General features: G+C 61.4%; 91 protein-coding genes, 5 pseudogenes and 1 riboswitch (2 of these 97 running past the window's edge). Of the genes and pseudogenes, 43 read left to right on the top strand and 53 right to left on the bottom strand.

The features are described from left to right. Positions 1–674: the 5' portion of a PilT/PilU family type 4a pilus ATPase gene (locus BLU37_RS20285; protein WP_010451351.1), read on the bottom strand. It extends 493 nt beyond the left edge of the window; only the first 674 of its 1,167 coding nucleotides appear in the window; its start codon is at positions 672–674; the stop codon falls past the left edge of the window. A gap of 135 nt (positions 675–809) precedes the next feature. Here BLU37_RS20285 and BLU37_RS20280 point away from each other — a divergent pair, with 135 nt between their 5' ends. Then, positions 810–3,344 (top strand): PAS domain-containing hybrid sensor histidine kinase/response regulator, encoded by a 2,535-nt coding sequence (locus tag BLU37_RS20280; RefSeq protein WP_090208132.1) that lies wholly within the window; start codon positions 810–812, stop codon positions 3,342–3,344. Positions 3,345–3,402: 58 nt separating this feature from the next. Beyond that, entirely contained in the window at positions 3,403–3,678 is a 276-nt protein-coding gene (locus BLU37_RS20275) for a peptidylprolyl isomerase (RefSeq protein ID WP_007932676.1), read from the top strand. Here BLU37_RS20275 and BLU37_RS20270 read toward each other — a convergent pair. From BLU37_RS20270 to BLU37_RS20235, 8 genes are all read right to left on the bottom strand, one after another. Beyond that, positions 3,666–4,598: a sugar kinase gene (locus BLU37_RS20270; protein WP_090208129.1), complete on the bottom strand. Its 933-nt coding sequence runs from the start codon at positions 4,596–4,598 to the stop codon at positions 3,666–3,668. The two genes, BLU37_RS20275 and BLU37_RS20270, sit on opposite strands and share 13 nt — an antisense overlap. 62 nt (positions 4,599–4,660) lie before the next feature. After that, positions 4,661–5,872 (bottom strand): amino acid deaminase, encoded by a 1,212-nt coding sequence (locus BLU37_RS20265; protein ID WP_090208126.1) that lies wholly within the window; start codon positions 5,870–5,872, stop codon positions 4,661–4,663. Positions 5,873–5,911: 39 nt separating this feature from the next. Further along, complete coding sequence (locus tag BLU37_RS20260; RefSeq protein WP_090208123.1) at positions 5,912–6,676, bottom strand: IclR family transcriptional regulator; 765 nt, start codon at positions 6,674–6,676, stop codon at positions 5,912–5,914. Between the two features lie 106 nt (positions 6,677–6,782). After that, positions 6,783–7,169: a RidA family protein gene (locus BLU37_RS20255; protein ID WP_010450362.1), complete on the bottom strand. Its 387-nt coding sequence runs from the start codon at positions 7,167–7,169 to the stop codon at positions 6,783–6,785. A 21-nt stretch (positions 7,170–7,190) separates the two neighbouring features. Further along, positions 7,191–7,973: an amino acid ABC transporter ATP-binding protein gene (locus BLU37_RS20250; RefSeq protein WP_010450361.1), complete on the bottom strand. Its 783-nt coding sequence runs from the start codon at positions 7,971–7,973 to the stop codon at positions 7,191–7,193. Then, positions 7,970–8,632 carry an amino acid ABC transporter permease gene (locus BLU37_RS20245; protein ID WP_010450359.1) on the bottom strand — a complete coding sequence of 221 codons (663 nt, stop codon included), beginning with the start codon at positions 8,630–8,632 and terminating at the stop codon, positions 7,970–7,972. Before BLU37_RS20245 ends, BLU37_RS20250 begins: the two co-directional genes overlap by 4 nt. Before the next feature lie 9 nt (positions 8,633–8,641). Continuing rightward, positions 8,642–9,304 carry an amino acid ABC transporter permease gene (locus tag BLU37_RS20240; protein WP_010450358.1) on the bottom strand — a complete coding sequence of 221 codons (663 nt, stop codon included), beginning with the start codon at positions 9,302–9,304 and terminating at the stop codon, positions 8,642–8,644. Positions 9,305–9,357: 53 nt separating this feature from the next. Further along, positions 9,358–10,206, bottom strand: coding sequence for a transporter substrate-binding domain-containing protein (locus BLU37_RS20235; RefSeq protein ID WP_090208121.1), 849 nt, complete (start codon positions 10,204–10,206; stop codon positions 9,358–9,360). Between the two features lie 400 nt (positions 10,207–10,606). Here BLU37_RS20235 and BLU37_RS20230 point away from each other — a divergent pair, with 400 nt between their 5' ends. Next, positions 10,607–11,056: an Sbal_3080 family lipoprotein gene (locus BLU37_RS20230; protein WP_090208118.1), complete on the top strand. Its 450-nt coding sequence runs from the start codon at positions 10,607–10,609 to the stop codon at positions 11,054–11,056. Positions 11,057–11,488: 432 nt separating this feature from the next. Continuing rightward, positions 11,489–11,755, top strand: a complete 267-nt coding sequence (locus tag BLU37_RS20225; protein WP_090208115.1) for a DUF2790 domain-containing protein — start codon at positions 11,489–11,491, stop codon at positions 11,753–11,755. A 231-nt stretch (positions 11,756–11,986) separates the two neighbouring features. Here the strand turns inward: BLU37_RS20225 and BLU37_RS20220 are convergent, their stop codons facing one another. From BLU37_RS20220 to BLU37_RS20160, 13 genes are all read right to left on the bottom strand, one after another. Further along, the gene (locus BLU37_RS20220; RefSeq protein WP_010452317.1) at positions 11,987–12,496 is read right to left on the bottom strand and encodes a GNAT family N-acetyltransferase; all 510 of its coding nucleotides are present in this window, start codon (positions 12,494–12,496) and stop codon (positions 11,987–11,989) included. A gap of 39 nt (positions 12,497–12,535) precedes the next feature. After that, positions 12,536–13,519 (bottom strand): LysR family transcriptional regulator, encoded by a 984-nt coding sequence (locus tag BLU37_RS20215; RefSeq protein ID WP_090210979.1) that lies wholly within the window; start codon positions 13,517–13,519, stop codon positions 12,536–12,538. A 58-nt stretch (positions 13,520–13,577) separates the two neighbouring features. Then, on the bottom strand, positions 13,578–14,528 hold the full coding sequence (locus tag BLU37_RS20210) for a peptidylprolyl isomerase (protein WP_090208113.1): 951 nt from the start codon (positions 14,526–14,528) through the stop codon (positions 13,578–13,580). After that, complete coding sequence (locus tag BLU37_RS20205) at positions 14,525–15,031, bottom strand: YbjN domain-containing protein (protein WP_090208110.1); 507 nt, start codon at positions 15,029–15,031, stop codon at positions 14,525–14,527. Before BLU37_RS20205 ends, BLU37_RS20210 begins: the two co-directional genes overlap by 4 nt. Before the next feature lie 17 nt (positions 15,032–15,048). Next, positions 15,049–15,690 carry a DNA repair protein gene (locus tag BLU37_RS20200; RefSeq protein ID WP_090208106.1) on the bottom strand — a complete coding sequence of 214 codons (642 nt, stop codon included), beginning with the start codon at positions 15,688–15,690 and terminating at the stop codon, positions 15,049–15,051. Positions 15,691–15,708: 18 nt separating this feature from the next. Next, positions 15,709–17,406: a putative porin gene (locus tag BLU37_RS20195; RefSeq protein ID WP_090208103.1), complete on the bottom strand. Its 1,698-nt coding sequence runs from the start codon at positions 17,404–17,406 to the stop codon at positions 15,709–15,711. 39 nt (positions 17,407–17,445) lie between these two features. Next, on the bottom strand, positions 17,446–18,150 hold the full coding sequence (locus BLU37_RS20190; protein ID WP_090208100.1) for an energy transducer TonB: 705 nt from the start codon (positions 18,148–18,150) through the stop codon (positions 17,446–17,448). Between the two features lie 2 nt (positions 18,151–18,152). Further along, a complete protein-coding gene (locus BLU37_RS20185) occupies positions 18,153–18,578 on the bottom strand; it encodes an ExbD/TolR family protein (RefSeq protein ID WP_090208097.1) in 426 nt (141 codons plus the stop codon). 12 nt (positions 18,579–18,590) lie between these two features. Continuing rightward, on the bottom strand, positions 18,591–20,435 hold the full coding sequence (locus BLU37_RS20180) for a DUF2341 domain-containing protein (RefSeq protein WP_090208094.1): 1,845 nt from the start codon (positions 20,433–20,435) through the stop codon (positions 18,591–18,593). Positions 20,436–20,460: 25 nt separating this feature from the next. Beyond that, positions 20,461–22,077, bottom strand: a complete 1,617-nt coding sequence (locus tag BLU37_RS20175) for a ShlB/FhaC/HecB family hemolysin secretion/activation protein (RefSeq protein ID WP_408003613.1) — start codon at positions 22,075–22,077, stop codon at positions 20,461–20,463. Positions 22,078–22,154: 77 nt separating this feature from the next. Then, positions 22,155–22,757 carry a transposase gene (locus BLU37_RS20170; protein WP_090210978.1) on the bottom strand — a complete coding sequence of 201 codons (603 nt, stop codon included), beginning with the start codon at positions 22,755–22,757 and terminating at the stop codon, positions 22,155–22,157. 271 nt (positions 22,758–23,028) lie between these two features. Next, positions 23,029–35,574 (bottom strand): filamentous hemagglutinin family protein, encoded by a 12,546-nt coding sequence (locus BLU37_RS20165; RefSeq protein ID WP_090208087.1) that lies wholly within the window; start codon positions 35,572–35,574, stop codon positions 23,029–23,031. Between the two features lie 212 nt (positions 35,575–35,786). Next, positions 35,787–36,989, bottom strand: coding sequence for a substrate-binding domain-containing protein (locus BLU37_RS20160; RefSeq protein ID WP_090208082.1), 1,203 nt, complete (start codon positions 36,987–36,989; stop codon positions 35,787–35,789). 370 nt (positions 36,990–37,359) lie between these two features. On the opposite strand from BLU37_RS20160, the gene BLU37_RS20155 reads away from it, so the two are divergent. Continuing rightward, positions 37,360–38,001, top strand: coding sequence for a DUF1345 domain-containing protein (locus BLU37_RS20155; RefSeq protein ID WP_090208079.1), 642 nt, complete (start codon positions 37,360–37,362; stop codon positions 37,999–38,001). A gap of 160 nt (positions 38,002–38,161) precedes the next feature. Here the strand turns inward: BLU37_RS20155 and hppD are convergent, their stop codons facing one another. After that, entirely contained in the window at positions 38,162–39,238 is a 1,077-nt protein-coding gene (gene hppD / locus BLU37_RS20150) for a 4-hydroxyphenylpyruvate dioxygenase (RefSeq protein WP_090208076.1), read from the bottom strand. Between the two features lie 284 nt (positions 39,239–39,522). Here hppD and BLU37_RS29975 point away from each other — a divergent pair. The 4 genes and pseudogenes from BLU37_RS29975 to gloA form a co-directional block, all read left to right on the top strand. Continuing rightward, positions 39,523–39,624 (top strand): annotated as a pseudogene (locus BLU37_RS29975) (LysR family transcriptional regulator); the annotation flags it as partial. A 63-nt stretch (positions 39,625–39,687) separates the two neighbouring features. Continuing rightward, positions 39,688–40,053 (top strand): annotated as a pseudogene (locus tag BLU37_RS20145) (EAL domain-containing protein); the annotation flags it as partial. A 250-nt stretch (positions 40,054–40,303) separates the two neighbouring features. Then, positions 40,304–40,663 (top strand): histone-like nucleoid-structuring protein, MvaT/MvaU family, encoded by a 360-nt coding sequence (locus BLU37_RS20140; protein ID WP_090208068.1) that lies wholly within the window; start codon positions 40,304–40,306, stop codon positions 40,661–40,663. A gap of 638 nt (positions 40,664–41,301) precedes the next feature. Next, positions 41,302–41,835, top strand: a complete 534-nt coding sequence (gene gloA / locus BLU37_RS20135; protein ID WP_090208065.1) for a lactoylglutathione lyase — start codon at positions 41,302–41,304, stop codon at positions 41,833–41,835. A gap of 92 nt (positions 41,836–41,927) precedes the next feature. On the opposite strand, the gene ahpF is transcribed toward gloA, so the two are convergent. From ahpF to BLU37_RS20120, 3 genes are all read right to left on the bottom strand, one after another. Further along, the gene (gene ahpF / locus BLU37_RS20130) at positions 41,928–43,493 is read right to left on the bottom strand and encodes an alkyl hydroperoxide reductase subunit F (RefSeq protein WP_090208061.1); all 1,566 of its coding nucleotides are present in this window, start codon (positions 43,491–43,493) and stop codon (positions 41,928–41,930) included. A 267-nt stretch (positions 43,494–43,760) separates the two neighbouring features. Continuing rightward, positions 43,761–44,324, bottom strand: a complete 564-nt coding sequence (gene ahpC / locus BLU37_RS20125) for an alkyl hydroperoxide reductase subunit C (protein WP_029533995.1) — start codon at positions 44,322–44,324, stop codon at positions 43,761–43,763. A gap of 132 nt (positions 44,325–44,456) precedes the next feature. Beyond that, the gene (locus BLU37_RS20120; protein WP_090208056.1) at positions 44,457–45,401 is read right to left on the bottom strand and encodes a site-specific integrase; all 945 of its coding nucleotides are present in this window, start codon (positions 45,399–45,401) and stop codon (positions 44,457–44,459) included. 177 nt (positions 45,402–45,578) lie between these two features. Here BLU37_RS20120 and BLU37_RS20115 point away from each other — a divergent pair, with 177 nt between their 5' ends. Together BLU37_RS20115 and BLU37_RS20105 are read left to right on the top strand one after the other, a co-directional pair. After that, complete coding sequence (locus BLU37_RS20115; RefSeq protein WP_090208053.1) at positions 45,579–46,586, top strand: DNA-binding protein; 1,008 nt, start codon at positions 45,579–45,581, stop codon at positions 46,584–46,586. 370 nt (positions 46,587–46,956) lie between these two features. Beyond that, positions 46,957–47,451 carry a hypothetical protein gene (locus tag BLU37_RS20105; RefSeq protein WP_090208048.1) on the top strand — a complete coding sequence of 165 codons (495 nt, stop codon included), beginning with the start codon at positions 46,957–46,959 and terminating at the stop codon, positions 47,449–47,451. 95 nt (positions 47,452–47,546) lie between these two features. On the opposite strand, the gene yghU is transcribed toward BLU37_RS20105, so the two are convergent. Together yghU and BLU37_RS20095 are read right to left on the bottom strand one after the other, a co-directional pair. Then, positions 47,547–48,425 carry a glutathione-dependent disulfide-bond oxidoreductase gene (gene yghU / locus BLU37_RS20100; RefSeq protein WP_029530059.1) on the bottom strand — a complete coding sequence of 293 codons (879 nt, stop codon included), beginning with the start codon at positions 48,423–48,425 and terminating at the stop codon, positions 47,547–47,549. A gap of 55 nt (positions 48,426–48,480) precedes the next feature. Then, positions 48,481–49,443, bottom strand: a complete 963-nt coding sequence (locus BLU37_RS20095) for a LysR family transcriptional regulator (RefSeq protein ID WP_090208045.1) — start codon at positions 49,441–49,443, stop codon at positions 48,481–48,483. Between the two features lie 180 nt (positions 49,444–49,623). On the opposite strand from BLU37_RS20095, the gene BLU37_RS20090 reads away from it, so the two are divergent. After that, complete coding sequence (locus BLU37_RS20090) at positions 49,624–51,153, top strand: MFS transporter (RefSeq protein WP_090208042.1); 1,530 nt, start codon at positions 49,624–49,626, stop codon at positions 51,151–51,153. A 64-nt stretch (positions 51,154–51,217) separates the two neighbouring features. On the opposite strand, the gene BLU37_RS20085 is transcribed toward BLU37_RS20090, so the two are convergent. Continuing rightward, complete coding sequence (locus BLU37_RS20085) at positions 51,218–52,042, bottom strand: hypothetical protein (RefSeq protein WP_090210977.1); 825 nt, start codon at positions 52,040–52,042, stop codon at positions 51,218–51,220. Positions 52,043–52,854: 812 nt separating this feature from the next. Here BLU37_RS20085 and BLU37_RS20080 point away from each other — a divergent pair. Continuing rightward, positions 52,855–53,712: an SDR family oxidoreductase gene (locus BLU37_RS20080; protein WP_090210976.1), complete on the top strand. Its 858-nt coding sequence runs from the start codon at positions 52,855–52,857 to the stop codon at positions 53,710–53,712. On the opposite strand, the gene BLU37_RS20075 is transcribed toward BLU37_RS20080, so the two are convergent. The 7 genes and pseudogenes from BLU37_RS20075 to BLU37_RS29970 all read right to left on the bottom strand — a co-directional run. Further along, positions 53,707–54,459, bottom strand: coding sequence for an alpha/beta hydrolase family protein (locus BLU37_RS20075; protein ID WP_090208039.1), 753 nt, complete (start codon positions 54,457–54,459; stop codon positions 53,707–53,709). The two genes, BLU37_RS20080 and BLU37_RS20075, sit on opposite strands and share 6 nt — an antisense overlap. Continuing rightward, positions 54,449–55,552 carry a DUF3182 family protein gene (locus tag BLU37_RS20070; RefSeq protein WP_090208036.1) on the bottom strand — a complete coding sequence of 368 codons (1,104 nt, stop codon included), beginning with the start codon at positions 55,550–55,552 and terminating at the stop codon, positions 54,449–54,451. The genes BLU37_RS20075 and BLU37_RS20070 overlap by 11 nt, the downstream gene beginning before the upstream one ends. Positions 55,553–55,698: 146 nt before the next feature. Continuing rightward, positions 55,699–57,969: a zinc-dependent metalloprotease gene (locus BLU37_RS20065; protein WP_232000364.1), complete on the bottom strand. Its 2,271-nt coding sequence runs from the start codon at positions 57,967–57,969 to the stop codon at positions 55,699–55,701. Positions 57,970–58,356: 387 nt separating this feature from the next. Beyond that, the gene (locus BLU37_RS20060; protein WP_090208033.1) at positions 58,357–58,983 is read right to left on the bottom strand and encodes a glutathione S-transferase family protein; all 627 of its coding nucleotides are present in this window, start codon (positions 58,981–58,983) and stop codon (positions 58,357–58,359) included. An 88-nt stretch (positions 58,984–59,071) separates the two neighbouring features. Next, on the bottom strand, positions 59,072–59,749 hold the full coding sequence (locus tag BLU37_RS20055) for a type 1 glutamine amidotransferase domain-containing protein (protein WP_090208032.1): 678 nt from the start codon (positions 59,747–59,749) through the stop codon (positions 59,072–59,074). A gap of 36 nt (positions 59,750–59,785) precedes the next feature. Beyond that, positions 59,786–60,265 carry an aldehyde dehydrogenase family protein gene (locus tag BLU37_RS20050; RefSeq protein WP_232000362.1) on the bottom strand — a complete coding sequence of 160 codons (480 nt, stop codon included), beginning with the start codon at positions 60,263–60,265 and terminating at the stop codon, positions 59,786–59,788. Positions 60,266–60,346: 81 nt separating this feature from the next. Then, a pseudogene (locus BLU37_RS29970) lies at positions 60,347–60,588 on the bottom strand (aldehyde dehydrogenase family protein); the annotation flags it as partial. A 271-nt stretch (positions 60,589–60,859) separates the two neighbouring features. Between BLU37_RS29970 and codB the strand changes: the two are divergent. From codB to codA, 3 genes are read left to right on the top strand one after another with little or no spacing between them, the layout of a single operon-like run. Continuing rightward, on the top strand, positions 60,860–62,125 hold the full coding sequence (codB, locus tag BLU37_RS20040; protein WP_090208025.1) for a cytosine permease: 1,266 nt from the start codon (positions 60,860–60,862) through the stop codon (positions 62,123–62,125). Beyond that, the gene (locus BLU37_RS20035; protein WP_029533983.1) at positions 62,122–63,342 is read left to right on the top strand and encodes a PucR family transcriptional regulator; all 1,221 of its coding nucleotides are present in this window, start codon (positions 62,122–62,124) and stop codon (positions 63,340–63,342) included. The genes codB and BLU37_RS20035 overlap by 4 nt, the downstream gene beginning before the upstream one ends. Then, entirely contained in the window at positions 63,339–64,580 is a 1,242-nt protein-coding gene (gene codA, locus BLU37_RS20030) for a cytosine deaminase (protein WP_090208023.1), read from the top strand. The genes BLU37_RS20035 and codA overlap by 4 nt, the downstream gene beginning before the upstream one ends. Positions 64,581–64,694: 114 nt before the next feature. Here the strand turns inward: codA and BLU37_RS20025 are convergent, their stop codons facing one another. Continuing rightward, positions 64,695–66,269: a L,D-transpeptidase family protein gene (locus BLU37_RS20025; RefSeq protein WP_090208020.1), complete on the bottom strand. Its 1,575-nt coding sequence runs from the start codon at positions 66,267–66,269 to the stop codon at positions 64,695–64,697. Between the two features lie 132 nt (positions 66,270–66,401). On the opposite strand from BLU37_RS20025, the gene BLU37_RS20020 reads away from it, so the two are divergent. After that, entirely contained in the window at positions 66,402–67,130 is a 729-nt protein-coding gene (locus BLU37_RS20020) for a murein L,D-transpeptidase catalytic domain family protein (protein WP_090210974.1), read from the top strand. Between the two features lie 112 nt (positions 67,131–67,242). On the opposite strand, the pseudogene BLU37_RS20015 reads toward BLU37_RS20020, so the two are convergent. Further along, positions 67,243–67,491, bottom strand: a pseudogene (locus tag BLU37_RS20015) (MFS transporter); the annotation flags it as partial. Positions 67,492–67,728: 237 nt separating this feature from the next. Here BLU37_RS20015 and BLU37_RS20010 point away from each other — a divergent pair. From BLU37_RS20010 to BLU37_RS20000, 3 genes are all read left to right on the top strand, one after another. Further along, positions 67,729–69,648, top strand: a complete 1,920-nt coding sequence (locus tag BLU37_RS20010; protein WP_090208017.1) for a HAMP domain-containing methyl-accepting chemotaxis protein — start codon at positions 67,729–67,731, stop codon at positions 69,646–69,648. Positions 69,649–69,726: 78 nt separating this feature from the next. After that, complete coding sequence (locus BLU37_RS20005; protein ID WP_090208014.1) at positions 69,727–70,440, top strand: class I SAM-dependent methyltransferase; 714 nt, start codon at positions 69,727–69,729, stop codon at positions 70,438–70,440. Positions 70,441–70,607: 167 nt separating this feature from the next. Continuing rightward, positions 70,608–70,678: riboswitch (Fluoride riboswitch) on the top strand. Positions 70,679–70,756: 78 nt separating this feature from the next. Beyond that, complete coding sequence (locus BLU37_RS20000) at positions 70,757–72,064, top strand: voltage-gated chloride channel family protein (protein WP_090208011.1); 1,308 nt, start codon at positions 70,757–70,759, stop codon at positions 72,062–72,064. Between the two features lie 69 nt (positions 72,065–72,133). On the opposite strand, the gene BLU37_RS19995 is transcribed toward BLU37_RS20000, so the two are convergent. After that, positions 72,134–73,849, bottom strand: a complete 1,716-nt coding sequence (locus BLU37_RS19995) for an amidase (protein ID WP_090208009.1) — start codon at positions 73,847–73,849, stop codon at positions 72,134–72,136. A gap of 436 nt (positions 73,850–74,285) precedes the next feature. Between BLU37_RS19995 and BLU37_RS19990 the strand changes: the two genes are divergently transcribed. Next, positions 74,286–76,310, top strand: coding sequence for a methyl-accepting chemotaxis protein (locus BLU37_RS19990; RefSeq protein ID WP_090208004.1), 2,025 nt, complete (start codon positions 74,286–74,288; stop codon positions 76,308–76,310). A 10-nt stretch (positions 76,311–76,320) separates the two neighbouring features. Here BLU37_RS19990 and BLU37_RS19985 read toward each other — a convergent pair whose 3' ends face one another. Next, complete coding sequence (locus BLU37_RS19985) at positions 76,321–76,554, bottom strand: hypothetical protein (protein ID WP_232000360.1); 234 nt, start codon at positions 76,552–76,554, stop codon at positions 76,321–76,323. Between the two features lie 133 nt (positions 76,555–76,687). Here BLU37_RS19985 and BLU37_RS19980 point away from each other — a divergent pair, with 133 nt between their 5' ends. The 6 genes from BLU37_RS19980 (at position 76,688) to BLU37_RS19955 (ending at position 81,341) form a co-directional block, all read left to right on the top strand. Beyond that, positions 76,688–77,254 carry a hypothetical protein gene (locus BLU37_RS19980; protein ID WP_090208000.1) on the top strand — a complete coding sequence of 189 codons (567 nt, stop codon included), beginning with the start codon at positions 76,688–76,690 and terminating at the stop codon, positions 77,252–77,254. Between the two features lie 306 nt (positions 77,255–77,560). Further along, on the top strand, positions 77,561–78,637 hold the full coding sequence (locus BLU37_RS19975) for a DUF1176 domain-containing protein (protein WP_090207997.1): 1,077 nt from the start codon (positions 77,561–77,563) through the stop codon (positions 78,635–78,637). A gap of 311 nt (positions 78,638–78,948) precedes the next feature. Next, positions 78,949–79,428: a DUF6882 domain-containing protein gene (locus BLU37_RS19970; RefSeq protein ID WP_232000358.1), complete on the top strand. Its 480-nt coding sequence runs from the start codon at positions 78,949–78,951 to the stop codon at positions 79,426–79,428. 236 nt (positions 79,429–79,664) lie between these two features. Further along, positions 79,665–79,994 (top strand): DHCW motif cupin fold protein, encoded by a 330-nt coding sequence (locus BLU37_RS19965; protein ID WP_090207991.1) that lies wholly within the window; start codon positions 79,665–79,667, stop codon positions 79,992–79,994. Positions 79,995–80,027: 33 nt separating this feature from the next. Next, a complete protein-coding gene (locus BLU37_RS19960) occupies positions 80,028–80,231 on the top strand; it encodes a hypothetical protein (protein WP_157696395.1) in 204 nt (67 codons plus the stop codon). Between the two features lie 45 nt (positions 80,232–80,276). Beyond that, positions 80,277–81,341 (top strand): DUF1176 domain-containing protein, encoded by a 1,065-nt coding sequence (locus BLU37_RS19955; RefSeq protein ID WP_090207985.1) that lies wholly within the window; start codon positions 80,277–80,279, stop codon positions 81,339–81,341. Between the two features lies 1 nt (position 81,342). Here the strand turns inward: BLU37_RS19955 and BLU37_RS29520 are convergent, their stop codons facing one another. The 3 genes from BLU37_RS29520 to BLU37_RS19940 form a co-directional block, all read right to left on the bottom strand. Next, positions 81,343–81,519 (bottom strand): hypothetical protein, encoded by a 177-nt coding sequence (locus BLU37_RS29520; protein ID WP_232000356.1) that lies wholly within the window; start codon positions 81,517–81,519, stop codon positions 81,343–81,345. A 237-nt stretch (positions 81,520–81,756) separates the two neighbouring features. Further along, positions 81,757–82,413 carry a hypothetical protein gene (locus tag BLU37_RS19945; RefSeq protein ID WP_010448764.1) on the bottom strand — a complete coding sequence of 219 codons (657 nt, stop codon included), beginning with the start codon at positions 82,411–82,413 and terminating at the stop codon, positions 81,757–81,759. A 40-nt stretch (positions 82,414–82,453) separates the two neighbouring features. Then, the gene (locus tag BLU37_RS19940; RefSeq protein WP_090207983.1) at positions 82,454–82,888 is read right to left on the bottom strand and encodes a hypothetical protein; all 435 of its coding nucleotides are present in this window, start codon (positions 82,886–82,888) and stop codon (positions 82,454–82,456) included. Between the two features lie 177 nt (positions 82,889–83,065). On the opposite strand from BLU37_RS19940, the gene BLU37_RS19935 reads away from it, so the two are divergent. Both BLU37_RS19935 and BLU37_RS19930 read left to right on the top strand, forming a co-directional pair. Next, complete coding sequence (locus BLU37_RS19935) at positions 83,066–84,013, top strand: helix-turn-helix transcriptional regulator (RefSeq protein ID WP_090207980.1); 948 nt, start codon at positions 83,066–83,068, stop codon at positions 84,011–84,013. A gap of 152 nt (positions 84,014–84,165) precedes the next feature. Further along, entirely contained in the window at positions 84,166–84,459 is a 294-nt protein-coding gene (locus BLU37_RS19930; RefSeq protein WP_090207977.1) for a hypothetical protein, read from the top strand. A gap of 114 nt (positions 84,460–84,573) precedes the next feature. Here BLU37_RS19930 and BLU37_RS19925 read toward each other — a convergent pair whose 3' ends face one another. Both BLU37_RS19925 and BLU37_RS19920 read right to left on the bottom strand, forming a co-directional pair. Further along, positions 84,574–87,471 carry a sensor domain-containing phosphodiesterase gene (locus BLU37_RS19925; RefSeq protein ID WP_090207974.1) on the bottom strand — a complete coding sequence of 966 codons (2,898 nt, stop codon included), beginning with the start codon at positions 87,469–87,471 and terminating at the stop codon, positions 84,574–84,576. A gap of 225 nt (positions 87,472–87,696) precedes the next feature. Further along, a complete protein-coding gene (locus tag BLU37_RS19920; protein ID WP_090207971.1) occupies positions 87,697–89,070 on the bottom strand; it encodes an MFS transporter in 1,374 nt (457 codons plus the stop codon). A gap of 94 nt (positions 89,071–89,164) precedes the next feature. Between BLU37_RS19920 and BLU37_RS19915 the strand changes: the two genes are divergently transcribed. Continuing rightward, the gene (locus tag BLU37_RS19915) at positions 89,165–90,025 is read left to right on the top strand and encodes a LysR family transcriptional regulator (RefSeq protein ID WP_090207969.1); all 861 of its coding nucleotides are present in this window, start codon (positions 89,165–89,167) and stop codon (positions 90,023–90,025) included. Between the two features lie 46 nt (positions 90,026–90,071). On the opposite strand, the gene BLU37_RS19910 is transcribed toward BLU37_RS19915, so the two are convergent. Beyond that, positions 90,072–90,521: a RidA family protein gene (locus BLU37_RS19910; protein ID WP_197678400.1), complete on the bottom strand. Its 450-nt coding sequence runs from the start codon at positions 90,519–90,521 to the stop codon at positions 90,072–90,074. A 288-nt stretch (positions 90,522–90,809) separates the two neighbouring features. On the opposite strand from BLU37_RS19910, the gene BLU37_RS19905 reads away from it, so the two are divergent. Together BLU37_RS19905 and BLU37_RS19900 are read left to right on the top strand one after the other, a co-directional pair. Further along, complete coding sequence (locus tag BLU37_RS19905; RefSeq protein WP_090207965.1) at positions 90,810–93,011, top strand: OsmC domain/YcaO domain-containing protein; 2,202 nt, start codon at positions 90,810–90,812, stop codon at positions 93,009–93,011. Between the two features lie 66 nt (positions 93,012–93,077). Then, positions 93,078–93,575 (top strand): GNAT family N-acetyltransferase, encoded by a 498-nt coding sequence (locus BLU37_RS19900; RefSeq protein ID WP_090207962.1) that lies wholly within the window; start codon positions 93,078–93,080, stop codon positions 93,573–93,575. A 4-nt stretch (positions 93,576–93,579) separates the two neighbouring features. Here BLU37_RS19900 and BLU37_RS19895 read toward each other — a convergent pair whose 3' ends face one another. Further along, positions 93,580–94,776 (bottom strand): TraI domain-containing protein, encoded by a 1,197-nt coding sequence (locus tag BLU37_RS19895; RefSeq protein WP_090207959.1) that lies wholly within the window; start codon positions 94,774–94,776, stop codon positions 93,580–93,582. 197 nt (positions 94,777–94,973) lie between these two features. Then, positions 94,974–95,309, bottom strand: a complete 336-nt coding sequence (locus BLU37_RS19890; RefSeq protein ID WP_010448783.1) for an ArsR/SmtB family transcription factor — start codon at positions 95,307–95,309, stop codon at positions 94,974–94,976. A gap of 57 nt (positions 95,310–95,366) precedes the next feature. Here BLU37_RS19890 and BLU37_RS19885 point away from each other — a divergent pair, with 57 nt between their 5' ends. From BLU37_RS19885 to BLU37_RS19860, 6 genes are all read left to right on the top strand, one after another. Continuing rightward, on the top strand, positions 95,367–96,458 hold the full coding sequence (locus tag BLU37_RS19885) for an NADH:flavin oxidoreductase/NADH oxidase (protein ID WP_090207955.1): 1,092 nt from the start codon (positions 95,367–95,369) through the stop codon (positions 96,456–96,458). A gap of 250 nt (positions 96,459–96,708) precedes the next feature. After that, positions 96,709–97,374 (top strand): hypothetical protein, encoded by a 666-nt coding sequence (locus BLU37_RS19880; RefSeq protein WP_090207952.1) that lies wholly within the window; start codon positions 96,709–96,711, stop codon positions 97,372–97,374. Continuing rightward, the gene (locus BLU37_RS19875; protein ID WP_019360669.1) at positions 97,371–97,892 is read left to right on the top strand and encodes a hypothetical protein; all 522 of its coding nucleotides are present in this window, start codon (positions 97,371–97,373) and stop codon (positions 97,890–97,892) included. The genes BLU37_RS19880 and BLU37_RS19875 overlap by 4 nt, the downstream gene beginning before the upstream one ends. Continuing rightward, complete coding sequence (locus BLU37_RS19870; RefSeq protein WP_090207948.1) at positions 97,889–98,410, top strand: hypothetical protein; 522 nt, start codon at positions 97,889–97,891, stop codon at positions 98,408–98,410. Before BLU37_RS19875 ends, BLU37_RS19870 begins: the two co-directional genes overlap by 4 nt. Positions 98,411–98,465: 55 nt before the next feature. Then, positions 98,466–99,044, top strand: a complete 579-nt coding sequence (locus BLU37_RS19865) for a DUF4291 domain-containing protein (RefSeq protein WP_090207945.1) — start codon at positions 98,466–98,468, stop codon at positions 99,042–99,044. 51 nt (positions 99,045–99,095) lie between these two features. Then, complete coding sequence (locus tag BLU37_RS19860) at positions 99,096–99,683, top strand: hypothetical protein (RefSeq protein WP_090207943.1); 588 nt, start codon at positions 99,096–99,098, stop codon at positions 99,681–99,683. Between the two features lie 48 nt (positions 99,684–99,731). Here BLU37_RS19860 and BLU37_RS19855 read toward each other — a convergent pair whose 3' ends face one another. From BLU37_RS19855 to BLU37_RS19835, 5 genes are all read right to left on the bottom strand, one after another. Next, positions 99,732–99,935, bottom strand: a complete 204-nt coding sequence (locus tag BLU37_RS19855) for a DUF6124 family protein (RefSeq protein WP_232000354.1) — start codon at positions 99,933–99,935, stop codon at positions 99,732–99,734. 528 nt (positions 99,936–100,463) lie between these two features. Further along, positions 100,464–101,018 carry a hypothetical protein gene (locus BLU37_RS19850; RefSeq protein ID WP_157696394.1) on the bottom strand — a complete coding sequence of 185 codons (555 nt, stop codon included), beginning with the start codon at positions 101,016–101,018 and terminating at the stop codon, positions 100,464–100,466. Beyond that, the gene (locus tag BLU37_RS19845; protein ID WP_090207935.1) at positions 101,018–109,039 is read right to left on the bottom strand and encodes a two-partner secretion domain-containing protein; all 8,022 of its coding nucleotides are present in this window, start codon (positions 109,037–109,039) and stop codon (positions 101,018–101,020) included. The genes BLU37_RS19850 and BLU37_RS19845 overlap by 1 nt, the downstream gene beginning before the upstream one ends. A 32-nt stretch (positions 109,040–109,071) precedes the next feature. Continuing rightward, on the bottom strand, positions 109,072–110,787 hold the full coding sequence (locus tag BLU37_RS19840; RefSeq protein ID WP_090207931.1) for a ShlB/FhaC/HecB family hemolysin secretion/activation protein: 1,716 nt from the start codon (positions 110,785–110,787) through the stop codon (positions 109,072–109,074). A 232-nt stretch (positions 110,788–111,019) separates the two neighbouring features. Beyond that, positions 111,020–111,544 (bottom strand): hypothetical protein, encoded by a 525-nt coding sequence (locus tag BLU37_RS19835; RefSeq protein ID WP_010451148.1) that lies wholly within the window; start codon positions 111,542–111,544, stop codon positions 111,020–111,022. Between the two features lie 300 nt (positions 111,545–111,844). Here BLU37_RS19835 and BLU37_RS30145 point away from each other — a divergent pair. The 5 genes and pseudogenes from BLU37_RS30145 to BLU37_RS19815 form a co-directional block, all read left to right on the top strand. Continuing rightward, positions 111,845–112,975: pseudogene (locus BLU37_RS30145) on the top strand (cache domain-containing protein); the annotation flags it as partial. 18 nt (positions 112,976–112,993) lie between these two features. Next, positions 112,994–113,839, top strand: a complete 846-nt coding sequence (locus BLU37_RS30140; protein WP_456239035.1) for a methyl-accepting chemotaxis protein — start codon at positions 112,994–112,996, stop codon at positions 113,837–113,839. Between the two features lie 137 nt (positions 113,840–113,976). Continuing rightward, on the top strand, positions 113,977–114,441 hold the full coding sequence (locus BLU37_RS19825; RefSeq protein ID WP_090207924.1) for an SRPBCC family protein: 465 nt from the start codon (positions 113,977–113,979) through the stop codon (positions 114,439–114,441). Between the two features lie 165 nt (positions 114,442–114,606). Next, positions 114,607–115,053 (top strand): DUF411 domain-containing protein, encoded by a 447-nt coding sequence (locus tag BLU37_RS19820; protein ID WP_029532575.1) that lies wholly within the window; start codon positions 114,607–114,609, stop codon positions 115,051–115,053. Between the two features lie 64 nt (positions 115,054–115,117). Then, positions 115,118–115,343: the 5' end (the start) of an alpha/beta fold hydrolase gene (locus BLU37_RS19815; protein ID WP_029532576.1), read on the top strand. 794 nt of this gene lie beyond the right edge of the window; only the first 226 of its 1,020 coding nucleotides appear in the window; its start codon is at positions 115,118–115,120; its stop codon lies beyond the right edge, outside the window.

The following is a 115,343-nucleotide window of genomic DNA, read 5'->3' as shown; positions in this document are numbered from 1 at the left end:
ATCGCCAGGTGGCCAGTGTCGGCGAAGGCCAGGGCGTGCTCCATGGTTTCGCGGTCGCGGATCTCGCCGATCAGGATCACGTCCGGGGCCTGGCGCAGGGTATTTTTCAGCGCCGCATGGAAACTGCGGGTGTCGACCCCCACTTCACGCTGGTTGATGATCGACTTCTTGTGCCGATGGATATACTCCACCGGGTCCTCGATGGTGATGATATGGCCACTGCTGTGCCGGTTGCGGTAGTCGATCAGCGCCGCCAGGGAGGTCGACTTGCCCGAGCCGGTAGCACCGACGAAGAGCACCAGGCCGCGCTTTTCCATGATGGTGTCGAGCAGGATCGGCGGCAGCTTGAGGTCTTCGAAACGAGGGATCTCCAGCTTGATATTGCGGGCGACGATGGAGACTTCGTTGCGTTGCTTGAAAATATTCACCCGGAAGCGCCCGACGCCCGGCAATGACAACGCCAGGTTCATTTCCAGCTCGCGTTCGAACTGCTGGCGCTGTTCGGCGTCCATGATACCGTCGGCAATCAGCGCCACCTCGCCGGCCTTGAGTGCGTCGGTGCCCAGCGGCTTGAGCACGCCATTGAACTTGGCACAGGGCGGTGCGCCGGTCGACAGGTAAAGATCCGAGCCGTCCTGGGCGGCAAGGAGTTTCAATAAGGCGTGGATTTCCATGGCAACGATGTCCGCAATACAGTCGAGTGAGGTTGAAATGCTCAGCCAGGCGTCATTTCAGATTGGCAACGTTCTACAGCTTGGCGGGATAATAGTCCGCCACGCAACCCAAAGCTTCACCTTCAAGGCAGGTTTATGAACGGATTGCTCCACGACAACGATGTCGCCAGCCTGCTCGCTCGCCTGGACTGGTCGCAGACCCGGCTGGGCCCACGGCAGGACTGGCCGCAGAGCCTGCGTACGGCCGTCGATATCGTCGTCCACTCACCCATGCCGATGCTGCTGATGTGGGGACCTGCGCGAGTACAGATCTACAACGATAGTTTCTCCCGGCTATCGGGCAACAAACATCCCCAGGCCTTCGGCCAACCGTTCGAGCAGGTCTGGCCGGAATACCTCGCGTTCAGTGCACCGCTGCTGCACGCCGTGGCACAGGGCCGTAGCGTTGAGCTGGCGGAGCAGCAGTTCGTCCTGCAACGCCCCGAGGGCGCTGTCGATTTGTGGCTGGACCTGACCTACAGCCCGGTACGCGATGAGTCCGGGGCGGTGACCGGGGTCCTCGTCACCGCCATCGAGGTCAACGAGCGACGGCTGCGCGCCCAGGAATTACAGCAACGCTCCGAAGCCAGCATCCAGGCCCAGCAGGACAGTGAGGAGCGCCTGCAACTGGCGATGGCCGCCACCGGCACCCTCGGCACCTGGGATTGGGATATCGACCAGGACCGCTTCGTCACCGATGCGCGGTTTGCCCGGCTGCATGGCGTCGATCCGGCACTGGCGGCGCAGACACCTTTGAGCGTGTACATGGAAAGCGTGCACCCGGAAGACCGTGGGCTGGTGGCACGCGGGATCAAGCATTGCCTGGAAAACAACACCGAGCACGCCGAGGAATACCGGGTCCAGACCGACAGCCAGATCCGCTGGGTCTTCGCCCGGGGTCGCTGCTACCAGGGCTCCCATGGCCGGGCCCAGCGTTTTGTCGGGGCCGCCCTGGACATTACCGAACGCAAGCAGAACGAACAGGCCCTGCGCCAGAGCCAGACCGAGCTGCAACTGGTGATCAATGCCGTGCCGGCGCTGATCAGCTATGTCGATCGCGAGGAACGCTTTCGCTTGAACAACAGCGCCTACCTCGACTGGTTGGGCAAGACCCCGCAGGAACTCTACGGCAAGACCCTGCGCGAAGTGCTGGGCGAACCGGCCTATGCCCTGCGCGCCGAACACGTCGCCGGAGCTCTGGCAGGCAAGGCCTGCAGTTTCAGCATCGACATGCCGCATCGTGACGGAAGCATACGACACGCCACCATGCGCTATCTGCCCCGCTACGGCCAGGATGGCGCGGTGAACGGTTTCTACATCTTCGTCAACGATGAGACCGAGCGCAAACAGACCGAGGAAGCCCTGCGCCACCTCAATGAAACCCTGGAGGAGCGGGTTGCCCAGCGCACCCAGGCGCTGGCCGAGTCCAACCAGCGCCTGCAGAACGAAATGTTCGAGCGCGAACGGGCCGAGGACGCCTTGCGCCATGCGCAGAAGATGGAAGCCGTGGGCCAGCTCACCGGCGGCATTGCCCATGACTTCAACAACATGCTGACTGGCATCATTGGCAGCCTGGACCTGATGCAGCGCTACATCGCCGCCGGACGCAGCAGCGAAATCGGCCGGTTCGCCGATGCCGCCGTCAACTCGGCCCAACGCGCGGCCGCCCTGACCCACCGCCTGCTGGCGTTCTCCCGGCGGCAGTCGCTGGACCGCAAGCGCATCGAGCCGAACCAGTTGGTGCTATCGCTGGAAGAACTGTTCAGCCGCACCAAAGGCGCACATATCCAGTTGCAGATGCGTCTGGGCCAGGATATCTGGGCAGTCAACACCGACACCGGACAACTGGAAAGCGCGCTGCTCAACCTGGTGATCAACGCCCGCGACGCCATGCCCCATGGCGGCACTCTGCTGATCGAGACCGCCAACAGCTACCTCGACGGCAGTGATATCCGCACCGTGGAACCGGTCAAGGCCGGGGACTACGTGATGATCGGCGTCAGCGACACCGGCACCGGCATGAGCCCATCGGTCATGGCCAAGGCGTTCGACCCGTTCTTCACCACCAAGCCCATCGGCCAGGGCACCGGCCTGGGTCTGTCGATGATCTATGGCTTCGCCCAGCAATCGGGCGGCCACGTCACGCTGCACAGCCGGCCGGGCGAAGGAACCTGCGTGCGCCTGTATCTGCCGCGCTTCCATGCCGAAGCGATTGAGCAAACCCCGCCCGTGCAAAGCCCGCAATCGCCGACCGCTTCAGCAGATGAGTCGGTGATGGTGGTCGAAGACGATCCGGCGGTGCGCATGCTGGTACTCAGCCTGCTGGACGAGTTGGGCTACACCGTCCACCCGGCCGCCGACGCACGCACCGCACTGCCGCTGCTGGAGTCGTCACTGCGTATCGACCTGCTGGTGACCGATGTCGGCCTGCCGGGCATGAATGGTCGGCAACTGGCCGAAATTGCCCGTCAGCACCGCCCCGGGCTCAAGGTGTTGTTCATGACCGGTTATGCGGAAAAGGCCGCCGAACGCCAGGGTTTCCTCGAAGAAGGCATGGACCTGATCGCCAAGCCCTTTACCCTCGATCTGCTGGCCAACCGGGTGCGCGACATGATCGGCCATTCATCGTGATCTTCAGGCATAATCGCGCGCCCCGGCAGCAGCCCCACCGTTTCAAGGTACTCCGTCCATGAAAGCCCAAGCCCGTCACATCCTGGTCAAGACCGCCGAGGAAGCCGAACAGCTCAAGCAGCGCATCGCCAAGGGCGAGGCCTTCGACGTGCTGGCCAAGAAGTACTCCACCTGTCCTTCAGGCAAGCGCGGCGGCGACCTGGGAGAGGTTCGTCCGGGGCAGATGGTGGGTGCCATCGACCAGGTGATCTTCAAGAAACCGTTGCGCACGGTACACGGGCCGATCAAGAGCAAGTTCGGTTATCACCTGGTGCAGGTGTTTTACCGCGACTGACGCGCAATCAGTGCCCCTCGCACCTGGATCACCCGGCTCGCCAGCCGATGCCCGGCCCGTGCCGCGGTCTGCGGGTCACCGCCAGTCAGCCGGCTGGCCAGATAGGCGGCACTGAACGAGTCCCCTGCCGCCGTGGTATCCACCACCTTCTCGACCTTCTGCGCCGGCACCTCGAATGCCTCGCCCTCGCACGAGAGCATACAGCTCTCGGCACCCCGCTTGAGCACCACTTCCGGGATGTCGATCTGCGCGTAGGCCGTGAATACCGCCTCACTGTCGGCATAACCGAACAGCGCCTGCTCATCGTCCAGGGTCAACAGGGCCATGTCGACATAGGGCAGCACTGAACGATAAGCCGCCCGCGCCTGCTCGACACCCGTCCATAGCCGGGGCCGGTAGTTGTTGTCGAAGACCACCCGGGTATCACCTTCACGAGCCTGGCGCAGCACCGCAATCAGTTTCTCCCGGCCGCGTTCACCGAGCACCGCCAGGGTGATGCCGCTGAAATACAGCACGTCGTAGTCCGGGAGCGCCGCCAGAACCGGCGCGGCGCTCGGAGCGGTGAAACAGTCGCGCACCGCCGCCTCGTTGCGCCAGTAGAGAAAACGCCGCTCCCCGTGCTCATCGGTCTGGATGCAATACAGGCCGGGCAAACGACCGGGCAGGCGCTGGACCTGGTCCAGGCCGATGCCCTCCTCGGCCCAGACCCGGCACATGGCATCGCTGAAACTGTCGTCGCCGAGGGCGGTGACGTAGTCCACCGAGCCGCGCCCGGCCAACTCGCGGCAGAGGTACACGGCGGTGTTCAGGGTGTCACCGCCGAAGCTTTGCTGCAGGCTGCCATCGGCGTGTTGTTGCAGTTCGATCATGCATTCGCCGATCAGGGCGATGCGCGGTGCAGGCAAGGTCAGGGTGGTCATGCTGGAAGTCTCTTGTTGTCAGGCCGGGCCTATTCGCGGCGGTCCGGCGCGAAAGTCTCAAGTCAGAAACAGGTCTCGAAGGTTTCAACCACCCGCAACTGCTCATCGACAATGCACCCCACCCGCCACTTGTCGAAGGTCAGACAGGGATGGGAGGTCCCAAAGGAAATGATGTCCCCTATCCGCAGCTGACACCCCGGCGCCACGCTCATGAAGGCATGCTGGTCCATCACCGCCGTGACCTTGCAGGCACTGATATCCTCGCCCACCGCCGGCACCACACCGGCCTTGTAGCGCAACAACGGCACCGGCAATCCGGCATCGAACGCCACGTCACGCTTGCCCAGGGCGATCACCGCAAACCCCGGCTCCGGCATCGACTGCACATGGGCCCAGACCTCCATGGCCGGTCGCAGCCCTTCATCCAGATCGGCCCGGCGGTGCAACACACAGCATTGCGCCTCCTTGTAGATCCCGTGGTCATGGGCCACATAGCTGCCCGGACGCAACACACTGAGAAAACGCCCGTCGGCATTTTGCGCCTTGAACGCCTCGGCGATCAGGTCGTACCAGGCCGAGCCCGAGGCGGTGATGATCGGTTTGTCGATGGCGAAGGCGCCGTTGTCCTGCAATTGCACGGCCAGGCGCACCAACGAACCGGCGAAAGCCCGAATCCCGCTGACCGCCTGGTCGCCGTGGATCACCCCTTCGTAACCCTCGATACCGGTCAACGCCAGCGCCGGCTGCGCCTGGACCGCCTGGGCCAGATCGAGCACTTCCTGCTCGCTGCGACAGCCACAGCGGCCACCGACCACGCCGTACTCGATCATCACGTTGAGCTTCAGGCCACGGCCAGCGAAGAACTCGCCCAGGGCAGCGACATTGTCCGGATGATCGACCATGCAGTGGAACTCGAACTGCGGGTCTGCCAGCAGTTCGGCGATCAGCGCCATGTTGGCCGAGCCGACCAACTGGTTCGCCATCAGCACACGCCGGACGCCAGCAGCGTAGGCCGCGCGGGTTTGCACGGCGGTGGCCAGGGTCAGGCCCCAGGCACCCTGGGCCAATTGGCGTTGGAACAGCACCGGGACCATGCTGGTCTTGCCATGGGGCGCCAGCTCGGCACCGCTGCGTTTGACGAAATCCTGCATCCAGCGGATGTTGTGCTCCAGCGCCTCACGGTGCAGGACCAGGGCCGGCAGACTGACGTCACTGACCAGTTGGGCGCCGATGGCGGCCGCGCCCTTTTCCACAGAGGGAATGTTCACAGGCATTTTCCAGACTCCTCATGACGCGGCCGCAAGCAGCCGCTGCTATTCGTTGATCCGACGCGCCAGGTTGTTCGCGCTGTCGATCAGCACCCGGCGATAGTCGTGGTAGTTGTTCTTTGCATCCGCCCTGGGTGCGACGATGCACAGGGTAGCGATGCAGATGCCGCGTTCGTCCTTGACCGGCGCGGCGAAGCAATGGGTAAAGGTGTCAGCGACGCTGTCGAAGGAAAAGAACCCGTCGGTTCCGGCCTGGCGGATTTCCTTGAGGAACACCTCCAGCGGCAGGCGCTGACCATCCGGCAGGATGAAGTCGTCGGGATCGATCAGGTCGACGATCTGCTGGTCGCTCAGGTGCGCCAGCAGCAGGCGGCCGGAGGCGGTCCAGGGAATCGGCGCGTTCTCGCCGATATCCGAGGAGATACGGAAATGCCGCTCGCCCTCCTTCATCAGCGCCACGGTGTACTTGCGCCCGTTGAGCAGGCACATCTGCGCGGTTTCGCGGGTCTGGCTGACGATTTCCTGCAAGGCGTGGTCGGCCTCGCGGCTCAGGTCGAAGTGACGCAGGTGAGCCTGGCCAAGAAAATACAGTTGGCGACCGAGGTAGACATGCCCGTCCTTGCCGACCGGCTCCAGAATCCGCCGCTCCAGCAGCGATGCCACCAACTCGTAGACGGTGGACTTGGGGCTGCCGATGCCACCGGCAATATCGTTGGGCCGCAACGGCTGACCGACCTCCTTGAGGTAGTCGAGGATATCGAACGCCCGGTCCAAACCCTTGGCACGGCGCTTGATGGTGTCTTCGGTCATGATCGGTGCAATCCCATTGAAAAATTGCCGGGAAGTTTACCCAGACTGTTGCGGTGATCGTTAGGGCCTCTTCGCGGCGGTTCGGCGCGAAGAGGCACCCCACGGCTCACTTCTTCTTGTAGGCGACGCAGTCGATCTCAACCTTGCAGTCAACCATCATGCTCGCCTGCACACAGGCCCGCGCCGGGGCGTGTTCGGGCTTGAAGTACTCGGAAAACACCTTGTTGAAACTCCAGAAGTCGCGCGGGTCCTCCAGCCAGACCCCAGTGCGCACCACATCCTCCAGACCATAACCGGCCTCTTCGAGAATCGCGATCAGGTTCTTCATGGTCTGGTGGGTCTGTTCGACGATACCGCCGTTGATGATCTCACCGTCCACCGCCGGCACCTGGCCGGACACGTGCAGCCAGCCATCGGCTTCGACGGCCCGGGCGAAAGGACGCGGCTGCCCGCCACCCGCGGTGCTGCCAGTGCCGTAACGAGTAATGCTCATGCTGTTCTCCTTGAATGAAGGTTAAAAACGGGTATTCCTGAGAAATTCCGCCAGGCGCGGCGACTGCGGGCGCTCGAACAGATCCTTGGGCGGCCCCTGTTCCTCGATGCGCCCCTGGTTCATGAAGACGATCTTGTCCGACACCTCGAAGGCGAAACGCATTTCGTGGGTGACCAGCAACATGGTCATGCCCTCCTCGGCCAGCCCCTTGATCACCGCCAGCACTTCGCCGACCAGCTCCGGGTCCAGTGCCGAGGTCACTTCGTCGAACAACATCAGGCTCGGGTTCATCGCAATGGCTCGGGCAATCGCCACCCGCTGCTGCTGACCACCGGACAACTGCCCCGGAAAATGATCGCGGCGCTGCAGCAGGCCGACCCGCTCCAGCCATTTTTCCGCCAGGGCGACCGCCTGATCCTTGGGCAGCTTCTTGACCTTGAGCAGGCCGAGGGTGACGTTCTGCAAGGCGGTCAGGTGCGGGAACAGGTTGAACTGCTGGAACGCCATCCCGGTCATGGCCCGGTGCTGGGCGATGACTTTCTCTGGATGGCGCACGCGTCGGCCGTCGACTTCGCTATAGCCGATGGACTCGCCATCGAGGGTGATCTGCCCGCCCTGGAACTCTTCCAGCAGGTTCACGCAGCGCAAGAGCGTGGTCTTGCCCGAGCCGCTAGAGCCGATCAGCGTGACCACGTTGCCGCGCTGCATATCGAGGTCGACGCCCTTGAGTACTTCGAGCTGGCCGTATTGCTTGTGCAGCCCGCGAATGCTGAGCAGTGCTTGCTTGTCGTTTGTCGCAATCATGGCAACGCCACCCGCTTTTCAATATGCCGACCGAGCAGTTCGATGGCGTAGTTGATGATGAAGAACAAGAACCCGGCGAACAGGTAGAACTCCAGGGTCATGAAGGTCCGGGCGATCACCTGCTGGGTGCTGAGCAGCAGTTCGGCGACGCCGATCACTGACAACAGGGTCGAGGCCTTGACGATTTCGGTGGACGAGTTGACCCAGGTCGGCAGGATCTGCCGCAGGGCCTGGGGCAACAGCACGTAGCCCAGGGCCTGGAAGAAGGTCAGGCCGATGGCCTGGCTCGCTTCCATCTGTCCACGGGGAATGGCCTGCAGCGAGCCGCGAACGATCTCCGCGACGTGGGAACCGCAGAACAGCGTCAGGCCCAGGGCCCCGGCCTGAAACGCGCTGATCTGCCAGCCCAGCGCCGGCGCCATGTAGAAGCACGCCAGCACCAGGACAAATACCGGGGTGCCACGGATCAGGTCGACATAGAGCCGGAACGGCACACGCATCCAGACATTGCCGTAGGTCAGCACCAGCCCGGCGACGATACCGATCAGAGTGCCGCAGACAATCGCCAGTGCCGAGCATTGCACGCTGGTCAGGAAGCCCTGCCACAGCGGCTCGCGGGCCACCCACAACTCATGCAGCCAGCTTGGGGATTCGTACATGGCGGGCTCCTAGCGGCGAATCGCCAGACGCTGTTCGAGCTGACGCAGCATCATGGCAATGAGGTAACAGGCAACCACGTAGAGCGCGGTGGCGACCAGCCAGGTTTCGATGACCCGGTAGCTCTCCACGTTGATCTTGCGGGCGTAATAGGTCAGCTCCGGCACGGCGATCGCCGCCGCGAGGGAAGTGTCCTTGAACAGCGAGATGAAATTGTTGGACAGTGCCGGCAAGACGTTGCGCAGCATCACCGGCACGGTGATATAGGCGCGTACCTGCCACTCGCCCAGGCCGATCGCCAACCCGGCCTCGCGCTGGCCCTTGGGAATGCTCAACAGGCCGGCGCGGAACACTTCGGTCAGGTAGGCCCCGGCATACAGCGACAGGGTGATGATGAACGAGGGGATCTTGTCCAGGCGGATGCCCAGGCTCGGCATGGCGAAATAGATCAACAGGATCAGCACCAGGATCGGCGTATTGCGGATCACCGTGACATACACCGAGGCCAGCGTGCGCAAGGCGCGATGTTGGCTGAGCAAGGCAAACGCCATCATCAGGCCGATTACGCAGCCGATGGCAATCGATACCAGCGCCAGTTCCAGACCCAGCCCGAGCCCCGCCAGCAAGCTGGGAAAGTCGCGCCAGACGGCAGCAAAGTTCAACTGATAGTTCATGGTTCACAGTACCTTCGACAGGGCGCCAGCCGCGGCGCCCGGCCCTGGAGGGATCACTTGAATTCGACGGGGAAACCGATTTGCGGGGTCGGCAGGTCGACACCGAACCACTTCTTGAAGGAAGCCGCGTAGGTCGGGAACTCGACGCCGGTCATCGACTCATGCAGGACGGTGTTGACGAAGTTCAGCCAGTCCTGGTCGCCACGCTTGACCGCACAGGCATAGGTTTGCGGGCTCCACGCATAGGCCGGGCTGCGATAGCGACCGGGGTTCTGCACCATCAGGTACTTGACCGAGGACTGATCGGTGGCGGCGGCATCGGCGCGCCCCGAGTTCACCGCCTGGTACATCAGGTCGACGCTGTCGTACTGGTCGACCTTGGCCTGGGGCAGCGCCTGGTGCACCAGTTCCTCGGCGTAGACGTTCTGCAGAACGGCCACGGTGACCTTGTCACCGGCAGCCTTGAGGTCGTCGATTTCCTTGTACTTGCTGTTGTTCGGCAACAGCAGGCCGACGCCTTCGCGGTAGTACGGCAGGGTGAAGGCCACCTGCTGGGCGCGGCTGGCGGTCACGGTGATGAATTGGCAACTGATGTCGACCTTGTCGGTCAGCAGGTTGGGAATCCGTGCGTCGGAGGACTGCACGACGTATTCGACCTTGCTCGGATCGTTGAACAGGCCCTTGGCAATCATGCCGCCGATGTCGATATCGAAACCCTGCAACTTGCCGTCCGCGCCCTGGAAGTGCCAAGGCGCATTGGTGCTGCCGGTGCCGACGATCAGGTGACCGCGTTTGAGCACGCTGTCGAGCTTGCCGTCAGCGGCCTGGGCGGTCGCGGCCAGCATTGTGGTGGTAGCCAGGATGAAGGCGCAGGCTTTGAACAAGGAAGGTACGCGTTGCATGACGTTGTACTCCGATGATGTGTATTCCGCTATAGCGGAAGATGGTATGTAACAACGGAATAAATAGCAGAAAGTGTGCCACAGGAAAGCGCGGGTGCGAATCAGCTCGGTAAAAATCCGAGAAATCAGATAGATAGGTTTTTCGAGGGGAACCTGTTACGAGCCGTGGCTAGAAAAGAGTGCTACAGAAGGCAACGCGGGGTGGGTGCTGGGGACCCAATGCGGTGCACGCGAACTCGTGGGCGACATCACCTTGCAGGAGCAGGGCTTGCCAGCGAAGGGGCCAGCAGATCCAATGTAAAACCGGGTGCAGCCCACCGGCTTTTGCTTTGCCCCATCAAGGCAAACAGCTAGCATACCGCCCTCTTTCCACCGCCCCTCGGCCTACATGGATGTCACCATGCGTTCTGTGCTTTTGCTCTGTCTCGTTTCCCTGATCACCGGCTGCAGTATCAAGCAGCAGGTCACCCCGGTCGATTTCGCCGCCAACCCCGCCGCCCTGATCTGTGTGATTCCGGCTGATGGCGTGCGTGAGTCATTTACCGAAGCCTATGGCAATGCGCTGAAAGGCAAGGGTTTTACCGTGCAAGTATTGCCCAGTGTGAGCAACCCACAGAACTGCCCGCTGAGCAGCACCCTCTTGGGGCGCTGGAGCTGGGACATGGCGATGTATTTGTCAGAGGTGGAGATCAAGGTCTACCAGAATGGCCGGGAAGTCGGCTCGGCAACCTATAACTCCAGGCGCGGTTCGTTCCGCATGGACAAGTTCATCAGTGCCGAGAACAAGCTCAAGGAGCTGACGGACCAGTTGTTCCCGGTCGGCGTACGCCCGCTGAGTGCCCAGCGCTGAGGCGGCGATGAAGTTGAATGAACCTGCTTCGGACTACCGAAGCAGCGTCGCCAGCACCAAGGCGAACACCAGCAGAACCACAGCCATGCCCGCCAAGTACAGTGCAAATCCTTTAGCCATGCTGATTCTCCCCAGTTAAAAGTGGCAACCGCTGTCGTTTTTTTGACCCTCTCGACAGTCGGCGGAGAATTCTAGCAGCGAGCGATGTGTTTTTGACACTACCTTTCGAATGAATGCTTCAGTGCACGATCAGATCGCGACATGAATATTTTGTTAGCTGCCTAATAAAAAGCTTTGCACTTAATTCAATGTTAATCGCCCCCATGGAAAATGCAGCCAACCGCGCCCGCACAGACTCTTTCTGCCGCCCTGCGCGGCAGACTCAACGCCTTGATCGTTGAGCGAAACCCCAGTCTGATTCGGAGAAATATCATGAAACTGTGCCCCTTGCTGATCACCGCCGCCCTGGCCCTGAGTGCTGTTGCCGGAGTGGCTCAGGCCAGCACACCTGCCACGACCCAGGCCGTGCCATATCATTACGGCATGCCACTGAATATCGACAAACTCATCTCGATGACCGAGCAGCCCACCGACCAGTGCAAGGTGATCAACGCCGACATGAAGTTCGTCGACACGGCCGGGAAGATCGAGGATGTCAGTTATCGCAAGTTGTCAGATGCCTGCAACTTCAATAACTGATGCACAGCGCCCTGATTGACATCGCACCCGGACTGCCCCTAAAAGTTGGGCAGTTTCAGCTGAGTGTCCAACTTCTCGGGGGCAGTCCAGCTTAGTGTCCAACTTCTGGGGGGCACTCCATACCTGTGGGAGCCGGCTTGCTGGCGATTGCGATCGATCAGTCGACCTCTTCGCCCATTGATACGCCGCGATTGCCAGCAAGCCAGCTCCTGTAGTCGAAAAAGCCAACGCCTAGCGAAGCCGCGCCATGTTCAGCGTATCGGTCAGCACCCCATCGCGAATCGCATACTTGCGCATCACGCCCTCCTCCTCGAAACCGAACTTGCGGTACAAGGCCTGGGCCGCCTGGTTGTCGACGTAGACACTCAACTCGACCCGTTGCAGGTTCATCCAGTTATCCGCCACTTCCAGCACCGCTGCCAGCAGTTGCGAACCGATGCCCTTGCCCTGCCAGGCCGTCGCCACGCCCATGCCGATACTCCCGGCATGGCTGCGGCGCACCCGCGCATACTGCTCCAGCGAGCAACTGCCGATCACCATGCCCTGGTGCAGCGCCACCAGCGACAGTTGCCGCTCATTGCCCTGGTTCTGCTGCAACCGCTGGCGCCACACCTCGGCAGACTGAAACGGCATCTGCAGGACCTGGCGACAGACCGCGGGCTCGTTGTACAGCGCGGTGATACCGTCGATGTGCGCTTCGCGAAAACGTTCGATAACAATGGCGGGGGTATCGGCGGGCATCGTCTTTTTAATCCATGAAAAATGACCAGGTCGCCCAGTCTATAACGATTCAAACCATTCCCGCCGCTCCCGGAAGGTGTGCAGAATCAGCTCGACGATCACCTGCACCTCTTCCCTGCCCTCTGCCCCCCGTTGAGTCGCCAGCCAGGCACGTCGCTGCATCGGGTCGTCGAACAAACCGGGTAACGCCGCCAGGCCACGATCGAAACGGGTGATGTAGCGCGGCAGCAGGCCGATGCAGGCACCGCAACGGATCATCTCCAGCATCAGCTCGTAGGAATGCACCTGCACCACCCCGGCCAGCCGCTGATCCACCACGTTGTTCCACGGTTGAAAACCCTCGATCCGGCGATCCTGCTGCCACTGCACCAGCATGTAGTCCTCCAGGTCCTCCCGTGAATCCGGGCGCACCGCCACCCGTGAGTAACGCTTGGCGATGTGCGGCAGGTAATCCAACCGCGCCAGGGCCTGCGGCGTGGTGATGTCAAAGCCTGGTCCCGGCAGCGGTGAATCGCCGTCCGACAGCCAGACCACCACTTCGGCACTCAAGGCCTGCAACGACAGGGTGCTGTCCACCGGGATGATTTCCAGGCGTACGCTGGCATTCCGACGCAGCAAGGCGATCAGGTCACGGCCGAGGATGTCGTGCAGGATCGACTCGGCAATTGCCAGGCGAACCCGCGGCTGCTCGATGACCGGCAGACGCCGCTCATGGACCAGGGCGATCAGTTGTGCCTGCAACTGCTGACCCTCGCGGCTGAGGGTCAAGGCACTGCCCTGGTAGATGAACAAGAGACAATTGAGCTGGTCTTCGAGCAACGCCAGTTGCTTGCGTAATTGGGTCGATTTGATATTCAGGCTGCGAGCGGCCTGCATGAAACAGCCGCAGCGGGCGCTGGCGAGAAAGAACTGCGCCGTTTCCGGCTCGATCCGTTCGGCCAGTGCCAGCCACGCCCCCGGCGTCTCGCCCGGCCCCTGGTACTCCCTGTCGCCCGAACGCTGGGCGGATTCATTCAACGACATCATTCAGACTCCCTGTCGGCGCCTTACGGCGCCCAACCATCCAATGGCAAGTGTTCCGTCAGCGTTTTTCTTCCAGCACCTGGTTGAGAACTGCACCATCGATGCTCAAGGTTGCAGTATTGAACATGCCCTCCAGATAGGCCTTGGCGATCTGCTCCTGGCGCTGGGCCCGTAGCGCGTCACGCAGGCGGTCGCGCAACTCGTCGAGGGTGGCGGTACGCGACGGCTGCAGCTCGGTGAGCTTGACGATATGGAAGCCCGCCGCGCTCTGCACCGGATCCGCCACCGCGCCGACCTTCAGCCGCGACAGCGCCCCACGGACTTCCGGTAGCCATTGCTGCAGCGGTTGCAGCCCGGTATCACCGCCGCGCTTGGCAGTGTCGCGGTCCTGGGAGTACTGGGTCGCCAATGCGGCGAACTCGCCGGGTGTGGCCTGGGCCTTGCGGCTCAGTTCCACGGCCTGCTTACGCACGCTTTCCAGCGATTGCGGGTCGGGCACCGCGAGGAAGATTTGACTGACCCGATACAATGGCGGTGTTTGCCACGCCGACTTGCCGTTGTCGTAGGCCTGCTGCAACTCCTCGGCACTCGGATACTCCGCTGGCACCTGGCTGACCGATGCCAGGTAGTTGCGAAAGATGATCTGTTCGGTTGCCGCGCGAGTCTGCTGCTCGATTTCCGGACGCTGGCGCCAGCCTTGGGCCTCGGCCTGTTCGAGCACGGCTTTCTCCGCCAGGCGGGTGCGAATCCAGCTCTCCAGGGCGCTGCGGTTGGCGCGCAATTGCTCACGTGACTCCGCTGGCAAGGCCGCGAACAGCGCCTTCAACTCCTGCGGCGCGACCTGCTGGTTACCCAACCGGGCGAGCGCCGGCTCGCTCGTCGCAGAGACCACAGCCGGTGCCGGCTGCACCGCCGCCACCGGATCATTGCCCGGACGCATGGCCAGCGCAACAGCCCCGACCAGCACGGCCAGCGCACCCGCACCGGCCAGCAGATTGCCTTTCTTCACGGGTTCGTCTCCTCCTCGTGGGCCACCGGCTCGGCCGCAGCCGCAGCCTGAGCCTGAGCCTGAGCATTCGCCTGCAACTGAGCGGCCTGCTGGCTGTATTCGCGCAAGTAGACGATGAACTCCTGCAGCAACCGATCCCACAGTTCCAGGTTCGCACGCAGGTAGTTGACGCTGACACCCGCGGCGACCACCACATCCATTTCCATCACCAGAAACTCGCCCTGCACCGACAACCGGGCAAAGCGTCGCGAAACATTCCACAACTCGGCCAACCCAGCCGGCAGTTCGCCCTGCACACGCAAGGCACAGCTGTAGGTGAAATCGACATAACCGCCCTCTTGCACCGCCGGGTTGCCGAAACGCACGGCGTAACCGATGCCCTGGCTGGCGCTGAGCAGTTGCACGATACCGTTCTGGTCGGTGTGGTTGACCCGGTAGCCGGCTCCTTGCAGCAGTTCGGTCAGGCTATCGGGGGTGACGTGTTCGATCAGTTGCTCGCTCATGAAAGCTCTTCCTTGTCTTAGGGATTCAGGGATGCGTGGGTGGCATCGAACTGGTTCTTGTACAGGTCGTCGCCGAAGGCCTGGGCCATTTCCTCGAACTTGACCCGGGCACTGCCGGCAAAGGGCTGGCGAATCTTCATCACCTCGGCCACGTCGATTTTTTCGTAGGCGGCGAGAATCTCCTTGGCGACCCCGTACATCTGTCGATTCCTGGCTGAACATTGCTGCACTTGTGTGTCACGTTCGGCCAGTTGCCCTTGCAATCTGGCGCGCTCGGCCTCCTTGCCCTTGGCCATCACCAGCAGGTCGTCATAGGCTTTCTTGTACTTGCCCAACTGCTCGTTGGCGGCCACCGAGAAGGCCTGGGCCTGGCTTTGCAATGCCTCTTGCTGGCCGGCCAACTGCTCGCTCAGGCCCTTGGCCTTGGCCAGTTCGGCCGTCAACTGCCTGATCTGCGCCTGGGCCGCCTTGGCCTGGTTCTCGGCGGCGATCCGTGCCGCGCTGGCCTGGGCCTGTTCGCTCTGCAACGCCTGCAATTGCTGGGTGGTGCTGCGCAACTGAGTCCGCAGGCGCTCTTCCATGCCTTCGGCGTTGGCGCCCTGGGCACTGAAGAGAGCAACGGTCAGCAGCCACAACGCTGCCGGGATTCGCCGGTTCATGGGAGTTCTCCTTAGTGCTTAGAAGCGCGTGTTCAGCTCAAGTTGGAAGACATCGACCTGGAACGGGTCGCCATAGACTTCCTCGGCACTCAGCCAGCGGGCGGAAGCGACGACGTTCTTGTCCAGGCTGTAGTTGCCGCCGATGAAGTAACCCTTGGCGTTGGTGCCACCCAGGTGATACGAGGCGTCGTTGAAGCCGTCAGGCAAGGCATCCGGCTGGATGTACTTGTAGCCGGCATAGAGATTCCAATCGCCTTTCTTTTTCATTTCCAGGGCGTTGCCGAGGGTGAACTGCATCATCAGCGCACTGCCGCCGCTTTCGAACTCGCCGTTGCTGTTGATGTTGTTGACAATCTGGCCTTCGGAACGCTTGAGCATCTCGCCCTTGTCGTAGGCCAGGTTATGGATGAAGTTGGCCTGGCTGCGCAGCTTGAAGTTTTCCGGCAGTTGCGTGTCCCAGGCCAGGTTCAGGTCAAGCACGTTGAACTTCGAGGCCAGCCCGACATATTGCGGCTGTGGCGTCTTGGCCGGGTCGGTCGGATTCGGCGTGATATTGCGCAAGAGGAACACGCTGTTGCCGTGTTGCATGAAAGCCAGGCGGGTACCGTCGGTGTCGCAGCCCGGTTGACCATCCCACGGTTTGCAGGGACTGGAGCGTTTGCCCTCGATATCGTTGAAGCTGTAATAGGCTGCCGAACCCTTGAGGCTGTTGTCGGTATTGATCTGCCAGTTGGCGCCGATCTGCCCGCCGATCAGCCATTTGTTCTGGCTGTCGGCCTTGTCGACACCGTTGCTGGTTTCCGAATCCGAGGTGTATTCGACCGGGAATGCCCCGAGGGTACCGAACAGGCCCCATTCACTGTTGAGTTTGTGGTTGAACACCGCCGCCACGCCGTCGAAGTTCAGATCGGGGGAGTACATCATGTCGGTGGAATAGAACGGGTTGGCGAAACGCCCACCGGTCACCGTCAGGCGCTCGGAAGGTTTCCAACTGACATAACCCTGGTCGAGCCAGATATCTTTCTTGGCAAAGCCGCCGCCCAGGGTCTGGGTGGTCGAAACCGGATTGTTATCGGAGCCGGTACCGATGCGTACACCGGCCGTCCATTCGGGGGTCAGTACCGCCTTCATGCCCAGGCGGGCGCGCAGGCGAAACAGGTTTTCGCGATCCTCACGGCTGTTGAGCAGCGGCGGGAACTGGGTGTTGGTGTCCCGGTTCACATCATAGGGCGAACCGCTGTTGATCTTGGCGTAGTCGATCAGGGTGTTGCCGTTACCCCCTGAGAAATAGCGCGATTCATCCCGCACGCGCAGGTCGCCGTCGAAGCTGATGCGCGAGACCCAATCCGGAAAGGTGTTGGGTTGTGCCCAGTTTTCCTGCTTGGCGGTCGCCATGACTTCAGCCTTGACCTGGTCACGAATCTGATCGCGGACAATCGCCGGAACATACTGTACCCGCACCTCTCCCGGCGTGGCCGAAGGTGCGGCGGCCGCCACGGCATTGGCCTGGCGTGCCTGCACGGCTTCCTTCTCGGCCTGCGCAATCAGGCCGTCGGCCTGTTCCTGCTTGAGCACGCCCTGCTGCACCAGCAGGCGGATCAGATTGATTGTGGCGTTCTCCGAAGGCGCTGCGGGCTGCGCCGCAGCCGCCTGGCCGACCAGGGTCGCGATGACCATGCCGACCGCCAGAGTCAATCGATTCACGTTGGAAATCATTTGCACACAACTCCTGTTGAAAAGCGTGAAAGTGTTCGATCAGTCCGGGCGCCGGCCCTTGAGCGATACGCGAATAGGCAGAGTCAATGAAGCCGGTGTGCGCTCCTTGAAGCGCGGGGCGTTCTGCAGGGTGGCGATGATGCGCTCGTCGGTCTTCGCCTCGCCGGTGCCCTTGACCAGGGCCACCTTGAGTACATCGCCGTCCGCCGACAGCCAGAAATCGACCTGGACCGAGAACGCCAGCCGGCGCAGATCCGGGTCGTCGCGCAGCAGCCGTTGCAGGGTCGCGGCCAGGTATTGCTTGTAGGTCCCCGTCCCCAGCCCGCCCCCGCCGGAACCGGCCATGCCACCGCCCTTGCCCGCGCCGATGTTGAACGCGTCGCCACCCGCCTGGGCGTCGCCGTCGATCTGCATCGGATTGGCCAGGTCGTCCGCCGGCGATGGTGGCGCTTCCTCCTGAGGCTTGACCTCCTCGGGCTCGGGCGTCGGCTCGGGTACCTTCTCCTCCACCGGGGTTTCCGGCTCCTTGGGCTTTTCCGGTTCCGGTGGCGGCGGTGGTGGCGGAGGCAACGGGATAATCATCGGTACCTTCGGCGCTTCCCGCCGAACCCCGCTCATGTCGTGGGCCCACTGCCACAGGAACCAGCCGGCAGCCGCTCCCAGCAGCAGCCCGGCGCCCCACTTCAGCAGGCGCAACGGCGACTTCTTCAGAGGTTCGGGGCTGATCGGTAATTTGGCGGTCATGGTCAGCCCTGGTTCGGTTTGCCGGTGACCAGCCCGACCTGGGACAGCTCCAGGCGCCGCAGCAGGTCGAGCACTTCGATCACTTTCTGGTACTGCACCGTGGCATCGCCGCGCACGATGATCGGAAAGTCCGGGCTCTGCGCCTTCTCGATGCGCAAGCGTTCCTCCAGCTCCGGCAAGGTCACCGGATAGGCATCGAGGAACACCTGGCCACCGTCGTTGACCGAGATGGCCTTGGTCTTGGCCTCGGACAGCGACACCGAGGCACTGGCCTTGGGCAGATGGATCTGAATACCCGAGACCTGGGCCGTGGCGGTGAGGATGAACATCACCAGCACCACCATCAGCACGTCCACCAGGGGCGTGATGTTGATACTGTCGACAGCGGCGTCGTCATCGTCATCGTGGGAAGCGTTTACGGAAGCCATGGCAGTTCCCCCTCAGACCGGCAGCAGGTCGACGGCATGCTGTTGGGAGTGGCCAGCGCGGCCACGAGCGGAATCGTGGGCCTGGCCCTCACCGTGCATTTCCGCCAGGCGGGTGATGAACTCGTCGACGAATACCCGCATGTCGGCACTGACTTCCTTGTTGCGGGTAATCAGCCGGTTGTAGCCAAACAGCGCCGGAATCGCGACGAACAGGCCCATGGCGGTGGCCAGCAAGGCTGCGGCCATACCCGGGGCGATGGCGTTGATGTTCACGTCGCCGGCCATGGCCGTACCGAGGAACACCACCATGATCCCCAGTACCGTGCCGAGCAGGCCGATGTATGGGCCGCCGGCGATGGCGTTGGACAGCGTCGAGAGCTTCGAGCCCAGTTGCTGATTTTCGCGGGTGCGCACACCGTCCATGGAACAGCGGATGGCTTCGATGGTGGCCGCGGATACCGACGAGGTGTCGGCGCCCTGGGCACGACGGGTACGGATTTCCTTGACCGCAACCAGGTACAGGCGCCACAGCGAGGAATGTTCTAGACGGCGGGCCAGATCCTGGTCGTCGGCAAACATTTCCAGGCGCGTGCCAATCTGGGCGAACTGCTCGCGGAACGCCTCGTTGGCACGGCTGACGCGGCCCAGGGCGCGGTTCTTGCGGATCATGATGACCCATGACTGCAGCATCATCAGCACCAGGACCGCGATGATCACCCAGGCGTCCACCGGCACCGCTTTGAGCAGGAAGCCCAGGCTACCGAAACCGAAACCGGACTGTTCCTCATCGCTGCCATAGACGACCAGCTTCGACTCGGCGCCCTGGGCCGTGGCATCGGCCAACAGCACGGCGGCCGGTCGCACGACCTTGGACAGACGCAGTTCATCGATGGCACCGTTGAAGGCCTGGAAGGCGCTCGACGCTGGCGCCGCCGGATCGGCAGCGGCTACCGGCGGCACATCCCCACCGATCGCGATCAGCGCGTTGAACGCCGGGACTTCCTGGGCCAGGCTTGCGGTTTCACGGCCGTTGACGAACAGCGAGACCTTGCTGCCCTGGGCGGTCAATGCCAGGTGCTGCCACTGTCCGGGGTTCAGCGCCTGTGTCGAGGCGACACGCTGGCCATTGACTTCGACAAAGGGGGTGCCCTGGCTGACGCCCAGCAGGAAGGCATGGCCGCCGTCGCGACGGGCCATCAGCAGTTGCTCGCCCGAAGCCTGATCGAGGCGAACCCAGGCACTCAGGGTGAAGGCGCCGCCGGCGGTGTACTGCAATGACGGACTGGCCGGCAGCAGCAGCGGCTGGCCACTGAACTGCAGGGCACCGCCGATCACGCCATCGATACGGCTGCCGGTGGCGTTCTGCGCATGGTTGGAGAAGGCTGTGGCGTCCCTGGGCGGCGTCGCTGCGGCACCGTCGAAGTGGTAGACCGCAGTGTAGTTCGGCTCGAAGGCCAATTGGCCGTTGCTGGTGGCCGGGGCCTTCTGGTTGCCGTAGTACATCCAGATATCCTGGCGCTGGCCGCCCTCGACCTTGGGCACATCGACCCAGATCAGCGCCATGCCCATCAGCGGGTCGAAGCTTTCGATCTGGTAGTTGAGCACGGTCTTGTCGTCGGCCGCGATGAAGCGCAGGTCCGAACCGTCTTCCTTGACCCCATCGAAGGTGAAGTTGCCGGTGTGCAGACGTACCAGCAGGCTGGTACGGCCCAGAGCCTCGCTGATCGCCGCGCCCTGGGGCGTGGTGTCGACGGTGATCTGCTTGCGGTAGTGCCAATCGTCCTGCCACCAGGCCTGGGCGGTGGCCGGGAGCACGAAGCCCAGGCAGATCAACAGGGACACGATTAAGCGTGACATGCGGTGGTTCTCCGTCAGTAAAGGGTCAGAAAGTCGCCTGCACACTGAAGTGCAGACGTGAGTCGTATTTCTGGGTGTTCGGGCCGTCGAGCAGCGGATAGCCCCAATCCAGGCTGCCGGATAACCATTTGCTCAGGCTGGCGCGGGTGCCCAGGCCGACGCTGGCCAGGCTGTATTCGTCTTCCTGCTCGGGCAGGGCTTTTTCCAGGCTCAGCCGGGCACCTTCGGCAAAGGCATAGAAGCGCCACTCCTTGACATAGCTGCCGAGGAACCTGGCCATGGAGGGCGTGCGCAGTTCCTGGGAAAACAGCATCCCGCTGTCACCCGAGCGCTCGGCCGCCAGATAGCCGCGTACCGAGGTGGCACCACCGGCAGAGAATTGTTCGTTGGAAACCAGCGGGCCGGAGGCCAGCTGGAAGGCCGCCTTGGACGCCGACTGCCAGTCGCTGGTGAAGGTGTAGGTGTAATTCAGATCGCCCTTGAGCACGGCGAAACTGGGGCTGGCGCGATAACGCTTGTAGTCGAACTCGTCGGAATCGCTGCCGTAGCCGAAGAAGCTGCGGGTCGCCAGCACCAGGTTCAGGCCCAGGCCGAGCTGGGAGCTTTCGGTGTAGCGATAGCCGTTGTAGCCAAAGGTCAGCGGTGCGTACTTGAGCGGAACCTGGTCGCTGCTGCTGCCAAATTTCAGCTCTTCCTCGAAGTCCTTGAAGTCCACGCCGATGGAGAACGAGTTGGCCCAGGCCCCCTTGGAAGGCAAGGTGTAGATGCCCGAGACCCCATAGGAATGGCCCTTGCCAAGCATGTTGCTGCCGCCGATGGTGGCGACGTTGCTGTCGGACTGGTAACCGGAGAACTGCAGGGTCCAGCGCTCGCTCAGCGGTGCGCTATAGGAGCCGGACCAGACCTTGGCATTGCTCTGATCCTCGGGCGCGGTGAAATAGGTCAGCGAGATGCTGTGCCCCAGTTGCCAGAGGTTGTCGTAGCCCAGCGAAGCGACCGCGCGCAACTCCCTGGTGTCGGCGCTGTAGTCATTGTTCAGGCCTAGGCTGGCGTGCCAGGGGTTCTGGTCCTCGACCTGCAGGTCGACGTCCATGGTGCCGGGCCGCTGGCCTTCGCGTACCAGTGGCATGACCTGGCGACCGGCGCCCTTGTTCAGCGCCGCCAGTTCGGTCTGCACCTGGGCAAAATCCGGCACCTCGCCCTCTTTCAACGCCGGCACATCCTCACGGATCTCCACCGGCGAATAGTGCTTTGCACCGACCACACGAACCCGACCCACCCTGGTTTCGCTGATCTGCAGGAATACCACGCCGTCTTCGACCTTCTGCTCCGGCAGTTCGACGAACACCGACTGATAACCCTTGGCCTGGTAAACCTTCTGCAGAGCGTCGCGAGCACCTTCGATATCGGTCAGGGCCTTCTGCGGCCCGAGGAACGGGTAGACCGCCTCTTCGATATCCCGGGCCTGCAGCACGGTGTTGCCACGCACCACATACTCATTGACGTCCACCCGACGGGCCACCGGCGCCTCCTCGGCCGCCAGTGGCCCGGCCAGCAGGGCCAGGACCAGGCCCGCACCCACCGGCCAGGCATCTCTTGCCCCTGTCGGTCGCGCCGTCTCTTTGAAGAACAGATGCTCCACACCGCCCCCTTGATTCAATCAATAGCCTCGCGTGCTGTCGAGGCTGCATGGCCGGGGCTGTCGCCCCTGGCGCTTATTCAGTTGTTGGTGATCGCTACCGACGAATGCCGTGCCAGCCAGGTGTGCAGCAGGGCGAAGTTCAGTGAGAACTCCGGCATCTGCAGCAAGGCGCCGCAGAACAGTTCGCCGACGATCTTCTGGATCAGCAGGACGGCCTGCGGGTTATCCAGCAGCGTGGCGATGTCCTTGCTCAGGACGTTGAAGTTCCAGACCTTCTGATTCAGGTCCAGGCCGACGAACCAGCGGAACAGCAGGTTGTAGTTGAGCTGTTCGTACAGTTGCTGTTCGCCGGGCACCGAATACAGCAGTTGCAAGAGGAGAATGTGCATGACCGTCTGCGGGGCGATCAGCATCTTGGCGTCGGCCGCAACTGCCAGCAGAACGTCGCGATGCTCGTCGAGCAGATCGTCGATCTGCGGCCGCAACAGCACCAGCGAATGACCGGGCGGAATGTAGCTGGAGACCTCCTTCAAGGCGCCCTGCCAGTCGTCCTGGGACACGATCCAGACCCACGGCGCACCGTAGCGATAGACCGACACCGGCTTCTTGCGCGCCGCTTCGACGATCTTCGACAGACGCTGGTCCAGCTCCTGCATCCCCACTTTCGAGTAGCGTTCCATAGTGCCCATGTCCTCCCCTCCAGCATTCCCTGCAACCGTTGGAAAACGGGGTTTCACCCCCCCTCGCCCGTTCTACATATCCAAGACAGGGCTGGCCTTGTGCTACCGAACTTTTGTCACAAAAGCTTCACTCCCGGCGGCCTCGAAAAGCGCAAGGCCGCTATGAATCAGCGCCTCGCTCCCCTCTGTAGGAGTCGGGCAGTGGCTGGATAAAACGCCGGGCAAAAAAAGGCGGCCATCAAGGCCGCCCGAGAGGAGGAACTTCAGGTGATCACAAGGTCAGGTTGCCCCGCTCCTCGTCGGTCAGGCGCAACTTGGCCTGCTCGCTCAAGGGGCCGGCGCCCAGGACCTGGACCGGACTGTCAGGGTTGTAGGCTGGCGTGTGGCTGGCACTGTCGCGACTCGGTGCCACCGGCTCACTGCCGAAGCCAAGCACCTCGACGGTGAAGATCGACGGCCGATCCTGTTTCGAGGCCTGTTGCTGCTGGCGCGCCGCATCTTCGGCCGCCTGGGAGGCGGCTGCACCGGCGGAGCTGGCGGAGGTCATGGCACCGGTGTTGATCGAGGCGGTCATCGGCACACCCGAGGATTTGCCCTGGGTCTGGATGTTCGCCGCGTTGACCACCTGCAGGGCCGCGATGTTGACGTTGCCCGACACACGGATCCCCGCCTCGCCGGCATCGATGGTGCCCAGCGGCGCGATGAGGTCGATGTCGCCCGGCGCGATCTCCGGAATCGGGTTCAGCGTCGCGATCCCCGCACCGGTGCTCGGCACCGAGGGCGACAGAGTGACATTGCCCCAGTTGTCGTAGACCCGCTTGGGTGGCGTATAGACCACGGTGGTCTTCGAACCGCGCCCGGCGTTGATGTCGCCAGCCGCCGACCAGGCCATGATCGAGCCGCCGAAGGTGGTCATGATCCGGCTCTGGCCCAGCAGAATGCTGTCCAGGGAATAGAGCTGGATATCGCCCGCCCCCTGGGTGATGACCCCGGCCGTGGACGGTGGCGCCACCCCCTCGATCCCGAACACCTGGCCACCGCCCGGCGTGAGCATCTGGATATTGCCGCCGAAATCGGTGTGCACACCCGCGCCACCGAAGAGGGTGATATCGCCCTGGTAGGTGATCGGGTTGCCCGCCACGTCGGTCTGTGGAAACAGCAAGGCAATGGCCTCGCGACCGCGGATGTAGCTGCCCTGGCGTGGACCGCCAGCCTGGTTGTACTCGCGCCCCGCCGCCTTCAGTTCGGCGAAGTAGACATCGCGGGCGAATATCCGCTGTTGCTCGGGCGACAGGGCCGCATAGTAGGCGCGCGCCTGTTGCGCAGTACCGCTGAAGCCATAACGCTCGGCCAGCCAGGCAACCAGTTCGGCCTCGTAGGTCTTGGCCACCTTGCCGCCACTCAGCGACTGGCCGGCCTGCGCCAGGTTGTCCGGGTTCAGGTAGGTCTGGATAAAGCGTAGGTAGTCCGCGCCATTCGCGCCGAAGCCGGCCTGCATCACGATACTGGCGCCCGGACGGCTGTCGCCAGGGACCACCGCACCGATGCTGGTGATGCTGGCCTTGTCTTCCATCAGGATATTGCGCCCGGCCGTCAACTCCAGGGTACCGGGACCCGCCACCGTGAAGTTGCTGTAGAGGATGTCGCGGCCGGCGGAAACGATGGAGACATCATTCGGGTTGTTGTGCACGAACAGGTTGCCGGTGCTGGTGTATTTATTGATATCGGTAGCACCTGACTCACTGCTGCCCAACGCGGTACCACTGCTGACGATATCGCGGCCGGCCATCATCCACACCGGGCCGGCGCCTTCGTACCAGGTCTGGCCAAAACGTGGAGTGCCCGTTCCCTGGAAGCTGATGATTCGGCCGCTGGTGACGCCCAGCAGGTCGCCGTTGAGCGCGTAGAATCGCGAAGGGAGACTGTTTGCAGCCATGGTGTCAGAGGCGGTTTCGGCGCCAAAGGTGAACAGGGGCAATACAGCCGGAGCCTGAGCCGTGTTGCCATCCGTCGACAGGTTGTTGCCGTTGGTGACCATGCTGCCGTTGATCAGGCCCGCGAATGCCGGGCGCCAAGGCGTAGCCATGGTTTCAGCGGCGGCGCCGGAACGGCTGACACTGAATCCACTGGCATAGATGGAATCACCGGCCAGGAACTGCAGTTCACCGGTCGCCGAGGGTGCCAACAGCAGAGGTGCCTTGTACTCGGGGTCCCTCAATTGACTCGTCGCAGCCTTGCCATAGTAGAGACTGCCGCTGGCAGCGACCGCCCGCAGGATGGAGGGGTAGACCACCGCGGCATCGGTTGCGGTGCCAAGGGTATAGGGTGTGAGGTCGCCACCCGCCGAGAACAGATCAATCGCCGTATGCCCGGTCCACAGGGTGAACCAGCTCTGGCCCGCACCATTGACGCCGCCACTGACAAAAGGCGTGGCATTCATCAGGGAGACCCTGCCCGGATCCAGCACGTTCTGTACCACCAGATCGCCCAGGGTGGACAGATTGAACGTGGCATCCCCAGGAACCAGGGTCATGCCGCCAGCCGAGAGGGCGCGAGTAGCGACCGTCGGATCATAAGCCCTGACCTCACCCGGTGCCTGGTCTGTTGCCTGGTTGCCGTAGTGCAACGCCACACTGCCCATCGACGCGCCATTGAGTTGGACATGCCCCCGCAGGTCGACCAGCAAACCGTTCTGCTGCCCCTGGGTGATAGTGCTGGCAGGGTTCAACGCGCCACCCACCCGCAGGTTCAGATCGCCGCCACCAGTCATCTGCACGCTACCATCGCCTGCGACCCGCCCAGTGCTGCCAACAGCGAGAACCAGGCCCTGGCTGCGCGGATTGATCGACGTGGCAAACGCCGCCCCGGACATTGAAGCCAATAGGCCCGCATCGCCCGCTACCTGGACATCGACGTCCCCGCCGCCCAGGGTGCCGAACCCGGTGAAACCCACCATCTGGTCGGCGCCGCTGCCGCCCAATGCGGCAGTGTTGGTGTAGGTCCCGAAGTTGATCCACCAGGCGGTTGGCTGTGCCTGCCCCCCCGTATTGACGCTGCCACTGCCCTGACGCCAGAGCCAGTTACCAATATTCGCGGTGTCATAGCCCAGATCAGCCGAGTTGGGCCGTCCCAGCCCAGTCAAGACACGATCCATGATATTGCCGGTGAGATCCCCTCCCACCTTGAGCGTCAGGTTACCGCCAGAGTCCGGATACCAGGCACGGTAAACGCTAGTGGCACTGCTATTGACCAGGTCCTCGTAGCCGCCAAATGCATCGCCCAGGACTGTTCCGCCGGTACCTCGCGCCCTGGCCTGGTTGTAAGGGTCACTGGCGGAGGTGGCTGTCGATGAGTTGCCAGCGGTATAAACGCCGTAAAGCGAGTCCATTTTCAGACTGCCGCCTGCCAGCAACTCAAGATCTGCCGTGCCAGTACGTATCACGCTGAAGCGCTGGCTACCGGCAACCAACTCGGACTGGCCGATTGACTTGCAGAATGTCGGATTGTCTGTACACAGTTCAGGATAACCAAGGGCATCGAAATCGATGGGCTGTCCGACCAGGCTGGTATCACCCGCCCAGTTCAACGAGCCCTCCTCGGTCCAGACATAGCTGGTGGCGGCCTTGCAGAACGTCGGATTGTCGGTACATAGCCCAGGGTAACCGATGGCATCAAAATCGATAGGTTGCCCGACCAGGCTGGTATCGCCAGCCCAGTTCAGCGAGCCCTCCTCGGTCCAGATATAACCGCCCGCCTTGGCCTTGCCGAACATCCCGTAATGCGTATCGGCCAGGTGCAGGTCCCCGTTGACAGGGTGCGGCTGGACGATACGGCTGTCGGCCGCTTCGGTATCGGCGCCCGCCACCAGGCGCAGTGACCAGGACTGCGAACCTTCGGCCAGCATCGGCGCAACGGCCCAGATCTGACCCTGGCGACCGGAGACCTCGGGACGCAACTGTATCGACTCCACACCCGCCAGCAGTTTTACCTCAGTACCCGAAGGAATCAGGGCGCCACGAGACAGAACCTGGTCCCCATTCAGGACAACGGTCTGCGTCGTACCGGCAACGCCTGGCAAAGGCACGCCCTTGGGCCAGGTCAGAGCCTTGAAGTTGGCCGCCATCGGCAGAATGCTGCCGGCATCCAGTTGCGTGCCCGCCACCAGGGTCTGGGACTGACTCAACAACGTACCGGCGGCAAACAGGAGATTGCCCGAGGCATCGCGCACCGCTGCCGCCAACACGGTTCCCGCCGGCAGCGACAGCGCCTGGTCGAGTGTCGCCGAGACGGGCAGACGGGTTCCAGGCGCCAGTTGTAAACCCTTTATCGGCAGGTCGTAATTGAGAGTGACGCCACCTGGGAAGGTCGTGCCATCGGCCAACGTCACCCCGGCTCCCGGTACGATGGTATCGCCGCCATTGATGTCGATGCCCGGTAGCAAGGTCCAGCCCTTGTCGTCCTGGGTCGCCGGCGGGGGCGCAAACCCATCGTTGATGCTGCCGTAGATGTTCAGGTCGCCACCGGCCCGGAAAGTCAGGCTACCGACTTCGCCAGAACCGTAGACCCCGGTCTTCCGGGTGTTCGGATTCACACTGGCATAGCGATAACCCGACAGATCGATATCGCCCTGCACCACCAGGTCGCCGTCCGGCGTCGCGCTGACGATCTCCACGCCTGGGCGCAGATGGAAGGCATCGGCGTAGGTGGTGTTGTTCAAGCCCGCCAGTTTGCCCTGCATCAGGCTGGTATTGGCCAGGGCCGCATTGATGAACGCGGTGCTCTGCAGGTGCTTGGCGTCCAGGTAGGCCTGGTCGATGATCTGGTAGGGACGGCCGCTGGCCGCCGGATCAGTACCATAGGCCGCATCGTCATAGCGCCAGGTACCGTTGACGGCGATCGAACGTGCGCCCTGGATGGTCAGCGGACCGCTGGCATCAATGGCAATATCGCCGCCAGTGACGCCGCCCAGGCGCGGAGCATTCAACTCCAGGGTGCCACGGGCGCGGCCATCGTTCTGGCCCGGCAGATTGCCCAGGGCCACCTCGGTACCATGGCGCAAATCGATACGTGCACCGCTGCCCAGAGTCAGCTGACCACTGCCCGAGTTGAGTTCGACGATCGCACGGTTCGGCGAGTCGATGATCTTGCCGTAGCTGTCGACCCGCAAGCGCGTGCCGTGTGCGTCCAATACGGCAGTGCCATCGAGAGTCAGGCCGTTTTTCGCCGACAGGCGAATGCTGCCAACCCGCTCGCCACTCGCATCGACGGTGCCACTCACCCGCAGGCTGCCGTTGTCGATGGAAACGGTCACGTCCCCCGCCTTGAGCCCGTCGCCAATGGTCAGGTCGCCCTGCTTGAGCTGGAAGCTGCGCGAACCGCTGACCTGTCCATCATTCAGCCGCTGGTTGAGCACAGCGAACTGCTCATCGAGCGTTCCTGTCGTGCCCAACCGCTGGGCCTGGATCTCGACGCCGCCTGCTGTGTAAGGCATCAGGGTGCCGCCCGCATCGTAATAACCACTGCTGGCGCCGAGAATACGCCCTTGCAGGTCAACGAGACCGGCCGACGCATCCAGTGCCACCGCACTCAAGGTCCCCGCCTGGTTGTACTTGGCCGACAGGTCGAGGCGTGAACCCGCTGCCAGGTGAATATTGCCGTTGCGGCTTTCCAGCTTGACGCTGCCGCCAGGGCCGTATTTGGTTACATCGTTGAAGGCAATGGCCCGTCCGGCCACATCGATCAGGGCATCATCGGTCAACACCACATCCCCGGTCGCGCCCAGGCTGACCTTGCCGCTGGGCAACACCACGGCGCTGGCCAGTCGAATGCTGCTGCCCTGCAGGGCCAGTTCGGCGCCCTGCCCGCTCACATCCCCCACCGCGGCACCCGACGACGAAACGTCAATCGCGCCGCCAGCGGTAATGCGGTTCACCGAGCCGGCCTCTCCAGTCATCAGCGGCGTCAGGATGTTCAGGTTGCCACCGCTGTACTGGAAGCCCTTGCCAGCCTCGTAGGCACCCTGGCTCTGATAGACCGAGAGGCTGCCCTTGTGGTTGGCGGTGATGCGTTCGCTGGCACTGAGATTGACGTCGGCAAAACCGAGCACCAGGCGGTCGAAGCTCTTCACCGTATTGGGCTGGGCAAAGGCGCCGTAACCGAACTCGATGCGTTCGGCATTGATATCCAGGCGTCCGCTGCCGGTTCCCGCGCCACCGGCGATCACCGAGCCGGCCGGTTTGTCCGAACCCAGCCAGATCAGGTTGGCGGTATGGATGCTAGCAACGTCGCCAGCGACCCCGGCACCATAGATCGCCGGAGTGGACAGCATCAGATTGCTCAGGCGCGACTTGCCGGTCTGTGCATCGTAGGTATCGAGCGTCGTGGTGCCATAGAAGTTGAACGCATCACGCGCCGACAGTTGCAAGGTCTCCAGGGCGGGCGCACCAGACTGGGTATCGCCCTGCAGCAGGCGATCGATCAGCTGTTGGTTGAGCGTCAAGCCGGCAGGCAGCCGATTGCCGGCCACGGCATCGGCCAGCGCCTCAGGCGTGCCGACGTTGATAGTGTTCAGGGCCAGGGTCAGGTGGCGGGTGCCGTAGCGGACCTTGTCGTCGAGCTGGAAGGCCGTCGGCGTCACCGCGGCGATGCTGCCGTTGGAATACAGCGAAGTCTGGCCAGTGCACGAGACAAGGACACAGGTACCGACCTGGATCCCGCCCGTCACCGCCGTCTGCCCCTCAGGCAGGTTGACGACATTGAGCAGACCGTTGGAGACGGCAAGCATGTTGCCCACCTGATAGATGAAGCCGTTGCGGGCATCGTAGGCGGCGTTACCATAACCCAGCGTGTTGATCGAGGCCCCCTGCTCCAGCAGGATGTCGCCGGAACCGCTGACCAGGAACACTTCCGGCGCTCCCAGGCTGGCGCCGTCGCGCATGGCGATGCTGCTCGACAGTTTCGACAGGGTGATGTAGTTGCCGCCCTGCCCATAGGTCACCGTCGGCAACCCGCCAATGACCATGCGCCCCGCTCCCAGGGCATTCAGGCTCTGTGCATCCAGGGTCACACCGTCAAACTGCGCCGTGGCCTGGCGACCGGCGCCAACGATTTCCAGCGCGGAGCCGTTGCGGCCCAACACCGCCACCGTACCGGCATAACCGCCCTCGGCTGCGTCGAACTTGCCGATCCCTTCAAAGGTAAAGGCTTTCTCCCCTGCTCCTTTTTCCAACTCCAGCTTGAGCGTGCGGGCATCCATCGGCAGCAGGGCACGCGGCACCCCAAGGCGGGCCGCGTCCGCAATAGCGAACTGCGCATAGCTGGTTTCGTTGTACTGCGAATAGCGTCGCAGAACGTCACCGGAAGTCAGGATGATCTGGCTGGCGACACTGTTACGGATACCGGTGTTGGCAATCGACAGTTGGCCCGAAGTCGCCCAGGAACCGTTGCGCAGCAGCTGCGTACCGCCCGACGTGCCGCCGCTTGCCAGGCCGTTCAGCTCGACCCGGAAAGCCCCAGGCAGCAGCGCATAGGTGGAAGGCATCAGGGTGTAGGTGCCCGCAGGCAGACCAGACACACCCGCTCCTATAGTAATCTGCTGACCCATCATCGGATCGACCGCACCACCCTCCGGTGATACCGGCGCATAGCCCGACTGAGCGCCGGGCACGATGGCATAGATCGGGTTGGTCGCCAGCCCCGGCAACAGGAAGCTGCCGTCGGCACCGAACTGCACCAACGGGTTGAAACGCGCATCAGTGGAACCGCCACGTCCGGAAATGAACCCCGCACCGAGCAGGTCGCCACCGCCGGACAGATCCAGGGTGGCGTCGGGCAGCACCGACACCGACTGGCCACCCAACGCGACACCCACCTGCAATCCACGGTTGGCGGTGGGCACACCACCCTGCCCGAGGAACTCCACGGCCTTGCCATTGTAGTAATAGGTCTGACCATCGAAGGTACCGCCATACGGCAGCACCAGGCCCTTGCCACTGACGGAGGTGATACTGCCAGGCAGGAGTTCGACGCTGTTCACCCCTCCCTGGGTCGAGTCGCCCATGGTGCCGATCTCGATCAACCCCAGTGGGGCACGTACGACCCCACCCTGCTTGATGACGGCTGCGCCCAACTGCAGCCGGCCAAACGCGGAATAAGGTATCGATGCTTCGGCATCGCCGACTCTGGCGATGGTCAAGGTCCGCGACGGATCAAAAATCATTCCGCTGGTCCCCGTGCCCTTGACCCCAGCCATGATGCTGGCGCTGACCTGCGTGGCGGGATACAGCTGGGCAGCTCGCAACGTCATGTCGCCTGCCGTGGACAGGCCGGTGTTGGAGCCCGAGGCCAGATCGGTCCCGCTGGCGCCTGCCAGGAATCGCAAGTCGCCGGCGCTGGTCAGTTCCACCCGATCGAAACCGCGACGCTCAAGGGCCACTGACGGTAGTCCAGGATACGAGACTGCACTCTTGAGACCGAAGATGACGTTGCCTCGTACATCGATCAGGTTCGCGTCTGCGGAAAAGACGCCATGCCCCAACGGAGCCACCGACGTTCCGACCAGACTGGGAACGACGTAACTCTCTTTCCCCAACGAACCGAGCATCCCCCCCAGCAGCAGATAGGCGCTGGAGAGGCGCACCCTTGCCTGATCTGCAGCATTGCTCGTCAGCCCAAGGTAGCTGGAATAGAGCTGCAGGCTTTGCCGCGCGGACAGCGTCACATCGCCATCAACACTCAACACACCATTGCTGAACAACGTCAGGTTATCAAAGCCTCCTGCCTCGAACTGGTCCACGCCGAAACGACCCTGACCATAGGTCAACATACCCGCGGCATCCTCGGCCGAAGCCGGCAACACATTGGCCTGATGGTTCTGGCTGAGTACCAGTTCCCGGTAGTTCAGCACCTTGTTCGTGGCAAATGCCTTCAGGTATTCCTGGCTCTGCAGGACCACCGACAGCGTACCGCCCGCCGCCCCCTCCCCACCGGATCGAGCATTGAAGCTGCCATCCAGGTACAGGCCGTTGTTCGAGGCCAGGGTGATACTGCCGCCATTGCTGGCAACCCGCGTACGGCCCTGGCCTGATACATCCAGCATCGCCTGGGTGCCGGAGGCTTCCAGCCGCGCACCTTCACGAACCACCAGAAACAGATCGGCAGCCTGGGCCTTGCCGGTCGAGGGGTCGAACGTACCGCCGAGGCTGATACTGCCGCCATCGCGGACTTGTCCGTAGACGCGGCCACGGGCATCGGTCGCCGTCACTGCCCTGGCCGCCACATCGATCAGGGCGTGCTCACCGACCCAGATGGAGCGACCATGGCCGATGGCATTGACCTGATCCGAATTCCCTGTGGTGATCGCCCCCAGGCTGACTTTGCCGCCCCAGGCGTTCAACGTGCCATCCAGCGTCAGTTGGCCGATGCTATTCAGGACGATAGCCTGGCCAGGATCGACATTGATGACCGCACCACGGCCGACACTCAATACGGTACTGGCCATGTCGGCAGCACTGGATGTATTCGTACCCGCATTAAGGCTCAGACTGGCACCACTGCGCTGTGTCAGCACACCCTTGGCGGCGTCGTTCTGGTAAAGATCAGGCGTCCAGCGTTCCAGAAGCGTCGAGGGCGATACCCCCGATGGTGTGCCGCCTGCCTGCCCATCGACCCGATAGACCGGCAGGGTGACGTCGACCTGAGTACCCTCGGTGACCATCAGCCCCTGATTTGCGGTGATATCGTAGGCCGAGAAACCCTTGTTGAAGAAGTCGCCGGCCAGTTGCAGGGTACCCGCTGCTGCCGGCGTCGAGCTGTCGCCGATCTGCACCTTGCCGGCCTGCAGCTTCAGGGTGCCACCCCCGTTGACGCCGTAGCCGCGCAGTTCACCGTCAAGCGTCAGCTCGCCCACAGCCGTGGAGTTACCGAGATTTGCAGAGAGCGTGACGTCGCCTCCCTTGCCGCCGCTGAGCTTGCGATTATTGAGAATGGCGGCCCCGGAAGACACATCGACCAGAGCTCCCGCCCGAAGATTCACATCGCCGGAGCTGAGCACCGAAACTGAGCCGCCACTGATATAAGGCAGCCGACTGTTGTCGCCATCCAGCGCCAAATTGCTCCAGAGTCCGCTGGTATCAAGTTTCACACCGCTGCTGATATCGACAACGGCCTTCTGGCCGGAAGGGGGCTGAGTGATTTGACCGATGACACCCTGGGTCGGGTTTGAAGAGTCCACCTGATTGAGCACGTTGCCCAGATGCAGACTACCGGAGTGAGCGCTCAGGTTGGCATTGACCCGAACCTGCGGTCCATACAGGGTGATATCACCGCCATTACCCACGCTCAGGTCGCCATTGACCTGGATCTGCTGCTTGGCCGCCACCTTGATGGCGCCGAGCTGAAAGCCATTGAGTTGATCGCTATCCAGGTACATCGTGCCCTGGCGATTGGCTGGCAACGCGGTGCCCAGGTCAAGCCCGGCCGCAATCTGCTCGACGTCCTCGCCGATCTGCACCTGGTCCGCGACCGCATCCAGGCTGTAGCGCAGGGTGCCGGTCTTCTTGTCATAGATCGGTGTGTACTTGCCGAAAATCAGTTGCGCCCGCTGGGCAACGGCGTTGCGTGACTGCTGGTAACCATCGAGGTTGAGGTTCGGCGCCTGGTTCTGACGGTCGCCCTTGAATACCTCGTTGACGATCTGACCTTCCAGCACCGCATTGGTGGTACCGATCACCAGCTTGCCGGCATCACGGCCCACGGTGTAGCCCGACTCGTAGCGCTGCTGCTGGGCAATCATCGGGTTGTAGAAGTACTCGGTCTGGCCCCAGCGGGCGCTGCTGGACTCGAAGCCCTTGTAGATCCCGGAATAGAGAATGTCCCCAGGCGCACGGGAGAGTTCGTACAGCCGACCATCGGGCCCCGTGAGCCAGGTCTGCTGGATATAACCGGACTGCACGTCGACGGTGCCTCCAGACAAGTTGAACTGCGCGCCCTGCTGGGTCACCACATCCTTGCCGGTGAAAGTCAGCGTCCCGCCCTGGGCCATCCACTCACCGACAGTGTGGCCCTGGGTACCCAGATACCCGCCCACCTCCAACAAGCCACCGGCCGTGTACCAGCGGTCGGTGGCATAGCCGTTGGTGCCCGCCGGGACGAACACCAGCTCACGCAGGTCGACCCAGACATCATTGTTGATCAGCTTGCCACCGTCACGATTGACCGGTGCGTCACGTTGTTCGTTGCCCTGTACGTTGATCTTGATGTTGTTGGATTCCATCGAGACCTTCACGCCGACCGCGCCGGAGACGTCGATCACCGCACCGTCACGCACCAGGCTGCGCTGGGCGGCGCTGACTGCCACCTGGCCGCCGGTGGCGAGGGTGATGGAGCCGTTCTGGAAATCGACGTTGCCGCCACTGACGATCTCGATCCGCGACTGATCGGTGCGATCACTGACCGTGCTCAGATTATTGAAGAACCCGCTGATCATCGTGTTCGGCAAACCGTCGAGACCGCTCAGGCCATTGTTGCGCTGGCTGTCGAGGGCGGTGGCATCGGTATTTTCCAGCAGGATCGCGGTGCTGCTGCCCTGCCCCAGGGTCACGCTGCCGGAGGTGTCGGTGGCGGCGTTGAGCAGGTGGAGGGTGCCGCGGGTATCGACCGAGGTGCTCGCCAGTGCCACGCCGTTCTGCTGCACCTGATGCCCGGTCAGGGTGATGTCGCCGGTGGAGGCCATGATCAGGCCACTGTTGCTCACCTTGCCGGCGGTGCTGCCGGTTTTCAGCGAAGTCGCCACTTCGTTGCCACGGGTGGTCGAACGTGGGTTGCCACTGGTACCGACGCCGCGGCGAATGTAGAAGCTGTCGCCCGCAGCCAGGGTCGTCTGGCCCTTGGCGGTAACGATGGTCCCGGCGTTTTCCACTTCGGCGCCGAGCAATAGCGCATAACCGCCGGACTCTGTCGAAGACGTGGGCGCCAGGGTCTGGATGATCGCCCCGCGCTGGACCTCGACCTTGCCTGCGGCATCGGTGAAGGTCGGCTGGGTGCCATTGGTGTCGACGTAGATACCACGCTGGGTGAACTGGTCATCGGTGATGGTGGCGGCAGCGGCCACCAGGTTACGCACGTTGACTTGGCTGGAACCGCTGAAGACCACACCGTTGCGGTTCATGATCATCACGGTGCCATTGCCCTTGACCTGGCCCTGGATTTCGCTGGGGCGCGCCAGCGGGTCGTTGACGCGGTTGAGCACCGCCCAGTTCGACTGCTGCTGGAAATCCACCGTGGTGTTGCGCCCGACGTTGAAGGTCTCCCAGTTGAGAATCGCCTTGTCGGCGGTCTGTTCGATGCTCACCGTGGTCTTGCCAGCGGTCTGGGTCTGGGTCGGCGCCTTGGCGTTGAGCCAACCCTGAGTCAGGCTGTTGTCGACCTGCAGGCCGCCCTTGCCCAGGCCATCGGGAATATTGCTCAACTGACCGAGCGCCGCCTGGCGACCGGCAGCCTGGGCCGCCTGCTGTGCAGCGATGGCGGCCACGGTGTTGTTGAGATTGCTCAGCGAGCGCTGCAATTGCTGGTTGGCACGGCTCTGCTCCGACAGGGTCGGGATACCCGGAATCTGCCCGCTGTTGTTGCGCGCTGCGGTGGCCGAGAGGTTGGCCCCCTTGTTGGTGAACCAGGCCGAACTGAACGCCGTTTCCGCCTGGGCGCTGCCCGTCACCATCAACAGGGCGATGGCATGGGCCAGAGGCTTGAGCCGCAGGATCGAAGAGGCATCGTCGTGACGCCGGGCATTGAGTCTTGCCGAGGGTTTGCAGCGCAGCATCACTCCATCCTTTTCAAGTCGTGCAAAGGGCTGCAACGCATGACCCGATCGGTGGCGGGGCGTTGCTCATTACCGGATAGGCGGTTACAGAAGGTCGCGACCGAACTTCTGTCATGGAAAATTCATCTGCCGGGAGTCCTGCTCCCACATGCAAAAAATCAGCAACGGCAGGGCCGTTGCTGATCGGGTATTGCCAGTCTTTGAAGCGAGGGTTACAGCGGACGACCGATGGTGTTGCAGACGCTGGTGTTGCCGATGTACTGGGCGCTGGTCGCGGTCAGGAAGCTGCTGCGAACAGCCACTTTCCAGGCAGCTGGCAGCGGCACGAAGCGGTTGGCGGTGATGGCGGCGTCGTTGTTGCTGGCAGCGTTGGCACCGTAGTGGCGGGTGAAGAAGTCACGTACCTGGCTGGTCTGGGTAGCGTCTGCATAGCACTGGCTGAAGACCAGGTTGGTGAAGCCCAGGATCGGGTAACCCGAGGATGGATAGGCTACGACGCTTGGGTCAGTCGAGCTGGCAGCAGCAGCGAAGACAGGCACCCACGCGTTAGGGTTGGAACGGTTGGCGGCAGCTGGAACCGGTACGGCGGCGATAGCGGACGACACGTTCGCAGGTGCTGGCGACAGGCCGTTGATCTTGGCCACTTTGGTCGCATCATCCAGACCGGCCAGGGTGGTAGCGGCGAAGTCAGGGCTCATGTAGGTCACACGGCCTTCAACGGCGTTGACCGAAGCCATGACGCCGGCGCTGGTGTCAGCCTGAGCTGGCACGTCCTGGTCGGCGCTGATAGCACCGGATGGCAGGCCACCCGAGAAGCTGGTGCCGAAGGTGGTGGTGATCGCGAAGGTACCGCCTTCCGTTGCAGCCGAGCACTTGGCGTTCAGGAAGCGGGTGAACAGCTCGGTGGTACCGCTGCTGGCTTTGCGGTAAACGATCTGGATGTTCTTGTTGACGCCTGGAACGATGGTGCTCCAGTTGGCGATACGACCGGAGAACACGCCGCACAGTTGGTCGACGGTCAGGTTGACGCTATTGCCGCCAGCCAGGTTGAAAGGAATGGCAACCGAAGTGGCAACCGATGGAACCTGGATCAGCGGACCCCAGGCAGCGCCGTGGGCGGTAACATAACCATCCAGCTCAGCCTGGGTCAGTTTCGAGTCGCTACCTGCCCAATGCACGTTCTTGTTGGTCGTACCGGCCACGAACTTGGTGTAGTCGTTGTTCAGGAAGGCTGCCTTGCCTGCGCCGCTGCCCACGCCGATGTAAGGAGCAAAACCGGCAGTCAGTACGCCGGAAGTCTGGTACAGCGGTTGTGGGAGAGTGGCGCCGCCACCGTTGAGGTCAGCCATTGCAGCTTGTGCGGTGCACAGGGCGGCGAGGGTCAGGGAAACTGCCAGAGCGTTGCGCTTAAACATGAAGAATCTCCTTTCGTCGTGTTCGTACGTTGAGTGTTTGCTCGTTCGTGACGCCATGGCGCTCGATGCGTCGCCTTAGTTCCAGACGACTTGTGGGCTGAGGCCATGGAGCAGAAGTTCTCAACTTCCGGTGACAGATAAAGGAAAAAACCTCGGGTGAACGCGATGGATTTTCAAATTATTTATCGGGTGTTTTCGCTGTTTTTTACCGCAAGTTCGCGGTATTTTCGGGAGTGGCAAAGAGCCCTGCGCTACAGGCGACAGGAAACGGGAAGCCACTTTGCGGATATGACAGAACAGGGAACCCGAGTTCTATCGTAGTTGCACCTGCCAGGGTGCAGGAAATCCAAAAACTTTCAGGCCCTCATTCATGCCTCATCTTGCGCGAACCCATCCACGCCTGACCATCGCCACCCTCCTCGGCCTGACCGCCGGGGTACTGGTGCCGATCAGCCCATTACTGACCAAAGTGCTCATCGGCTGGAACACCGCCGTTTGGGCCTACCTGGCCATGATGCTCTGGCTGACCGTGCGCTCCAGACCCGAAGACGTGCAGCGGTTCGTCGAACGCGAGGACGAGAATGCCGGAACAGTGCTGCTGATCGTATCGATCGCGGCCATTGCCAGCCTGGCGGCGATCACGGTCGAGCTGGCGGGCGGCAAGGCACTGGAGCCGCAGGCCAGGGCCTGGCACTACGCCTTTACCGGTTTGACGGTGCTCGGCTCATGGTTGCTGATCGGAGTGATTTTCAGCGTGCACTATGCGCGGCAGTTCTATCTGGCAGACGCAGACGAGCCGCCGTTGCGTTTTGCCGATGGAGAGAAACATCCGGACTACTGGGACTTCCTGTACTTCTCTTTCACCATTGGCGTGGCGGTGCAGACGTCGGATGTCGGGGTAGCGACCCGGTCGATGCGCAAGGTGGTGCTGGCGCAGTCGCTGATCGGGTTTGTGTTCAATACGGCGATATTGGGGTTTTCGATCAATATTGCGGCGGGGTTGTTTGGCTGAGTGGCTGGCCAGCACTGCAGGAGGCCGGCTTGCCAGCGAAGGCGGCCTCAAGGGCGCTAAAAGCTTCGCGGGCAAGTCGGATCGCCGCACCACCTGCTCCTGCAGGATCAGGGGTGTGCAAGACACCTGTTTTCGGCGCGGTCCCTGTGGGAACCCGGGATTATTCGGTGGTCAGCACACCACGACGAATCTGGTCACGTTCGATGGACTCGAACAGCGCCTTGAAGTTGCCCTCACCGAAACCATCGTCACCCTTGCGCTGGATGAACTCGAAGAACACCGGCCCCATGAGCGTTTCCGAGAAGATCTGCAGCAGCAGGCGCTTGTCGCCCTCTTGCGAAGCACCGTCAAGCAGGATGCCGCGCGATTGCAGTTCCTCGACCGGTTCGCCATGGTTCGGCAAACGGCCTTCGAGCATCTCGTAGTAGGTGTCCGGCGGCGCGGTCATGAAGCGCATGCCGATCTTCTTCAGATGGTCCCAGGTCTTGACCAGGTCGTCGGTAAGGAAGGCCACGTGCTGAATGCCTTCGCCATTGAACTGCATCAGAAACTCTTCGATCTGCCCGGCGCCCTTGGAGGACTCTTCGTTGAGCGGGATGCGGATCATGCCATCCGGTGCGGTCATCGCCTTGGACGTCAGGCCGGTGTACTCGCCCTTGATGTCGAAGTAGCGGATCTCGCGGAAGTTGAACAGCTTCTCGTAGAAGTTCGCCCAGTAGGCCATGCGCCCGCGATAGACGTTGTGGGTCAGGTGGTCGATGATCTTCAGGCCCGCGCCTGGCGGATTACGGTCGACACCTTCGAGGTAGACGAAGTCGATGTCATAGATCGAGCTGCCCTCGCCGAAACGGTCGATCAGGTACAGCGGCGCACCACCGATGCCCTTGATCGCCGGCAGGTTCAACTCCATCGGACCGGTAGCGATATGGATCGGCTGGGCACCCAGTTCCAGAGCACGTGTATAGGCTTTCTGGGCGTTTTTCACGCGAAAGGCCATGCCGCAGACGGACGGACCATGTTCGGCGGCGAAGTACGAAGCGACGCTGTGGGGCTCGTTGTTGAGGATCAGATTGATCGCGCCCTGGCGATACAGGTGCACGTTCTTGGAACGGTGGGTCGCGACCTTGGTGAAGCCCATGATCTCGAAGATCGGCTCCAGGGTGTTCGGGGTCGGGGATGCAAATTCGATGAACTCAAAGCCCATCAGGCCCATCGGGTTTTCAAAGATATCTGTCATGGTGGCGCCTCATCCTATCAATCAGTAACGGTCGGTTGATTGCTGTCGATACGGACGCTGGAAGGTGGCGCACAGGAAACCCCTCGCACGCTGCGGGCAAGGAAATCACCATAGATCAGTTTGAACCCGAGTCTTTTCATTGAACCCAGTCTCTCAGGGCGAAGCTTCTGTCGCCAGAAGACATTATTCTTATATGCGTAAGCAGATTCTACATGGCGTAACCCGTTTTGTCCGTATCACTTTTCACATCCAGCCGGCAAAGGCGCTACCGGCCGGTTGCACAGGCAAATACCCGCCAGATTGGCCTCGCCGTACTTGATCGTCGCTCGGTTTCCCCCGCGACCCGAGCGTTCATCGACCTGGCAACCTGCGGCAATGACCGCTGAGTGTGCGAATGCCTCAGCCCTGACTATCCTGCCTGGATTTGCCGAGGGCGAGTTGATCGGCCCAGCGACATGCCCCAGCGACTGTTCGAACAATTGCACGATCTGGGCGTGATGATCGCCATCGACGATTTCGGCACCGGCCACTCCAGTCTCAGTTACTTGCGCAAGTTCAACCTCGACTACCTGAAGATCGACCAGAGTTTCGTCGCCATGATCGGTGCCGATGTCCTCTCGCGACCTATCCTCGACAGCATTATCGAACTGAGCGTCAAGCTGGAACTGGCCATCGTCGCCGAAGGTGTGAAAACAACCGAGCAACGCGATTACCTGGCTGCACGCGGCGTAGGTTTCCTGCAAGGTTATCTGTTTGACAAGCCCTTGTCGGCAGTAGATTTCCTCAATAGCCAGAGACGGCAGACCGGCGATTAACACCTGCCGCGAAGATAACTGTTCAATTCGGGCGACAGCTGTCGACTTATTTCCATGATTTACTCTTTGGCAAATAACTACTACACTTTTCCTGCCTGCAGTACATCGACGGGAAAGCTTCTGGCTTATCAATAATGATCCCCAGCATTCCAGGCGTTCCCGACAACGTCTGATCGGATCGGCTGCAAGCGCCGGCTTGTCTCTTTGTTACAGGTTGCCCACAACCAAATAGACTATTGGAGTAAGAATCTTGTCCAAACTCGCTGAGTTCCGTGCTGCAGAAAAAGCCCTTCAAGAACAACTCGCCCAGCTGGAAGCATTGAAGAACGATGCCGGGCTCAAGAAGGAAATCGAGTTCGAGAAGAAGCTTCATGACCTGATGGCGCACTACGGCAAAAGCCTGCGGGACATCATCGCCATCCTCGATCCGCATGCGGGCACCGGCCGCTCTGCCCAGGCACCCAAACAGCGCCGTGCCCGCGTGGTCAAGGTCTACCAGAACCCGCACACTGGCGAACTGATCGAAACCAAAGGCGGTAATCACCGTGGCCTCAAGGCCTGGAAAGAACAATACGGTGCCGCCACTGTCGAGTCCTGGGTACGCGGTTAACTTCCCAACCGATGAAATAAAACCCTGCTTATGCAGGGTTTTTTCATGGATATAACAGCGCCCCATAAACGGCTCACCCCCTACGACAGCACAACTCTTGCCCAACAGTGCCTGCCGGAGCGAAAAGGCTCACCGTGACAGATAACGTTCAAAACAGTTCAACCCCTGCGAAAGTTTCATCTTTCAACCAACTAATGACAGTTCGCCAGTAAGTAAAAACAAGCAGATGGACATATCGAACAGCGCCCTCGGCGCAACCTGCTTGTAAAAAATTCCCTACACACCTAAACGAACAGCCTCACCTCTATTACGTCGGTCGGACAAAAAACAGCGCTTCACATTTTTTTCACATCGATTCTTACAGGATGAAGGCTGCTAAAGGATTAGCGCCCCAATGCCCGCTTCGGCGGGCTTCTTTATGCCTGCGATATTTATCCGGCCCTTCATATAGCCCTCCCCCCGCACCTGAAGTAGCCCGCTATTACCTTTGGTTTTCAGCCGCCCCGTAAAATCCGAACCGTACGGATTTGGAGCTTGAGTCCGGTTTCCGTATCATCCCTTTCACAGGTCCGACGCCGACCAGCCCAGGCTGGTACCTTGGAGAGCGACCACCATTCCATCACCTTCGCGGAGGGCTTATGAGCCTGCACGACCTGAACACCTTCCCTGGCGTTACCGCCCAACCCGATGCCGCCACCCAGGGTTTCGTGTTCAACCACACCATGCTGCGTGTCAAGGATGCGACCAAGTCCCTGGATTTCTACACTCGAGTGCTGGGTTTCTCCCTGGTAGAGAAGCGCGACTTCCCCGAAGCCGAATTCAGCCTGTACTTCCTGGCACTGGTCGACAAGGCACAGATCCCTGCCGACGCAGCCGAACGCACGCAATGGATGAAGTCGATTCCCGGCATCCTGGAACTGACCCACAACCACGGCACCGAAAACGATCCGGACTTTGCCTACCACAACGGTAATACCGACCCGCGTGGCTTCGGCCACATCTGCATCTCGGTACCGGACATCCGCGCCGCCTGCGAGCGCTTCGAGAGCCTGGGCGTCGAATTCCAGAAACGCCTGAGCGACGGCCGCATGAAGCACCTGGCGTTCGTGAAGGACCCGGATGCCTACTGGGTTGAAATCATCCAGCCGACGCCGCTGACAGACGCCGAATAAGGCGCTGTAACGCAAAAGCCCCATGGACCAGTGATCCATGGGGCTTTTTTACACCGCCGCCCTGTAGGAGCTGGCGGTGCGAGCATTTACCCTCAGGCCGGCGCCGAGGTGCGGATCAGGTGATCAAAGGCACTCAGCGAAGCCTTGGCCCCCTCACCCACCGCGATGATGATCTGCTTGTACGGGACGGTGGTCACGTCACCGGCTGCGAAGATCCCCGGTAGCGAAGTCTCACCCCGCGCATCGACAATGATCTCACCCCGTGGCGACAGCTCGACGCTACCCTTGAGCCAGTCGGTGTTGGGCAACAGACCGATCTGCACGAAGATCCCTTCCAGGTCGACCGTGTGGAACTCACCCGAATCGCGATCCTTGTAGACCAGACCGGTGACCTTCTGGCCATCACCCTTGACTTCACTGGTCAGTGCACTGGTGATGACATTGACGTTCGGCAGGCTGTACAGCTTGCGTTGCAGCACGGCATCGGCGCGCAGCTTGCTGTCGAATTCCAGCAGGGTCACGTGGCTGACGATACCGGCCAGGTCGATAGCCGCCTCGACACCGGAGTTGCCACCGCCGATCACCGCGACACGCTTGCCCTTGAACAGCGGACCGTCGCAATGCGGGCAGAAGCACACACCCTTGGCCTTGTATTCCTGCTCTCCCGGCACCCCCATTTCGCGCCAGCGGGCACCCGTGGCGAGGATCACGGTCTTGGCCTTGAGGCTCGCACCGCTTTCGAAGCGCACTTCGTGCAGGCCACCGGCGGTCTTGGCCGGCACCAGCGCACTGGCGCGCTGCAGGTTCATAATGTCGACCTCGTATTGGCGAACGTGCTCCTCCAGGGCGCGGGCGAGTTTCGGCCCTTCGGTTTCCTGGACCGAGATAAAGTTCTCGATCGCCATGGTATCCAGCACCTGGCCACCAAAACGCTCGGCCGCGACACCGGTACGGATACCCTTACGGGCTGCGTAGATCGCCGCCGAAGCACCGGCAGGGCCACCACCGACCACCAGAACGTCAAAAGCGTCCTTGGCGTTGAGTTTTTCCGCCTGCTTTTCGCTAGCCCCGGTATCGAGCTTGGCGAGAATCTCTTCCAGCCCCATGCGCCCCTGGCCGAAGTTTTCGCCGTTGAGGTAGAGGCTCGGCACGGCCATGATCTTGCGCTCGGTGACTTCATCCTGGAACAGCGCACCGTCAATGGCGACGTGGCGGATATTCGGGTTCAACACGGCCATCAGGTTCAGCGCCTGGACCACGTCCGGGCAGTTCTGACAGGACAGCGAGAAGTAAGTCTCGAAGTTGAACTCACCCTTGAGCGAGCGGATCTGTTCGATCACTTCGACACTGGCCTTCGATGGGTGGCCGCCAACCTGCAGCAGGGCCAGCACCAGCGAAGTGAATTCGTGGCCCATGGGGATACCGGCGAAACGCAAGCTGATATCGGCTCCCGGGCGATTCAACGAGAACGATGGCTTGCGCACATCGGTACCGTCGTCCTGCAAGGTAATGTGACTGGAAAGGCTGGCGACTTCCTGGAGCAGCTCGAGCATTTCCCGAGATTTCGCGCCGTCATCGAGGGAGGCGACGATCTCGATCGGTTGCGTAACCCGTTCCAGGTACGACTTCAACTGGGCTTTAAGATTGGCGTCCAACATGCGGGCGATTTCCCTTTTTCAATACGCTAGAAATAACAACGCCCAGGTGGATACCACCCGGGCGTTATTGGGCGGTGCGGCTGACTTATGAAGCGCGGACGACCGCCCTTGACTGACTCATGGTCTTGAGTTCCTTGCGAGCACTTGCCGAGCGGCGATCAGGTCAGGCAAAACAGGCGGGGAATCGGAATGCAGGAGCCTGCATGAGCATTCCGAAACCTGTTTTCAACGCAGCCTGATTGTCGCGCAGGTCGTTCTCGTAAAAACCTAGATCTTGCCGACCAGGTCCAGGGACGGAGCCAGAGTGGCCTCGCCTTCTTTCCACTTGGCTGGGCAGACTTCCCCTGGGTGAGCGGCAACGTACTGAGCAGCCTTGATCTTGCGCAGCAGCTCGGAAGCGTCACGACCTACGCCGCCATCGTTGAGTTCAACGATTTTGATCTGGCCTTCAGGGTTGATCACGAAAGTACCGCGGTCGGCCAGGCCAGCTTCTTCGATCAGCACGTCGAAGTTACGCGAGATGGTCAGGGTCGGGTCGCCGATCATGGTGTACTTGATCTTGCCGATGGCTGGCGAAGTGTTGTGCCAGGCAGCGTGGGCGAAGTGGGTGTCGGTCGACACGCTGTAGATTTCGACGCCCAGTTTCTGGAACTCGGCGTAGTTGTCAGCCAGGTCTTCCAGTTCGGTCGGGCAGACGAAGGTGAAGTCGGCTGGGTAGAAGAACACGACAGACCACTTGCCTTTCAGGTCAGCGTCCGAAACCTGGACGAAATCGCCATTCTTGTAAGCGGTGGCTTTGAACGGTTTAACTTGGCTGTTGATGATAGGCATCGTTGACTCTCCGTCAGGGGTTGAGAAGTTGATGGGAGAATCCTAGCCATTCTTTTGCGATCTGGCTCATTGGCAAAGCTGATGTACACGATTGGTTTTCGCTATAAGCCCACGATATTAATAGAAGAAATCTCATGACTCCTGCGCAACCGGCTTCTCGACGGCCAGGCTCATGCCCTCGAATGGGCTGGCTTCGACATAGCGCATGGCGGATTTCAGGTCCTTCCAGCCGACATAGCTCATCAGCGACTTCAGATCCCAACCACTGCGATGGGCCCAGGTGGCAAAACCCCGGCGCAGCGAGTGGCTGGTGTAGTGCTCGGCGGCAATACTGGCGCGCCCCAGGGCCTGGCGCAACAGTGGAATGATGCTGTTGGCGTGCAGCCCCTCCTCTCCCAGGTTGCCCCAGCGGTCGATGCCACGAAACACCGGCCCATGCACCAGCGCCGCGCAGTTGATCCACTCTATATAGGCCTGGACCGGGCAAAGCCGTTGCAGCGCCGGCGTCTGATAGCGGCGCCCGAGGTTGTCACGGTCGCTTTTGCTGCGCGGCAGATAAAGAGTGATGCCGGCTCCCGCCTGGGCCATCACGTTGCCCACCTCCAGCCGGCACAACTCGTCGCTGCGAAAACCGCGCCAGAAGCCCAACAGGATCAATGCCGTATCGCGTCGCGCACGCAGCAGTCGCGGCCGATCCTGCAGCGCCAGCGCCGCCTGCACCTCGCCGTCCAATGAGGCGATCACCTGCTCCAGATGCTGCAACTGCAGCGGCTGGGCCTGCTTCTCCTGCACCGGATGCAGCGCGCGAATGCCCTTGAACACCTGGCGCACCACCGGCGACTTGGTCGGGTCGGCAAAACCCTGACTGTTGTGCCACTGAGCCAGGGCCGACAGGCGCAGCTTGAGGGTGTTGATCGACAGCACGCCGGCATGGGCCGCCAGATAACGCGCCACGCTGTCGCTGGTGGCCGGCAGAAAGCCTCCCCAACCGACTTCGAAATGCTCGATGGCAGCCTGATAGCTGCGACGGGTGTTGTCCCGCGTCGCGGCGTGCAGATAACGATCCAGCTCGCTCATGGACAAACATCCCGGCAGGTGTACGGAAGAAACCGTGAAAAAAGCGAAAAGCCTCTCTCACACGGGGTAATACCACTATATCCCATGTGAAAAAATCAGAAAATTGCTTTGTATTTTTTATATTTATGCTATGTAATTACATGATACGTAACACAGTACGAAATCGTAGGAGAGAAGATGGCTCGCGGCGGCGTGAACAAGGCGGTGGTGCAAACGGCACGGTTGGCGATCCTCGCCCGCGGTGAATACCCCAGCATCGATGCGGTACGCATCGAAATGGGCAATACCGGCTCGAAAACCACCATCCATCGTTATCTGAAGGAACTGGACGAAAGCGACCAGCGCCAGGCGGCGGCCGGGGAAAACCTGGATGACGAACTGACCGACCTGATCACCCGCCTCGCCCGCCGCCTGCAGGAGCAGGCCCGCGAGCCGTTGGAACTGGAACAGGCACGGCATCGCCAGCAGGAAAGCGAGTGGAAGGAACAGTTGGGCACCCTCTCCCGCCAGTTGCAGAAACTGCAGCACGACTTCGAGGTGCAGGGCACGGCCCTGGCCCAGGAAACCGAACAGTTGCACACCACCCGCTCGATGCTGCAGACCGAGCAGACCCGCAACGCCGGCCTGACCCAGGCCTGCAGCGACCACGAGGTGCGCCTGGCGGACAAAGAGGCGCAAGTACGCTCCCTGGAAGACAAGCACCAGCACGCCCGCGACGCCCTGGAGCACTTCCGCAACGCCGCCCGCGAACAACGCGAGCAGGAGCAACGGCGTCACGAAGGGCAATTGCAGCAGGTACAGATGGAGTTGCGTCAGGCCCAGCAGAGCGCGCTGGTACGCCAGGATGAAATCACCCAGTTGCATCGGGATAACGAACGCCTGCTGGCGGAAAGCCGGGGCCTGGCCAAAGAAGCCAGGCAGCTTGAGGAGCAACTGCACAAGAGCAGCAAGCGCGAGGAGCAGTTGCAAGACCGCGCCTCGGCCCAGGAAAGCGAACGCACCCTCCTCCAGGAACGCCTGCGAGTGGCACTGCAGGAAAATCAAGAGCTCAGCCAGAGCGCAGAGCAGCAACAGGCCGCGAACAAGACGCTGGAACTCAAGGTGCTGGAGATCGAAGCCATGTTGGTCAAGGCTGCTGAAAAACAGGCCGAAACACCTGCTGCCCAGTCAGCGGATAAAGCCTGATTAAGGGCTGTTCCTATGGAGGGACCGGATACGCCCTACAAGCTGCTGATTTCTGACGCCGGCACGAGCCCATCGCATCAGGATAAGTCGCCTTTTCCCATGCAAGGCCTGGCAATCGCCGACTAGCCTGGCTAGCCGCGCCAGATCAATCATCTGCTCTGGTTCGCTGTCGTCGACAGCACCTGCCCACGTGGTCGCGATCTTTGAGGCCACGGTGTGCGCATGCACATTGATCGCCTGAAGTTCGCTCAGTATTCGGAAGCGCGAACAGTCGACGATGCCCTCGCCGACCGAATACACCACGCCCCCATGACGGAGACTCAGCCGTCAGGTGGTGTCTCCGTCGTTCTCGAATGAAAAAGGAGGCACCATGGATGTAACAGCATCGCTGCATGAATTACTGGCGGCGTTCACATCGGACCTGAAAGGCACTGAAAAACACCTGAAGCAGTCGATTGCGGATGTAGGGAGCGAGTTTCGTGGCTCCCATCAACGCCTGCGGGCTGCACTCGATGAAAAGAACAACGGCTTGCATACCCTGCTTGAACGACAAGGCAAACAGATCGAGATCTTGAGCCTCTCCATCAACGAGCTGCTCAACGAACGTCAGTTGCCGAAGGAGCAAACGCTCGAGACGGCTTGCGCTGCTGTCGAAAGCAACCCCCTTGACACTCCCGAGGTTGAGCCAATCGATCAACCAGAAGACGTCATCGACGCAAGAGGTGCTCACCTGGAGGCCGCCATCAAGGGCCTCAACTCGAAAAACCGACTCATCCAATGGTACTTGGGGATGATTACCGTCAGCGTTGCCTTTCCGTACTTTCGGGGCACTATCGAGCAGATCATTGCTCTGTGCCAGTTCTAAACCACCACCATGCCTTGGCTTGATCGAGGCTGCCTGAACCTTTGCTCGCCCCCTGCGGGTGAGCAAAGGTTTCTCCCTGAACGCAAGTTATGCCGTTATGCCCGAGTGGCGGCCAGCTTGTCTTCGGTGCGAGTGGCGAAGTCCGAAGCGTCATGCCGTTCACGCAACTGGCTGGAAAGCTCGCCGGACACGCGATTGACCATACGCCCCCGCTGCACCGCCGGACGCGCGTCGATGGCATCGGCCCAACGCTGGACGTTCGGATAATCCTGTACCGATAGAAACTCTGCCGCATCGTAGAGCCGGCCCTTCACCAGGCCGCCGTACCAGGGCCAGATGGCCATGTCGGCGATGGTGTACTCGTTGCCTGCGATGTATTCGGTCACGGCCAGCTGCCGCTCCAGCACATCGAGCTGACGCTTGGTTTCCATGGCGAAACGGTTGATCGCGTACTCGATCTTCGTGGGAGCATAGGCATAGAAATGCCCGAAACCGCCACCCAGATACGGCGCACTGCCCATCTGCCAGAACAGCCAGGACAGGCACTCGGCACGGGCCGCCGGCTCGGTGGGCAGGAAGGCAGCGAACTTCTCCGCCAGGTACTGCAGAATCGCCCCCGACTCGAACACCCGGATTGGCTTGGAGCCGCTGCGGTCGAGCAGTGCCGGAATCTTCGAGTTCGGGTTGACCCCGACGAAACCGCTACCGAACTGCTCACCTTCGCCGATGCGGATCAGCCAGGCATCGTACTCGGCCCCCTGGTGTCCGAGCGCCAGCAGCTCTTCCAGAAGGATGGTGACCTTCTGCCCGTTGGGCGTCGCCAGGGAGTACAACTGCAGCGGATGTTGGCCGACCGGCAGTTCCTTGTCATGGGTCGCCCCGGCGATCGGCCGGTTGATGTTGGCGAACTTGCCACCATTCTCGGTATCCCAGGTCCAGACCTTGGGTGGCTGGTAATCCGATGAGTTACTCATGCTCGGTACTCCTTGGTTTCAATGAATAAAGCGATGGGTGCCAGGGCATGGAGCCCTAACGCGCCGATGAGTTGTCATTGCTGCGCGAGTATCGGCAGTCCTGCGCCAGGGTCGCCCGCATCAGCGTGGCTTCCTGCTCCAGCCGCTCGCACATGAAGTCGACGAATACGCGGATCTTGCGCGACAGTTGCCGACTCGACGGCCAGACGATGTTCAATGTGTCCGGCGCAATCAAGTAGCTATGCAGCAGGCAATACAGCGAGCCGTTGGCCAGGGCCTCACGGGCCAGGAAGTCGGGAATGGTACCCAGGCCAAAGCCCTTGATCAGCGCTGCCCGCACCATCTCCATATTGTTGCTGACCATCACCGTGCGGGTCCGCGGCTCCCGCGCGCCCTCCTCGCGCAGCAACGGGAAGTCGAGCAATTTGCCGTTCTTGAAGTAGCGAAACCGCACCACCAGATGATCGTCCAGCTCGGCCGGAGTCATCGGCACGCCATGGCGCTCCAGATAGGATGGTGCTGCGCACAACACCGGCTGCACGCCAGGCAGCGGTCGGTGCATCAACCGCGAATCCGGCAATTCGCCCGTGCGAATCACCACATCCACACCTTCCTCGATCACGTCCACCAGCTTGTCACTGAAGTCCAGATCCAACTCGATATCGGGATACGCCTCCATGAATGCGATCAGCACCGACTGGAACAGGTGGTAACTGGCCGCCGGCATGCTCACGCGCAAGCGCCCACGCGGGATTTCGGTGGACTGCGACAGCGTCGACTGGGCGTCGTCCAGATCGTCAAGGATGCGCCGGCAGCGCTCCTGGAACACCCGTCCTTCGTCAGTCAGGCTGAGACTGCGGGTCGAGCGTTGAAACAGCCGGACACCCAGCCTCTGCTCGAGTCGGGTCACACCCTTGCCCACAGCGGACGCCGACAACCCCAACGCCCGACCCGCAGCCACGAAACTGCCCAACTCCGCCGTGCGGATGAAGGACATCAAGCCACTGAGTCGGTCCACCTGCGCCTCCTATTCGATCGTTTTATTCCGTTATTGGCGGAATTCTTACCGTTTTTAACTCGATTACCTGCTCCTTATCATCCTTGCACGTTCTGTCGGCCTCGGTAAACCACCGAAGAGTCGACGCAGTTACCTTTAACTCCGGGCGCCTTACCGGGCCCGACACAAGGACTCCAGTTCATGTCCACCTTACTGCTACGGCAACGCCTGATCCTGCTGGCGGTATGTATCACCGCCATCACCATGCCCTTCAACTTCACGGCTCCGGCCGTGGCCTTGCCCGCCATCGGCCAATCCTTCGGCGGCTCGCCCATGGAACTGAGCTGGGTCACCAATGCCTTCATGCTGACTTTCGGCAGTTTCCTGATGCTGGCTGGTACATTGGCTGACAGCTACGGCCGCAAGAAGATCTTTATCGGTGGCGTCAGTGCTTTCGCCATCCTCGCCGCGATCCTGCCCTTCGCCCCCAACCTGATGCTGTTCGACGTACTGCGTGGCGCCCAGGGCGTGGCGGCTGCACTGGCCTTTTCCGGCGGCATGTCGGCCCTTGCCCAAGTGTTCGACGGCGCAGGCCGCATCCGCGCCTTCAGCTTCGTCGGTACCAGCTTCGGCATCGGTCTGGCCATCGGCCCCGTGGTAGCCGGTGCCATCATCGAAACGTTCAACTGGCAACTGATGTTCCTGCTGATCACCGTACTGGCCGTGATTTCCCTGGCACTGGCCGGCCGCTACATGCCGGAATCACGCAACCCCGAGGCCGCCGGTATCGACTGGCCCGGCGCACTCACCTTCACCTGGGCACTGGGGATCTTCACCTTCGCCATCCTCGAGGTGCCGGAGAGCAGTTGGACCCATCCGCTGGTGCTCGGGCTGTTCGGCGTGGCGCTGCTGTCCTTCGTCGCCTTCGTGGTGATCGAAAAACGCGTTGCACAACCCATGCTCGACCTGAGTCTGTTCCGCTTTCCACGGTTTGTCGGCGTGCAATTGCTGGCGGCTGCACCGGCCTATTCCTTCGTGGTGCTGCTGATCCTGCTACCGATCCGTTTCGTCGGCATCGAAGGCATGAGCGCCATATCCGCTGGCTGGCTGCTGATCGCCCTGTCAGCCCCACTGCTGGTATTGCCGATCGTCGCCGGTTACCTGACCCGCTGGCTGTCACCTTCCACCTTGTCCGGCAGCGGCCTGCTGGTGTGTGCGGCAGGGCTGTACTGGCTCAGTCTTGTGCCGGTGGGCAGCAGTGCCGCCGAGCTGGCCTGGCCCATGCTGGTGATCGGTGCAGGCATCAGCCTGCCCTGGGGGCTGATGGATGGCATGGCGGTGAGTGTGGTACCCAAGGAGCGCGCCGGCATGGCCACTGGCATATTCAGTACCACCCGAGTGGCCGGCGAAGGCGTGGCGATTGCCGTGGTCACCGCATTGCTGTCGGCGTATACCGCCACCAATCTGGCTGCACTGGCAGATGGCAACCTGACCCAGGTGGTCGGTGCCGCCCAACACCTGTCCACCGGCAACCTGATGGGTGCCGAGCAACTGCTGCCGGCTGTCGGGCGTGCGACATTGGCCGAGGGCTACAGCGCGGCGTTCAGTCGCCTGTTGTGGGTGCTGACCGTGATCACGGTACTGACGGCCGCAGTGGTGTTCCTGTTCCTCGACCGTGGCCCGATCGAAGCCGACAACACCCGCGAAACAGCTCCGGACCCGGCGGCCTGAGCGAGCAGGCTCACGGGGCTGAGCAGCGCCAAACAGCAGGCCCGCTAGCAAGCGGGCCCTGTTGCTAGCGTGGAGTCAACTCCAGCACTCGATTGCGCCCACCTTCCGCCAGCAGATAGCTGCCCTTCTGCGTTCGAATGATCGACTGCGGCGCCTTCAGGAAAGACAGAATGGTTTGCTGCTTGCCTTGCCGATCCACCAGCAGCAACCGCGCACGGTGCGTCGAGTCCTCGCTGATCCACAAGCCACGCTCGTCACACATCAGGAACGTAGGCTGGTTCAGCTTGGCAACCACCACCGGGTCACTGCGGTCCTCGCTCAGTTGGCGCACCACGCCCTCTTTTTTCAGGGTGTAGAGCAGGCGCCCATCGGTACAACGGGTGATCGATTCCGCCTCGTTGAGATGATCGCGCACGACGCTCAAGGTCCCGTCGCTCCAGCGATAGCGCATTAACCGCCCCTCACCCTTCACATCCTCAATGGCATAGAGATATTCGCCATCATTCCACAGCCCCTGCACGTTATTGCCGGAGAACAGGTGGGTGACCACGCCATCCTTGAGCAGGCTGACCGGAGCACCGCCCACCTCCTGGCTGAAAGCCCATCCGCCAAACGCGGGGACGATGCCATCAGGCTTGGACAGGTTGGAAACGATGGCTTCGCGCTTTCCATCCGAATGAATACGCACAATGCTGCCTTTCCCACCGTTCAGTTCCTGGCTGACCATCAGCGAACCATCCGGCATAAACGCCAGCGAGGCGGCCTTGGCCACCTCACGATGAACAACCCGATAGTCCCAGCCCTCAGCTGACTGCACCGGATAGAAGCTCTGCCAGGCAAAAAAGCCCAGTGCGGCGACACACAGCGCACCGCCCCCGTACAACGCCACCCGGAATTTGCGAAATGGTGAAACCGTGCCCTTCACCCTATTGAGCGTTATTGCCATTGATCGCCCTGTCCATAAATATTCGAAACCGTCCTAGACAGACCACAAGGGTTGTCTGAAGTTGTCAGGCGCAGTCTCAGGCAACACCTGCGTGACAGCCCACGATACACGCACGATGCAGCATGCCCCAGAACATAGACGCGAAAAATTCCCCAGGCGCGCAAACGCCATGAGCGAAAGCCCCCTCCAAAAGCCCTTTTTCGCCAAAACCCTCTTGGTTTCAACTTCCCGAACATGGCCAAACCCCAACTAGAGCTTACCCAGCCACGTAACAAGATCGTTCATCAAGTCAGCAATATAATCAGGACCATTAAAATTAATTCGCAAGCATCTGATAGGAGACATTTATTCCAATAGCCCATAAAGCTCATGCAAAAAAATGTAAATTTATCGACAACCCAAATCCCTCAATGCCACATTGACCCGCACGCAAAGAACCCAGAACAGCCAAAATTCGCTGGCCTGCGGCCACCAACCGGAGCAACAGATTACCCAAGGAAGCCGACAAGCTGGACGACCAGGCTGATCAGTAAGTATCAAAGCAATAGCAGATGACCACTCGTCGTACTTTGATAAGTATTTTTTCAACTTTTCAACTCTTTGCCGGTTCCCAACTATTGCTGACTGAGACAGCAAGCAAGACTCAACTGACCAAGAGGAATCGCACCATGCCTGATACCGGAGAATCAATTCCCGAAAACTTCGCAAACGATCGACAGAAAGCCTCTGAAGCGGGCAAAGATGAAAACGCCCCCATGAAAGCCTATCCTCGTCCCCCCTTCCCGTCTCAACCACAATCCACTCCAGGCTCGCAGACGGCCATGGATCCCTATCCCGACTGCGGAGAACAAAGCTACCGGGGCTCCGGCCGCCTACAAGGCAAGACTGCCCTGATCACCGGTGCTGACAGCGGTATCGGACGCGCCGTGGCGATTGCCTTTGCACGCGAAGGCGCCGATGTGGCCGTAGCCTATCTGCAGGAAGAGGAAGATGCCCGGGAAACTGCCCGCTGGGTCGAGCTGGCCGGCCGCCAGTGCCTGTTGTTGCCCGGTGATATTGCCCAGAAACAGCAATGTCACGACATCGTTGCCAAGACCGTCGAGAAATTCGGGCGCATCGACGTGCTCGTCAACAATGCGGCTTATCAGATGAGCCACGAGAGCCTGGATGATATTTCCGATGACGAGTGGGTCCGAACTTTCGACGTCAACATCACGGCGATATTTCGTATCTGCAAGGCAGCACTGCCGCACATGGCCCGTGGCAGTTCCATCATCAATACCAGCTCGATCAACTCCGACGCCCCCAAGCCGACCTTGCTGCCCTATGCAACGACCAAGGGAGCGATCGCCAATTTCACCGCCGGATTGGCGCAGTTGCTCGGCCCCCAGGGCATCCGTGTCAACAGCGTGGCACCAGGCCCGATATGGACGCCACTGATCGTCTCGACCATGCCACCGGAAGAGGTCAGGAACTTTGGTCAGCAGACCCCCTTGGGGCGCCCCGGTCAACCCGTGGAAGTGGCGCCACTCTACGTGCTGCTGGCCTCTGACGAATCAAGCTATGTCTCAGGGTCACGCTACGGCGTCACCGGCGGCAAACCCATCTTATAGCCGCGAAATACTCAAACGCTCACCCACCACCATTTCGGTGATCCAGTCGATCAGAATAGAGGTATAGGCGCCTTGCGCCACCTCGGAACTCAAGCTGTGGTCCGCGTCATCAATGATTCGGTGGGTGAGCGAATGAGTCTGTTGAAACGCCGCCCGGTAACTCATGATCGTTGCGTGGGGAACATGTTCATCGTGCTCTGACTCGACAATCAGGACATCCCCCCGAAACGCAGCACACGCCCGCAGGGCGCGGTTTTCGTTGGCGTCGATGTGGCTGGCGCGGTACTGCATCAAATCATTGCGATCAAGTTGGCGCTTAGCCATCTGCCAGTTTTCATCACGATAAATGGCCGGTACCCGCAAGGCCAGCCAGCGCACTTTTCGCAATTGGCTGAGAAGGGTTGCCAGGTAGCCGCCGTAGCTGGTGCCCACCACAGCGATGGATGCAGTATCCAAGGCTGGATGGGAAAGCAGACGGTCATAAGCGGCCAGCAAGTCGCGCAGATTGTCTTCGCGAGTGACCAGTGCTTGCCGGCTATCCTCAGCACCGTGCCCACGCAAATCGAATGTCAGACAGATACAGCCAAGACCGGCAATACCCCGGGCGCGCTTGAGATCACGCTCCTGACTCCCTCCCCAGCCGTGCACGAACAACACACCGGGAACCTTGGACTTTGGACTCAGAAAATTGCCGGCAATGGAGTCTTGTTCAACCTTGATCCACACCGGTTCGCTGTTAGCCATCATCGTCATCGACCTGTGCATACTTGAGAAGGAAATCGCCGGCGCCATCGGTGCCGCGATAAAGCAATTGCGCCCGCTCAGGCAGCGGGCACTCGGCATGAACCTCATGGGTAGAAGCGCGAACCGCCTTTATTGCCGAGTCCCCTCGAAGCACCTGCAATGCCGCCAGTTCAGCCCCTGTCGCACCGCCCACACGCCAGGACTGTTCCAGCACACCACATTTCGATTTACCGTCCCCATCGATTCCCTGCAACACATCGTAATTGCGGCGCGAGGCAAAAAAGCCAGGAAAACTCAACGCGGCGGCGGTGTCATACACCCGGGCATACTCAATCGCCTGGCGTACTGACGGCTCCAGATCACGGGCCAGCAAATCGAGGTAATCGCCCCGCACCAGCAACAGCTCAGAGCCGGTGTACACCCACTCGCCCCGACGGTTCTGTGCCTGATGCTGCCGTCCGTGATAGGTCATCAACAAACCATCAACCAGTGTCTGTCCCACGCTGTGGGTGATCGCCTGTTCAAGGTTTTCTTCCAATACGATGCCCTGGGCACAAATCGGCTCATCCAGGTTGCTCAGCCACTGCGCAAGATCCTTCATGTCGTGCAATACCGCCTGACCGGCCCCTCCACACGCCTGTACCTGCTTGACCCGCAAGGGCCCCGCACGCAATCCCTCAATAGCCGCATGTCGGACGTCTGCCAGATCGAAGACGGTCATGCCCGCCAACACCACTTCACGTACCCGCTCGGCAAATTGAGGGTTCCAGCCCTTCGGCTGCGCATGGTTCCGGGAAAGCAGAGGATGGGAGATCGCCTTGGTGGCAATGAAAGCGTGTTGCACGTAGCCTCCCAGCAGGTCCTCCACACCGCCAACGCCTAAATCAACCCGTTCCTCGCCCACCAAGGTTTGGGCGGGTACAAAAAAATAGGGAGCATCTGTCGACGCCCCCTCCTGCGACCAGTCATCGGCGAATGACCAGCCGAGAATCTGTGCCAGCCACTGCGCCAGCGACCGGTTGGTTTGTTGTTCATGGTGCGCAGCGTCGGCTTTGCCGTAGGCCACTACACACCGGTGCTTGACTGGAACGCTCATGGGGCTGACTCCCTTTTTTCATCCTGTAAGGAAGCCGACTGGCACTGCGAATCAATAGTTCGACCCAATCGATCAACGGCCGTCGAGGCAATGACAACCTTGCCGTTGTCTTTGCGACAGCGTGACGGTTGCGCCTATCACGACGCTTACGGCAACGGAGAAACCCTCACCCGCACCTCAAGACCGCTACGCCCCCATATCGCGCCACCCGTGGCCCGCAGCACCGCTTCGCCATCGAGCAAATCGCCAACCGGCGCATCATCATCGATCTTCAGCGTCACACTGCGCGAGGTGCCCCAAGCACCCGGAGCATAAGTCGTGCAGCTCGCGTGCTTGGCATCGGGCTCGATCTGTTTCAGATTCTGCGAGCCACACTGCAGATCGATAATGCGCGTATGCGCGGGCGCCACGTAAGCCATGCTTTCACCGGCAGCCGCCGGAACGGCCGCGCCCTCAAGACGCATGACAGTCACCACCGTTACCGTGGCCCCGGCGACGCCCGAAGGGACCGTGGGCTGCGTCAGCGTGGCGGATCGACCGTTGAGTTCCAGCCCCAGATCGGTGTGCGCCCATGGCGTCCCTGCAGCGGAGTAGAACACGACGGAACCATCGGAAACTTTCCCGCTGGGCGCCAGGCTCGCCACCTGGAGCATCACCGGCCGGGAAGTGCCCCACGATCCGTCCGCATGGGTCGTGCAGGAGGCAGATTTGCCGTAGGGATCGATACGCTTGGTGTTGTGCGAACCGCACGGGATGTCGATGATCCGGGCATAGGACGGTGCGATGTACTCCACCCGCTGCTCGGCCAGAGCGGGAAGCGCGGCGCCATGCTCGGCAAATGCAACCGGGACTTCAAGCCGCTCGTTTTCCCGGGCGCGAGGCAGAAACGGCTGCGTCACCGTCACCCGCCCGACCAGCTTCACCCCCAGATCCGTCCGCCCCCAGATTTCGCCACTGGCCATGTACAGGGCCGCACGGCCATCAGCGACGAGTGTTGTCGGAACCCGGGGATCGGTCCGCAGGATCACCGGGCGCGAGATCGACCAGTTTCCCGGCGCATGGATCGTACAGGAAGCAAAGGAGCCCTGCGGATCGATCCATTTGGTATTGCTCGATCCACAGGCAATGTCGACGATCCGCGTGTGCGAAGGTGCGTTGTAGGTCATGCTCTCTCCGGCGGAAGCCGGCACCGCCTGCCCGTCCGCACGGACCTCGACAGGAATCTGTATCAGCCCATCTTCGCCGGCAACGGGAACCGCGGTTTGGGAGACGTCCACCTGGGCCCGACACGCCGGGAGTGGCTGTCCGGCCAGAGCGATTGCCAGTTGAGCCCCCGTGGGACCCACCCAGCAGACCTTCACGGCCAATCCTTGCTGCCTGTCCACCAGCACCCGGCCCACTTGAAGCGTGGGATCAGCGGTGGTGGCGGTCTCCGGCGTCGCATCGATCTGCACCTGGGATATAGTGTTCGTCGCCTCATCGAACAGCCGTGCCCAAACCCCGGTCAGGCGGTTGTCACCCGCCGGCCAGATGTCAAACGGCGGGCTGGAACTACGCAGTTCCAACGCCAGCCTGTTCGGGGCGACACCCCGGGGAATCAGGATCAACTGCCGCCCCACACTGCCCAGCCGTCCCAGGAAATACAGGCGTGTGGCCCGCACCAACAGCGTCTGCGCGCCTTCGGTTTCCAGCCATCCCGCATGCCGACGTAACGACGCCGAAAACAGACGCGACCCGCCGCCGCTCACCGAGTCTCCCGTATCGGCGTAGGCAATGCGCGTGCAATCCTCGGGAAACAGCACCTGACTGCCGTCCACCGGGCAATGGGTGAGCGAGGCACCATGCGCGGCGCCCAGGTTATGCGCAAACTCGTGGGCCCACATGTCCAGGCTCATCGTCTGACCGATGATCCAGTTACCCGGCACGACCGCCAGTCCGCCCCAGCCACAACCGACGGAAAGCGCGACAAAGATAAAGTCATAGGCGCCAGGATCGAAACCCTGCTGCTGCGCCCCGCGTCGGGCCGCGCTCAATATCTCATTGGCATTGCAGGTACGCTCGCCGAAGTCGACGTCCTTGATCATGACACCCGAGAGATTCAGCTTGTCCTGCGAGGCTCGCCGGACAAACGTGCGCAAGGAGCGGCCATCGCCCAGGGTCATCGCATAGATACTGTCGGCATCGAGGCGTGACGTCGAGTCCGCCCAATGCCCGACCACCAGCAACACCTTGCGGTTACCCAGCACCGGCCGAATGCGCGGGTCAGGAGCCGAGATGAAATCGTTATCGGCGGGAGCGAACTCCGGCTCAGAGGGAAGATCCGGTAAAACCACCGCATCATCGGGGCCTGAAGCTATGGAAATGCCCGGCACGAACAGCGTGAATAACAAAGTGCCGATGGCAAGCCATGAGCTCACCCGTTCAAGTTTCCGAGCTATCCCAGCGCTGATCACAGTGCTCTCCCGCCGTCGCGTTAGCGAACGGAGTCCAGGACAGCCCGATCAAACGATACAGATGCCCTTGTGCCGATACGCTCTTCATGATCGCGCTGGTTTGCAACAGCGTACGGCGGAACTGAAACGAAGAGATGCCTGTGGGAATCATAACGGTGTGCGAGAAGGTGTCTACTGTCAGAAATGACAGTAGACACCTTCTCGCGTGATGACCGGCAACCGCCACCGACCCTCAATCAGGCCTGGGCAGCCGGGTTCAAGCTGGCATTGTCGATAACGTCACCCTTGAGCCTGCACTCGCGGGTGTCATTGATCCTATCGGTGCGGATCCCGCAGGAACATGTCAGGCGATCACCCCTGCTGCTTCTCCAGAGCCAGCGCCCGGGTCCAGCTGGGCAACGCCGTCAGGCCGCGCAGATACGCAACCAGATGGGGATAGTGTTCCCCCAGCGCCAAGCGCTCGATCACGGTGATCGCGACGAACGCCAGCATGAAGTCCGCACCGGACAGTGTGTTGCCCACTACGAAAGACTTGCCGGCCAGGAACCCGTCCAGGTACCCGAGAACCTTGTCGAACTCGGTCCGGGTGTAGCCATCCAGGAACGTCAGTTGAGTGCCGTTATCGCTCTCGAAGCGGGTGAAAATCTTCAGCAGCACCGGCACCATCGCCGAGCTTTCCGAAAAGTGCAGCCACTGCAGGTACTGCAGATAGTCCGGCGAATGGAAATCGGGCTCCAGCCGGGGGGCGAATCGACGAACGAGATACTCGACAATGGCGCCGGACTCGCAGAGCACCTGCCCATCGATTTCGATCACCGGTGACTTGCCGAGCGGGTGAATGCGCTTCAGCGAGTCAGGAGCGAGATGGGTGACGGGGTTTCGTTGGTAACGAACCAGGGTGTATGGCTCGCCGATCTCCTCCAGCAACCAGAGGATACGCAGCGAGCGCGAGGCGTTGAGGTGATGAAGTGTGATCATCAAAGGTCCTTGTCAGTGCTGGATGAGGGGAGACCGAATCTCCCAGGACGGGTGTGGCCGGCCCGGGCGACTCGGTTTTGATCGCGACTTAGCGAAGCTGTCCAAGCAGAGCCTTGGCCACGCCTTCGGAACTGGCCGGGTTCTGGCCGGTGACCAGTTTGCCGTCCTCGATCACGAACGGCCCCCAGTCCGGACCTTTTTCATACAGGCCGCCGAGCTTCTGGAATTCGTCCTCGATGAGGAACGGCACCACATCGGTCAACTCCACCGCAGCCTCTTCGCTGTTGGTGAAACCGGTCACCCGCCGGCCCTTGATCAGTGGCGAGCCGTCAGCGGCCTTGACGTGACGCAGCACACCCGGCGCATGACAGACGAAGCCGATCGGCTTGCCGGCGCGTTCGAAGGCTTCGATCAGGCTGATCGAATGGCTCGACTCGGCCAGGTCCCACAGCGGACCGTGGCCACCGGGGTAGAACACGCTGTCGAAGTCCTGCGCGCGGACCGTATCCAGTTTCACGGTGTTCGCCAGGGCCTGCTGGGCAGCCGGATCGGCCTTGAAGCGATGGGTCTGTTCGGTCTGGAAGTCGGGCAGATCGCTCTTGGGGTCCAGAGGCGGTTGCCCACCAGCCGGCGAGACCAGCACCACCTCGACACCGGCATCCTTGAACACGTAGTAAGGCGCGGCGAACTCTTCGAGCCAGAAACCGGTTTTGGCGCCGGTATTGCCCAGTTGATCGTGGGAGGTCAGAACCATCAGTACTTTCATTCTTGAATTCCTTCTTGTCGCCTTGCAGCGCTGGGATCAGTGGTTGAAAAAAGCTTCGAGTGCAGCGGCCTTGTCTGCGTAGGGGGCGCGCAACCGCAGGTTGGAGGCGCCATCCTCACTTTGTATGACAACAGGTTTTGCGTGAGTGAACCGGCGGAAACCATGAATACCGTGATAAGCGCCCATGCCGGAGGCCCCGACCCCGCCAAACGGCAGGCTGTCGATCGACGCATGGGGCATGACGTCGTTGATCACCAGGGCGCCCGAGGTGGTCCGGTCCTTGAAATGCTGCTGTTGTGCCGGGTCATCTCCGAAGTAGTAGACCGCAAGCGGTCGCGAATGTGCGTTGATATAGGCCATGGGCTCATCGGTATGCGTGTAGGTCCTGACCGGCAGCAACGGGCCGAAAATCTCTTCCTGCATGATATCCATGTCTTCGCTGACATAGAGCACCAGGTGCGGCACGATCTTGCGCGCCCGCGCGTCGAAAGCCGGCTCACTCCCGGCGCCAGGCATATCTGCCCGGCGTTGGACAGCTTGATGGTCAGTGTCCGCTCGATCGCTGTGCGAATGTCGAAATCCTCGGCGATCACGACGGGCGATTTGCCGCCCAACGCCAGGGTCACCGGCACCAGGTTTTGTGCCGCAGCCCGCATCACGTGCTTGCCTACGCGGGTGCTGCCGGTAAAGACCAGGTGATCGAACGGCAACGCACTGAACGCCTGGCCGACCTGGGCATCTCCGAGCACCACGCTCAACTCGTTCGGGTCGAAGTAGCGGGCCACCAACTCGCCGAGCAGCTCGGACGTCCGCGGGGTCAGTTCGGACGGTTTGAGCATGGCGGTATGCCGGCCGGGTGTATCCGCGAACAGGTGCAACACGGGCAATGGTCTTCCTTGGTGCGCACACGCTCCGAAATAAGGCATATGGCACATATCCGATGGATTTATCCAGAAAATAATAGGCAACCTGCACATAAAAGAATGTCACGCATGCCCGGTTTTTCTGCTTTTCTCAAACCACCGAAAGTGGGCCTGGTTATTGCTCCTGCCCCGGCACTGCAAGCAAGCCAACCTGTCATTGCCGCGTTTTCGGTTCGGAGAAAAACACATGAGTTCCACTGGCGAATTCCCCCTGAGTGAAGCCCCTGCCCATGTACGCAAGGGGGTGCTGTCGATTTCCATGGTGTTGTTCAGTTTCACGTTCTTCACCGGCACCATGTTCGCCGGCGGCAAACTGGGCATGGCCTTCCATTTCATCGACATGCTGTGGATCGCGGCGATTGGCAACAGCCTGCTGGCCCTGTATGCCGCCGTGCTGGCCTTCATCGCTTCGCGCAGCGGTCTCAATACCGTGCTGATGGGCCGCTTCTGCTTCGGCGAAGCCGGCAGCCGTCTGTCGGACTTCATCCTCGGTTTTGCCGAACTGGGCTGGTACGCCTGGGGCACCGCGACCGTGGCGATCATCCTGGTGAAAATGCTCGGACTGTCGAACGACCTGAGCATTGTGTTGATGGTCCTGTTCGGCCTGGGTTTCAGCCTGACCGCAATCATCGGCTACAAGGGCCTGGACGTGCTGTCGCGGATTTCGGTACCGCTGATGTTCGTGCTGCTGGTGATCTCGATGGTCATCGCCACTCGCAAGATCGGTGGGCTGCAGGAACTGGCTGCGGTGATTCCCCATGAGGCCATGAGTTTCTCTGCGGCGGTGACCATGGTCTTCGGTACCTTCGCCAGCGGCGCCACCCAGGCCACCAACTGGACACGGCTGGCGCGCAGCGGACGGATCGCGGTCATCGCCAGCGTGATCAGTTTCCTGCTCGGCAATGGCCTGATGATCGTCGCCGGCGCCTGGTGCGCGATCGTCTACCAGCAGGCCGACATCGTCGAAGTGATGATGCTGCAAGGGCTGTCCTTCGCCGCCGTGGTGATGCTCTGCCTGAACCTGTGGACCATCCAGGGCCCGACCATCTATAACGTCTCGGCGGCCGCCTGCCACCTGCTGCGCAGCGAGCGTCGCCGCAGCATGACCCTGGCGGCGGCCGGCGTCGGCATCCTGCTGGCCATCGGCGGCATGTACGAAATGCTCATACCGTTCCTGGTGCTGCTCGGTTCGATCATCCCGCCGATCGGCGGCGTGATCATGGCCGACTTCTGGTACCGCCATCGCGGCAAGTATCCGCAGCTGGCCAGCGTCCAGTTACCACGCTACAACCTCAATGGGCTGGTGGCCTATGCCGTCGGCGCCCTGCTGGCGTACAGCTCGCCGTGGATCGCGCCGCTGGTGGGCATAGTCGCCTCCGCGTTCTGCTATATCGGCCTGAGCGAACTGCGCGGCCGAGGTCGCGCCCTTCATCCCATGCAAGGTGACCAATGAGCCTGACGGTCGAGGAAATCCTCAAGCTGCCCGGGCTTGAAGAATTGCGCGTGCGGGCCGGCTCCACCCACCTGCAACGCAGCGTGCGCTGGCCCTACGTGGCCGAAAACGAAGGGATCGCCGAGTGGGTGATGGGTGGCGAACTGGTGTTCGTCACCGGCATCAATCACCGTCGTGGCGAGGACAACCTCTTGAGCCTGGTCGAGGACGGTGTTGCCGTCGGCATTGCCGGGCTGGTGATTCTCACGGGAGAGGCATTTATCCAGTGCATTCCCCAGACCGTCATCGAGCGCGCCGAACAGCTCGGCCTGCCACTGATCGAGCAACCCTACCTGCTGAAGATGGTCGTGGTCACCCACGCCATCGGCACGGCGCTGGCGCACATGGCCCAGACCCGACGCTCGCGGCAGGATATCCTCGGCCAACTGCTGACCGGCGACTACCCGAGCCTGGCCATTGCCCGCCAGCGGGCAATTCATGCGCAATTGCCGGTCGAGGGACCACGGCGCCTATTGGCAATGCGGCTATCGGCCGTCCATCTGTTGTTCGAGCGTTACCCGCCCGACCGGGCTGAACAATTGCTGCAAAACACCCGAAAGGCGCTGCTGGACCACCTGCAAGCCTGGAGCCGTCAACAGCCCGAACCGCTGCCAGTGAGCCAGCAGGGCGACCTCTTCGTACTCCTGCTAGCCGACCACGACAGCCTGCCCCAGACACTTGCCCACCTGTATCGCAGCGCCAGCGAACGGCTCGGTGAACTGAGCCTGTTCATGGGCCTGGCCAGCCGCGTCGAGGACTGCGGACAATACCGCCAAGCCTTGGGCGAAGCCCGCCAGGCGCTGGATGTCGCCGAAAGCCTGCGTCCGGCTACCGGTTTGTGCGACTTCAGCGAACTGGGCGTGCTGCGCCTGTTGCAGGGCATCGGCGAGCGCACGCTGATCGACGACTTCGTCAAGCGGACCCTCGGCCCGCTGATCGCGACAGGACGCAAGCAACCGCTGATCCTGCTCAAGACCCTCGACGCCCTGCTGCAGGAAAACGCCAACACCTTCAAGGCGGCCCACCGCCTGCAGATCCATCGCAACACCCTGGCACAACGCATCCAGCGTATCGAACAACAAAGCGGGCAATCACTGGACGACCCGCTGTTTCGCATGAATGCCGCCGTCGCCCTACTGGCCTGGCGCATGACTCAAACCTGTAAGGAGCCTGCATGAACATCATCAATGCCCGCCTGCGCGGCAAGACCGGCCTGTATCGCATCGAACTGGACGGCGAGCGCATCGGCGCCATCGTTGCCCAACCTGGCCTCGCCCAAGTTGCGGCCACGGACCTGGACGCCGCGCAGAATCTGGTCACCGCGCCCTTCGTCGAGCCGCACATCCACCTCGACGCCACGCTGACCGCCGGCGAACCGAGCTGGAACATGAGCGGCACGCTGTTCGAAGGCATCGAATGCTGGGCCGAGCGCAAGGCCCTGGTCACCCATGAAGACACCAAGACCCGCGCGCGCAAGACCATCGACATGCTGGTCGACCACGGCATCCAGCACGTGCGCACCCACGTCGATGTCACCGACCCGACCCTGGCCGCCCTCAAGGCGCTGGTCGAGGTCCGTGAGGAAACCCGTCATCTGATCGACCTGCAGATCGTGGCCTTTCCCCAGGAAGGCATCGAGTCGTTCAAGAACGGTCGTGAACTGATGACCGAGGCCGTGGCCCTGGGCGCCGATGTGGTAGGCGGCATTCCGCATTTCGAGAACACCCGCGACCAGGGCGTGTCTTCGGTGAAGTTCCTCATGGACCTGGCAGAACGCACCGGCTGCCTGGTGGACGTGCACTGCGACGAGACCGATGACCCGCACTCGCGCTTTCTCGAAGTGCTGGCCGAAGAAGCGCGGGTGCGCGGGATGGGCGCCCGGGTCACCGCCAGCCATACCGTGGCGATGGGCTCCTACGACAACGCCTACTGCTCCAAGCTGTTTCGCCTGCTCAAACTCTCCGGGATCAACTTCGTCTCCTGCCCGACCGAGAGCATCCACCTGCAAGGGCGGTTCGACAGCTTTCCCAAGCGCCGTGGCGTCACGCGGGTGGCCGAACTCGACCAGGCCGGCCTGAACGTCTGCTTCGGCCAGGACTCCATCGTCGATCCCTGGTATCCGCTGGGCAACGGCAACATCCTGCGCGTGCTCGAAGCCGGCCTGCATATCTGCCACATGCTCGGCTACCAGGACCTCACCCGTGCCCTGGACCTGATCACCGACAACAGCGCCCGCACCCTGAACCTCGGCGAGCGCTACGGCATCGAGAGCGGGCGCCCGGCCAACCTGCTGATCCTGTCGGCACCGGACGACTACGAGATGGTTCGCCGCCAGGGCCAGGTACTGGTATCGGTACGGGCGGGCAAGGTGCTGCTCAAGCGTACGCCGGCGACCGTGGAACGGTTCTTGTCATAGCTTGGGCAAGAGGCTGATCCGCCCCGGTCGCCAGGTCAAAGATCAAGGGGTCGCCAAGGCGACCTGCTGATCCCGAATGCCCGAGGCCGTACTCGACACGGTTCCTCCCTTGTATCAGGAGGAACTGCCCAACGCCTTCAACAGCACCGGATCGCGCCCATAGATATCCGGCGCGTAGAGCAAGGCACCGTCACTGTCGACCTGCACCGTCCAGTACCCCAGCAGGATCGGCACCGGTGCCGTCAGCCGGTACTCATGGGTAGTGCCACTGGCCAGCAACTCATCGGTGTGCGCCCGCTCGGCCGGGGTCAGCAGCAAGTCACGCAGGTGCAACGGCTGCTCGACCCGGACACAACCCGAACTGAAAGCCCGTGGGCCCTTGGCGAACAGCGGCTGACTCGGCGTGTCATGCAGGTACACCGAGAACGGGTTGGGAAAGCGCAGGACGATCTTGCCCAGCGGGTTTCGCGGACCGGCGCCCTGGCGCAGAAGGATGTTGCCGGGGCGCTCCCAGTCGACCTCGTTCGCCGCCAGCGGGCGCCCTTCGCTGTCGAGCACCTGCAGGTTCTGCTGGGCGAGGTAGGCTGCCGGATCCGGGCGGATGGCCGGCAGCTTGTCCTCGCGCAGGATGGTCGGCGGGATGGTCCAGGTCGGGTTCAGGGTCAGGCGAGTAATACGCGACTTGAGCAACGGCGTCTGCCGGTCGGCTCGCCCGACCTGCAGGCGTGTCTGCCACTGCGGCGCACCGTCGTGGTAGAAGCTCAACTGCGCTGCCGCGACGTTCACCAGTACGCCCTCGGGCTCAAGATCCGGCGCCAGCCAGCGGAAGCGCTCGAGGTTGAGGCGCAACTGTTCGCGGCGCAGCGCCGGGCTGATGTTCAATTCCACCAGCGTACCGGGCCCGATCACTCCGTCGCTCTGCAACGAATGCCGGTACTGGAAATGCTTGACCGCCTCGGCCAGGTCATCGCCATAGAGGTTTTCGGGACCGCTGGGCAAGCTCTGCAGATAACCTTCGGCAAGCAGCCGGTGAGCCAGCTCCGGTACTCGCGCGTCCTCCATGCCGGGGCGCAGTAGCGGGCCGGTAGCCAGTGGCGACCAGTGCGGCAGCGGTTGCTGACGTTGCGCGGCATAGGCTTGCCGCAGGTTGCGATACAACTGAGCACTCGGCCGGGCCTGATCGAAGGCCTGGGCGATGTTCTGCAAGCCGGTGGCGGCCAGCGTCAGCAACTCGGCATCCGATTCGCCGGTCGGCGGCTGGGCATGCCACAGCGGTTCGAAACGCGCCTGCAACAGACGCCCGTGGCGCAGGTCATGCAAGGCCTGCAGATACTGCCGGCTAACCTGGATATCGGTGCACAATGGATCACCCGCACTGCTGTCCTGCGCCAGCGGATAACGCGCCGGATCCAGCCCATCGTCGGCCAATAGCGGCAATTGCGCCTGTAAAGCCGCCAATCGGCCATCGACGGACCAGAGCGCAACATTGCCCTGCTGCTGATAGAACGCCTGCAGCCGCAGTTGGGTCGGCGCATCCATTTGTGCGGCCAGGCCCGGGCAACTCGTCGATAAATGGGCGAGTGCCGACTGCAACGGCGTAGGTGGATCGCCGAGCAGGTCGTCGGCCGTCGCGACCAGTGGTGCAACGAGCAGGCAAAGGCTCAAGTAACATGCGTGTTTTTTGAACAAGGGCTAGGCTCCCATCCACGGTTATCGCGCGGGCGGTCTACGGTTATGGCAGAGGCAATAAACCCTCAAGACAGCCGCGATCGCGCACCCCATGGATGCATGACCTGCATTGAAGGCGGAGACGTTCTCTACATGCTGACATCTTGCTATCGACTCTGCCTGATCATTCTGACCCTGGCCACGTCCGGTGGTTCGGCCCTGGCCGCCAGCGCCGCGAAGCCGACGCTGTATGGCAGACTCGCCCACGCCGCGCCGGAACTCAACCCCCTGGTGCTGAAAAACGCGCTGAATGCCATGCAATGCGCCGTCCGCCAGGGTCATGAACAATCCGAACGCCTGGCCGTGATCGACTATTCACTCCCCTCCACGGCCCGGCGCCTGTGGATCTTCGACCTGCGCAAGAAGACCCTGGTACTACGCGACCTGGTCGCCCACGGGCAGAAGTCCGGGGAAAACTTCGCCACCCGCTTTTCCAACCGAGAGGGCAGCTACCAATCGAGCATCGGCCTGTTTCGCACCCAGGAAAGCTACGAAGGCAGCCATGGCTACTCGTTGCGCATGGATGGACTGGAGCCGGGCTTCAATGATCGCGCCCGCGATCGCGACATCGTGATCCACGCTGCGGACTACGTCAGCCCGCTATGGAGCAAGCGCGAAGGACGCATCGGCCGCAGTCAGGGCTGCCCGGCCGTACGCCCACAGGTGGCGAAACAGGTGGTCGACAAACTCAAGGATGGCCAGTTCATGTTCTCCTGGTACCCGGACCGCCACTGGCTGAAATCCTCGGCCTACCTCAACTGCAAACCGCAGCAGATAGCCAGTGCCAAGACCACGGGCAGCAGTACGGCGAAGAAGCGCTGAAGCTGGTTTGCTGGCAATTATTGCAAGCCGGCAACTGGCATCTTTGCTGCTGACACACCGCTATCGCCAGCAAGCCGGCTCCCACCAGGGCAAACCCGCAGAGCACCGGCCCCAAAGCGCTCAACAGCCCACCGATCGTGAAGCAGACCAAGCGCTTGTCCTGAAGCAGAATCCGCCCCACGCCGATAAAGGACACCGGTGCACGGGTACGATCGACCGGCGCCAGATCCCGGTCGCCGAACGGGTAATACGCCAGGAAAGCCAGGGCGCCCAGCAGCGCGGAAACGATGAACGGCAACCGGCCATCCAGATGGGCCAGCCCAGCGCCCACGAACGGCCCCACGGCATAGCCCGAACCGATCCCGGCAGGGCGCACTGGCGTCTTCTGACTAAAGATCAGCAGTATCACAGAACTCGTATGCCCCGTCATGCCCCCCTCTTGCGCTACCGCACAAGGCATTTGCGCCAAAAATACCTGCGGTTTTACCCACCTAGAAACATAAAGTTTCAAATTTACTGACCGATACCCCGGCTGTGTCCTGCTTGACTCAGAGCAGCCCTTCCCTATCAGCGGTTTGTCCCGGCGGAGATTGTCCGAATGCTTGCCCCACTTAACAGGATGCTGGAGAACATCAGTGTCAGAGCCAAGCTCACTCTGGGCTTTGGTATCGTCATGCTGCTGACCCTGCTGATTGCGACCACCGGCTGGCTCGGCATCCAGGCCCTCGGCGAACGCAGCGACCGGATCCTCGATATCGCCAAGCTCAACGACTTGACCCGGGACGTGCGCAACGGACGGCTGCTCTACAGTGCCAACCCCGACGCCGAGCGCGCCGCGGCGGTGGTCAAGCTGCTCGATGACATCGACAGCCAGCTGGCCCACGACCGTTTGGTGTTCCATTCGCAGGCAAGCCTGCCGCTGCTCGAAACCGCGAACATGGTCGCCAAGAGCTATCGCGCACATTTCAATGATTTCAGCCAGGCCGTCCAGGCCCGCGATGCAACCCGTGCGGTATTTGGTGGCCACGCCGATGCCGCCGTCGCGCAACTGAAAAAACTCATGGAGATGGCCACCTCGCCAAGCGGCGACCAGGCCCAGATCGACAGCCTGGTGAAAGCACAGACCCTGGTCCAGCAGGCGCGCTTCCAGTTGCGTGGCTACAGCTACAGCCTCAAGCCCGAGTTGCAGAAGCCGGCCCGGGACGCGATCGAGGAAGCCATCGCCTACAGCCAGGCACTCGCTACCCGGCTCCCAGCCGCCATGACCGCCGACGTGCAGGGTCTGCAGCAGGCCATGAGCCGTTACCGCGACACCGTCGCCCTGTTCGCCGAAGCCCAGGCCAAGGCCGATAGCGCTCAAGTGCAGATCGATGGCGACATCAAGAACCTGCTCGCCACCACCCAGCAATTGGCGCAAGACCAGATCGACCAGCGTCAAGACGATGTCCTGGACGCGCGCAACTTGCTCGCAGGAGCCCTGCTCGCCGCAATGCTGCTCGGCATCTTCGCCGCCTGGACCATCACTCGGCTGATCGTCGGCCCGCTGATGGAAACCCTGCGCCGAGCCGAACAGGTGGCCAACGGCAACCTCAGCGATAACGCCGTGGTTTCGCGCCGCGACGAGTTGGGCCAGCTGCAACTGAGCATGCAGCGCATGACCCTCAATCTGCGCGAACTGATAGGTGGTCTGCGCGACGGCGTGGTGCGTATCTCGGGAGCTGCCGAGCAACTCTCGGCGATCACCGAACAGACCCGCAACGGGGTCAACAACCAGCGACAGGAAACCGATCAGGTCGCCACCGCCATGAACGAAATGGCGGCCACCGTGCAGGAGGTCGCACGCAACGCCGAGCAGGCCTCCAGCGCGGCAGTCAGTGCCAGCCAAGAGGCCCGCGCGGGTGACGAGGTACTGGCCCAGGCGATGGCGCAGATCGAACGGCTGGCTGGCGAAGTGGGCAACTCCACCGTGGCAATGAACGATCTCAAGCAGGAAAGCGACAAGATCGGCAGTGTGCTCGACGTCATCAAGTCGGTGGCACAACAGACCAACCTGCTGGCGCTCAACGCCGCCATTGAAGCGGCCCGGGCTGGTGAGGCCGGTCGTGGTTTCGCCGTGGTGGCCGATGAAGTGCGCAGCCTGGCACAACGCACCCAGAGCTCCACCGAAGAAATCGAGCAACTGATCAGCGGCCTGCAAGGCGGCACCGACAAGGTCGCCATCAGCCTGGAAAGTAGCCGCGCCCTCACCCACAGCAGCGTCGAACTGACCCGCCAGGCCGGCGCATCGTTGCATGGCATCAGCGAGTCGGTGCAGGCCATCGAATCGATGAACCACCAGATCGCCACGGCGGCCGAAGAGCAAAGTGCGGTGGCCGAAGAGATCAATCGCAGTGTGATCAATGTACGCGACATCTCCGAACAGACCTCGACGGCCAGCGAGGAAACCGCCTCATCGAGCGTCGAGCTGACCCGTCTGGGCAATCACCTGCAGATGCTGGTGGGCAAGTTCACCTTGTGACGATACGGGACACACTAGCCACACACGTGCATTCAGTTCCACACTGCCAGGGTCACCCTTCCTCGCAAGGCAGCTGAAATGCACGACGATCCCTCGAAAGCCCTGATCGACAGTTGGTCCGGCAACGCCCAGGCCTGGGCCACGGCCATTCGCGAGGGACAGATACGCAGCCGCCGAGAGATCACCGACGCGGCGATCATCGCCGCCGTTCGGCCGTACCTGCCGGGTCGGGTGCTGGACGTGGGCTGTGGTGAAGGCTGGTTGTGTCGAGCCCTGGCCGAGCACGGCGGCCAGCTCACCGGCATCGATGTTTCAGCACCACTCGTGAAGCTTGCCGGACAGGCCGGCGTGGGCGACTTTCGTTGCATGTCCTACGCACAGGTGATCGCCGAACCGCAACGAATCGGCGCGGATTTCAAGGTGATCGTCTGCAACTTCTCTCTGCTCGACGAACAGACCGCAGAACTGCTGGCCGCCCTCGCCCACACCGCCCGTCCCGATGCCCGCCTGATCATCCAGACGCTGCACCCATTGTGCGTAGAGCCGCCTTACACGGATGGCTGGCGAGTGGAACATTTCGACGCCATGGGCGTCGGTGACTGGCAACCCATGCCCTGGTTCTACCGCACCCTCAGCAGTTGGCTCACCACCCTCGTGCCCGCCTGGCAGTTGGAGTCGATTGAGGAGCCAAACCTACCTGGAGCGCCGTTGCCGGCGTCGCTGATACTCAAGGCCAAGATCGATGAGAAGGAACTGGAGCGCGTGAGGCGATTGTCTGGCGCCCACAGCTAATGCTCATGCAGCCCCCCATACAAACGCCCAGACCCGTTCGGGGGTTATGCCGCTTAAAGAAAGAAGGCGTTTCTCAGCCCTCCGGCGGTGACCTCGACGGGAAACTTGCCGCAGAAACCGCCCAACCTGTAACAAGATTTTACAAGCACATCACCACTGGCTATGATCGGCCTTCCGGAGATGGCATTCCTCCGTACCCAACCGCTGTGCTACTGCAGCTGATGATGCCTACAGACACCTGATCGCACAGGACTGTAGGCGCATGCATGCAGAACTCCTGTGGGTCAGACTCCTTCTGATTCATGTGACTGACCCTATGTCCAGACTTTCACGCCCTGAACAACTCGATCTTCTGCTCTATCTCGGCAAATGGCTGCTATTGGCCAGTGCCGTGGCCCTGCTGGCCGGTAGCGCGTCGGCGTTTTTCCTGTTCTCGCTGGATCAGGCCACCCAATGGCGCGAAAGCCATCCCTGGGTGATCTGGCTGCTGCCGCTGGCCGGCCTCGCCGTTGGGCTGATCTATCACGGGTTAGGCAAATCGGTCGATGCGGGCAATAACCTGCTGATCGATGAAATCCACGACCCGAAAAAAACCGTGCCGCTGCGCATGGTGCCCCTGGTGCTCGGCGGCACGCTGGTGTCGCACCTGTTCGGCGCCTCGGTGGGCCGTGAGGGCACTGCCGTGCAGATGGGCGGCGCGCTGGCCGACCAACTGAGCCACTGGCTGCGCCTGCGCCAGGAAGACCGGCGGATCATCCTCATGGTCGGTATCAGCGCCGGCTTCGCGTCAGTGTTCGGCACGCCGCTGGCCGGAGCGTTGTTCGGGCTGGAAGTGCTGACCATCGGCCGGATGCGTTATGACGCGCTCTTCCCCTGCATGGTCGCAGCTATCGTCGCCGACCAGGTTACCCAGGCCTGGGGCATAGCACACAGCCATTACCCGATTGGCGAAGTGGTGTCGGTGCAGTTCTGGAGCATTGCGGCAACGGTGCTGGCCGGTATCGTCTTCGGCCTCGCGGGCCTGCTGTTCGCCACTGCCACTCATCGGCTGGGCGCCTGGATGAAACGGCTGATCGGCTATCCACCGCTACGTCCATTGCTCGGGGGCATGGTGATCGCCGTGGCCGTCTGGGCGCTGGATGCCCATCAGTACATCGGCCTGGGCATTCCAGGCATCAACCAGTCGTTCCAGGCACCGGTCGCACCGTGGGACTGGTTCGGCAAGCTGGCGTTCACCGTGGCCTCGCTGGGTTCCGGGTTCAAGGGCGGTGAGGTCACGCCACTCTTCTACATCGGCGCAACCCTGGGCAACGCCCTGGCACCGTTGCTGCACCTGCCCTTCGCCATGCTCGCCGGGCTCGGTTTCGTCGCCGTGTTTGCCGGGGCGGCCAATACCCCGCTGGCAACCATCGTCATGGCCATGGAGCTGTTCGGTCCCGAGATCGCGCCGTTCGCCGCCATCGCCTGCATTGCCAGCTACCTGGTGTCCGGCCATACCGGCATCTACAACGCCCAGCGTGTGGGACAAGGCAAGCATCGCGGCGAGTTACCCGAAAGCGTACGCCTGGGCGAAGTGAAGCAGTACCGGGCGCAAGCCAGGTCCACTGAGAAAGACAAGGAATAAGCCGCACGACTCGAGCTTGAAATGAACCACCGGGATTGGCGCCAGCGTGGCGCCAATCCGCTGCGGTGATTACGGCTTGCCGGCGACCAGGGCCGGTGTGCGCGGCGGGATCAGGCGCTTGCTGCCGGTCGACTCGAAAGCCGCCGCCAGACTCAACAGCGTCGAATCGTCGTAGGCACGACCGGCGAAAGTCAGCCCCACCGGCATGCCGATATCGGCCATCACTCCCATCGGTACGGTGACTGTCGGCACGCCCAGGTGACGGATCGCCAGGTTGCCATTGGCCACCCAGACTCCATTACTCCAGGCAATGTCCGCCGACGCCGGGTCGACATCGGCATTGGCAGGGCCGACGTCGGCCACGGTCGGGAACAGCACCGCATCCAGCCGCCGATCCTGCATCCAGTCTTCGAGGTCGATGCGCCGGGTCTGTTCCAGCCCACGCAACCCGTTAGGCAACGTACTGATCTCGTTCCACGGGGTGATGCCGCGCTCGGCCATGCGCACGTACTCATCCATACCCGCCGCCAGGTCGCCCTCGCGGTTTGGCAGCGTGCCCGGGTCGTGGGGGAAAATCAGCGGACCGTCGACATCCACCAGGCGGTTCAGGTGAGGATCGCCGTTGGCCCGCAGGAAATCGTCGAAGGCCCAGGCGCTCAGGTCCCACAACTCATGGTGCAGGAACTCCTTGGACACCAGCCCACGGTTGAACACCGTCGGCGCGCCGGGGCGGTCGCCCTCGCAGTTGGACACCAGCGGGAAATCCACCTCGATCACTTCGGCACCGGCGGCTTCCAGGGCCTGGCGGGCCTGTTGCCACAGTTCGATCACCGAAGCACGGGTGTTGATGCGCTGCCCGGTCGGGCCGCCAATACCCGGCGCTTCGCTGGTACCGGCCTCGGGGTCGGCATTGATGAACATGCGCGGCACCCCCAGGCGCTTGCCAGCCAGCGCCTCGGCGCCGACCGCCAGGGCCGCATAGGATTCGGGCCGCACCGACATCACGCTCGGAATCGGCACCCAGGGCTGCAGACGCCACAGGTCGCCGCGCGTGTCGGGGTCTTCGGCGACCACCACATCGAGCACTTCCAGCAGGTCGGCCATGGTCCGGGCGTAAGGCACCACCACGTCCATGGTCGGCGTCAACGGCCAGTTACCGCGTACCGAAATCACCCCGCGCGATGGGGTGTAGGCGCACAGGCCGTTGTTCGACGCCGGGCCACGACCGCTCGACCAGGTTTCTTCGGCCAGGCCGAAGGCGCAAAAGCTCGCGGCTGTCGCCGTACCCGCACCGTTCGAAGAGCCCGAGGCAAAGGGTGCGGTCAGGTAGTCGGCGTTGTACGGGCTTTCGGCCCGACCGTAGACGCCACGCTGCATACCACCGTTCGCCATCGGCGGCATGTTGGTCTTGCCCAGGCAGATCGCCCCGGCGGCACGCAGGCGCTCGATGGTGAAGGCGTCGCGATAGGCAACCAGCTTGGCAAACGCCGGGCTGCCGGAAGCGGCGGTCAGGCCCTTGACCAGGTAGCTGTCCTTGGCCGTATAAGGAATGCCATCCAGCGGGCCCAGCGTTTCGCCTCGGGCTCGGCGGGCATCGGAGGCCCGCGCTTCGTTGAGTGCTTCGGGGTTACGCACCACCACGGCGTTGAGGGCGGTGGGTGTGTTGGCGCCATCGTAGGCATCAATCCGCGCGAGATAGGCCTGGACCAGCTCTACCGCCGTGGTCTGGCCGGATTCGAGCGCGGCGCGCAATTGCGCGATGGAAACCTCGGTTACTTCGATCATGCTGTTACCGTGGGCTGCTGATAGGGGGAGGCAGTGATTGCAAACGCCTCATCTTACCCCAGCCACCGACGCGGCTCACGTGCTCGACCGCGATGCTGGCGTATCTGATGACGGAACTGCGCGAGTGGATGTGCGTGGATCTGTCGAACGCACCGACAGAAAATGACTATCGGTCGCATGCCCACCCCTGCTTTGCCGCCCACGCTCCGAAAATGATGCCAAAATGACATCGGCTCATCATAAACGTTCAGATATTGTACAAAAATATATATTTGTACAATTTTCTATAAAGTTATTACTTTAGCTCCCGATACGCTCAGGGAAGAAATTCCTTACATCCAAGCGTGTTATTCGCCGAAACGGCCAATAACAATCCGAGAAACGGACTGTTCTCACACACACTCATCAAGTACCCCTAGCGGGCTGTGAGAACGATATGAATATTCTGACCCCTGCCATTAACCTGGCCAATCGCTTGCGCTTCCGCACCAAGTTCGGACTGCTGGCGATCATCATCCTGATCCCGCTGACCCTGCTGGGCACACGCGTTATCAATCAGATCAACGACAGCCTCGACGTCATCCGCTCGGAACAGATCGGCCAACGCTACCTGATAGAAGTCACGCCGGTGCTGCGCTTATCCATGTTGCAACGCGCGCTCACCCACCGATTGCTCAGCGGTGATCAAACGGCCGTAGCCGAGGTACAGGCAAACCAGATAAAACTGGAAGACGCCTTTGCAAAACTCGAAACCACCGACCGGCAATTCAACAGCCTGCTGGAAACCGGCGACCGTGTACAACGCCTGCATAGCAGCGCCCAGCGCTTGATCGAACGAGCGAAATCCGCAGCCAACCAAGGCACGATGTTCGATGACTGGAACGACCAGCTCACCGAAACCTTGAACTTCATCTACTTCGTGTCCGCCACCTCGGGGATGGTGCTGGACGAGGACTACGCCTCGCTGTTCATGATCGACCAGAGCACCTTGCGACTGCCCCGCCAGATCAACATCGTCGGCCAGTTGCGGGGCATGGCCGGCGGTCTGCGTGACGGGCAAACGTTAAGCGCGGGCACACGTGGTGCGATCAAGGCCACGCTCAAAAATGAAATGCTGACCCGCAACGAGCTGCTGCAAAGCCTCGCGCTGCTGCGCCGCAAAGAGCCGGCCCTGACCGACCAGATTCAAACGCCGATTACCAGCGCCTTGGCGGGCCTGGACAGTTTCCGCAATGGACTTGAGGGCCTGCTCGCCTCAACCAGCGAAACCATCGGCGGGGTGCAGAATCTGCCTGCCCAAGGCAACGCCGTGGTCGCCGACTTGTACAAGGCACAAGACGCCCTGCAGCAAGCGCTGCAAACCACGCTGGAACAGCGGGTGCAGGACAAAGTCTCGGAACGCACGGTTATTCTTAGCACATCCATGCTGCTGGGATTGCTGCTGGTGTACGCGTTCAGCGGTATCTACAGCGCCATGCGCAAAGCCATTCACGAAGTACTGGCCGTCACACAGCGTATTGCCCAGGGCGACCTGACCGCCCGGGTACAGGTGCAAGGCAAGGATGAAATGGCCGACGTCAGCAACGGTCTCAACCACATGGTGCAGGCCTTCAGCGCATCGCTTGCGCAGGTTGAGCGCAGCTCGCAGTCCGTGTCCGAAGCGGCCACCCGTATGAGCCTGTCCATCGAACGCGCCAAACACGCAATGAATGCCCAACAAGGCGAAACCGAACAGGTTGCCACCGCCATCAACGAAATGACCACCAGCGTCGCCGATGTGGCGCAGAACACCGAGGGTGCAGCGCATGCGGCCGAACACGCCAGCCGGGCGTCCAACCTAGGCCTGGCGAAGATGCAGGAAACCCGCGAGACCATCGAAGCCTTGGCCGGTGAAGTGGAACTCAGTGCGCAGAGGGTTTCGGCACTGGCCCTGCACAGTGAACAGATTGGCGGCGTCATCGCGGTGATCGGCAATATCGCCGGTCAAACCAACCTGCTGGCCTTGAACGCCGCCATCGAAGCCGCCCGTGCCGGCGAACAGGGCCGTGGCTTTGCCGTGGTAGCGGACGAGGTGCGGAGCCTGGCTTCGCGCACGCAGACATCCACGGAAGAAATCCGCACCATCATCCAGGAGTTGCAACAAGCCACATCGGTGGCCGTCGAGCAGATGACCGCCGGCCAACTGCGCGCCCAGGCCTGTATCGAGTCGGCCGATCAGGCTTCGAGCAGCCTGGATACGATCAATGCCGGGGTGGAACAGATCGTTGGCATGAACACCCAGATCGCCAGTGCGGCGGTTCAACAACACGCCGTGTCGGAAGACATCAATCGCAACGTGACCGAGATTCGCAACGGCAGTGTGCAACTGATGCAGGGCATCGACGACAACGCGATGACGGCCAAGGAACTGTCACTGCTGGCAGGCGATCTGCGCACGATGGTTTCGCGGTTCAGGTTGTAGTTGCGGGATGTTACGTAGGTAGGCGTCGAAGCCGGTGATGGTCGAACGCCACTCCAGCCTCGTTGTGATCAAGATAATCCAGAACAATCTCAGCCCCATTCCTCAAACCCGCCTGAGCCAGCGGATGATCGCCCAATACTGGATCGAATTGCTCGTAGGCGTTTGACATCAGTCCTGAAATTTCTTCAAGCGCTTCGATGAACTCGTCTCTCAATTTGTTGCCCTGACAATAAATAGAAGGCATGTAGCTGTACTTGTGGACAGCTCGCATAAGTGCCTTCATTAATGCGAAAATGATAGCATTTAGACACCACCCATCCGCAGAGCGGCCGCTTCCAACGCGCCATCCTGTGGGTTTAGTTCAACAAGGAAGAACTGTGCGATCGTTACGCCCTCTGTCATATCTCAAGCTATCGACGGCCCTGCTGGCCGCCGCCCTCACCACCGCCTGCTCCAACAACTACCACTACAAGGATTACCAAGGCGAGTGGGCGCCGGAGTTGATGAAACCCTATGACCTGTCCGATAACACCATCGATGCGCCGGTTGTGTATTTCGCGACCATCAAGTACCGCGCACTTGGCGTACCCTTCCACCGGCTGCTACTGGCAACGGCAGTGGATGACCAACCGCTGCCAGGTGCCGGACGTCGCTCGATTCTCGATGTTTCCGGCATGCAGGCGCTCAAGTTGACACCTGGCAAACACTCACTGACTTGGTGCTGGGTCTCGATGAATGCACTGGGTACCGGCGGTGCCAAGTGCGGCTTCGGCGCGCGCGATGTCGAATTCCGCACGGGCCAGCGTTATGTCGTGGACTTTTCGACTCGCGAAGATGTCAACGGGCCTCCGGGACGTCAGGAGTCGGTCATTACCATCAAATCCGAGATTCGGAATCTGGACACGAAAGAAGTGGTTTATCCGGTTGCAGGTGCGGCGCAGTAATCCCCCATCAATGACCTCGCGAACGTGCTGTATGACGTAATCAATGCCGGTCTGTATCTATCGACAGGAGTACCCCGTCGATACGATCCAGACTCCATCGATTGAATGAGGCGGCCCTGGAGCTGACAGCTATCCCTTTTGCCATCCGCCAAGCACTTTTACGTGTGCCGGGACAAGACGGCCCGCTCAGCCTTGCACATCGATTGTGAGCACTCTGCTTTTTTCTGTGCTCCGCAACCAACGGTTAACCGTCCCGGTTGATTCGTGGCCTAATACCGCCGCTCGCAATCTCCAGGTAATGCGCTTATGGCCCACCCTCTCGTCGCCCTGCTCCTAGCCGTCACCAGTTGCGCTGCCTATGCGGAAGAACAGGTACCGCTCTACCGGGAGATCAAGGACTGGGTGATCGCGTGCGATAACATTCGCTCGTGCACCGCCATCGGCGCAGTCCCCATGCGCGACGATAATGGCGGCCGGCTCACCTTCAGCCTGCGTATCATCCGCGAAGCGGGACCGGCAGGCGCGTTGCGGGTCGGGGTCTTCAGCTATAACCCCATTACGGGCAAGCCACTGCTCGACGGCAAGCCGCTGCGAACTTCCCTGGCAGCTGGCGAGCTGAAAGACGGGGATGTACCCGAGGTCCTGAGTGCGGCAGGCGATCAGGCCAAAGCGCTGATCGCAGAGTTGCGTAATGGTCACGAACTGACCCTTCCCACCCGGAATGGCCAGTCGTTCGCATCCCTGGCCGGCATGAGCGGGGCGCTGCTGCTGATGGACTTGGTACAGGGCCGGGTCGGCACCGTCACAGCGCTGGTACGCCAGGGGGCGGCCAGCGCTGTAATGCCCGCCCCACACCGCCCAACCCTGCCCCCGTGGTACCCTCCAGTGGCGCTGGACCCGGCTCAGGCCCGACACATACGGGATGTGGTCATGGCGGCCACACACACTTCATGGCAGCAGAATAAACTCGACGACACCCCCGCCGAAGGCGAAGCCTTTGCCTTGAGTGATCGCCAAGCGCTGGTGGTTATCAAGACCGATTGCGCCGCATACAACTGTTCATACCACCTGTACGAAACACCCATCGCCCATCCCGAACAAGCCCGCCCTGCCAGGATCGACGCAGTGCCCCGGATGCCGGACATGCTGCCCAACGGCAGCATCCAGTTCGATCCGGCCAACGGGGAACTCAGCAGTCATGAACTGGCAATGAGCATGGGAGGATGCGGTACGTCCCTGCACTGGCAATATGACGGCAGCGCTTTCAGGCTGACCCGAGCCGCGCAAATGACCCTTTGCGTAGGGCTGAACGAGGCCTACTGGCCCGTGCTGTGGCGGAGCCCGGCACTTCCCGCCGCCGTTGGGCCTGCGCGCGTTGAATGAGTCAGGCTTTCTCGAAGAGAGGCTGCCTGGAGTGAAACCACTGGCCCAGGGTGCGTCGAGCCTGTGTTCGAGTATCAGATAACGTGCCCCGGTTGCAACGGCCGAGGTAGCTCACCCTCTTTCGTGAGCAATTCCCCACAGTGCTGCGCCCAATGCCATGGCCCGGGCATTCACCAAGCTGGTGCCAAACATTCACTGGAACGGCGCCTTGGGCCGGGTCATTCACGTTCGAGCCGGCCCCCACCTACAAATGGGTTTGTGACAAAATCCCGAGACATCGCAAAACCTGGATGAATACCTAAGGAAGACAAGTGTCGGAACACACATTTGAAAGACTGCTGGAAACGGCCATGGCGGCGTTGATGAGCAAGCAGGAGGAACTCCAGCGGCTCTACACACTGGGTGACATGGAACGTTGGTGGCTCGACCAGGAAAGCGCCACCCTGAAGTTCTTCGATGCGCACGACAGGTTGGCCGTCGAGGCGCAGATACTCAACATTGGATCTTTCTCACCCAAACACTCAAGTTGGAAGTGGGCCTGGAGCAATCCCACGGTGCCACAAGCACTTCGCGAACAAGCCCTCCCCTTGAAGGAACTGCAGGCGATTACGGGCTACGAGCTATTTGGCAATGACGAGGCAGTGGCCCTCGAAGATGAGTCCATGGCCTGGGAACTGACGGCTATCGCCGTTCAGCATCTGGGTGCGCTGGGCTGCTACCGAGCACCGTCACCACCCGACGGGCCGACAGTCTTTCTGGCCATCACCAGCCTGAGGCATGCCAGTCACTGACGTTTTTGCCCGAAGCCATCACCTTTTGAAAAGAGTCGGTAAGACGTCTGTTTTTCGCGCAGCTATTCGAAGGGACTCACAAAGGAAGTGGTTTATCCGGTTGCAGGTGCGGCGCAGTAATCCCCCATCCATGACCTCGCGAACGTGCTGTATGACGCAATCAATGCCGGTCTGTATCTATCGACAGGAGTACCCCGTCGATACGATCCGGATTCCATCGATTGAATGAGGCGGACATGGAGCTGACAGCTATCCCTTTTGGAACGACCGACTGGTCGAAGATCGAAGCGACCGTGCACCCGGGAGAAACCGGTACGGCCTACTGGCGCACCTGCCAGTTCGGGACGATACGGGTGCGACAGGTCGAATACAGTCCGGGCTACCTTGCCGATCATTGGTGTCGCAAGGGACACATTTTGCTCTGCCTGGAAGGCCAACTGGAGACCGAGTTGGAAGATGGCCGTGAATTCACCCTGACAGCGGGCATGAGCTACCAGGTAGCTGACAACGCAGAAGCGCACCGATCATCAACCAGCACCGGCGCCACACTCTTTATTGTGGATTGAACGAGGCTGTCACACGTGCCTGGCCAGGTGGACATGGCCCTGCTCCGTGCCGCCTATGCTCTGGAGACCAAGTTTGAACCGCACAAGGATGTGCTGTTCATCGACAACTCGGTGTCGCCATACGCCAAGCACTTTTACGTGTGCCGGGACAAGGCTGCCCGCTCAGCCTTGCACATCGATTGTGAGCACTCTGCTTTTTTCTGTGCCCCGCAGCCAACCATTAACCCTCGCGTTTGATTCGTGGCCTAATACCGCCGCCCACAATCTCCAGGTAATACGCTTATGGCCCGCCCTCTCGTCGCCCTGCTCATCGCCGTTACCAGTTGCACTGCCTACGCAGAAGAACAGGTACCGCTTTACCGGGAGATCAAGGATTGGGTGATCGCCTGCGATAACACGCGTTCGTGCACAGCCATCGGTGCAGTCCCCATGCGAGACGATACTGGCGCCAGGCTCACTTTCAGCCTGCGGATCACCCGCGAAGCAGGGCCTGAAGGCGCATTGCGGGTCGGGGCGTTCAGCTATAACGCCGTTGCTGGCAAGCCCCTGCTCGACGGCAAGGCGCTGCGCACGTCCATGGCCGCCAGCGCGCGGAAAGACGGTGATGTCCCCGAGGTCCTGAATGCGACAGGCGATCAGGCCAAAGCGCTGATCGCAGAGTTGCGTAATGGCAACGAGTTGATCCTTCTCACCAAGGATGGCCAGTCCTTCGCATCCCTGGCCGGCATGAGCGGGGCACTGTTGCTGATGGACTCGGTGCAGGGCCGTGTGGGCACCGTCACGGCCCTGGTGCGCCAGGGGTCGGCCAGCGCCAGCGATGTGCCACCCGCCCCGGCAGCCCCGACCCTGCCCGAGTGGCGCGCCCCGGTGGCGCTGGACAAGGCTCAGGCCCAGCACATACGGGACGCAGCCATGGCGGCCACGCGCGCGTCATGGCAACAGGACCAGCTCGACGACACACCGGCCGAAGGCGAAGCCTTTGCCTTGAATGATCGCCAAGCACTTGTGATCATCAAGACCGATTGCGGGGCGTACAACTGTTCATACCGCCTGTATGAAACGCCCATCGCCCATCCCGAACAAGCCCACCCGGTCAGGATCGACGCAGTGCCGCAGATGCCGGACATGTTGCCCAACGGCAGCATCCAGTTCGATCCGGTCAGCGGGGAGCTCAGCAGTCATGAACTGGCAATGAGCATGGGAGGATGCGGTACGTCCCTGCACTGGCGCTACGACGGCAGCGCTTTCAGGCTGACCCATGCCGCGCAAATGACCGTCTGCATGGGGCTGAGCGAAGCCGACTGGCCCGTGCTGTGGCGAAGCCAAGCGAGCCCTTCCATCCGTTGAGTCAGGCAGTCTTTTCGCCGAGATGCTCAACACCGGGAAACAACTGGCCCAGGGTACGTCGAGCCTGGGCCGCGTCCAGGTACGCATACAGCAGTTCAGTCAACTGATGCAGGTCCATAGGTCTACCCGCCACGATCGGTGTGCACATCCACAGCTTGATCCGCAGCCCGCCTGCCACTGGCCAGGCATCCGGCGCAACCAGTGACTTGAAACAGCCAGGCCTGAGAACAGGCGCACGGCTGAACGCGGCGACGGAAAAAATCAGCGTCGTGGCAAACCAGATGCCGAGGCAGACCGAGAGCAATCCCGGTAGCGCACATACCAGCGCCTTGCCAAGTGCTCATGAATATCCAAGGCAGCCCTGGGGCCGTCGGCCCGAGCCTGGAGGCCATCCAGATGAGCCTCGCGCCCAAGGTTATCCATGGGCCTGCAACATCTCCAGTCGTCGTTGCGCGTAAGCCGCATCACGGTAAGCGACCAGCAGCGCCAGCACTTCGTCGTTGTCCAGTTTGCGTCCCCCCGTGGCCAAGCCGGCAGACATGACCCGGATCTGCAACCGGGGACGTTTCAGCGACAGGGCCTGGTTGCCAAAGAACTGCAGTTTCACCACACGGTGTTTCGGCAACACCGCGTCACTGCTCATGTCCAGCGTCTGCATCATGACCAATCCCTCGTCCTTGACCGAGATGTCTTCCACCTGGGCCAGGTCGACCGGTCCCTCCAGCGTATCGACAAATAGTTGACGACGGGTCAGGCGCATGAAGACCTGGGTACCGGAATTACGGTGCTGCCAGGTCACGGCTGCCGCTATCAGGGTCATGAACCCCGTACAGATGAATGGAGCGAGGCGATCCATGCGCAAGGCTATGACCATGAGCACCAGCGAGCCGATCAGCAACACTGGCCCCCACACCCGATAACGGCGGGAATTGGTGAATTCGGTCTGCTCGGGCACTCGCTCGATCACCTGTTTGAGTTCGGCGATCACTCGGTCGCGCTGGGCCGCATGGGACTGATCGTATTCGGCACCGAGCGGGCCGGACAGCGGGTCGAATGGTTCAGGAATGGTCATGGGTAGAGTCCTTCGTTGCCAACGGTACGGGCCGGCATCGTTATTTCTGTGCGTTGAGGTAATCCGTGAGGAAGGCTTGGGCATTGCCCTGGTTGGACAGTCCTTCGGAATAACCGACAGTCATTTCCTGCGCTTCGCCGGGCAGGTACAGTTCACCGCCCCAGGTACCCGGGACGATCAGTACCACGAACTTCTGCCCATCGACCGTGGTGGAATAACGCGTGTCCTTGCTGGTCTTCTCGACCTTCATCTTCTGAATACGCATGTTCCAGTCGTGGTCGACCCCTTCGATCTGCACCAGCGCTTCGTTGGCGCTGCGATCACCGATGCGCAAGGTCCAGACCTTGACCCCTTGCGTACCCTGGTAGGCGACCACATTGTCGGCCACGGCCGGGCGCTCTTCAGCATGAGCCAGGCCCATCCAGAGGGTCAGCGACGCGACCAACAGGGCCATCCATTTGCGATAAACAAGCATCGTTTTCGATCTCGAATTGTCAGAGGACAGGTATTGAAGTAGGCCCAGGCCGCGCTGCCAACCCGGTAGGTCGGTTCGCACAACAAACAGGCCGTCAATCACAACGACTGACGCTCAAGGTGTGTTCGCGTTAACATGTTTGCGACAGGCCGCCATCCTCCATGGACGTGTTTACCGATGCCCCCTCAAACCCCCTATCTGGACACCGACTTCTACTTCGACCGTCCCGCCTCGCTGGCGCAAGCAGGCGTATTCGATACCCGCAGGACACCCGTAGTGATGGGCAGCGCCATCGGCCACTATCGCGCGCATACCGTGCGCGAAAGCCTGCAATATTTCGATTGCGACCTGCAGTTTCCCGAGCCCCTGAGCATCCACAAGGTGCTGCCCGACAGCCTGTGCATCGTGCATGTGCTCGACGGCGAGTGGCAGCACAGCATCGACGGTACGCTCAACCGCTACACCACCGGCAAGTTGCACGCGCTGGGCCTGAGCGAAAGCATGGAGGCGCAGGACCAGTTACCCCCCGACAGCCACGCACGCATGGCCGGGCTGCGCATTGCCGGTGGCTACCTGCGCGAGTTGGCAGAGGAGGACGAGAGCCTGAAATCCCTTCTGGGTCTACTGGAGGACGGTGTGTGCTTTACCCGGCTGTCGCACTGCCCGACGCTGAGCCGCCTGCTCGAACAACTCTATTACTCGCCCTACCAGGGTGCACTGAAACGCTTGCACTACGAGAGCCTGAGCCTGGCGCTGCTGGTCGAGCTGGGCGCTCACCTCAATGACCATCCTGCGACCGTCAGCACACACGTACGCGGGCAACGCGACCTGGCTCATGAAGCACGACGCCAGCTCGACGCCGACCTGATCGATCCGCCCACCACGTTGGCCCTGGCCCAGCGCCTGGGCGTGGGCGAGACCACCTTGCGGCGGGCCTTTAGCCAGGTGTTCGGTCGCTCAATACTGGAATACGTACGCCAGCAGCGCATGGAGTTGGCGCGCACCCTGCTCAGGCAGCGCAAGTGGCAGGTCTCGCAGATCGCCTACCGCCTGGGCTACGCCAATCCCGCCAACTTCTGCCATGCCTACAAAGCCTTCTATGGGCACCCGCCCGGTACCGAGTAGGCCCGGGAAGATGCACGCCGAGAGTATGACCGCCTGTCGCTACTGTTATTTCTGACAGTAGCGGGCGTGCCTCGGACACAGGAAAATCCTGCCTATCTGAAAAGGTATTCGGGTGGTCTTTCAGGTCATCACTCAATGATCAGGAGTCATCCATGACCAACCATGTCATCGATTCACAAACCATCACCGCCGAGCCGGATGACACCCTCGAAATCACTCGATGGCCTGGCTCGCAGTTGGCCGGCGACAAGGCACTTTTCGTAGGCAATATTCCAGGACAAGTGGGGCAGAATATCCCCTGCTATACAGCGGAAGTGGTGCGCACCACTGTAGGGAGCGTCCACGTGGTCAAGGTCACGGTTCCAGACATTCCCCGAGTGTTTTACAGCCTTTACCTGAACACGGGTGGCGCCTTCGTTCGGGTAATCGGCGTTCAACTCAGGTAACCCGCGGATCGGCTAGCCACGACGCTTTTACTGGAAACCTGGAGGGAGTGCCTCACCTGGGCACTCCTCTTCCTGGGTTGGTCGGTCATGGACGACGTGCACGGTGCTTCAGGCTCATGGCCTGCCAGAGACGCGCGCCCTCACCGCCGCCAATCCCATCGGCTTGGCAAAGTAATAGCCCTGCGCCTGCCCCGCCCCCATCTCACGCAACAGCTCCAACGTCTCCTGATCCTCGACCCCTTCCGCCACCACACTCAGATCCAGCGACTGCGCCATTCGCACAATGGCCCGCACAATCGCCCGGCTTCGCGCACTGCTGGTCAGTTCGAGAATGAACGACTTATCGATCTTCAGCCCACTGAAACGGTACTGATGCACATAGCTCAACGAGGAAAAGCCGGTCCCGAAGTCATCGAGTACCACCGACATGCCGTTATCGGCCAACTGCTGCATGGTCTGCCGGGCAATCGCCGGCTCGGCCACCAAGGCGCCTTCGGTCAACTCCAGGCAGATCCGTGACGGCGCCACGCCGTACTGCGCCAACAGTGCCAGCACATCACCGGCAAACTCCGGGCGCGTCATGCTGTAGCTGGAGCAGTTGATGTGCACCGAAGGCCAATGGGCATGCTCGGGGTGGGCGAGAATTGCAGCGACACTGCCGAGCATGTACAGGTCCAGTCGGCCGATCAGGCGCAGGCCCTCGAAGTCCGGCAGGAATTCGCCCGGTACGATCACCCGACCACCCGGCTGATGCCAGCGGACCAACGCTTCCAGAGCCAGCAGCTCACCGGTTTCGAGACTGACGATCGGCTGGAAATACGGTAGCAGTTCGTCAGTGCGCTTGAGCGCATTGCGCAAGGCTCCTTCGCGCTCGACCTGGTCCGAGACCTCGCGGCGCAGTTCCTGATTGAACACCGCGTAGCTGTCGCGCCCGCCGCTCTTGACCCGATACATCGCCGTATCGGCATCGCGCAGCAGGTCGGCGGGCTCGTGGTGGAACTGGCTGTCGGCACTGACAATGCCGATGCTGCAGGACGAGAAGACTTCATGGCCATTGATGAAAAACGGCCGGTCGAACGCCACCAGGATCTGTTCGGCGATCTCGACCACCGCCTCCAGCGGCGCCTCGGGGACGAGCACCGCGAACTCATCACCGCCCAGGCGCGCGAGCAGGTCACTGTCGCGCAGGCAGCCGCGCAGACGCTGGGCGGCCTGCATCAACAGCAGGTCACCAAAGTGGTGGCCGAGGCTGTCGTTGACCATCTTGAAACGGTCGAGATCGATAAACATCACCGCCAGGTGCCCGCCTTCGCGGCCAAACCACGCCCAGGCCAGCTTGAGGCGCTGTTGCAGGTAAGTACGGTTCGGCAGCCCGGTCAGTGCATCGTGGGAGTTTTCGTGCTGCAGCTTGGCGTTGGCGTGGTCGAGTTCGCGAGTACGGTTCTGTACCCGGGCCTCGAGCATGAGGTTGGCGGCATGGATCGCTTCGGCCGCAGAACGCCGCGACAGGGCGGTGTCGATGTGTCGCGAGACGAAGGTCAGCAGTTCCTGGTCGCGCTGGGTGTAGCTCACCTGCGCGGTATAGCTTTGTACTGCCAGCACCCCGCGCACCACGTCGCCATCGAACAGCGGGATACCCAGCCAGGAGTGGGAGCGGACGGCTGCATTGGGCGGATCGATCTCACCGCAGGCCGTCAAGCGGTCCACCTCGGCGAAGTCGACCCGGCATGGACGGCGCTGACGGATCACGTACTCGGTCAGGCCGCGACACCCACGGCGTGCCGGCGGACAGCGGGTCTCGCGCTCGTCGGCATAATAGGGAAAGGTCACTTCCCGGGTGGCATCGTCGAACAACGCGATGTAGAAGTTCTGCGCGAACAACAGTTCGCCGACGATACCGTGCAGGCTCTGAAACAACTCAGCCATGTCGCCGGGCCGGCTCGACAGTTCGGCGATCTGGAACAGCGCGCTCTGCAGATGTTCGGCCCGTTCGCGGTCCAGTACCTCCTGGCGCAAGGCATCGTTGAGCGCGGAAAGCTCCAGGGTGCGGCGCATCACCGTCTCTTCCAGGTCCGCCCGGTGCAGCATCCGATCCAGCGCCATGGCCACGTGACGAGCCACCACCAGGAACAGCGCACGGTCCTCGGCACTGTAGAGACGGGACACATCGTAGACCTGCATCGCCAGCATGCCGAACACTTCGTCCGAAGCGTTTTTCAGCGGCGCGCCCATCCAGAACTCGGGTAGATCGCCCACGCAATGGAAGCGCCCTGTGGCCTGGGCCGCGAGAATACCGGCGGAGTCGATCAGCAACGGCTGGCCGCTGGTCAGCACCTGACTGGTCAGAGAAAGGCGTTCGGGGTCGAGGTATTCGTGGTTCTCTGATTGCAGGGCCTGGGTATCGATGATATCGACGTAGTAGGGATAGTCGATCCTTCCGGTGTGCGGGTCGTACAGCGCCAGGTAGAAATTCTCGGCGTCGATCAGGATGGCCAGCAGCCGGTGAATGCCCACCAGAAACACCGAGCGATCGCGGGTCGAGCTGGCCAGGTAGATGATTTCATACAGCACGCGCTGGGTGATCTGCGCCCGTGCCAGAGTATCGGCCTGAACCCGTACGCCCAGGCGCCGGGCAAACTCGGCGAGCGCCGGTTGTGTGGCCTGCTCAAGCGGCGCGAGCAGCCAGCCGAGCACGCCCTCGCCCTGGCCGGTGGGCCAGCGGCACAGGCGTCGGGCCTGGCAAAAGGCATCGAGTTCATCATTCGCCACAATGGACGGCCACTGCACGCTCGGGTCACCCTGCCCGACCCGATGCAGTTGCTCCCCGGCACGGTAAACCGCCCAGGCGCGGGTGTGCGTCCAGTGGCGTGCCGAGTCCAGCAGTTGTTCGATGGTCTCCTCGTCGCCGACACAGGCCGTGACGAGGCTTTGCAAGTGACCTTCCTGTTGACTGGCGACCGTGTCGCCATCACTCGATTGCCGGGGGGAGTTGGTCAATGGACGAAAACTCATCAGCGCTCCCAACGCCAAAACTGGCGGTGCTCAATTACCGATTGCTAGCAAGGTGTTCCCCAGGAAAGCTTATAACGCTTTTCAAGGGTTGTTGGGTGCCAGCTACAGCAGAAAGCTCCGCGCCTTAATGCCATATTGACAGCATCCAGTCGCAATGAGAATGGGCTCCCGCAGTATGAGTTGTTTAGGGGAGTCTGAACCCTTATCCGTGAACTCGTTCGTAGTTCAGCTCGCGCCTACTGGCGAATCACTGCGCTGGAGCGGTTTCAGACCGATGAAACCGACCAGCATCGCCAACAGCAACAGCAGCACACAAACGCCCAGCGTGAAGCCCATGGCAGACGGCGCGTTTGCCACGGCGCCAAGTAACGCAACGCCCATCACGCCCCCCATCTGGCGTGCCGCATTGAGGGTTCCGGAAGCGGTTCCGGCATGGGTTGCCGGTACCGCTTCGAGCATCGCATGGGTGATCGTCGGTATCGCCAGCGCTATTCCCCCGCCGGCCAGCAGCATCGGCAGGATCAACAGCCGGTAGGATTGCTCGGCCAGCCCCGCCAGCATCAGCCCGTACCCGCAGGCGGAAATACCCAGCCCCATGACGACCAGGGTGCGACCAGGCCAGCGCGTGGCCAGGCGAGCGGCCAGCAGGTTCATCACCATCAGCACGGCCATCATCGGCAGGAAGGCGAAGCCCGTGCGCTCCGGCGTCCAGTGCCATTGCGCCTGAAAGTACAGGCTGAAGGTGAAGACCATGCCGTAAAACACCAGATTGGCGATCAATCCAATAGCCATCGTGCACCTGACCACTCGGTTGCGCAGCAAAGCCGGCGGCAGCATGGCGTCAGGATTACCGGCCTCCAGATGGAAAAACAGCCCACCGGCCAACAGGCAAACCGCGAAAGCCGCCAGGGTCAGCGGGCTGCCCCACCCTTCATGACCGGCCTCCGTCAGGGCCAGCGTAAGCATGACCAGCGCCAGGGCCCCAGTCAGTTGTCCGGGCAGGTCCAGCTTGCGCCCAGGCTGCCCCGCTTCGTCCGGGACACTACCGACCGTCAGCCATACACTCAACAGGCCAACCGGCAGGTTGATCAAAAACACGCTGCGCCAGCCTCCATAAGCCATCAACACCCCACCCAGCACGGGTCCGGCAGCCAGCGCGATACCACCGCCAGCGGACCACCAGCCCACCGCCCGGCTGCGCAGGGTCGGATCGGTATAGAGCTGACGCAGCAAGGCGAGCGAGGTCGGCACCAACAGCGCCGCGCCAAACCCTTGAATGACTCGCCAACCGATCAGCGCCCAGAGTGTCGAGGCCACTGCGCAGCCCAGTGAGGCGGCGGTAAATAGCATCAGGCCAATCAGGTACAGGCGCTTGGCGCCCAGACGGTCGCTCAGCGTGCCAGCCAACAGCAGCGACGCGGCAAACACCAGAGTGTAGGCATTGACGACCCACTGCAGGCCGCGCACGTCCGTGTGGAATGCACTGCGCAAGGCATCGAGGGCCACATTGACCACACTGACATCGATCAGAACGATGGCGAATCCGCTACAGGCGGCCAGCAGCGCTCGGGTGGAAGGGGGTTGCGGATGCTCAATCATGTCCGTCTCCTCAAGGAAAGAAACGACGATACAAGCAGAACCATCCGTGCGAATATTCCGAGAATTCGCACGGTATATAGGGAAAAACGCACAGATGCTGGACTGGGAAAATCTGCGTTACTTCGTCGCGGTCGTCGATGCGGGCAGCCTGTCTGCCGCAGCACGACGCATGAAAGTCGACCATGCGACGGTCAGCCGGCGTCTGTCGGCGCTCGAAGCCGAACTGGGCGTGAGGCTGCTCGAGCGGCTACCGCGCCGCTGCAACCTGACCCCAATGGGCGCGCAGATCCACCGACTCGCCCAGGACATGGAACGGGCAGCGTTCGGCATCGAACGGGTGGCCAGCGCCGAACAGGCGAGCATGTCGGGCAAGGTGACCTTGAGTGTGCCGCCGGTACTGGGGACGAACTTTTTTGCCGATCGTCTCGCGGCCTTGAGGACACGTCATCCGGGCATTCAACTGTCGATGGTCAACCAGGCACAGAGTGTGTCCCTGGAGCGCCGCGAGGCCGACATCGCGGTCCGGCTGTTTCGGCCAAGCGAACCGGCCAACGTCACCCGTCGCATCGGACGCATGCCGTTCGGGCTGTATTGCGCCCACGACTATGCCAACGCGGCACGACCGGCAGACTGGGGATTTATCGCCTATGACGCGCAGTATGCCGACATGCCACACCAGCAATGGATGCTGGCTGTGGCAGCGGGTCGTCCGGTGGTCTGCGAGGTCAGCGACATCAGCACCCAGCAACGGGTTGCGCGTTCGGGTCTTGGCGTCGCGGGCCTGCCGCTGTTCATCGGCGAGCACGACCCGGCGCTCAAGCCCCTGCCCTTCGACGGCGAAACCTTCTACTGCGATATCTGGCTGGTGGTGCATGGGGATCTGAGCAAGTCACCGTTGATCCGGGCTGTGCTCGAGTATGTTTCGCAAACGGTGGAGCAGGTGTTTGCGGGTTGATCCTTGTGCGCGCACCCTTGTTTACACAGGAATCCCCGCTACCTCTTCAAGTATCTCGTTTAGCCGCGATACATTCGATTTCCACCCGTGCGTTGGCGACCAGGCCCGCTACCGCCACCGTGCTGCGCGCCGGGTAGGGTTTCGAGAAGAAATTTCGATAAACCTCGTTGAACGATGAAAACTCAGAAATATCGGCGAGGAATACCGTGCACTTCACGACGTCCTTGAGGCTGAAGCCGTTGCCTTCGATAACCGCCTTGATATTGCTCAAGGCTTGCCGGGTTTCCGGCACGATACCGCCTGGGACCAGTCGATCATTACCATCGCTGCCGATCTGCCCGGCGCCGTAAAGCGTATTGCCCACGCGAACCGCACCGGAAAACGGTAATTCCTCGGCAACGGCCGGTGCCGGCACGTTGGCATTTGCCTGGTTCAGAAGTGCGATGAACACACTCATGATCGCCACACCGGAAAGACTCTTTTTCGACGGTTTCATTCACTGCTCCTCCATAACCCACACGGCGGAATCGAATTGATCCGCTCTGGTCGCACACGCTGGCGCAGCGGACCAAACCGATAATTGATCCAAACTCATGGGGCAAGATAGCCAGTGGTTTCCCACGAAGATGTAGGGAATGGCTCGACGTTAAAGCACCTTCGTCGATGAAGCCGTTCGGACAATCAACGACATAAAGCACCCAGTCTCGTCCGGTGTCGCTTCCTTCCCGGCAAAAAGACCGGATAATGGCGGCCATTCGTATTCTCGCTCTTCTGGTAATCCCGCATGGAAATCAAGGTCAACTTTCTCGACAACCTCCGACTCGAAGCCAAATTCGATGACTTCACGGTGGTGGCCGATCAACCCATTCGCTACAAGGGCGATGGCTCGGCCCCGAGCCCTTTCGACTATTTCCTGGCCTCGTCGGCCCTGTGCGCGGCTTACTTCGTCAAGGTATACTGCGACACCCGCAATATCCCCACCGACCATATCCGCCTGTCGCAGAACAACATCGTCGACCCGGAGAACCGCTACAACCAGATCTTCAAGATCCAGGTCGAGCTGCCTGCGGATATTTCCGACAAGGACCGCCAGGGCATCCTGCGCTCCATCGACCGGTGCACGGTGAAGAAGGTCGTGCAGACCGGCCCGGACTTCGTCATCGAGGAAGTGGAAAACCTCGACGCCGATGCCCAGGCCCTGCTGATGCCGAACACCGATTCGCAAGCGAGCACCTACATTGCCGGCAAGGACCTGCCGCTGGAGCAGACCATCGCCAACATGTCCGCCATCCTCTCGGGCCTGGGCATGAAGATCGAAATCGCTTCGTGGCGCAATATCGTGCCGAACGTCTGGTCGCTGCATATTCGCGATGCGCAATCGCCGATGTGCTTCACCAACGGCAAGGGCTCGACCAAGGAAAGCGCGCTGGCTTCGGCCCTGGGCGAGTTCATCGAGCGCCTGAACTGCAACTTCTTCTACAACGACCAGTTCTGGGGCGAAGAGATCGCCAATGCGGCGTTTGTGCACTACCCGGATGAGCGCTGGTTCCAGCCCGGCCGCCAGGACGCCCTGCCCAAGGAAATCCTCGACGAGCATTGCCTGGCGATCTACAACCCCGACGGCGAACTGCGTGGCTCGCACCTGTACGACACCAACTCCGGCAACACTGAGCGCGGCATCTGCTCGCTGCCGTTCGTACGCCAGTCGGACGGCGAGGTGGTGTACTTCCCGTCCAATCTGATCGAGAACCTGTTCCTCAGCAACGGCATGAGCGCCGGCAATACCCTGGCCGAAGCGCAGGTGCAGTGCCTGTCGGAGATCTTCGAGCGCGCGGTGAAACGCGAGATTCTGGAAGGTGAACTCGCCCTGCCGGATGTGCCACAGGAAGTCCTGGCCAAGTACCCAAGCATTCTGGCCGGTATCCAGGGCCTGGAGGAACAGGGTTTTCCGGTACTGGTGAAGGACGCGTCGCTGGGCGGCGAATTCCCGGTGATGTGCGTGACCCTGATGAACCCGCGCACCGGCGGCGTGTTCGCCTCGTTCGGCGCCCATCCGAGCCTCGAAGTCGCGTTGGAACGCAGCCTCACCGAACTGCTCCAGGGCCGCAGCTTCGAGGGGTTGAACGACCTGCCGCAGCCGACCTTCGAAAGCCAGGCGCTGATGGAGCCGAACAACTTCGTCGAGCACTTCATCGATTCCAGCGGCGTAGTGTCGTGGCGCTTCTTCAGCGCCAAGGCCGACTACGAATTCGTCGAATGGGACTTCTCCGGCCAGGGCGAAGACTCCAATGCCGAGGAAGCCGCAGCGCTGTTCGGTACCCTCGAGAACCTGGAAAAAGAAGTCTACGTGGCGGTGTATGAGCACCTGGGGGCATCGGCCTGTCGCATCCTGGTGCCGGGCTACTCGGAAATCTACCCGGTCGACGACCTGATCTGGGACAACACCAACAAGGCGCTGTTCTTCCGCGAAGACATCCTCAACCTGCACCGCCTGGACGAAGAAGGCCTGGAAGCACTGGTCGGCCTGCTGGAAGAAAGCGAGCTGGATGACTACACCGACATCACCACGCTGATCGGTATCGAGTTCGACGAAAACACCGCCTGGGGCCAGTTGACCATCCTCGAACTGAAACTGCTGATCCACCTGGCGTTGAAGAACTTCGAGGAAGCCAAGGAACTGGTCGAGACATTCCTGCAGTACAACGACAACACCGTCGAACGCGGGTTGTTCTACCAGGCGCTGAATGCGGTGCTGGAAGTGGAGTTGGACAACGAACTGGAGATGGCCGACTACGAAGCCAACTTCCGCCGGATGTTCGGCAACCCGCGCATGGACGCGGTGCTCGGCTCGGTAGACGGCAGCGTGCGCTTCTTCGGCCTGACGCCGACCAGCATGAAGCTCGAAGGCCTCGACCGCCATCAGCGCCTGATCGACAGCTACAAGAAACTGCACGCGGCACGAGCCAAGATGGTCGCCTCGCGTTAAACCCTCCCGAGAAAAAAGCGCCCCGTGCGCTTTTTTCTCATTGGATACTGGAGCCACCTGAATCCGATGTCCGACTGGTCAATTCAAACCGTTACCCATGAATCCATGGATGAGGTGATCGACTTCGTCAACGACGCCCGCCGCGAACTTTTCCCCATGCTCGCCAACGCGCCGATGCCCGCCGACCTGGCCCGTTTCGCCGAAACCTACCTGAAGGACGCAGGCCGGTTTCTGATCGCCCGCGATCAGGGCCGATTGGTCGCAGCCATCGGCTATCTGCCCTATGACCACCGTTTCCCGCAACTGGACTATCAGGGTCTCCGGGTCGTCGAGGTGGTGCGTCTGTTCGTGCTGCCGGAATACCGCCGACATGGCCTGGCCGCCGCGCTGTTCGGCGCACTGCGGGACATGGCGGCGCAGGCGGGGATCCAGTGCCTCTACCTGCACACACATCCTTTTCTGCCTGGGGCAATCACCTTCTGGGAACGCCAGGGCTTCGTTATCGTGGACCTCGAGGCCGATCCGCTGTGGCGAACCACGCACATGCAATTGATGCTGGAGTGAAGCTTCACGTCTTCAGCCGCAAGGCAGGATTGTCTGCCGGTGTCTCGGCAAAGATCAGCAGCGGGTCCTTGAACAGATAACCCTTGATGTCGCGGGTCTTGCGCAGATCCTGAAGCTCACAGACCCAGATGTTCAGGCCTGTACTGCCTTTACGATGCACTCGCTGCTTCTCGAAACAGCGCTGAACCCAGCGCCAATCATCTGTGCCCTGCAACTGGGCAACCTCGGCAGTCTCGGGGTGTTCCTGGACATATCGATGGAAGATGCCCGGGGAAACCACGAAGGCTGTACCGGCCACACTGTGGACCTTTGCCGCACGGGTATTGGTCACGATCCTGCTCGTGAGAATGCCTTCGCGCAGCCAATCGATGAAAGCCTCGCCCTGGGTCTTGTCGCCCGCATCATCGCTGGTTGCCGCAGGTGTCACCGCCATGACCGGGACCACCTCGATGGGAGACTGTTCGAGTGGCCGCACCGGAGCAGCCTCCCGTCCGCTGGCGATCGAAGCCAGATAAGCCTGGCTGACCAGTTCTCCCAACACGCCCGCCTCTTCATCGTGCCCGGCCAGAACCTGGATCAAGGCGCTCCATAGGTCGGGGTGGCCACTCAACCACTGGAGTGTCGAATGAGGCACCAACTGGGTGAGCAACACGCCTGCCGCCGCGGCATGAAGCCTCACAGGGCATTCGTTGACGTATCTGAAACGATAGGGTCGGTCGGGCGGCCCCATCCAGGGATGCCATACCGCGCCATTGGCCAGTTGTATACTCACCTCGACGATGAGCTTGCCCAAATCACGCAACAACGCCGCATAAGCCGTTGCGACGCTCCAGGCCTCCGCCTGACTGCCCTGCACCTGCGCACTCGCGCCAACCGGCAGCAACCGCGACTGGCGCAATTTCAGGGCATAGACCAGGGTGCTCAGGCAGTGGTCGAGCAGGCCACCGGGATAGACATGATGATCGTGCGGTGAGGCAGGAAATTGCTGAGCCAGTTCGGCGCAACGCTCGATGGGCTTGAGATAGAGCACATCGAACTGTTCGCGGGACAATGAGACAAGTTGCCAGACCTGTCCGAGCAGCGCTTGCCGACGCGGTGTCGAAAGCAGCTCGGCAGCCGACTGCGGGATGAAGTAGCCGACAACAGGTTCGCCTCCGTGGGAACCTGCAGCCTTTCTTTTCCGCAGCCAGCGCCAAAGCATCGAAGTGTCATCCGTATCCGTGGAGAGACCTGTCGAGTTCCCGGGCCACTGTTCGCCCAGCCGCCCATGAACCCTCGTTTTCTACGCGGATTCAAGAACGCACACGGGGGGTGTGACCACAGGAAAACAGGTTGGCTGCTAGCGTGTTTCAACCACTGAATGTGTGGCCCATCAGCGCACCCGCGCAAACACGTGAATCAACGCTGGGAAAGAATGCAGCCGAGCAGACCGGGAAACCGCACATCGAGCATTTCAGAGCGCAATGAGTTCATGTGCGTGGTGCCGACATTACGGGTATGTACGAGCCCCGCATCGCGCAGCACACGAAAATGGTGGGACATGCTGGACTTGGGCCGTCCGCCGTCCAGCTCGCCGCAGCTCGCTTCGGCAACCCCTGCCAGGCAACGAACGATCTCCATGCGCACGGGGTCACTCAAGGCGTAGAGCACGCGTTCGAGCATGAGGTCTTCGGGGTTCGGGTGTTTGAATTCTCGCATGGACCGAATGATAACAAGGCTTCCGTTTATTGCCATAGTTCGATTATGATCGAACAACCAAATAAATACCCTCTCCTCCGGCTGGAGTTCTCCATGTCTGTTTTGTTCGAACCCTTCAAGCTCAAAGACGTCACGCTACGCAACCGTATCGCAATCCCGCCAATGTGCCAGTACCAGGCCAACGATGGCCTGATCAACGACTGGCACCATGTCCACCTCGCCAGCCTGGCGCGTGGCGGTGCCGGTCTGCTGGTGGTCGAAGCTACCGCCGTGGCACCGGAGGGTCGCATCACCCCCGGCTGTGCAGGCATCTGGAACGATGAACAGGCCCAGGCCTTCGTCCCCGTGGTCAAGGCCATCAAGGCCACAGGTTCGGTACCGGGTATCCAGATCGCCCATGCCGGGCGCAAGGCCAGCGCCAACCGTCCGTGGGAAGGCGACGACCACATTGCCGAGTCCGATGCCCGTGGCTGGCAGACCATCGCCCCGTCCGCCCTGCCCTTCGGCGCACACCTGCCGAAAACGCCAAAGGCCATGACCCTGGAGGACATCGCCCGGGTCAAGCAGAACTTCGTCGATGCCGCCCGCCGCGCCCGCGACGCCGGCTTCGAGTGGATCGAGCTGCACTTCGCCCACGGCTACCTCGGCCAGAGCTTCTTCTCCGAGCACTCCAACCAACGTACCGACGCCTACGGCGGCAGCTTCGAAAACCGTAGCCGCTTCCTGCTGGAAACCCTCGCCGCCGTGCGTGAAGTCTGGCCGGAAAACCTGCCACTGACCGCGCGTTTCGGCGTACTGGAATATGACGGGCGCGACGAGCAGACCCTCACCGAATCCATCGAGCTGGCTCGCCAGTTCAAGGCCGGCGGCCTGGACCTGCTGAGCGTCAGCGTCGGTTTCACCATTCACGAGGCCAACATCCCATGGGGCCCGGCGTTCATGGGCCCGATCGCCGAGCGTGTACGCCGCGAAGCCGGCCTGCCGGTGACCTCGGCCTGGGGCTTCGGCACCCCGCAACTGGCGGAAGGCGCACTGCAGGCCGGGCATCTGGACCTGGTCTCGGTCGGCCGGGCGCACCTGGCCGATCCACATTGGGCGTACTTCGCGGCCAAGGAACTGGGCGTCGACAAGGCCGCCTGGACCCTGCCGGCGCCTTACGCGCATTGGCTGGAGCGTTATCGTTAAGCTGAAGTGGCGTTGAACCGGAAAGGCACCGATGTTTCGGTGCCTTTTTTGTGGCGCCCGGCCACAGCGCGCTTGCGCAGACGCGACAAGTTCCAGGCGCCAATAAATCAAAAACCACCGTCCTTTCACTAGCAAAACGCCAGCCCTTCCCTTAGGCTTCGCCTCGCAAAAACCCGAGTGCCAGGAAGGCCGACATGCAGACTTTCCGAACGCCCACGGCGCTTGCCCGTCAGTTCAATCAGGAAAGTTCATGTTTCGCATCATCAAGGCTTCGGCCATCCTCATGCTGGTCGGCCTGCTCAACGGCTGCATCACCCACAGCGCCTCACTGGTCAGCGACCCGCTGCAACCTGCCAGCGGTGAGCCCGTGGCTTACCTCGTCGGTTCCATCGGCCCCGTGTCGTTCAAGCTCTCCCCAGCCGACAACCAACGCCTGCTGATCCGCAAACGCGGTTCCGCCTATGGCGCCGCCGGCCTGTGGATGCGCGGTGGCAACCAGACACCACAAGACATCGAGGACGGCGATGGCGCCGCCAGTGTCTTCGTACTGCCGCTCAAGCCCGGCGACTACGAGTTCTACGACTTCCAGTTCTTCTCCACGCAATACACGCCAGGGCTTGGCACCACCTTCACCTCGCGGCAGGCGCGGGAGAAGTTCAACCTGCCGCTGCGGCTCGAAGCCGGCAAGGCCTACTACCTCGGCGAATTCCGCTCGGTGTGCGTGATAGCTGACCGGTGTGCCTTCCTGTGGCGGGACCAAATCGCCCGCGATGGCGCCATCGCGCTGCGTAAACAGCCCGCCCTGCCGCCTCTGCAACCGATGAACCTGGACCTGAAGAGCGCTGCCCCCTATCTGTTCATCGCCCCGACATTGGCCCCAGGCAAGCCTGCCAGCGCCACGGAAGTCAAACCATGAGAACACTTGCCAGCCTGATCGCCGCCAGCCTGTTGACCGGCTGCACCGCGACCAACACCTTGCCCGATAGCACCCTGGCCGATGGCCAGGACTACCTGCAGCCCATCCACGTGATGGTCGACGACCCGATGCAGTCCTCGATCCTGCGTAACCATCTGCGCGAGACCGGGGTGTTCCGCAACATCGAAACCGGCAGCGGCAAGGCCGGTGAATACAGCGTACAGATCAAGCTGAACATGCAGCGTGAGTATCCACCGTTCCCGGTAGTACTGCTCAGTTGCGCCACGCTGTTCATGCTGCCGCTGTCGAAGGAAATCGACACCGAGACCGAGTTCACCGTCCTGCGCGGCGACCAGCGCCTCAAGCAGTACCACTATCGCAACAACACCCAGAAATACACCTGGTTGCTCGACCAGGGCGGCGAAATGGAAGGCCAGAACCTCGGCCGCATCGCCCGCGCCTTTGCCCACGATGTGCGCCAGGATCAGCTGATCCCTGCCGTCGGAGCCGCACAATGAACCGCCAGCACCTGGCGGCCGCCGCCCTGCTCGGCCTCACCCTGCTCACCAGTGGCTGCAGCAACGTCCTGAAACCGCTCGACTACCACGCCGAACACGCCTACGTGCCGGTCACCCTGGACCTGGGCCCCATCAACAATCGCTTCGACGAGCAGCGCCATCGCCAGATGATCGGCGTGCTCAAGGACACCGGGGCGTTCTCGATGCTCGATGGCGGCTACAGTCGCAGTGGCTACAGCCTATTGATCCGCGAACCCTATGACGGTGGCCCGAACTACCTGGGCCTGCTGAACGTCTTCACCCTCTTCACCTTCCCGATGCCTTACCACTACAAGGACAATCTGCGTGGCCAGGTATACAAGGACGGCGAGTTGCTCAAGACCTACAACTACTCCCGTGAAGGCTGGAGTGCGTTGGCCTGGTACGTGCCGCTGCCGAGCGTCGAAAACCGCCGGCAGATGCTCGATCAACTGATGAATGAAATGGACAAGGACAAGGTGATTCCCTATCAACCCTGAGCACCGTCCTTGTCGAGTACGCTGTCACACAGCAAACAACCCACAGGAATATCATTTGCCTACACCCCCGCTTCGCCAGATTCGTGCGCAGTACGACGACCGGACCATTCGCGTCTACCAGGCCTATTCGGACTCGATCGCCGAATCCGCTATCGCCCACGGAACCTTCGTCTCGCCGCCGTTCAAGATGGAACGGATGACCTGGATAAAACCCTCCTTCCTCTGGATGATGTACCGCGCCGGCTGGGGCCTGAAGGACGCCGGCCAGACACGCATCCTGGCGATCGACATCAGCCACGAAGGCTTCGCCTGGGCCCTGGAACATAGCTGCCCGAGCCATCCCGAAGAGTCAATGAGCCAGGAACAATGGCTGGCCCTGAAGGAGAAGTCTCCGGTCCGCATCCAGTGGGACCCGGAGCGTGACCTGCACCTGCAACCGCAGACCCACCGGGCCATCCAGATTGGCCTCAGTAAGGAAGCCGTCAGCCTCTACGTCAATGAGTGGATACAGAACATCACCGACGTGACCCCACTGGCTCGTCATATTCATGGGTTGGTATCCGAGAACAGGCTTACCGAGGCGCAGCAGACACTTCCAGTGGAAATCGAGTACAGGCGGCCGCCCGTTACCTGAGCCGCACCTTTTCATCATTCAGGCGAACACTTTCAAGGAGATTCAGACGTCATGAAGAGCACCCAACTGCTGACCCTCGCTCTCGTTCTGGCACTACCGGCCTGCCACTCCAACGTCCGGGACTCATCGCCCAGCCTCATGAAGGACGGCGTGCAACTGGGTCAGAAAAAGGTCGAGGTCGATGCCGAGCACGCCAAGGTCATCATGAAATCAGCGGGCAGCTCCACTCCCGTGGAGTTCTCGGTCCGCCGCTCGGCCGATCCCGACCAACGCATGGAAGTACTGGGCAAGGTGGCGTACACGGGCCGTGGCCAGGTATTCGGTTGGATCGCCAAGCTCAATGAGACCAGCCACAGCGCGCTGCTCAAACACTTCCCGCAGCTGGAAATGCAGGCCGATCCCGATCAGTTGCTGCAGGTGTCGGGCTACGGGAGCGGCGAAACAGCCACTGCATACCATACCTGCGGCCCCATCAGCACCCGCTTTACGCCACAGCGCAGCAAGGTCTATCTGGTCGAGTTCCAGTACATCGACCAGCGCTGTGAACTGCATGTCTATGACGTGACGAAGCCCAAGGAGCGCATTCCGGTGGAGAGTACGTCTTCGGTGCAAAAGGCGTCGGTGTCCTCTACACAATGACGATGCAGGGGAAGACCGGGTCTTTCTGGTCTTCCCTGCTCTCCCGCTTCAGAGCTGAGCAGGCTGGCTATTGGCGTCAGCCGCCAGCGGCTTGTCCAGCAACGAGTCCACCAACCATTGCGCCAACTCGATCAAGTGTACGACGCCCATGGCGACGTTGCGGTTGGGGCCGGCCTGATGGTCGGCGTTTTCATAGGCTGTCGCTGCGGCGGCCTGCAGGATTGAATAGACGGTGACGAGGGTGGATTCCAAGTTGTTCTCTTGCGGTGGAAACCCTGGAGGGAGAATCGAGCGTTGCGGCTGGACGTTGGTGCTTAGCTCATTGCTTTGCGACAAAGACGGTGTAGGAGTGGTTCTGGACATCAGGCAAAGCTCCTTGGATGAGTGGAGTGCCTTGGTATAAACAGGCTGCTAAACCCGGCCTCTGAGTTGGCAGTGACAAGTCCAAGCCTAGCCATCGGTTCCAACACATACAAGCGGTGCGAGTTTTCTAGGAAATTTCGTGCAATTGAAAGAGAAACATCTTTCAAATCAAGACTAAATGGTTCAAAAACGCTCGATGCCGCGCGCGGCTACACTCACAAACAGCCTACTCATAGCTATTTATCGTCGAGTTTAATCATACTTGACAAACATACCTCCCTGAAACATCTGAAGCCTCCTCCGCAGAACCCTTAAAAACAGCAAACGAACATCCCCAACACCCACCAATACAATTAAAAGCAACCCAATGAGATGATGCCAGCAAAGCCCATGAAAGGTTCTCGAATACTAAAGTAATCACCCACCAGGAATCACACACATAGCAGTAATGATTTGATCTGGCTCATCCTCCAGACGGACTCCCCAACCAGAAACCTCCAGCCCATCGTATCCTCCGCCTCCATAGAACCACTCTTCAGCGGAATCAAACTCTAAATTAGCGAAAGGCAGAAGACCCACAACCAACGCACCCAAACCAACACCACAAGGCAGCACTCCCTTATATGAAAACCGGCGAATATCCTCACTAGTAAACCCTAGGCCATATACCTTTATCGCATACACTTCGTGTGCCCTCAACATTATATATATAGCACACTCCTCTTTGATGCCACCCTCATTAAAAATTGAAAACGAGTACCCTCCAGCGCCGGTGCACTCCTCAAAGCCATGCCAAGTCAAACGAAGAAGCGGCCCCCGCTCAAACTTGTACAACAACAAATCCTCATCAACCACATACCGGCTCAGAACATGTTCAAGAACCCTAACACCAGCGCCTAGAGGAATCCCCCCAAGAGATACTGATGGAGCAATAGGCGCATCCCAAGAAATTGAAAAGTCATCAACAGCCATCACTTAGGAACCCACATATTGGTTTTAGGAATAAACTTAACTTCTTGCCCCATTGGATTCAAATAAGTCACATGAGGCTCAATAATAGGCCTGTCCGGACCGTAAAATCTTGGCCGATACTCCATAGGATCAATGACCTTAATTTCACTCTTATCCTTATATGTCAACTTATAATACTCACCATTATGCTGCGATGGCGGAACATCCCGCCCTATAGTTGACGGACTATATTGAATTTTAACAATCCCTGTTGCACTGCCTTCAATATCGTACACCTGAGCATTACCTGACGTATTCTTCTTTATAGAAACCGTTGCATTCGCACCATCCATGGTCAGAGCCTGCTTGATCTGCTCAATGGTTTTACCCCAAACGCTAATCGGATTTCCAACCATATCACGTGGAAGACCTGCCTGTGCCGCCAGATCTTCACGCAACCCAGCCCCCGAGACGGCGGAAGTAGCAGGCCTGTTTATGTCGCAAGGCCCGACGTTGTGCACCCACGTTTTAAGCTTTCCGACATAAAACGTGTGCCCAACGTCAACCGTCAGGTTGAACGTCTTGCCTTCTGGTTGAAACAGCTCCAACGAGCGGACTCTGGTCGAGACGTTCTCGCTGGCACCATCCTCCAGCGACTGGAGCAAATCACCCGTTCGGAGATCTATAACCGGGACAAAGCCTTTTTGCGCCGGAACATAAAACGGGTGCCCGCCTGTCACCAGCAGCGTTTCACTTTCGGCTACGCCATCAGCGTGAAGGCTCTCCAGCTTCAAGCGATAGATCGGCTGATCGGTCCGCACGTGAGTCGCCAGAATTGCCGCAGCGAACGGTTCCCCACCTTTCTCTGGCTTGCTCCAGACAATGTCGCCTACTTTGAGCGTATCAATCGCCCGATCGCCCGACGGAGTCGCAACCATCGTGCCTGCGGCAAAACAGCAGGGGCCGATGAGCTCTCCCTTCGTGGTGCCCTTGATCTCATTGCTGGCAACACTCGTTTTGGTACCCGGGAACTTGACACTGGCAGCACCCAGCGCCCCGACAACCATGTTGCCAACCCCGTTCCAGGTATCACCCTCAATCACCTGGTTTACGCCATAGCTGGCCTGCAGCACACCGTTGGCAGCCGCAGCAATACGGACTGTCGCCCCCAATGGCCCCGACATCGCATACAGTGCCGGCGTACCGATATTGGCCAGGCCCTGCTGTTCGTTGTCGATCCGCAGGTAGCCTTGCGCATCCCTGTAAACCAGCTCGTTGGCTGTTTTGTCCCGACTCCAGAATGGATTGAAGACTGAGACGCCATCCTGTTCACGCAACGCATCGGCGTAGGCGACCTTGGCCTCGGTGGTCCCCGCAAACGGATATTCACGTATAGGAACCGGGCCATTTTCCAGCAGCATCTTGATGCTGGATTCCGCAGCCTCAGGCCCATACTTGAGCTGCTGCTCATAACCATAGACCTGCAGGTAAGCCGTCAGCTCACTCATCTCAGCCTTGGACAGAGACGCCGGGTCGAAATGGTACTTCTCCAGCAGAGCGTCGCTGCGTTGGTCAGCACCTTCCAAGGAAGACAGCTTCCTGGCTGACTCTATGCTCTTCGTTTCATCAAACTCCTTGCGAGCCCGATCACGAACAGCTTGAGAATGATTGCCCAGGAAGTTGTACTGAGTAGCGTTAGCCGCAACGGTTGCCGCCTGTCCTGAATCCCCACCCGAAGCAACCGCCCCCAGCACACCAACGATCTGCGAGAGCGCCATCAGGTTCGCTTGAGCCCGGATATACTCCGGAGTCCCCTCAACGAGGTCCTTTGGCATCAGTTTGTCGCCGGCCAGACCGAGCAATATCTCGTTGACCCCGCCCGAAATCGCCCCGGTCTGGAAGTCACCGCCCATTGCCTTGGACAACAGCCCACCCAGGCCGGCATGCAGGAGAATCTTCTCCAGGCTGCCCTCGTCGAGGCCCAGGTCACCGATCTTCCCAGCGCCCACCGCGCCGCCGATGCTGATTGCCGTGCTCGTCGCGGCGCTGGCAAGGTTGTCCTTGAGACTACCCCCGTACACCGCCGTCTTGATCAGCGCATCGGCCGTCACTTTCATTGCAACGGTCTGCGCGCTCGGAAGGTCGAAGCCGATCTTGTCAGGGCTGTAGCCAAGGCTCTGCGTCACCCCGGCGGTCGCGAACGAAACGGCGTAGCCCTTCATCGCATCGGACGAGGTTACATCCTTGAACACCGCGCCCAGGTTGCCGCCATTGTTGATGAAACTGGTGGAAGCATTGGTCGCTGCGCTGGTCGACACCGCAGCCACGCCCGCCACCAACACCGGCGAGCTGCCGGCCATGGCGGTCATCACCGCCGGCCCGACTACCGCAGCCATGATAATCGCGATAATCAACTGCGAAGCCGGCCCAAGCCCCGAGGTGTTGTACTTGAAGGACTCGTGAATCTCCTTCACCTGCCGCCAGTCGACGTCGCCGCGCTTCTCGGCCTCCTTGAGCCATTCCAGCTTCGGATCGGCCTTGACCATCGCGTCGATGGTCTGGCTGACCGACTGCTGGTTGACCTCCTTGACGTCGATCTTCAGGCCTTCGACCGCCTTGATGGTGATCTTGCCCTCGGCGACCATCTGGGTCTGCCGAAGGGTCTCGTCGGTGTTGCCCTTGCCTTTTGCCGAGTTCCAGAACGAATTGTTATTGGTCTTGGTATGGCTTTCGTCGTGCAGGTCCTTCACGCCTTCGAAAACGATGGCACCGCCACTGTCGAGGGTGATGTCCTTGCCACTCTGCAACTGCGCCACCTGATAGCGCTGGTCGCCACCGCTCTTGAGCGTCAGGTCGCCACCGGTGGTGATCTGGCTGCCGACATTGGTGACCTGGGTCACCTCGTCGTGCTTGAGCTTGAGGTTGCCGAAGCCCCCCTTCTCCTTCATGTCGTACAGGGTGTGGTCGGTATTCTGCGCTGCCAGCAGTTGCAGGTTGTTCCCCGCATCCACCAGCACATCGCCACCCGACTTGAGGTGACTGGCGACCAGGGTCACATCCTGCTTGGCCACCGCCGTCAGGTTGCCACCGGCCGTGAACTCGCTCGCGACCTGCTGGGTATGGCTGTCCAGCTCGTGAATGCGTTTCTTGCCCTTCTTGCTGCGGGTGTCGACGCTGTCCTCGTCTTCAGCCGAGGCCAGGGTCAGGTCACGACCGGCGCTGACTTCAAGGTCCTTGCCGGCCTTGGCGGTACTGGCGACTGCATTGATATCCTGCCCAGCCTCCAGCACCAGATCGCCCTCGGCGCTGACGCCGGAGCCAAGGTTCTTGACGTGGGTGGTCACGGTGTTCTTGTGCCCACCGTTCTTGATGATGTGAGTCTCGCTGCTGTCGGTCACCGCCAGCAGGTTGATGTCGCGACCGGCCTTCAGCGTCGCGTCGCCGCCGCTGCTGATCTGGCTCTTGTTGGTCAGGTCCTGCCCGGCAATCATGCTCAGGCTGCTGGTCGCCGAGATATGGCCGCCGTCATCGAGAATGGTGCGATGGCCATTGCCGTCGCTGACCAGGATGGCGGTACGATCGTTGACGATGTCACCGTTCAGCGCCGTCAGGCTGACCTGGTTGCCACGGATGTCACCGGCCATGGCATTGCGAATGCTGTCCTGGGCCATCATCGAGAAGTGCTGACCCGCTTCCATCAGACCGCCGTTGTAGACGCTTTCACCGGCGATCACGCTGACGTCGTTGCTGGCGCGCAGGGTGCCGACGCTAACCAGGTTATTGCCGGCGATCACGCTGATATCACGGCCCTGGACCAGACTGCCGCCACGAATGTCGCGGGAGTCGACCTTGGCCAGGTACAGCACCGGCACCAGGACTTTCTCTCCCTGTACCTGGCGCTCTTCCATCCAGACGATATCGTGGGTCAACGACGCCACCTGGGCCGAAGTCAGGCCGACGCCGACGGTCAGATTGAGCTGGTCCTTTGAGGCGATACCATTGTCCATGAGGTAGCGGAACTGGTCGTACTCGCTGGTCAGGCCATTGGCCAGGAAACGCTGGCCGGTCTGGGCGAACACCGCATCGCTGATCAGGCGGGTTTCATAACCGCCGTCGCCAAGACGGCGCCAGGCCTGCTGACTGTCGAAGCCCAACTGCCCGAGCATGTAGTCCGAACTGAAGAAGCTCTTCAGGTCGGTCAGTTGCGGGTTGGTCTCGATCAGGTACTGGCCCTTGGGATTACGACTTTGGGTGAACAGGCCGTAGTCGCCCTGGGGCAAGCGGAACGTCGGCAGCGCCGTCGGGTCGACGGACACGAACGGCGAACCACTGAAGTCGGCTGGTACGAAGCTGACTTCGACGCTGCCGTCTGCGGCCACATGCTCGACCCGTGTCACATCTTTCGGCGCCTGGGACGGAGGGCTGCTTGCGTTGACTGCGATGTCGATACCGCCGACTTTCGCGCCTAACTGGTTATCGCCCATGCTGCCCGTCAACTGCGCCAGAGTGTTGTCCACCAGGCTGCCGTTCTGGATATTCTGGGCGACGTTCAGGCTGACCTTGCCGCCCGCCTGGATGGTGGCGGCGTAGACGGTGTTGCCATCCGCGCTCCAGGTGGTGACATCGCTCATCAGGCTGAAACGACCATCGGAGGAGCGGCTGATCAGCTCGTTGAAACGAGCCTCGTCGAAATGGCCGGCGGCGACGGCGGCGTTAAAAGCCGGCACGTCATAGGACTCCATCTGATCCCAGTAATCGGTATCGATCCTGCCCGGAGTACCGATCTGAATGACATTGCGCCCGGAACGCGATACCGCGCCCTGGTTGAGCAGGCTGCCTGCCGTCAGGGTCAGGTCGCCGTTGGCCGCCATCAGGCTGTAGCGGTTCTCTATCTTGTCCGCCTGGGCCGTGAAGCTCTTGCCTGCCACCAGGCGCGCTGCCGCCGAGTCCTTGATCGCCTGTTCGTTGAAGACCTTAGTGATGGTGATGGTGCCACGCTTGAACGAGTCATGCCCGCCACAGTGCTGACCACAGACCCAGGACAGGCTACCGGAGACCGCCCCGCCCTTGCTCATCTCGAACTCGGCCTTGGCGTTGGTCAGCTCGCCGGCCTTGAGATCGATGTTACCTTCGCTTTCGACACTGCCGGAGAGGTTACTGAACATACTCGCCTTGCTGTCATCCAGCGCAGCGAAACTGAGGTCGCCCTTGCTGTAGATGTCACCGTAGAAGTTGCTCAGGCTGTCGCCGCGAACGCGCAAGTCGGCGCCGCTGAACAGTAGACTGTCCTTGTCGTTGTAGACGCCATTGACTGCCGTCAGATTGACTGCGCCGAGCGCTCCGAGGGTGCCATGGTTGTTGATCCGTGCAGCCTTGATCGCCAGAGCCTGGTCGGCCACCAATCGGCCGAGGTTTTCCAGGGTGCCTTGCAGGGTGAGACGAGTATCACCGCCGCTCGCCAGCCGACCACCGGTCTGGCTCAGGTCGACGGCACTGATGTCCAACGTCTTGAGGGAGGAAATCACACCGCTGTTGGTCAGGTTTCCCGCAAGCTTTAGGGTCAGGTCGTTGTCGCTGACCAACTCGCCGGCGTTGCTCAGGCTGGCAACGTCGAACTTCAGCGCACCGGCGCTGGCGATCCGCTCGCCGGTCGCAAGCGTCAGGGCCTGGATACTGGTGTAGCTCAGCCCACCATTGAGCTGCCAGGTGCCAACGCCATCCACGTTGCCGATCTTCCAGTCGCCGGCGCCCAGTCCGGTCATGCGGCCCTGGCTACCGCGCAGGCTGGCGATGCCGAGGGTGAACAGTCCCTGGCCGCCGTGTTCGATACGGCCGCCATTGTTGTTCAGCGATGCGGCAGTAAGGCCGAAGGTGGTACCACCGACCACGATCGAACCCGCCTGATTGTTCAGTTCGCCGGTGAGCGCGATATGGCTGGCGTCGCCCTTGAGCGCGCGCAACTGGCCGCCGCTGCTATTGTCGAGACTATCGCCATCGACGGTCAGGTTACCCGCGGACTCGACCAGCCCCTCCTGGTTGAGGACGCGGTCCACGGTCAGTTCGAGGTTGCCCTTGAGGCTCGCGACCAGGCCCAACTGCCCATTGAGGGCGCGGTTGTCCAAGTCCCCGGCAATCAGCTGGATATCCGAGCCCTTGATGCTGCCACCCTGGTTGTTCAGCAAGCCCTTGTTCAGCAACAGCGAGACCTGGCTGCCCTCGGCGAGCAAGGTGCCCTGCTGGTTCAGCACCCGGTCGGCGGTCAGCTTGAGCCCTTCGCTGCCTGCCAGTACCTTGCCTTGTTCTCGGTTGTCGATTTCCTCTGCGAGCAGCTCGATCCTGCGGGCCAGCACCTGGCCATTGCGGTTGTCGATCCGGCCTTTGTCGGCCAAGACCTGAACCTGCTCGCCCACCATGACACCGTCACGGTTGTCGAGATTCGCCGTAGTCACCTCGACCGCTCCGATGGTGGACTGCAGGCGCCCCCCCTGGTTGTTCAGGTCCTGTCGGCTGGTGATCTTGAGCGTGCCGGACTCGGCACTGACGCGACCCTTGAGGCTGTTGTCGAGGCTCAGGATCTCGGCGGTCAGGCTGTTGGCGATCAGTGCGCCATTGCGGTTGAGGATCTCCCCCCCCGTCAGCAGCAGATCAGTACCGGCGAGCAGTTTACCGTCACTGTTGTCGAGTTGTTCCTCGGCATGCACCTTGGCAATGCCGCTACTGGCGTTAATCAGACCCAGACGGTTGTCGATGCGTGCCGCGTGGACCTCAGTCTCGGCAGACACCAACTGGCCGCCACGGTTGTCCAGGGTCTGCTCGGCCTTGGCGTCGATCTTGCGGCTGGCGATCACCTTGCCCGTGTTCTGGACCGCCTTGCCCAGTAGTGTCACATCACCCTCGATGTTACGGCTGCCGTCCTGGTTTACTCCGGCGTCGATGCTGCCGCTGTTGACCAGTTGGCCGCCGCTCTCCAGGCGGATACCGTCGTGGGCCGCAAGGCTCTGTCTGCTTTGCAGGTCACCGCGGGTCTTGATATCGAGATCGCTGCCGGCGTAGATCGCGCCCTTGGCCTCCAGGCTCTCGGTCGTGACCTTGACCGCCTCGCTGGCAATGGCCTGCGCCATGGTCAGCTTGCCATTGGCATCGATCTGGATATCGCCGGCGCTGGTGGCCATGTTGCCCGCCAGGCGCACCCCAACACCTTTTTCTGTGCCCACCAGGCGAATCGCTCCGGCATACATGCCGCCCAGGGCGGAGCTGTCGATGGCCAGCTCCGGGGCCACACTGCCATCGTCGGCCCGGGCCACCGCAGTAAGATCATCGGCCTTCACATCATTGCGGCCGGTGATGACATTGAGCTTCTTGGCGTAGATCTCGGCGTTGATCCTGGCACTGCGGGTAATCAGGTCGAACTGCTCGACCGTGCCGGCCTTGAAGCCCGCGCCGTCGATGTCGATGAAACCGCCGTCCACCTGGAAGTGGTCGACCCGGCCATTTTCAATGACCGCCTTGCCAGTGCTGAGGGTAACCCGCGGGGTATTGATGAAGCCGCAACCATTGCAACTGATGCCATACGGGTTGGCGACGATCACATGGGCCGACTGCCCCGCCACTTCGGTGTAGCCGCGCAACTGGCTCGGGCTGCCGCCGTTGACCTCGTTGAGGATAGTAGACGCGGCACGCCCGTTGAGATTGCTGTTGCCGAGAATGATCCCGCCCAACTGCGTGGACTGGGTGCGGCCGGTGGCGTTGTTGAGAATGACGCCCTGGCTGCCGACGTTGTAGTCGTGGAACTGGTTATGCGACAGCCCATTGGCATTCGGTGCGGCGATATTGACGATGGGCACACCATTACCTGCCTGACCCAGCGTGGTCCCCGGCGCACTGACCACGATGCCATCGGCCTGGGCCCACAGCGGCTGCCAGAACATGACGTTGACCAGCAGGAAGGCTATCCCGCGCTTCGGCAAGCAGAGGAACTGGTCACGGTTTTTCAGGGCCGAAGAAGGTTGACCCGCAAGGAAAGCGAACTGGCGAACGTCCATGTCAAAAAATCTCGAATCAGATAAAGCAGAATTTAAAGAAAGAAGTCCAGACGGAAGTAGACCGGCGCCTCACGCTCGGTGATCGGTGCCGGCCGTTCCAGGGAGTGGGCGAAGGTCACCGTCGCCGCCATATGCGGGCCGCGGGCGAACAGTTCCAGCGAGTCGCTGGTCATGCGCCCATGTTGCTCGGCGTTATAGCGGTCGCGACGAATCACGCCCTGGTCATAACCGAGACTGGTGCCATATTCGGCGAACACCGGCCGCATCCAGTCCAGGGTCATCGGCCGGCTCCAGCGCAGGTCGTTGCGCCAGTAGCCGCCACTGTCCCCGGCCAGGCTCTGATCCTTGTAGCCACGAATCGACGACTGCCCGCCCAGGCTCATGCGTTGCGGGCTGAACAGCACGTCTTCGCTGCGCTGACCCGTCATCAGGCTGCTGAAGCTGAAGGACTCCCCCCACAGCTTGAACGGCTGCAGGTAGCTGACGGTGGCGGTGTATTTGCGGTAGCGGGCATTGGCCTGGCCCGGCTTGAGGTCATGATTGCCCTGCGCGTCGAAAGCACCGATGCCATCCTGCATGCCCAGGTCGACGTTGACGAACGCGCCGCCGATCCGCCGGCCATGGTTGATGCCGAACTGCGCCTCGCTGATGCGGTTGCTGCTGACCGCCAGCTTGCTGTCTTCGATAAAGTTGTTGGTGCGCAGGTAGGACACGCCGGTGTTGAGCGAGGTCTTGCTCATCGCGTCGCGGTAGATCACCCGCTCCAGTTTCAGTTGGTGGTTCTGGCTGTCGCCGGTCTGCTTGAAATCGAAACCACTGGCCTGGGCCAGAGAGCGGTACTCGCTTTCACTGTAGGTGTAGCTGAGATTCCACCAGCCGAACGGCAGGTTGTAATAGAGCATCGCGTTACGCGAATTTTTCGTCGTATCGCCCACCACGTCATGACCGGCACGCAGGGAGAACTGGTCGGCCAGGCCCAGTGGGTTGTCCCAATCAAAGGTCGTACCCGCCTGCTGCAGACCGGTGCTGCGCTGGCCTTCGTTGCTGTACGAAAGGCCTGCACGCCAGGGTTTCTGTGGGTTGTTCTTGACCAATACTTCGCTGCCACCCACTTCCTTGCCCGGTGCCAGCTCCATCTGCGCCTGATTCGACGGCAAACGGTTCAACTGATCGACCATTTGCTCGATCTCACGCAAGTTCAGCAGATCGCCCTCTTTGCCCGGAAAGCTCATCGCCAGCTCACGCTCGCCAAGGCCGCTGCCATCGGCGCCCTTGAGTCCTTCGAGCTTGCCCTCGACCACCAGTACTTTCAGGTTGCCACTGGACAGGTCCTGTTGCGGCAGATATGCACGGCTGGTCACCAGCCCCTTCTCTATATAGCGGTCGGTGATGACCTTGAGCAGCTCGTTGAGCTGCGGCACACCGAGGCACTGGCCTATATAAGGCTTGAGCAAGCGCTCACGCTCGCCCGTGGAGAGCGAGTTCGCGCCCTGCAGGTCAATGGTTTTGATCGGGAAGCAGCGGCTGTCGACCGGCGCCTGAGGCGCTACCGGTGCGGCGGCCTTGCCGGGCAGGTCCTTGAGTTCTTCGAGACGACGGCGCTGTTCTTCGAGGAGGCGATCCTGGCGATCGCGGATCAGGTCGGTGATACCCGGAGTATTATCAACAGGAGCGGCGTGGGTGGTATTCAGAGCAGAAACACACAGCAGCGCAACGCACAACCTCGTCCCGAAGGCGAGTGGAGACATGTTCGATCCCTCGAAATTTGACATCAAAATAATGGCGCGATGGTAAATTGACGCATCCCTGACGTCAATAAATGTAACATTTTATTTGTTTTTCGACACATTCACGAATCAGGGATGACCGGTGCAGCCATCGCACAGCCGGAGGAGCGCGGAGAGGAATCAGGCAGGAGGGGCGAAACACACAACAGCGGGCATCCGCCCCAGCGGGAGCGGATGCCTTCGCAAAGCCCTGTCAGGCTTTGGTATTAACCGTCACGGCAGCACCGGTGCTGCCGAATTGCTGCAGGTTCTGCAGAACGTTGAGAGCCTTCTTGTACGCCGGAACCATGTAGTTGGAGTACACATCCCGATTCATGGCGCGATCCTGGATCGTGGCGATCTGAGTCGCGAAATACTCCAGGGCGTTGAACTTGTCGTCGGTATTCTTCTGAACCCCGAACTTGTCGAACTCTTCGCCGGCGTTAAGCAACAGGCTGGAGGTAAAGGTGTCGATCAAACCGTTATCCTTGAGGAAGGTACTGATTTTCCCCAATTGCGCCGGGCTGACCTGCTCCGGATTGAAGTCCTTGAACTTCGAGCGCATCTTGGCGGCCGCCATCTTCCCGGTGTCGAGGGCCAGGGGATCCTTGCCGACCGTACGCAGGATTTGCTGCGCCTTTTCGCTCTTGATCTTCGATTGCTGGGCGGGAGCACCATCCTTGAGGAAAATCTTCAGCCCCGCTGCCGAGGCCCAGGCCCCTACCGATCCCATGCTCATGCGCTGACTCCCTGGCCCAGATGGGTGGAAAGCTGCTGCTGCGCTTGACGTGCTGGTGAGGCAGCCATAGGAAACGTCCCTGTGTTAGGTATGAAAGGTGGAATCTTAGTCAATATTCCAATCAAGATACAATGTATCTACATTTCATTACACAAAGATGGCCTCCGTGCAGATCAGTTTCAACGCTGATTTCCTATTTATGTACGTTCGTACCTAAAGACTCGCCAAACAAAGCCGATAACCTGTCGCAACCCTGAAAAGCTCACGAACAACAAAAACCGCTTTGTAAGGACAGGTCCTATGCCCGCGCTCCGTACGATTCAAGCCCGCTACACCCTGTTTCTGGTCCTGTTCGTTCTGCTGTTGTTCGTACTGACCGTAGTCGGTATCGGCCAACTGGTGGCGCCTAAGCTGCGCCACACCGAAGAGCAGGTGGCACTCAATCGTATTGCCGAAGTCGCGGAGCAGATCCAGGGCGAACTGAACAAGGTTCAGGCCCAGCAACGCAGCATCACGCAAACCATTCCCCTGCTCGACAGCGACGCCATCGACAAGGTCCTGCCCGGCCTGGTGGACCAGTACGGCGAACTCAAGGTGTTCGGCGGCGGCATCTGGCCTCTGCCCGGTCAACGCACGCCGGGGCAAAACAAGCACAGCACCTTCTGGCACCGCGATGCCAACGGCCAGTTGAAGGTCAATACCTTCTGGAACAGCGCCGAGGCCCCCAACTATTACGACCAACCCTGGTACAAGGGCGGCATGGCCACCCCCCGTGGCCAGTGTGCCTGGGCCGCGGCCTACAAGGACGATGCCAGCCAGGAACCGCGGACCAACTGCGCCATGGCGATCCAGCGCAACGGCGTGCCCTACGGCGTCTCGACCATCGACGTGACCCTGGGCTTCTTCAACGACCTGGTGGCCCTCAAGGAAAAGGAACTGGGCGCCGAAATGCTGATCGTCGAGGCCGACGGCAAGATCATCAGCAACAGTACCCATATCAGCAGCCCCGTAGTGCTGAAGAACATCAACGATCTGGCCGGCAATTCACCCTTCGCCGCCCAGATCAAGGCCGGCCTGCAGGAGCACGACAGCGGCCACCGACGCGTCGAGTTCGACAACGGCGGCGTCGCCAGCACCTTCTTCATGCGTCCCATCGAAGGCTCGCCGTGGTTCCTCGCCACCGCCCTGCCGACCAAGTCGATCACTGCCCAGCGCGATGATGTGCTCAGCACCCTGAGCCTCTTGCAAGTGCCGATGATCGTGCTGCTGGTGCTGCTGCAGATCTACGCCATCCGCAAGCTGGTGCAACGCATGCGTACGCTGAAGGCCAACATCGACGACCTGTCCAGTGGCGATGCCGACCTGACCCGACGCATCACCATTCGGGCCGAGGACGAACTGGGCGCCATCGGGCACTCGGTGAACCGTTTCATCATCTACCTGCAGAACATGATCAGCGAAGTCACCCAGGCCACCGGCGACATGGCCGGCAGCCTGGAAAAGCTCCAGCAGACCTCGGCCCAGAGCAACCAGATCCTGGCCCGTCATGCCTCCGAGACCGACCAGACGGTTACCGCCATCACCGAAATGAGCAGTACCGCAGAGACCGTCGCGCACAACGCCGCCGAGACCGCCGCCTTCACCCGACGTGCCAACGAACACGCTGACCGTTCGCGCGTGGTGGTCGGCGAGGCCTCCAACAGCGTCGTCGCGCTGATCGATGAAGTCTCCAGCGCCACCCTAAAGGTCGAAAGCATGCAGCAGGATGCCCAGCGCATCACCGAGACTCTCGGCGTGATCGGCGCCATCGCCGGGCAGACCAACCTGCTCGCGTTGAACGCCGCCATCGAAGCGGCGCGGGCCGGTGAGCAGGGCCGCGGCTTCGCGGTGGTCGCCGACGAGGTACGCGCCCTCGCCGCCCGCACCCAGTCCAGCACCTCGGAAATCAATGAAATGCTGAGCCGCCTGACCCAGGGCGTAACGTCCTCGGTCAGTGCCATGGAAAATACCCAGGCCAGTTGCCAGTCCGCCGCCGACGCCACGGCCCGGGTCAACTCGGGACTCGATGAAATGGCCGGTTCCGTCAGCCAGATCAACAGCCTGAGCACGCAGATCGCCACGGCCGCCGAACAGCAAAGCGCGGTGTCCGAGGAGATCAACCGCAGCATGGTGCAGATCCGCGAGATGGTCGCGCAATTGGTGGACAGCGGTCACGCCACCGACGCCAATACCCGTAGCCTGCTGGAAGCCAACAACCGCGTCAGCGCGTTGATGGGACGTTTCAAGGTCCGTTGACCGGCCCCGTCGAGGTCCTCCTCGTCCGTTCGGCGGGGAGGCCACGACACTCATCGCCTGCCCCGGTGCAATACTGGCGCATCGCCTATGCTCACCACTGCTTCTCCCTTAAAACAAGGAATGCAGTAGGAGCCAACATGGAATCGTCCGCTTTCCAGACCTATGCCAAAAGCCTGAGCAACGAGATCTATATAGACGCCGATATCGCCGAGGTTTACGCCTACGTGACCCAGCCGGACTGCTGGCACGAGTGGCACCCGATCTGCGTCAGCGCCGAAACCGGCATGCGTGGCCCGGTCCCCCAGGATCACCGCTTCACCGAAGTGATCGACCTGCTGGGCTTGCGTATCGACATGAACTACCGCGTGGTCGTGGCCGACCCGCCCCATGCCTTCAAGAGCGCCTTCACCTCCGCCGTCGTCGATGGCTGCATCTATTACCAACTCAAGCGCCAAGGACACGGCACCCACTTCAGCCGCACCCTGCAGTACATCACCGAGCTCAACCTCAACGGCTTGCAAGGTCGCATGAACGAGCTGTCGGCCCGGGCCCTGAACAACCTCAAGTACGTTCTGGAAACCTCGCGACACACCCTTGCCTGACAAATCCGTCATCTTCCTCTCAGGTTGCCGACAGGGGCGACGGTGCATCATCAATGCCCGTCGCTGCCTCCCCGCAAGATTGTTGCTGACTGTTTCAGGAATGCTTGCGCCGGGCTTTATCGGCGAAAATGCCGCCCTCTCCCCACAGTCTCTCGGAATCTGCCCATGAAAACCCCGTTGCGCGTGGTCGCGCTGTCGACCCTGTTGATAGCCTCCCTGGCCAAGGCCGCCGAACCGCTGTCCATCGATGTCCATCGCGATGCCAACTGCGGCTGCTGCAAGCAGTGGATCGCCCATCTGCAAGCCAATGGTTTCAAGGTCAACGACCATGTCGAGGCGGACATGAGCGCGGTCAAGCAACGCCTCGGCGTGGCGCCACGCCTGGCGTCGTGTCACACCGCAGTCATCAACGGCAAGTTCGTCGAAGGCCACGTGCCGGCCGAACAGATACGGGCCCTGAGCCAGCGCGCCGACCTGCGTGGCATCGCTGTCCCGGGCATGCCCATCGGCTCGCCGGGCATGGAGATGGGTGATCGCCAGGACGCCTTCCAGGTGATCGGCCTGACCAAGTACGGCACCGACCAGGTGATCGCCGACTACCCGGCGCGCTGAAGCGCTTTAATCCCCAGTTAATCGTTTCTACGCAGCATCGGGCGGATTCCCAAGGAGGTCGCCCATGCCCACGTCACGCTCCCTTGTTCTCGGCAGCCTGTTCCTCGCCGCGTCGCTGCCGGTGTTGTCCCAGGCCGCCGAAGGCCCGGCCTATGGGCCGCAACTGCAGGGCTTCGACTATCCCTACCCGGTCGAACATTTCGCCTTCCAATCCCAGGGCCAAGCCCTGCAGATGGGTTACATGGACGTCAAGCCCAGTGGCCCGGCCAACGGCCGCAGCGTGGTGCTGA

Source organism: Pseudomonas asplenii, assembly GCF_900105475.1.
GTDB classification, from domain to species: domain Bacteria; phylum Pseudomonadota; class Gammaproteobacteria; order Pseudomonadales; family Pseudomonadaceae; genus Aquipseudomonas; species Aquipseudomonas asplenii.
The sequence above is the reverse complement of the archived record's forward strand: the minus strand, read 5'-3'. Positions and strand labels throughout refer to the sequence as shown.

Coding starts and splice junctions, on each gene's coding strand:
- BLU37_RS19940 (WP_090207983.1), bottom strand. CDS start 82,888: ATGCTTGTTTATCGCAAATGGATGGCCCTGTTGGTCGCGTCGCTGACC.
- BLU37_RS19955 (WP_090207985.1), top strand. CDS start 80,277: ATGGCCCGCCCTCTCGTCGCCCTGCTCATCGCCGTTACCAGTTGCACT.
- BLU37_RS19975 (WP_090207997.1), top strand. CDS start 77,561: ATGGCCCACCCTCTCGTCGCCCTGCTCCTAGCCGTCACCAGTTGCGCT.
- BLU37_RS19890 (WP_010448783.1), bottom strand. CDS start 95,309: ATGGCAATAAACGGAAGCCTTGTTATCATTCGGTCCATGCGAGAATTC.
- BLU37_RS20010 (WP_090208017.1), top strand. CDS start 67,729: ATGCTTGCCCCACTTAACAGGATGCTGGAGAACATCAGTGTCAGAGCC.
- BLU37_RS20035 (WP_029533983.1), top strand. CDS start 62,122: ATGAGCCTGACGGTCGAGGAAATCCTCAAGCTGCCCGGGCTTGAAGAA.
- BLU37_RS19825 (WP_090207924.1), top strand. CDS start 113,977: ATGGAATCGTCCGCTTTCCAGACCTATGCCAAAAGCCTGAGCAACGAG.
- BLU37_RS20195 (WP_090208103.1), bottom strand. CDS start 17,406: ATGATTTCCAACGTGAATCGATTGACTCTGGCGGTCGGCATGGTCATC.
- BLU37_RS19875 (WP_019360669.1), top strand. CDS start 97,371: ATGAGAACACTTGCCAGCCTGATCGCCGCCAGCCTGTTGACCGGCTGC.
- BLU37_RS19945 (WP_010448764.1), bottom strand. CDS start 82,413: ATGACCATTCCTGAACCATTCGACCCGCTGTCCGGCCCGCTCGGTGCC.
- BLU37_RS19925 (WP_090207974.1), bottom strand. CDS start 87,471: ATGAGTTTTCGTCCATTGACCAACTCCCCCCGGCAATCGAGTGATGGC.
- BLU37_RS20250 (WP_010450361.1), bottom strand. CDS start 7,973: ATGATTGCGACAAACGACAAGCAAGCACTGCTCAGCATTCGCGGGCTG.
- hppD (WP_090208076.1), bottom strand. CDS start 39,238: ATGACAGATATCTTTGAAAACCCGATGGGCCTGATGGGCTTTGAGTTC.
- BLU37_RS20240 (WP_010450358.1), bottom strand. CDS start 9,304: ATGAACTATCAGTTGAACTTTGCTGCCGTCTGGCGCGACTTTCCCAGC.
- BLU37_RS20255 (WP_010450362.1), bottom strand. CDS start 7,169: ATGAGCATTACTCGTTACGGCACTGGCAGCACCGCGGGTGGCGGGCAG.
- BLU37_RS20120 (WP_090208056.1), bottom strand. CDS start 45,401: ATGAGCGAGCTGGATCGTTATCTGCACGCCGCGACGCGGGACAACACC.
- BLU37_RS20230 (WP_090208118.1), top strand. CDS start 10,607: ATGCGTTCTGTGCTTTTGCTCTGTCTCGTTTCCCTGATCACCGGCTGC.
- BLU37_RS20165 (WP_090208087.1), bottom strand. CDS start 35,574: ATGCTGCGCTGCAAACCCTCGGCAAGACTCAATGCCCGGCGTCACGAC.
- codA (WP_090208023.1), top strand. CDS start 63,339: ATGAACATCATCAATGCCCGCCTGCGCGGCAAGACCGGCCTGTATCGC.
- BLU37_RS19885 (WP_090207955.1), top strand. CDS start 95,367: ATGTCTGTTTTGTTCGAACCCTTCAAGCTCAAAGACGTCACGCTACGC.
- BLU37_RS19905 (WP_090207965.1), top strand. CDS start 90,810: ATGGAAATCAAGGTCAACTTTCTCGACAACCTCCGACTCGAAGCCAAA.
- BLU37_RS20185 (WP_090208097.1), bottom strand. CDS start 18,578: ATGGCTTCCGTAAACGCTTCCCACGATGACGATGACGACGCCGCTGTC.
- BLU37_RS20155 (WP_090208079.1), top strand. CDS start 37,360: ATGCCTCATCTTGCGCGAACCCATCCACGCCTGACCATCGCCACCCTC.
- BLU37_RS20075 (WP_090208039.1), bottom strand. CDS start 54,459: ATGATGGCTAACAGCGAACCGGTGTGGATCAAGGTTGAACAAGACTCC.
- BLU37_RS19870 (WP_090207948.1), top strand. CDS start 97,889: ATGAACCGCCAGCACCTGGCGGCCGCCGCCCTGCTCGGCCTCACCCTG.
- BLU37_RS19995 (WP_090208009.1), bottom strand. CDS start 73,849: ATGATCGAAGTAACCGAGGTTTCCATCGCGCAATTGCGCGCCGCGCTC.
- yghU (WP_029530059.1), bottom strand. CDS start 48,425: ATGAGTAACTCATCGGATTACCAGCCACCCAAGGTCTGGACCTGGGAT.
- BLU37_RS20270 (WP_090208129.1), bottom strand. CDS start 4,598: ATGACCACCCTGACCTTGCCTGCACCGCGCATCGCCCTGATCGGCGAA.
- BLU37_RS19935 (WP_090207980.1), top strand. CDS start 83,066: ATGCCCCCTCAAACCCCCTATCTGGACACCGACTTCTACTTCGACCGT.
- BLU37_RS20055 (WP_090208032.1), bottom strand. CDS start 59,749: ATGAAAGTACTGATGGTTCTGACCTCCCACGATCAACTGGGCAATACC.
- BLU37_RS20170 (WP_090210978.1), bottom strand. CDS start 22,757: ATGGAACGCTACTCGAAAGTGGGGATGCAGGAGCTGGACCAGCGTCTG.
- BLU37_RS19990 (WP_090208004.1), top strand. CDS start 74,286: ATGAATATTCTGACCCCTGCCATTAACCTGGCCAATCGCTTGCGCTTC.
- ahpF (WP_090208061.1), bottom strand. CDS start 43,493: ATGTTGGACGCCAATCTTAAAGCCCAGTTGAAGTCGTACCTGGAACGG.
- BLU37_RS20260 (WP_090208123.1), bottom strand. CDS start 6,676: ATGACCGAAGACACCATCAAGCGCCGTGCCAAGGGTTTGGACCGGGCG.
- BLU37_RS20245 (WP_010450359.1), bottom strand. CDS start 8,632: ATGTACGAATCCCCAAGCTGGCTGCATGAGTTGTGGGTGGCCCGCGAG.
- BLU37_RS20275 (WP_007932676.1), top strand. CDS start 3,403: ATGAAAGCCCAAGCCCGTCACATCCTGGTCAAGACCGCCGAGGAAGCC.
- BLU37_RS20160 (WP_090208082.1), bottom strand. CDS start 36,989: ATGTTTAAGCGCAACGCTCTGGCAGTTTCCCTGACCCTCGCCGCCCTG.
- BLU37_RS20280 (WP_090208132.1), top strand. CDS start 810: ATGAACGGATTGCTCCACGACAACGATGTCGCCAGCCTGCTCGCTCGC.
- BLU37_RS20070 (WP_090208036.1), bottom strand. CDS start 55,552: ATGAGCGTTCCAGTCAAGCACCGGTGTGTAGTGGCCTACGGCAAAGCC.
- BLU37_RS19880 (WP_090207952.1), top strand. CDS start 96,709: ATGTTTCGCATCATCAAGGCTTCGGCCATCCTCATGCTGGTCGGCCTG.
- BLU37_RS20060 (WP_090208033.1), bottom strand. CDS start 58,983: ATGATCACACTTCATCACCTCAACGCCTCGCGCTCGCTGCGTATCCTC.
- BLU37_RS19960 (WP_157696395.1), top strand. CDS start 80,028: ATGGCCCTGCTCCGTGCCGCCTATGCTCTGGAGACCAAGTTTGAACCG.
- BLU37_RS19850 (WP_157696394.1), bottom strand. CDS start 101,018: ATGGCTGTTGATGACTTTTCAATTTCTTGGGATGCGCCTATTGCTCCA.
- BLU37_RS20265 (WP_090208126.1), bottom strand. CDS start 5,872: ATGCCTGTGAACATTCCCTCTGTGGAAAAGGGCGCGGCCGCCATCGGC.
- BLU37_RS20020 (WP_090210974.1), top strand. CDS start 66,402: ATGCTGACATCTTGCTATCGACTCTGCCTGATCATTCTGACCCTGGCC.
- BLU37_RS19845 (WP_090207935.1), bottom strand. CDS start 109,039: ATGGACGTTCGCCAGTTCGCTTTCCTTGCGGGTCAACCTTCTTCGGCC.
- BLU37_RS20050 (WP_232000362.1), bottom strand. CDS start 60,265: ATGCCTGGCGCCGGGAGTGAGCCGGCTTTCGACGCGCGGGCGCGCAAG.
- BLU37_RS20180 (WP_090208094.1), bottom strand. CDS start 20,435: ATGTCACGCTTAATCGTGTCCCTGTTGATCTGCCTGGGCTTCGTGCTC.
- BLU37_RS20225 (WP_090208115.1), top strand. CDS start 11,489: ATGAAACTGTGCCCCTTGCTGATCACCGCCGCCCTGGCCCTGAGTGCT.
- BLU37_RS20090 (WP_090208042.1), top strand. CDS start 49,624: ATGTCCACCTTACTGCTACGGCAACGCCTGATCCTGCTGGCGGTATGT.
- BLU37_RS19910 (WP_197678400.1), bottom strand. CDS start 90,521: ATGAAACCGTCGAAAAAGAGTCTTTCCGGTGTGGCGATCATGAGTGTG.
- BLU37_RS20190 (WP_090208100.1), bottom strand. CDS start 18,150: ATGACCGCCAAATTACCGATCAGCCCCGAACCTCTGAAGAAGTCGCCG.
- BLU37_RS20200 (WP_090208106.1), bottom strand. CDS start 15,690: ATGAACCGGCGAATCCCGGCAGCGTTGTGGCTGCTGACCGTTGCTCTC.
- BLU37_RS19820 (WP_029532575.1), top strand. CDS start 114,607: ATGAAAACCCCGTTGCGCGTGGTCGCGCTGTCGACCCTGTTGATAGCC.
- BLU37_RS20235 (WP_090208121.1), bottom strand. CDS start 10,206: ATGCAACGCGTACCTTCCTTGTTCAAAGCCTGCGCCTTCATCCTGGCT.
- BLU37_RS19920 (WP_090207971.1), bottom strand. CDS start 89,070: ATGATTGAGCATCCGCAACCCCCTTCCACCCGAGCGCTGCTGGCCGCC.
- BLU37_RS20080 (WP_090210976.1), top strand. CDS start 52,855: ATGAAAGCCTATCCTCGTCCCCCCTTCCCGTCTCAACCACAATCCACT.
- BLU37_RS19835 (WP_010451148.1), bottom strand. CDS start 111,544: ATGAGCATGGGATCGGTAGGGGCCTGGGCCTCGGCAGCGGGGCTGAAG.
- BLU37_RS19915 (WP_090207969.1), top strand. CDS start 89,165: ATGCTGGACTGGGAAAATCTGCGTTACTTCGTCGCGGTCGTCGATGCG.
- BLU37_RS20005 (WP_090208014.1), top strand. CDS start 69,727: ATGCACGACGATCCCTCGAAAGCCCTGATCGACAGTTGGTCCGGCAAC.
- gloA (WP_090208065.1), top strand. CDS start 41,302: ATGAGCCTGCACGACCTGAACACCTTCCCTGGCGTTACCGCCCAACCC.
- BLU37_RS20105 (WP_090208048.1), top strand. CDS start 46,957: ATGGATGTAACAGCATCGCTGCATGAATTACTGGCGGCGTTCACATCG.
- ahpC (WP_029533995.1), bottom strand. CDS start 44,324: ATGCCTATCATCAACAGCCAAGTTAAACCGTTCAAAGCCACCGCTTAC.
- BLU37_RS20205 (WP_090208110.1), bottom strand. CDS start 15,031: ATGAGCGAGCAACTGATCGAACACGTCACCCCCGATAGCCTGACCGAA.
- BLU37_RS20000 (WP_090208011.1), top strand. CDS start 70,757: ATGTCCAGACTTTCACGCCCTGAACAACTCGATCTTCTGCTCTATCTC.
- codB (WP_090208025.1), top strand. CDS start 60,860: ATGAGTTCCACTGGCGAATTCCCCCTGAGTGAAGCCCCTGCCCATGTA.
- BLU37_RS19965 (WP_090207991.1), top strand. CDS start 79,665: ATGGAGCTGACAGCTATCCCTTTTGGAACGACCGACTGGTCGAAGATC.
- BLU37_RS19860 (WP_090207943.1), top strand. CDS start 99,096: ATGAAGAGCACCCAACTGCTGACCCTCGCTCTCGTTCTGGCACTACCG.
- BLU37_RS20115 (WP_090208053.1), top strand. CDS start 45,579: ATGGCTCGCGGCGGCGTGAACAAGGCGGTGGTGCAAACGGCACGGTTG.
- BLU37_RS19900 (WP_090207962.1), top strand. CDS start 93,078: ATGTCCGACTGGTCAATTCAAACCGTTACCCATGAATCCATGGATGAG.
- BLU37_RS19985 (WP_232000360.1), bottom strand. CDS start 76,554: ATGCCTTCTATTTATTGTCAGGGCAACAAATTGAGAGACGAGTTCATC.
- BLU37_RS20220 (WP_010452317.1), bottom strand. CDS start 12,496: ATGCCCGCCGATACCCCCGCCATTGTTATCGAACGTTTTCGCGAAGCG.
- BLU37_RS19840 (WP_090207931.1), bottom strand. CDS start 110,787: ATGTCTCCACTCGCCTTCGGGACGAGGTTGTGCGTTGCGCTGCTGTGT.
- BLU37_RS30140 (WP_456239035.1), top strand. CDS start 112,994: ATGATCAGCGAAGTCACCCAGGCCACCGGCGACATGGCCGGCAGCCTG.
- BLU37_RS20215 (WP_090210979.1), bottom strand. CDS start 13,519: ATGTCGTTGAATGAATCCGCCCAGCGTTCGGGCGACAGGGAGTACCAG.
- BLU37_RS19895 (WP_090207959.1), bottom strand. CDS start 94,776: ATGCTTTGGCGCTGGCTGCGGAAAAGAAAGGCTGCAGGTTCCCACGGA.
- BLU37_RS19930 (WP_090207977.1), top strand. CDS start 84,166: ATGACCAACCATGTCATCGATTCACAAACCATCACCGCCGAGCCGGAT.